Here is a 115343-nt window from a genome sequence, read left to right as displayed (position 1 = left end):
GACGCGCCCCGCGAACGCGTGAGGAGGAGCAAAGGTCCCCTTACGCGTCGGCGATGCGCGCTTAGCCCCCTCCCTTTGGCCGCAGGCCAAGGGGAGCTCGAAGTCGCGACCTAACGGCTGAGGGGAGGGGGTGCTCTCCGCGGGAAAGCTGAAAAGCACCCCCTCCCAGCCTCCCCTTCGCTGCGCGAAAGGGGAGGGGCCCAGCGTGCGTGGCAGCCGTTGTCTCTTCCGAGCGCATCGCGGCCTCCTTGTAGAGCGGAGCTTGCTCCGCTGCTCTTCGGCCGGATCGTCGGGAAGGCCCAGCGGAGCAAGCTCCGCTCTACAAGGAGGCCGCCCTTGTGGCCTCTTCGCCAATGGTGGCTCCAACGAACCGCGCTCGCCGCGCGCCTACAGCAGCGTCCCGCTCAGGATCAGCAGGGCGATGCTGAAGTAGATGACCAGGCCGGTGACGTCCACCAGCGTGGCCACGAACGGCGCCGAGGCGCTGGCCGGGTCGAAGCGCAGCCGCTGCAGCACGAACGGCAGCATCGAGCCGGCCAGCGAGCCGAAGGTCACGATGCCCACCAGCGCCGCGCCCACGGTCAGGGCCACCAGCGGCCAGTGCGGGCCGTAGTCGTAGATGCCCAGCTGCTGCCAGGCCACCACGCGCACGATGGCGATCACGCCCAGGATCGCGCCGAGCAGCATGCCGGTGGGCAGCTCGCGCAGGGCCACCTTCCACCAGTCGCGCAGGCGCAGCTCGCCCAGGGCCAGGGCGCGGATCAGCAGCGAGGTCGCCTGCGAGCCGGAGTTGCCGCCCGAGCTCATGATCAGCGGGATGAACAAGGTCAGCACCAGCGCCTTGTCCAGCTCGCCCTCGAAGTGCTGCATCGCGCTGGCGGTGAGCATCTCGCCCAGGAACAGCGCGCACAGCCAGCCGGCGCGCTTGCGGATCATCCGCCAGAAGCCGATCTGCATGTACGGCGCGTCCAGCGCCTCCATACCGCCGAACTTGTGCGCGTCCTCGGTGCTCTCCTCCATCATCGTGTCGATGATGTCGTCCACGGTGACGATGCCCAGCATGCGGCGCTGCTCGTCCACAACGGCCAGCGAGAGCAGGTCGTGGCGGCGGATCAGGCGCGCGACCTCCTGCTGGTCGGTCAGCGGCGAGACGGTGACCGGCGGATTGACCTGGGCCACGCTGAGGATGTTGTCGCCCGGCGCGCCGGTGATCAGCCGGCGCAGGGTGACCACCTGCTGCAGCACGTCGCTGCCCGGGGCGAGCACGTAGATGGCGTAGACGGTCTCGCGCTTGCGCTCGACCTCGCGCACGTGGTCCAGGGTCTGGCCCACGGTCCAGTCGGCGGGCACGCCGACGTATTCGGTGGTCATCAGCGCGCCGGCGGTGCGCGGGCGGTAGCGCATCAGCTTCTGTATCGCGTGCGCGCTGGCCGGCGCGCATGCGGCCAGGTCGGCCAGGACCGCGGCCTGGTCGGTCAGCTCCAGCGCCTGCACCACGTCGGCGGCGCGGTCGTCGGCCATGCCTTCGAGCACGCGCGCGCGGCGCGGCCGCGGCAGGGCCTGCAGCAGCTGCGGGGCGCGCAGTAGTTCGGGCGCTTCGAGCACGTTGATCGCGCGCTCGTCGGACAGGCCGGCGAAGGTCGCATCGGCCAGGGCGGGCTTGAGCCTGTTGAGCCGCTCGACCACGTCGGCGGTGTTGAGCGGACGCAGCGCGTCCAGCTGGGCGGCCACCGGGTCGGTGGTCTTGAAGGAGAAGTGCTTCAGGTTCATCGGGACGGCCTGGTTGGGCAGCCGCAACGGCCGCCTGGCCGAACCCGATCAGGACTCAGCGCGCAGCCACCGTTGACGGCAGACAAGATCGACTGGAAGGGTCGCTGGGCATGAGGAGGAAAGCTTCACGAAAGGGACCGGCGCGCTGTGGCCTGCGCCGGGCGGGCGGAAGTCTGTGCCTGCATCCTTGAGGCGTCAACCACTTTCTCGCGATGCGGCATGGCCGATGGGCGCGGCGTTCAGGCCACGCGCAGCGAGGGCGGATAGGGCGGCGTGTCGGGATAGCGATCCTGCGCCAGCGCGGCCTGCAGTTCGCGCCACCAGGCCGGGTCGAACAGCTGGCCATGCACCGCGCGCACGGCCTGCGTCAGCGCGGCGGGCAGGCCCATGAACTGCGCGAAGCGCTCGGGGAACACATCGCCCGGCGCGACATGGAACCAGGGCTCGTCGGCCATCTGTTCCTCGTAGCTCTGCGCCTTGGGCCAGTCGCGGAAACGGCAGTCGGTGATCAGCCGCACCTCGTCGTAGTCGTAGAACACCACCCGCCCATGGCGCGAGACGCCGAAGTTCTTCAGCAGCATGTCGCCGGGGAAGATGTTGTTGCGCGCCATGTCGACGATGGCCTGGCCGTAGTCCAGCGCCGCCGCGCGCGCGGCCTCGGCCGGCTGCTCGCGCAGGTACAGGTTGAGCGGGCGCAGGCGGCGCTGCACGTAGCACAGGGCGATGATCACGTCCTCGCCCTCGAAGCTCAGGCTGCTGGCGCAGGTCTGCTGCAGTTCCTCCAGCAGCGCCGGGGCGAAGCGCGCCAGCGGGAAGCGCAGCGAGCGGTAGGGCTGCGCATCGAGCAGGCGGCCGACGCGGTCGCGGTTGAACACCAGCGCGTAGCGGTCCTCCACGTCCTGGCGCGTGACCTGCTTGGTTTCGGCGAAGCGGTCGCGGATCAGCTTGAACACCAGCGGATAGCTGGGCAGGGTGAACACCGCCATCACCAGGCCGCGCGTGCCCTCGGCCTGGATCAGCTGCTCGCCAGGGTGATCGTTGAAGTGGTGGTAGAAGGTGCGGAAGCGCTCGGTCTTGCCCTGCTTGGCGCGGCCCAGCACGGTGTACAGCTCGTCGATGGGCTTGTGCGGCAGCAGCGTGCGCAGGAACACCACCGCATCGCCCACCGTGGGCAGGTCGGCGTGGAAGTAGCTGCGCGAGATGCCGAACAGCTGGGCCACGTCCGCGCGCCGGGTCAGCACCGCGTCCACGCGCAGGCCGGCCTCGTCGTGGATCAGCGCGATCATGCACGGGGCGAAGCGCGTCTCGCCCAGCACACGGCCGACCAGGTAGGCGCGGCGTTCGCGGTAGAACACCGTGTCCAGCAGTTCCACCGCGCGCACCGGCTCGCCCCAGCCGGTCAGGTCGTCGTGCAGGCGCACGGCGATGGCCGCCGCGCAGCGCGCGTGGTGCGCATAGGGCACGGCGAAGACGTAGTCGCCCAGCAGCCGGGCGAAGGTGTCCATCGGCCGGGTCTGCGAGACCAGATAGTTGTGCCGCGCCACCGGATGGGTGATGGCCTCGGTGGGCGCGATGTCCAGCGCCACGAACTCGACCTGCGCATCCACGCCCTGGGTGCGGAAGAAGCGCCGGGTCAGGGTGTTGTAGAAGGTCTTGTACAGCTCACGGTCGATCTGGGTGTCGATCAGCGCCGCGTAGCGCGCGCGGATGGCGTGCCACAGCGTGCGGTCGAACGCGCGCTGGCCCATCACCGCCTGCAGGCGCAGCCGGCACTCGTCCACGCAGGCGTCGTAGAGCGCGATGCGCTCGACCGCATCGTCGCGCGCGCCGTTCCAGTCGCGCTGCTCGAAGCGCGTCTTGGCGCGCCGGGTGATGTCCGCGAAGCGGGCGTGGTAATCGGCGAAGGCCTCGTCGATCAGGCTGGCGTAGGCGGCGGCGTCGTCCATGCGGGCGGCCCGGGGCAGGGGAGCGACAGCCTAGAGCATTCACGCCACGATGGCGTCGTCGCGCCGCTCGGTCTCCAGCAGGGCCTGCACCTGCGCCAGGCTGGGCATGGCGGCGAAGGCGCCGGCGCGGGTGACCGCCAGCGCGCCGGTGGCCGCGGCGAAGCGCAGCGGTTCGTCGAGCGCTTCGGCATCCTCGGCCAGCGCGTCCAGCCCGGCGGCATCCACGCCGCGTCGGGCCAGCGCGAACAGCAGCCCGGCGACGAAGGCATCGCCGGCCGCGGTCGTGTCGCGCACGGTCACCTCGAAGCCCGCACGCTCGCCGCGCCCGGTGCGCGTGTACCAGCGCAGCGGCGCGCCGCCGTCGGTGATCACCAGCAGCCGGGTGTGGCCGGCCAGCAGCTGGGCGATCGCCGCCTCGTCGGTGGTCTGCAGGAACGCGGCCAGATAGGTCAGCTCCTCGCGCGAGAGCTTGACCAGGTCGGCCAGCGCCAGCGCCTGCGCGATGCGCTCGCCCGGCGTCACATCGGCCGGCCACAGCGCCGGGCGCAGGTTCATGTCGAAGCTGACCAGCGCCCCGGCCGCGCGCGCCCGGCGCATGCCGTCCAGGGTGGCCTGCGCGACGCCCTCGCCGGTCAGGCTGTTGGAGCACGCGTGGAAGGTGCCGAGCGATTCGAAACACGCCGGCTGGAAGTGCGCGCTTTCGAACAGCAGGTCGGCCGACGGCGGCCGGTAGAAGCTGAAGCTGCGCTCGCCCTGCGCGTCCAGCGAGACGAAGGCCAGCGCGGTGCGCGCCGCGTCGGTGCGCTGGACGTGGCCCAGGTCCACGCCGGCCGCGGCCATGCGTTCGAGCAGGAAGTCGCCGAACAGGTCGCGCCCCAGCATGCCGACGAAGCACGCCGCGCCGCCCAGCCGGGCGATGCCGACGGCGACATTGGCCGGCGCGCCGCCGGCGTTCTGGTGGAAGGCGGTGGGCGCGTCGGGATGGCCGGTGGGCAGGCCGAGCATGTCGATGAGCGCTTCACCGAAGCAGACGATCTTGCGCATGACTCTCTCCTCAAGGATGGGCGCGTTCGCACGCGGCGTCAGACGGGGCGGGACAGCCAGGCGAATCCCCACGGCCCCAGGTGCACGGCCGTGTCGGCGTGACGCGCCTGCCCGCCGGCAACCAGCGTCCAGGCGCCGGCGGACAGCACGTCCAGGCTCAGCGCGCAGTCCGCGTCGGAGAAGTTGCCGACGGCCAGGAAGTCCGCGCCGCGGCGCACCGCCAGCACGCGCGCATCGCCAGCGTCGACGGTGTCCAGTGGCTGGGTGCTGGCCAGCGCGGGCAGTCGCTTGCGGGTCGCGATCAGCGCGCGCAGGCCGGCCAGCGCCCGGCCATGCGGCGTGCCGGCGTCGGCCTGCGCCTGGGCCAGCAGGTCCCAGTCCATCGGCGGGCGGTGCAGCCAGCGGCCTTCGCCCTGACGCAGCGGGTCCGCGCGCCAGGTCGTATCGTTGCCCAGCGCCAGCTCATCGCCCATGTACAGCATCGGGATGCCGGGCATGGCCATGGCCAGCGAGTACAGCAGCAGCATGCGGTCGATCGCGCGCTGCGCCTGCGCCGGGTCGCCGGCCTCCTCGGCCGCCTGCAGCCCGCACAGCGCCGAGGCCATGCCGTTGCTGCCGTGCACGCCCTCGCCATCGCTCTGGAAGGACTCGCCCCGGGCGAAGGACCCGGGCGTGCGCCCGGCGTAGAAGCCTTCCACCTGCGCCAGCGAGAACGGCGCCAGCCCGGTCGCGCCCGAGGCCTCGGCGCGCAGCACGTTCCAGCCGATATCGTCGTGGCAGCGCACATAGGCCAGCCACCCCGCGGCCGGCGGCAGCGGCGGCGTGCGCGCGATGACGTTGGCCACGATGTCGGCGCGCTGCAGCGCCAGCGCCGACCAGCCGGCCGCCATCAGCGAGCTGTGGTAGGCCAGATGGCATTCCTCGCCCGCGTGCGCGCCCTGGCCGAAGTAGGGCGGCAGCTGGTCCATCGGCACGATGGCTTCGGCCTTGAGCGCCACGCAGGGCGCGGCGATGTCCACCAGCGCGCGCAGCGCACGCAGGATGACGTGGGTCTCGGGCTGGTTCATGCAGTCGGTGCCCGGCCGCTTCCACAGATAGGCGGTGGAATCCAGGCGAAACACCTCCACGCCCAGGTTGGCCAGCTCCAGCAGCGCCAGCGCCATGTCGCCGAAGACGTGCGGATTGCGCCAGTCCAGGTCCCACTGGAACGGGTAGAACGTGGTCCACGCCCAGGCCTGCGCGTCTTCGACCCAGCTGAAGTTGCCCGGCGCGGTGCGCGGGAAGACCTGACCCAGCGTGCGCTCGTAGGCATCGGGCACGCGGCGGTCGGGATAGAGATGGTAGTAGCCGCGGTAATGCGCATCGCCGGCGCGCGCGGCCTGTGCCCAGGCGTGGTCGTCGGCGGTGTGGTTGAGGACGAAGTCCGCGCACAGGCTGATGCCGGCCGCGCGCAGCTGCGCGGTCAAGGCGCGCAGGTCGTCATTGCTGCCCAGGCGCGGATCGACCTGCCCGTAGTCGCTGACCGCGAAGCCGCCGTCGCTGTCGCCCGGCCGCATGCGCAGGAAGGGCAGCAGGTGCAGATAACGCACGCCCAGGTCCTGCAGGTACGGCACGCGCGCGGTCAGCCCGCGCAGGTCGCCGGCGAAGCGGTCCACATAGGTGCTGTAGCCGGCCATGTCCGGCTGGCCGAACCAGTCCGGCGCACGCGTGGCGTCCAACTGCGCCAGCGCCTGCGGCCGTTGCCCCATCTTCTCCGCCACCGCCTGCAGCCAGGACGACAGCCAGCCGGCGTAGCCGGGATGCGCGCCGTACAGCGCGCGCAACGCCTCGAGCAGGCGCGGCGCGTGCCGTTCCCAGCGCGGGCCAAGCGCCAGGCCCTCCAGGTCGGGCGCATCGGAAACGAGGGTGGAGCGTGGGGCAGGCGTGGGGGTCATGATGGCGCCGCGCCCGGGTGGGCGCGGCAGGCTCCTTGGGTAATGGATCAGAAGTCGTAGCGCAGGCCGAGGCTGGCGGTACGCCCGGCGATCGAGCGGGCGCGGATGATGTCGTCGCCCGGGATGCTGGCTTCTTCCGCCTCGGTCAGACCGAAGGCGTTGAACAGGTTGTTGACGCTGGCCGAGAGCGTCAGCGCGCTGGTGATGTGGTAGTTGGCGAACAGGTTGACCTGCGTATAGCCGGGCATTTTCAGCTGGTTGGAATCCTGCGTGTAGGCCGAGGTCGTGCCGATCAGGTTGACGCCGGCCTCGTAGCGCTCGCCGCGGTAGCTCGGGGTGAGCTGCCAGACGAACTTGGCCTGGCGGCGCGGGGTGTTGCCGACGTTGCTCGGGGTGATCTGGTCCTTGTCGATCTTCGCGTCGGTCCAGGTCAGGCCGCCGTTGAGGCCGAAACCGCCGGTGCGATAGGCCGCCTCCAGCTCCAGGCCGTGCGCCTTGTAGCTGCGGTTGAGGAAGCGCTGGCTGGTGGCCTCGTAGTTCTGCTCTTCGGTGTGCGCGGCGAAGGCGGTGGCGAACAGGCTCAGGCCGCCGCTGCGCCACTTCAGGCCGCCCTCGAGCTGCTTGACGAAGTTCACCGCCTCACTGGAGGACACCGAGCCGTCGTCGCGCACGATGCCGAACAGCAGGCGATCGGCGTTGGCGCGCGCGCCGCGGCTGTAGCGGGCGAACGCCGCCAGGTCGTCGTTGATCAGGTAGTTGCCGCCGAAGGAGTAGGACAGGTAGTTCCAGTCGTAGTCCACCGGCTTGCGGTTGGCGTAGTCGATCACCGCCACCTGCTGCTCGGGCGCCTCGATGACGCCATCGCCGTTGACGCCCATCGCGGTGGTGGTGGCGGCAGCGTAGGTGCCGCGCGCGGTGCCCATGTCGTAGCGCAGGCTGCCGTCCAGCGACAGCGGGCCCTGGTCCCAGGTCAGCGCCACGTAGGGCGCGTTGACGGTGTAGCGGGTGTCGTAGTTGCGCGTGCAGCAGTTGCCCCAGTAGGGCTGGCCGTAGGCGTACACGCCGTTCTGCGACAGCGAGGCGCCGGCGGCGTTGTACACGTCCAGCAGTCGCGCGCGGTGTTCCAGCGACTGCACGTACGAGGTCCACAGCCAGTCCACGTCGATCACCTGGCGCGAGGAGTACAGGCCGGCCTTCAGGTCGAGCGTGCCGCCGTCGCCGGCGGCGAAGCTGCGGGTCAGGTTGAGGTCGTTGGTCGTGTTGTTCAGGTCGTTGAGCTTGACGTTGAACAGCATGGTGCGCACCGCCATGCCGGTGTAGGCCTGGCCGGCGCCGGGGCCGCTGGCGACCTGCAGGCGCGAGCCGGCGCCGCCGATCTCCGCGGCCAGGGTCGCCGCGTCGGTCACCTCGGCCGGGAACGGCGCGACGAAGCGCCCCGAGTTGTCGGCGAAGCGGAAGCGGTCGGTCAGCGTCCAGCCGCCCAGGTCGAACTGCGCCTCGGCGCCGATCGCCTGCGACTTGGGATGCATGCCGTCGCCCAGCTGCACCGTCTCGGGCCGGTTGTCGCCGTTCAGCGCCAGGGTGCGGCGGATGTAGGGGCTGTAGAGCGTGTCGCTGCCGGCGTCGAAGCCGGGCAGGTCGTAGAAGTGCGGCGAGCCGTCGCTGCCGCGCACGCCCACCGGCGCGGGCAGGTAGCCGGCGGCGCGATCGTCCAGGTACTTGCCGTAGACGCGCACGTAGCCGTTCTCGAACAGGCGGGTGAGGTTGGCCTTGAGCTGGCCGCCCTTGTCGGTGGCGAAGCCCGCATCGCGCACGCCGTCGCCGCGGCGGTAGAAGCCGCCGACGTTGAACTGCCAGTGCTCGGCGAAGGGCTGGCCGTAGTCGAAGTCCAGGCGCGTGTTGTCCCAGTCGCCCAGGCCGCGGGTAATGCCGACGCTGCCGCCGCGAGTCTCGCCGGTCTTGCTGATGAAGTTGACGATGCCGCCGGGCGAGTTGGAGGCCATGGTCGAGGCCGAACCGCCGCGGATGGCCTCGATGCGTTCGACGGTGTTGTCCGCGCGCAGGAAGATGTCGGCGTTGCCGAAGGCGATGTCGCCGAACTCCATCACCGGCAGGCCGTCCTCGTGCAGCTGCAGGAACTTGGCGCCGCCGGAGGCCACCGGCAGGCCGCGCACGGCGATGTTGGCGTTGCCCTCGCCGCCGCTGGACTCCGAGCGGATGCCGGGGATGTTGCGCAGGATCTCGGCGCTGGAGCGCGGCGCGGACTGCTCGATCGCCTCGGCGCCCACCGTGCTGACCGACACCGCGCTGCGCAGCTTGGTCTTGGCGCTGGTGGTGCCGGTGACGAAGACCATGTCCAGGTTGGTGGCGCCGTCGGCGGGCGAGACGGTCGCCGAGGCGGCCTGCTGGGCCAGCGCGGCCGGCGCGGCCAGGGCCGCGCTCACCGCGCAGGCCAGGACGTGGATGCGACATGTGGTCTTGATGGACATCGGATTACCCCTCTCACGGTTCGTGGTGTTTGGCGTGATACGCGCACCTGACCGTCCCTCCCCGGGCCGGGCCGACCGGATGGCCGGCGGTGTGGCGGCGGAGTATTGGGGTTTTGCAATCGATTGCAACTTGCACTGCAGCATCGATAGATTGCAAATGAATGTCCTAGCGATTGCAAGGATTTCTTGCTGCGCTGCGTCGTTACAAACGATTGCAAAGCTCGCAGGCTATGTCGTGCCGGCCCTGCCGGACCCGCCACCCGTTCTCCAAGGCAACGGCATGTCCTCGCGTCCCACCACGTTCCCGCTCATGCGCGTGCTGCTGCTCAACGCCGGCTTCTTCGGCGTGCAGTACAGCTTCGGGTTGCAGCAGAGCAACATGAGCCCGATCTACAGCTACCTGGGCGCCGACCACGCCAGCCTGCCGTACCTGTGGCTGGCCGGTCCGGTGACCGGTCTGGTGCTGCAGCCGCTGGTCGGCGCGATCAGCGACCGCACCAGCACGCGCTGGGGGCGGCGGCTGCCCTTCATCGTGCTCGGCGCGCTGGTGTGCAGCCTGTGCCTGCTGACCATGCCCTTCAGCACCGCGCTGTGGATGGCGGTGTGCCTGCTGTGGGTGCTGGATGCGGCCAACAACGTGGCGATGGAGCCGTATCGCGCACTGGTCAGCGATGTGCTCACGCCCGAGCAGCGCCCGCTCGGGTTCCTGACCCAGAGCGCGTTCACCGGCCTGGGCCAGACCCTGGCCTATCTGACGCCCTCGCTGCTGGTGTGGTTCGGCATGGACCAGGACGCGGCCAACAGCCACCACATCCCTTACGTCACCATCGCCGCGTTCGTGATCGGCGCGGCGTTCTCGGCCGGCTCGATCCTGCTCACCGCGCGCAGCGTGCGCGAGCCGCAGCCCACGCCTGCCGAGCGCGCGCGCCTGCGCCAGGGCGGGCAGGGCCTGGGCGCGGCGCTGCGCGAGATCGTCTGCGCGCTGCGCGAGATGCCGCCGACCATGCGCCAGCTGGCGCCGGTGATGCTGTTCCAGTGGTATGCGATGTTCTGCTACTGGCAGTACATCGTGCTGTCGCTGTCGACCACGCTGTTCGGCACCACCGATCCGGCCTCGCACGCGTTCCGCCAGGCCGGGCTGATCAACGGGCAGATCGGCAGCTTCTACAACTTCGTCGCCTTCGTGGCGGCCTTCGCGATGGTGCCGTTCACGCGGCGCTTCGGCCCCAAGCCGACCCACGCGGCCTGCCTGACCGCGGCCGGCATCGGCATGCTGCTGCTGCCGGCCATCCAGGACCGCTGGCTGCTGCTGCTGCCGATGATCGGCATCGGCCTGGCCTGGGCCAGCATGATGGGCAATCCCTATCTGATGCTGGCCGAGCGCATCCCGCCCGAGCGCACCGGCGTGTACATGGGGCTGTTCAACCTGTTCATCGTGCTGCCGATGCTGATCCAGATCCTGACCCTGCCGCTGTACTTCGACCGCCTGCTCGGCGGCGATGCGCGCAACGTGATCCGGCTGGCCGGGGCGCTGCTGCTGGCCGCGGCGGTGTCGATGCTGTTCGTCGGCGTGCAGCGCGTGCGCGCGCCGCGGGCCAGCGCCGCGCGTTCAAGCGCGGGCGCGGGCTATCCGGGCGTGGAAGAGCGGCGCTAGGCCGACTCGCGCACCACCAGCTGCACCGGCATCTCCAGCGAGTCGGCGGTGCCGCCGTCGACCAGGGCCAGCAGGCGATCGACCATGTGGCGCGCGGCCAGCGTCAGGTCCTGGCGCACCGTGGTCAGCGGCGGCTGGCTGTAGCTGGCCAGCGGCAGGTCGTCGAAGCCCACCAGCGAGACATCCTGCGGCACGCGCAGGCCGGCCTCGCCCAGCGCGCGGATCGCGCCGAGCGCGATCAGGTCCGAGGCGGCGAACACCCCGTCCGGCGGGTCGGCCTTCTTCAGCATCGCGCGGGTCAGCCGGTAGGCGTCCTCGCTGACGAAGTGACTGCGTGCATGCAGGCGCGGATCGAACGCCAGCCCGTGCTGTTCAAGCATCGCCCGATAGCCGGCGAAGCGCGGCGCGACCTCGGGCAGCTGCTCGTCGCCGAGAAAGGCGATGCGCCGGCGCCCGGCCTCGATCAGGTGCGCGGTCGCCAGCTCGCCGCCGCGCCGGTTGTCGCTGCCGACGCTGACGTAGGCCTGCCCGGGCATGCGGCTGCCCCAGACGACCATCGGCCAGCCCTCGCGCGCGGCGGCGTTCATCGCCTCGTGCTCGGAGCTCTGGCCCAGCATCACCAGCCCGTCGGCGCGGCTGCTGCGCGCCAGCCGCTCGACCCAGCCGTCCTGGTGCCGGTCCACCTTGGACAGCAGCATGCTGTAGCCGTTGCCGGTCAGCTCCTCGGCCAGCAGCGCCAGCATGGTCATCATGAAGGGGTCCGACAGCGGCTGCTCGAAGGCATGCATCAGCGGCACGGCCACGCAGATGGTGTTGGAGCGGCGCGAGCGCAGGCTGCGCGCGACCGGGTCCACCTGGTAGCCGGCGCGCGCGGCGAGCTGCTTGACGTAGGCGCGGGTGCGCTCGGCGACCAGCGGGTTGTCGGCCAGCGCGCGCGAGACGGTGGACTCGGACACGCCCGCCATGCGGGCGATATCGGCCATCTGCACCTTGGCGCGCGGCGCGTCGCCGGACCGGGAGGGTTTGTCGGACATGGAGGGCGCGGTTGGGCCTTCTTGGGCTGATCACCTTACTGCATGGATGCCGCCGCGCCGCCGACGCTCCTAGCGTCGTTCCCGCGCGCGCGGGAACCCAGCGACGTTCCCGCAGGCGCCAAGGTCACCCGGTCCCGCCTTCGCGAAAACCGGCGGCCCTGGTGCTCAGTCCTGATCTTCCGGCGGCGGCGTCAGCCCATCCGGATCCACCGACAGGCGCCCGGCCATCAGCACCGCCTGGGTGCGGTTGGTGACGCCCAGCTTGCGCAGGATCGCGGTGACATGCGCCTTGATGGTGGCCTCGGACACGCCCAGGTCGTAGGCGATCTGCTTGTTGAGCCGGCCGGCGCCGAGCATCTGCAGCACGCGGAACTGCTGCGGAGTCAGGTCGCGCAGGCGCTGGGCGACCTCCTGCTCGTCACGGCCGATGGCCGGCGCGTTGTGCGCCTCCTCCGGCGCCCAGCGCTCGCCGTCCAGCACCAGGCCGATGGCCTCGCCGATGGTGTCCGAGTCGGCCGACTTGGGGATGAAGCCCAGCGCGCCGTGGTCCAGCGCGCGGCGCATCACCGACGGTTCCTCGCGTGCGGACACCACCACCACCGGCAGCTGCGGATGCAGCGCGCGCAGGTGCACCAGCGCATTGAAGCCGTGCGCGCCGGGCATGTTGAGGTCCAGCAGGAGCAGGTCGGCGTCCGGGTTGGCCTCGACCAGCGCGTACAGCGCATCGACGCTGTCGGCCTCGTGCAGGGACACGCCGGGCAGCACGCGCTGCACGGCGCCGCGCAGGGCCTCCCGGAACAGGGGATGGTCGTCGGCGATGAGCAGTGTGGTCATGGAGGCGGGGGGCGTGGGGACGGAAGCGTCCGACGCGTCGTGCGCCGTACGACTGGCATAGTGCCAGACCAGGCGATCGGCTTTCGATGCTTCCTTGCCCACGGCCGCCATCACGTCTTATTTGACCTTGCGCTCGGACACCAGCGAATCGACCACCGAGGGGTCGGCCAGGGTCGAGGTGTCGCCGAGCTGGTCGGGCGCGTTCTCGGCGATCTTGCGCAGGATGCGGCGCATGATCTTGCCCGAGCGCGTCTTGGGCAGGCCTGGCGCCCACTGCAGGTGGTCGGGCGAGGCGATCGGACCGATCTCCTTGCGCACGTGGGCGATCAGCTCCTTGTGCAACTCCTCGCTGGGCGCCTCGCCGGCCACCAGGGTGACGTAGGCGTAGATGCCTTGGCCCTTGATGTCGTGCGGGAAGCCCACCACCGCGGCCTCGGCCACCTTGGGATGCGAGACCAGCGCGCTTTCCACCTCGGCCGTGCCGATGCGGTGGCCGGAGACGTTGATGACATCGTCCACCCGGCCGGTGATCCAGTAATAGCCATCGGCATCGCGGCGGCAGCCGTCGCCGGTGAAGTAGGTGCCCGGATAGGTGCGGAAATAGGTGTCGATGAAGCGCTGGTGGTCGCCGTAGACCGTGCGCATCTGGCCCGGCCAGGAGTCCTTGATCACCAGGTTGCCCTCGGCCGCGCCGTCCAGCTCGGCGCCGTTGGCGTCCACCAGCGCCGGCTGCACGCCGAAGAAGGGCACGGTGGCCGAGCCGGGCTTGAGCGGGGTGGCGCCGGGGATCGGCGTGATCATGTGGCCGCCGGTCTCGGTCTGCCACCAGGTGTCCACGATCGGGCAGCGGGAATCGCCGACCACCTCGTAATACCAACGCCAGGCCTCGGGGTTGATCGGCTCGCCCACCGTGCCGAGCAGGCGCAGGCTCTTGCGCGAGGTCTTCTTCACCGGCGCGTCGCCATCGCGCATCAGCGCGCGGATCGCGGTGGGCGCGGTGTAGAACAGCGTGACCTGGTGCTTGTCCACGACCTCCCAGAAGCGCGAGTTGCTCGGGTAGTTGGGCACGCCCTCGAAGATCAGCGAGGTGGCGCCGTTGGCCAGCGGGCCGTAGACGATGTAGCTGTGGCCGGTGACCCAGCCCACGTCGGCCGTGCACCAGTAGATGTCGTCCTCCTTCAGGTCGAACACCACCTCGTGCGTGTAGGCCGCCCACAGCAGGTAGCCGCCGGTGGTGTGCAGCACGCCCTTGGGCTTGCCGGTGCTGCCGGAGGTGTAGAGGATGAACAGCGGATCCTCGGCGTTCATGCGCTCGGGCTCGCAGGTCTCCGGCTGGCCCTCGACCACGTCGTGGAACCAGCGGTCGCGCGGGGCCTGCATCTGCACCGCGCCGCCGGTGTGGCGCACCACCAGCACGGTCTCCACGCTGTTGGTGCCGGGCAGCTTGAGCGCGGCATCGACATTGGCCTTGAGCGGCACCTTCTTGCTGCCGCGCAGGCCTTCGTCGGCGGTGATGATCAGCTTGCTGCCGCAGTCGGACACGCGGTCGGCGATGGAGTTGGGCGCGAAGCCGCCGAACACCACCGAGTGCACCGCGCCGATGCGCGCGCAGGCCAGCATCGCCACGGCCGCGTCGGGGATCATCGGCAGGTAGATGGTGACCCGGTCGCCCTTGACCACGCCCAGCTTGCGCAGCGCGTTGGCCAGCTTGCACACGCGCGCATGCAGCTCGCGATAGGTCACACCAACACTCTGGCTGTCGGGGCTGTCGGGTTCGAACAGCAGGGCGATCTTGTCGCCGCGCTTCTCCAGCTGGCGGTCCAGGCAGTTGACGCTGGCGTTGAGCTCGCCATCGGCGAACCAGTTGATGCGGAAGTCGTCGATGTCGAAGCTGACGTCCTTGATCTGCGTCGGCGCCTTCATCCAGTCCAGTCGCTGCGCCGCCTTGGCCCAGAACGCGTCGGGTGCTTCCACCGACGCCTTGTAGTCGCGCGCATAGGCCTGCGCATCGACCAGGGCCTGGCTGGCGAATGCGGGATCGACGGGATACAGATCAGACATGGAATCTCCTTACCTCATCTTGCGTAGAACGTGGCGGATGGACCAACCGTTGCGGGGTGCGGCCAGCGACTTGTCGAGGCCTTGAAGTTTGACCGATCCACTGTTTGCGCAGTGCAGCAGCTGGCTTAGACCATGGTCTTAAAGCCCTTGTTTTGAGACCAAAGGCGAATGGTGGGCGCTGTCATGCGTGCGCAATCTGCGGCGCACATCGCGCTCTCGCAAAGGGGAGGGCGCGCCGCGGTGAATCACCGGACTCTTGGGAGAGGGGAGCATGACCACACGCATCGCAACGATGGCGCGTCGCCCATTGGCGCTCGCCATGATCGTGGCCTTGATGGCGCCGGGCGTGGCCCTGGCGCAGTCGAAGAAGGAGAAGGCGCTCGAGGCGCGCGTCGCCCAGCTCGAGGCGCAGGTGCAGCAGCTGCTGTCGGCGCAGCAGCAGACCCAGGCGCAGGTCGTGCAGACCCAGAGCCAGGTCAGCCAGACCCAGACCCAGGTGGCCGACACCAAGACCCAATTGGATGAGGTCAAGGCCACCGCCGCCGCCAAGCCGGCCGCGCCGCAGTTCACGACCGCGCCGGGCATGTCGGTGGCCTTCCACGGCTTCGTCAACGCCACGGCCTTCCAGCAGTCGCGGCCGTTCAACTTCGGCAACGGCCAGAACGCCGAGTGGCCCACACCCGGCGGCAAGGGCGACCTGAGCGGCGTGGACATCCGCAACACCCGCTTCTGGGTGGACATCACCGGCGCCAAGATGGGCGAGCACTGGACCGGCGGCGCGCGCCTGGAGATGGATTTCTTCGGCGGCAACAACGGCACCGGCGCCTACAGCGGCCAGCAGCCGGTCCCGCGCCTGCGCCAGGCCTACCTGGACATGGACAATGCCGCCACCGGCACCAAGGTGCGCGTGGGCCAGCAGTGGACGCTGATGTTCCCGCTGGACAACGTGCCCGACTCGGTCGCCCACGTGGCCTTCCCGCTCGGCTTCGGCACCGGCATGATCGGCTGGCGCTATCCGGGCGTGGTGGTCATGCAGGACCTCAACCACGGTTCGGATGGCCCCAAGTGGCGCCTGGACGTGGGCGCCTTCAGCGGCAACTGGTCCGGCCCGGGCAGCACCACCAACTATCTCACCGGCGGCAACGCCGGCTTCAACCCGCAGGTCGAGGCGCGCGTGCGCGTGGCCGGCAGCAACTGGGTGGCCTATGCCGCCGGGCACTACTCCAAGATCGACCTGAGCGGCGTCGACGGCACCACGCCCACGCCGATCCGTTCGGACATCAAGAGCACCGCCTTCGAAGTGGGCGGCATGGTCAAGCCGGGCAACTGGAACATCAAGGCGTTCGCCTTCACCGGCAACGGCATGGGCCAGAACTTCGGCGCGCTCTCCCAGTTCGGCGACATCTCCGAAACCGGCGGCTATGCGCAGGTGGGCTACAGCTTCAACAAGAACTGGAGCCTCAACGCCTTCTACGCGGTGGACAACCCCGACAAGGACGACGTGCTGCGCTGGCGCGGCACGGCCGTGGGCCTGCTCAATAACCGCCAGACCGCGCTCAACCTGATCTACGCCAACGGTCCCTACAAGCTGGGCCTGGAGGCGATGCACGACAAGCTCGAGCACACCGTCGGCACCACCGCCAACACCACCACCGAAAGCGGCAACCAGGTCAGCGTCAGCGCCCAGTACACCTTCTAGGGCGCTGTACCTGCCTGCCCCGTGCCGGAAGGGCTCGCCTTCCGGCGCGAGACCCACGGCTGCTCCATGGCCAACTGACATCCACGCCAGCACCACGGCATCCAGCTTCGAGGGAAAGCTCCCATGTCCAGCGTCAACGTCACCGCCGGCCAGCCGGCCGGACTCACCCAGGGTCACAAGCGGGTCATCCTCGCTTCGTCCCTGGGCACCGTGTTCGAGTGGTACGACTTCTTCCTGTACGGTTCGCTGGCGGCGATCATCGCCAAGCAGTTCTTCAGCGGCGTCAACGAGACCACGGCCTTCATCTTCGCGCTGCTGGCCTTCGCCGCCGGCTTCTTCGTGCGGCCCTTCGGCGCGGCCTTCTTCGGCAGCCTGGGCGATCGCATCGGTCGCAAGTACACCTTCCTGGTGACCATCCTGATCATGGGCCTGTCCACCTTCCTGGTGGGCGTGCTGCCCTCGTACGCCACCATCGGCGTGGCCGCGCCGGTGATCCTGATCTGCCTGCGCCTGGCCCAGGGCCTGGCGATGGGCGGCGAGTACGGCGGTGCGGCGACCTACGTGGCCGAGCACGCGCCGGCCAACAAGCGCGGCTTCTACACCAGCTTCATCCAGTGCACCGCGACCATCGGCCTGTTCCTGTCGCTGCTGATCATCCTGGCCTGCCGCAGCGCGCTGGGCAACGAGGCCTTCGAGGCTTGGGGCTGGCGCATCCCGTTCCTGGTCTCGATCATCCTGCTGGGCGTGTCGGTGTGGATCCGCATGCAGCTGAGCGAGTCGCCGCTGTTCCAGCAGATGAAGGCCGAGGGCAAGGGCTCCAAGACCCCGTTCCGCGACAGCCTCAAGGGCGGCAACTTCAAGCTGATGCTGCTGGTGCTGCTGGGCGCCACCGCCGGCCAGGCCGTGGTGTGGTACGGCGGCCAGTTCTACGCGCTGTTCTTCCTGACCCAGGCGCTCAAGGTGGATGCCACCACCGGCGCGCTGCTGATCGCCGGCGCGCTGGCGCTGGCCACGCCGTTCTTCCTGTTCTTCGGCTGGCTGTCCGACCGCATCGGCCGCAAGGTCATCGTGCTGGGCGGCTGCCTGCTGGCCGCGCTGCTGTACATCCCGATGTTCAAGGCGCTGACCCACTACGCCAACCCGGCCATCGAGGAGGCGCGCACCAGTGCGCCGGTGGTGATCAACGCCGATCCGGACACCTGCAGCTTCCAGTTCGACCCGGTCGGCAAGAAGACCTTCACCAGCTCCTGCGACATCGTCGCCACCGCGCTGACCAAGGCCGGTGTGCCCTACACCGTCAAGGCCGCCCCGCCGGGCACCATCGCCACGGTCAACGTGGGCAGCAACCAGATCAATTCCTACGAAGGCAGCGGGCTGTCCAAGGAAGAAGGCAAGGCCAAGGCCGATGCCTTCGGCAAGCAGCTCAAGGGCGCGCTGACCGGCGCCGGCTATCCGGAGAAGGCCGACCCGGCGCGCATCAACAAGCCGATGGTGATCGCGGTGCTGTTCGTGCTGGCGCTGTTCGTGACCATGGTCTATGCGCCGATCGCGGCCTGGCTGGTCGAGCTGTTCCCGACCCGCATCCGCTACACCTCCATGTCGCTGCCTTATCACATCGGCAACGGCTGGTTCGGCGGCTTCCTGCCGACCATCTCCTTCGGCCTGGTCGCGGCCACCGGCAACATGTACTACGGCCTGTGGTATCCGATCGGCGTCGCGCTGATGACCCTGGTGATCGGCGCGATCTTCCTGCGCGAGACCAAGGACGTGGATATCACGAAATAAATCCCTGGGAGGGGCGCCAAGGGCCGGGGCGAATCACGCCGGCCCACACCGACGCCGGTCCGTGGGGGGCCGGCGTCGCTGTTTGCGGGGCCTGGCCGCGCCGCGCCGCGCTATGCTCCGGCGCGGGGCAGGGGGACTGGCCTGGAACCTTCCGATGACGCAGAGCGACGGGCAGGGCGTGCACGCCCTGCTGGAGCAGCTGTTGGCCTTGCCGCCGGCGCAGCGCCAGGCGGCGCTGGCGCGCGCCTGCGAGGGGCGGCCGGATCTGCTCGAACGCCTGCAGCGGCTGCTGGCCCTGGCCGAGGGCGATGACGGCTTCCTGGACCGGTCTCCGTTCGGCGAAGGCGCTTCCCAGGAGGACGAACCGCGCACGCCCGGCCGCGTGGTTGGGCCCTACCGGCTGTTGCGCTGGCTCGGCGCCGGCGGTATGGCCCAGGTCTGGTTGGCCGAGCGCATCGCCGGCGGCTTCCGCCAGCAGGTGGCGATCAAGCTGATCGCGCAGATGCCCGATCCGCTGCAGGGCCGGCTGTCGGCCGAGCGCGACATCCTGGCCTCGCTCGTGCACCCGGGCATCGCCCGGCTCTACGACGGCGGGGTGACCGACGAGGGCCTGGCCTGGATGGCGATGGAGTACGTGCAGGGCCAGGATCTGGTCAGCTGGTGCCAGGCGCGCCACAGCGGCGTGGCCGAGCGCCTGGCGCTGTTCCTGCAGGTCTGCGATGCGGTGGCCTACGCGCATACCCGGCTGGTCGTCCATCGCGACATCAAGCCTGCCAACATCCTGGTCACCGACGACGGCCAGGCGCGGCTGCTGGATTTCGGCTTGGCCCGGCTGCTCGAGGACGCGCCGGGGGGCGCGGCGGCCAGCACCACGCGCACGCTGCAGCTGTCCCCGTCCTACGCCGCGCCCGAGCAGCTCGACGGCGGCCTGGTCGGCACCGCCACCGACGTCTACGCCCTGGGCGTGACCCTGTACGAACTGCTCGCCGGCCGCCTGCCCTGGGCCCTGCAGGGCAGCGCGCTGGCCACCGCGGTGCGGCGCCTGGCCGCGGCCGAACCGCCGCCGCCCAGCCGTGCCGTGGCCGCCGACGGCCTCATCCCGGCCCGCGCGCTGCGCGGCGACCTGGATGCCATCGTCGCTCGCGCGATGCGGCCTGCGGCCGAGCAGCGCTATCCCGACGCGCGCGCCCTGGCCGAGGACATCCGCCGCCATCTGGAACACCGCCCGGTGCTGGCACGCGCTGGCGCGCGCAGCTACCAGGCGCGCCGCTACGTGCGCCGGCACTGGCGCGGACTGGCGTTGGTGGGCGTGGCCTTCCTGGCGCTGGGCACCGGCTTGGTGACGCTGGCCTGGCAGGAGCGCCGCACCGAGCGCGAGGCGCAGCGGGCCGCGGCCATGCAGGCCTTCATGGTCGATCTGTTCCGCACCAACACTAGCCGCCAGGCCGACCCGGTGCGCGCGCGCCAGACCACCGCGCGCGAGCTGCTGGACATCGGCGCGGCGCGCATCCAGTCCGAGCTGGCCCAGGCGCCGGAGAACAAGCTGGCGCTGCTGCGCCTGTTCGGCAACCTGTACGACGAGTTCGCGCTGAGCGCCGAGCAGCTGCCGATGCGCCAGCAGGCCGTCGCACTGAGCCACCAGCTCTACGGGCCCGATTCGGTCGAACTGGCCAGCGACTTGATCGCGCAGGCGCGGATCAGCTTCAGCGATCACGACCAGGCCGAAGCCCTGCTCGCCCAGGCCCGTGCCATCCTCGACCGCCAGGGCGACACGCGCTCGCAGCTGCGTGGCAGGCTGCTGATCGCCTCGGCCGCGAACAACTACACCAACGATCCGGGTCGCGCTCTGGACGATGCGACCCAGGCGGCGGCGGTCCTGTCGGCGTATCCGCCTTCGTCCGAGCTGGCCCGCGCGCTGCAGCTGCAGGGCGTCGCCACCGCTTACCGCGGCAAGACCGCCGAGGCCGTCCCGGTACTGCGGCGCTCGGTGCAGGTCTCCATCCAGGCCGACGGCGATCCCAACCCCGCCCTGGCCGGCTACTACATCCAGCTGGGCGAAACCGAGAGCTACGCCTACGAGCACGCCGCCGCCGAGGCCGATCTGCGCCGCGGCATCCAGCGCGCTGAAGGCTCGACCGCGGAGAACGATCTGGCCCTGGTGCGCGCCCGCGCCACCCTGGCCGTGGCGCTGGTCAATGCCGATCGTGCCCGCGAAGGCCTAGTCGAAGCCGCGCTGGCCCGGGCGGCCGCGCCGCGCCAGGACACAGGCCCCGAGGCCTTGTTCCTCGCCATCCAGACCCTGTCCACCAGCAGCCGGGCCAAGGTGCGTGCCGGCGATCCGGCGGCGGCGCTGATCGATGCGCGGCAGGCCGTGCGCCTGGCGCGGCAGGCCGATCCGGGCGGTACCGTGCTGACCAGCAACCTGCAGCGGGAGGCCGAGGCGCTGGTCGAGCTGGGTCGCTACGACGAGGCCCGCCAGCGGCTGGACGAATGCGACCGGCTGATGGACGCGCTCGGCACGCCCGGCCCTAACGACTTCAACATGCTGCTGCGCGTGCGCGCGCTGCTGGCGCAGGGCCAGTTGGCCCAGGCGCAGGCCGGGTACGCCAGGCTCAAGCCGCCCAGTGGCGATGGCCCCAAGGCGCAGACCCGCCGCCTGCAGCGCGCGCTGGCCGAGGCCGAGCTGGCCCTGGCCAGCGGCGATGCCGCTGGCGCCGCGACGCGCGCCCACGCCGCGACCGAAGCGGCCCGCACCAGTGCGCTGGCGCCGTTCCTGCGCTCGATGATCGCCGACGGCCAGTTGCTCGAAGGCCGCGCCGCGCTGGCCCAGGGCGATGCCGTCGGCGCCGCGCGCCTGCTGGATGCCTCGCTGACGCTGCGCCGCACCCTGGACCTGCCGCAGAGCCCGCGCATCGCCCAGGCGCAGCAGCTGCTGGCCCAGGCGCAGCGCAAATCGGGCGCGCCCGCCAAGGGCACGCGCCTGGCGCTGCAAGGGTGAGTCACCCCGGCGCGCGCGGCGTGGGGCAGAATCTAGCCGCCATGGCTTCCGTCCCCCCCCAGCCAGATGCGTCCCTGGTCGATGATCTGGCGCGCATGTTCTATGCCGACCTCAAGCGCCTGGCCCGTCGCGAGCGCGGCCGGGCCTTCCCGCGCGCGGCCACGCTGGAGACCACCGCGCTGGTGCACGAGGCCTACCTCAAGCTGAGCCGCCACGGCGTCTTCGAAGGCCAGGCCCATTTCCTCAACACCGCCGCCCTGGCCATGCGCCAGGTGCTGGTGAGCCACGCCCGCGCGCGCCTGCGCCACAAGCGCGACCCGGGCCGCGCGCTGCTGGACATCGACACCGTCGAGGTGCTGGCCGAGAGCGACGAGCGCATCGTCGCCCTCGACGAGGCCCTGGCCGAACTGGAGCGCCAGCAGCCGCGCCTGGCACGCCTCGTCGAATGCCGCTACTTCGCCGGCTATTCCGACGCCGAGACCGCCCTGGCCCTGGGCGTTTCCGAGCGCACCGTGCAGCGCGACTGGGCCATCGCCAAGGCCTTGCTGTACGAAGCGCTGGGCACCTGAGCCAGGCGCCCGGACGGGGCCCGTCCAGCGCTCCGTCAAAGCCTTGGTTCTTCGCCGCAGTCGACCACGCCGCGCCCTCCTTGTAGAGCGGAGCTTGCTCCGCTGCCTTTCGACCAGAGCATCGGGAACGCCCCAGCGGAGCGAGCTCCGCTCTACAGGCGTCGGTCCGATGCTGCCCTTTCGCATTTGGCAAGGACGCATCGCACCGGCGTGCCGCCCCGCGCCACGCCGCGCCCTCCTTGTAGAGCGCGAGCTTGCTCCGCTGCCTTTCGACCAGATCATCGGGAACGCCCCAGCGGAGCGAGCTCCGCTCTACAAGCGTCGGTCCGATGCTGCCCTTCGCATTCGGCAAGGACACATCGCACCGGCGTGCCGCCCCGCGCCACGTCGCGCCCTGCTTGTAGAGCGGAGCTTGCTCCGCTGCCTTTCGACCGGATCATCGGGAACGCCCCAGCGGAGCGAGCTCCGCTCTACAGGCGTCGGTCCGATGCTGCCCTCTGGCATTCGGCAAGGACACATCGCACCGGCGTGCCGCCCCGAACCACGCCGCGCCCTCCTTGTAGAGCGGAGCTTGCTCCGCTGCCTTTCGACCGGATCATCGGGAAGGCCTCAGCGGAGCGAGCTCCGCTCTACAAGCGTCGGTCCGATGCTGTTCTCAGCCTTCCGCAAGGACGCATCGCCCCCACGCCGCGACCCATCGAACACAAGAAGAACAAAAACGCTCCACGCGTGGCGGCCCCCGCCCCCATGCGGCGTAACAGAGGACTGCGAGTCCGTGCGAGGCGGGCCCGCGCCGCCGTCCCGGTACCGGGGCGGCGGCTTCCTCGTCCCGCCATGGAGCAGACATGAATTCGATCCGGCGCAAGGCCGTGCCGCGCTATGCCGCACTGAGCGTTTCCATCCTGGCCGTGCTGGCCAGCCAACAGGCCGCCCAGGCCGCCTGCGTCCTGCGCACCGACCTGACGCCGCAGACCTGGATCTGCGACGGCCCCGCCAGCGCCAACACCAGCGGGCAGACCATCGTCTTCAGCCCCACCGTCACCACCGCCAGCACGGCCGCCGGCTTCGGCGTGGACACCGGCAACAGCGGCACCGCACTGACGATCAACGGCGCCGGCGGCTTCACCGATGCCAATCAGTCCTCGATCCGGGGCGGCGCGGGCATCTACTTCCGCTACAACGGCTACGACCCGGATCAGGGCGACGTGCCGCTGTCGCTGGTCAGCAACGGCAGCATCGCCGCGGTGCATGGGTTCGGCCTCTCGCTGGAGACCAGCCATGCCGGACAGGTGAGCCTGGATCTGGGCAGCGTGACCGGCGGCGATGGACAGGGCTACAGCTACGCTTACGGCATCCTGGTGTCGGCCCCCAGCGCCCCGGTCTCGGTCATCACCCGCGGCACGGTGTCGATGGCGCCCAGCAATGGCGGCGAGGCCGTCTCCATCAATGCCGGCGGTCCGGTCAGTGTGACGACCCAGGGCGCCGTCAGCGGCGTCGGCGGGGGCCGCGGCATCAACGCCGCCACGACCAATGGCGACATCGTGATCGCCGCCGCCTCGACGGTGAGCGGCTACACCGGCATCCAGGCCTACGCCGCACGCGGCGGGATCTCGATCACGGCCGACGGCCAGGTGACCGGCAACGGCGCCGCCAGCGTCGGCGTCAACGCGTCGCTGGGCAGTGCGAGCACGGGCGATCTGACCATCCGCACCGCCGGGGTGGATGCAGGCGCGCGCGCCATCAATGCGGACAACAGCGGTACCGGCTCGCTGAGCGTGATCGCCACCGGGCCGGTCAGTCGCTCGGGCAGCACCGCCACCTTCGGCACCGACGCCGCGGTCAATGCCCACAACGCCGCCAGCGGCCGCGACCTGATCCTGCAGCTGCGCGATGTCAGCACGCCCGGCGCCACGGCGGTCTACGCCTGGAACCAGGGCACCACCGGCAGGACCGCGGTCACGCTCGCCGGCGCGGTGACCCGCGGCAGCAGCAACCCCACCGGCGTGACCGACACGGTGGCGGTGTGGAACTCCGGCGTCGGCGGCGCCGATGTCGAAGTGACGGGCGCGGCCAGCATCAGCGGCCAGGGCAATGCGCTGTCGGTGCGCAACTTCAACGGCACCACGCGCCTGCAGCTGGACGGCACGCTGAGCTCGGCCAACGGCAGCGCCGTGAACCTGGAACAGGCGCCGCCCACCAGCGGGACCAGCACCGCCGATCGCACGGCGGTCGTGCAGGTCAACGGCAGCCTGAGCGGCCGCAACTACGGCATCGACTTCAGCAGCGGCTACCGCGATGCCACCGGCGCGGCCGGCATCGATCCGAGCCTGCGCATCGCCGTGGCCGGCAGCGTCCAGGGGGGCAGTGGCGTCCACCTGTTCTACGGCGGCAACGCCAGCATCGATGTGGCGCAGGGCGGCAGCATCACCGGCACCGGCGTCACCAACGTCGGGACCTTCTCGATCTTCGACCAGGGCACCTTGCTGCCCAGCACCCTGACGCTGACCAACGCCGGCAGCCTGGTTGGCGGCATCAGCGCGGGCAGCGGGCGCGCGCTGGTGCTCGACAACACCGGCAGCATCGACGGTGCGGGCGGTGCCGCGATCGTGCTCAGCAACAGCAACGTCCTGGACCTGCGCGGCGGCAGCGTGCGGGGCGACATCGTCTCCGGCTACATCATGGGTTCGGACACCACGGTGAACTGGACCGGCGGTTCGGTGACCGGCGGCATCGCGATCGGCTCGGGCAACATCCGCGTGAGCGGGCTGAGCGCGGCCGACCACGCCGGGCTGACCCGGCTCAGCAACGACTTCGGCGAAAGCACGCTCAGCCTGGACGGCCTGCAGTTCAGAGGCGGCAGCTTCAGCACCAATGATCCGTCCCAGGGCATCAATCTCGGATTCAACTGGCGCACGATCAGCCTGAGCAACGGCAGCGCCGCGGTCCTGACCGGCGACAGGCTGTCCCTCGCTGCCTCCTACGGCCAGACCGATGCAAGCTTCAACGTCGACGCCAGCTCCAGCCTCACCGTAGGCGCGGGCCAGACGCTTGGCGTGAGCAGCTGGCAGTTCGTCTTCAACAACGCCGGCACCCTGGACCTGAGCCAGTCCGGCGCGCCAGGCAACAGCCTGGAGGTGCTGGGCCGTTATGCGCAGGCCGCCAGCGGCACCCTCGTCGTCGGCGTGACGCCCGACGCGATCGACCAGCTCAAGGTCACCGGCGGCGCGGCCACGCTGGCCGGCGCGGTGGCCTTCGCCTGGGCGCCGGGCACCTACAGCAGCGCCTCGCGCAGCTTCGTCAACGCCAACGGCGGCGTCAGCGGCAGCTTCGCCACCCTCACCAATGCGGCCGGCACCACGCCGCCGGCGGACTTCCCGATCTCGGTCAGCTACGACGCCAACAATGCCTATCTGACGCTGGGCACGCCGACGCCGACCCCAACGCCCACACCGACACCGACACCGACACCGACGCCGACGCCGACTCCCACCCCAACACCAACCCCCACGCCCACTCCAACACCTACTCCCACCCCAACCCCAACCCCAACCCCGACACCGACACCGACACCGACACCGACACCGACACCAACCCCGACACCAACCCCGACACCAACCCCGACACCAACCCCCACCGCGCCGGTGCGCATCGCGCCCAACGATGGTGAGCTGTTCAGTCGTCAGGCCACCGCGCTGGCGCTGTCCAGCCAGGCCGATGCGATGGGCCTGCTGGCACGCATGCGGGCCGAGGGCGACGGCAATACCTTGTTCAACCGCGATGCCGGCCTCGACCCGGCGGCGCGTGGTTGGGTGCAGCTGCGCTACCAGGATCTGGATGTCGAAGGGGCGAGCGATCAGGTCGGCTTCGGCGCGCGCTCCACCGCCACGCAGGTGGGCACCGACTGGACGCTCGGCCAGGGCACGCGGCTGGGCCTGGCGGTCGGCACGGACAACGCCTGGCTGCATGACCAGATGGGCAGCCGCGGCCGCAGCGATGTCACGCGCGTGGCCGTGTACGGCTCGCAGCTGATCGGGCCGCTGGGCGTGTCGGCGATGCTGGGCTATGCCCATGCGCGCGAGCACGCCTGGCGCCAGACCGGCATCGGCCTGGCCTTCTCCAGCCGCGGCACGGACGCGGCCACCGCGGCGCTGCAGCTGGCGCTGCCGCTGGACGTCGGCCAGGCGCAGCTGACGCCGGTGGCCGGCGTGGTGGCCACGCGCCTGACCGGCGAGGCCTTCGTCGAGACCGGCGATGTGCCCGATGCGTTCAAGGTCGGCGGACAGGCCCGGCGCGAGACCCTGGTGTCGCCGTACGCCGCGCTGGGGCTGTCGCGCAGCTTCGATCAGGCCAGCGGGGTGCGCTGGACGCCGGAGCTGCACGTGGGCTATCGCCGCGCGCAGGCCGCGCAGGGCCAGCGCTACGCGCTCACCGCCGCCGACGGCACGCTGTTCGACGGCAACCGCGATGGCATCGCGCGCGATGTCGGCGAAGCCGGCGCGGCGCTGACCGGGCATCGCGGGCCGTGGACGCTGTCGCTGGCCTGGCGCGGGCAATGGGCCGACGGCTGGAGCGATCAGCAGGGCACGCTGAGCCTGCGCGCGACGTTCTGAGGCCAGCGCCGCGATGGAGCTGACCTGCTACGTCTATCCGGGCTGGAAGCCGCGGCTGCGTGCGGCCAGCCCGCGGCGCGCCTGGATGGACGCCAGCCCGGAGAGCTTCGCCTACCGCTGCCTGCCGCTGGGCATCGCCAATGCGCACGGCTGGGAGCTGCTCAGCCCGTGCGGCTTCCAGGCGCACTGGAACGGCGGGCCGCTGCCGCAGGACGTGCGCATCCAGGCCGATCCGGGCACGCCGGCGCAGGACGCGCCGGTGGCGCTGTTCGGGCAGGGCACCTTCACCTTCCATGTGCCCGGGCTGTTCCGCACCTCGCCCGGGCACAACCTGTGGGTGGGCGGGTCGCCCAACCTGGCCAAGGACGGCGTGGCCGCGCTGGGCGGGATCATCGAGACCGACTGGGCGCCGTACACCTTCACCATGAACTGGCGCTTCACCCGCGCCGGGCACGTGGTGCGCTTCGAGGAGAACGAGCCGCTGGCTTTTCTGTTCCCGCTGCCGCGCGACCTGCTCGACGCGGTGGTGCCGCGCATCGCGCCGATCGACGAGGCGCCCGAGCTCAAGCGCCGCTTCGAGCAGTGGAGCCGGGCGCGCGATGCGTTCCAGGCGCAGGTCGCCGCCACGCCGCAGGCCGCACCGGGCGCGAAGTGGCAGAAGTTCTATTTCCGCGGTACCGATGCCGACGGCGCGCCCGGGGCGGCCGATCACCGCAGCAAGCTGCGCCTGCCGGGCTTCGAGGGCGCCACGCCGCCGCCGGCAGACGCGCCGGCAGCGGCCTGCCCGCATGCGCGCGCGGCGGTCCCGGCCCTGCCGCCATCGCCGGAGGCGAGCGAGGTGCTCGTCCGCCTGCAGCGGCTGCGCGCGCTGTCGGCGCGCAACCGCTGCGTGCCGCGCCGTGGCGGCCTGACCGCCGGCGTGTTCCTGGACGAGTACTACGCCGCCAACTGGCCGGTGCTGCTGGCCGGGGAGATCGAGGAAGCCCTGGGACGCTGGGCGCCGCAGGCCCTGGTCTCGACCCACGGCGACGCGCCGCTGGTCGATGCCCACGGCCAGGCCAGCACGCTGGGCCGGTTCGTGCAGCAGGCGCTGCGGCCCGTGGACGCGCCCGGCCTTCAGCCGCGCCTGACCGGCGCGCTGGAGACGCTGCCAGACCTGGCCCCGCGCCTGGGCCACCTGATGCGCCTGCTGCGCGGTCACGACCCGGGCCGGCTGTGGCTGGAGGCGGCCGGCAGCGGCACCCTGGCCGCGCCCGAACCCTGCAACCGCCTGCTGCTGCAGCTGCACGGCCAGCGCCGCCTGTGGCTGGCGCCGCCGGGCGAGGCGGCGCGCCTGCAGCCGCTGGCCCAGGCTGGCGCGCTGGGCGACCTGACCGCGCCGGACCTGCACGAGCGCCAGCCGCAGCTGCGCGGGCTGGAACTGCATGCGGTGCTGCTGCAGCCGGGCGATGCGCTGTTCGTCCCGTTCGGCTGGTGGCGCCAGGGCGCGGCGATGGACTTCAGCGTGTCGGTGACGCGCGAGGACTTCCACTGGCCCAACCCGCCATGAGCGCCGCGGCGATGGCGGGCCGGCGCGCCGTTCGGCGTAACAGAGGGCAGACCGGCCCGCACACGGCCGGCCGCGGCCCCGCCGCGCTCCGTCTGCCCTCGCGCAGATCGCGCATCCGTCCATCCACCCATGAAGGAATTCCCATGTCCAGGACCTTGAAGCTGACCTTGCTGCTGGCGTTGTTCGCCCCATGCGCGTTCGCCCAGGCGCAGGAGCTCGACGCCCGCGCGAGGCAGCAGCTGCCGCAGGCGGCCGAGGCGGTGGGGCGCGCCATCGCCGCCCACGACCTGGCCGCGCTGAGCAAGCTCTGGTCGCCCAAGCTGCTGGTCAATTCGCCGGACAACTCGGTCCTGACGCGCGACCAGGTCTTCGGCGCGATCAAGGCGGGGATGCTCGACTACGAGCAGGGCTACACCTTCAAGCTCGAGCGCGCCGAGTTCTACGGCAACGTCGCCGTGTCGATGGGCGAGGACACCTACACCCCGACCTTCGGGCCGGAGAAGGGCCAGCTGCTGCACCGGCGCGCCACCAACGTCTGGCAGTACACCGACGGGGCCTGGGTGCTGATCGCACGCCAGGCCACGATCTACGACCCGGCGGTCAAGCACTACTGAGCCCTGGCGCCGCGCGCCGGCGGCGCGTGACGTCCAAGCGACCAAGGATGTCCTGACAGGAGATCGACGATGACCCTGCTGCTGGTGTTGCTGCTGATCGCGGGAGCGGGCGGTGCGGACAAGGGCGCGCCAGGCGCGTCGATGGGCCACCCAGGTGGACCGGCGCGCAGCGGTGTCGGAGGCACGACGGAGCGAGGATGAGCAGCCCCTCGCCGACACACCCGGCCGGCATGGACGCGACGTCGCGCCCGGCGCCGGCTCCCCGCAGGCGCGCGGACGATGTGTTCTTCACCGTCATGTCGCTGGCCATGCTGACGATCGTCTTCCTGGGGTTCGCTTCGAGCTACTTCCTGCGCGGCGCGGCGCTCTCGCATCAGCCCAGCGTGCTCGTGCACGCGCATGGGCTCGTGTTCTCGTCCTGGATGGTGCTGGTGGTGGTGCAGCCCGCGCTGGTGGCGACCGGGCAGCTGCGGCTCCACCGCAGGCTCGGCCTGGCCGGCGCGCTCATCGCCGGGGCGATGGTGGTGCTTGGCGTCCTCACCACGTTCGGGACGCTGGCGCGCGGGCTGGCGCTGCCGCCGGCGCTGGGCAGCCCGGCGTCCTTCCTGATCGGCAATCTCATCGAGCTGCTGTTCTTCGGCGCCTTCGTCGCACTCGCGGTCTACAGGCGCAACGACCGCATCGTGCACAAGCGCGCGATGCTCATCGCCAATGCCGCGCTGCTGCCGCCGGCGCTGTTCCGGATGGCCTTCCCCGTGGTGGAGCACCCGGCGCTGACGTTCCCGGTGATGGTCCAGCATCCGGCGCTCATCGGCCTGGTGCCGCTGGCCGCGATCGCCGCGCTGTTCGTCTTCGACCTGGCCACCCGCAGGCGCGTCTTCGCCGTGACCGTCATCGGCGGTGCGCTGCTGTGCGCGATGGGGCCGCTCGCCGAGGCCGTCACCGCGACCACGCTCGCACAGCGGCTCGCGGCCTGGGCCCAGCCGCCTTCCTGACCTCGATGCGTCGGCTGCCAACCCGGCGTGCGCGTCCTCCGACGCCACGCACTCATCCAGGCGAAGAGACATGCCGGACCGACGCTGCCTCCACTGACGACTCCAAAGGAAAACGCACATGACGCTGCCGCTTCCCTCGCGCACCGCCCGCTTCCTGGCATTGCTGCTGATCGCCTGCTGCGCCCCCGCCTCGGCGAAATGGAAGGCCGCCAACGACAGCGTCACCGCCGCGGCGGCCGACCCGCGCATCGCGCCGGCGCTGGCCGCCGTCGATGCGATGGACGCGGCCTTGATCCGCGACGACCACGCCGCCTTCGCCGCGGGACTGGGCCAGGGCCTGGTGGTCAACACTCCGCAGAACGGCGTGGCCGTGCGCGACGCGGTCGGGCGTCGCAACCGCAACGGGCTGATCGGTTACAGCCGGTATGCGCGCAGCATCGAGTACGCGGGCAGGCTCGACGACGCCGTGGTCCTGATGGGTGAGGAGCGTGTCGTGCCCAAGGGCGATGCGCCGAACGCCGGCCAGCAGGTCCGCAGGCGTTTCACCGATGTCTGGAAGCAGGACGGCGCGCGCTGGGTGCTGGTGCTGCGCCAGGCGACGATCCTGGGTATCGACGCGCCACCGCCCGCCGGCGCGGGCCCGGACAGTGAGGCCGCGGCGCCCGGTCCGGAGGCGCTGGTCGCGGCGTTCGTCGACGCCTGGAATGCGCACCAGGCGCAAGGCTTCGAACGGCTCTTCACCGAACAGGCGGTCTGGGTGCCGATCGCCGAAGTGCGCGACGAGGGGCGCGCGGCCATCGTCCAGGACCTGGCCGCCGCGCATGCGTCCTGGGCCGGCAAGACGACGATCGCGCCGTTCGGCCCCAGCACCGTGCGCATCCCCAAACCGGGCGTGGCCACGCTCTTCTTCCGGGTCAAGTTCCTCGACGCGCAGGGCCAGCCGATCGCCGGCATCGAGCGCGCCCTGCTGCTGGTGGCCGTCCAGACCGCCGAGGGCTGGCGCATCGCCGCCGGGCAGCTCACCAAGGAAAGCCCGGCGCCGAAGTGAGCGCCGGCGCCGCTGCCGCCGCGACTGCATGCGGGCATGGCGGCCGTTCGTCGGACGGCTGTCCGTGGCCGCCTAGATCTTTCGTCATGATGACGTCCGGGCATTCGCGGCGGACCGCGGTGCGGTCAGTATCGGTTTTGGTATCCCCCCCCTTCTCCCGTACGTCCTCAAAGGATCCGTGCATGGCGCTTGTCATCGAAGGACTGTCCAAGACCTATCCCAACGGTGTGCAGGCCCTGAAGGACCTGTCGCTGACCATCGGCAACCACATGTTCGGCCTGCTGGGGCCCAACGGCGCGGGCAAGAGTTCGCTGATGCGCACCATTGCCACCCTGCAGGATCCGGACGCCGGCAGCATCACCCTGGACGGCGTGGACGTGGTCCGCGAGAAGGACCGCATCCGCCGCGTGCTGGGCTATCTGCCGCAGGAATTCGGCGTCTATCCCAAGGTCTCGGCGCTGGACATGCTCGAGCACCTGGCCGTGCTCAAGGGCGTGACCCACAAGGGCGAGCGGCGCGAGATGATCGAGGCGCTGCTCAACCAGACCAACCTGTGGAACGCGCGCAAGAAGGCCATCGCCACCTATTCGGGCGGCATGAAGCAGCGCTTCGGCATCGCCCAGGCGCTGCTGGCCAACCCGCGGCTGGTGATCGTCGACGAGCCCACCGCCGGCCTGGACCCGGCCGAGCGCAATCGCTTCCTCAACCTGCTGGCCGGCATCGGCCGCGACGTCACGGTCATCCTGTCCACCCACATCGTCGATGACGTGCGCGAGCTGTGCCCGCGCATGGCCATCATCGCCGGCGGCCAGGTGCTGCTGGAGGGCGCGCCCAACGAGGCCATCGGCGCGCTGGACGGCCAGGTGTGGTCCAAGCTGGTGGACAGCGACGCGGAGCTGCGCGCCATCGAGGCCGACATGACGCTCATCAGCACCCATCTGGTCGGCGGCCGCCACGAGGTGCGCGTGCTGGCCGCGCAGGCGCCGGGCGAGGGCTTCGTGCCCGCCGGCGCCGGCCTGGAGGACGTGTACTTCACCCGGCTCGCCGCCGGGCGCGCCTGAGCAGGGGGGCGCGCCATGCACCAGTTCCTCGAGTTCCTGCGCTTCGAGCTGAAGCTGCGCTTCAAGAGTCCGTCCACCTACGTGTACTTCTTCATGTGGGCGGCATTCGCGTTCCTGTGCGTGGCCTCGGAGAACTTCGGGCCGGTGTCCAGCCAGAGCGGCAAGGTGATGCTCAACGGGCCCTGGGCGATGGGCTACAACATGTTCGGCGCGTGCATGTTCGGCATGATCGTGATGGCCGCGATCTTCGGCACCTCGATCCTGCGCGACTTCCAGCGCGACACCTTCCAGCTGCTGTTCACCAAGCCGGTGTCGCGGCTGTCGTATCTGGGCGGGCGCTGGTCGGGCTCGATGCTGGTCACCCTGTTCGCCTTCTCCGGCCTGCTGGTCGGGGCCTGGCTGGGCACCTACGCGCCGTGGGCCGACCATGCGCGCATCGGGCCGAACCATCTGGTCTGGTACCTGCAGCCGTTCTTCACCATCGTGGTGGTGCAGGTGTTCTTCATCGGCGCGCTGTTCTTCGCCGTGGCGGCGCTGACCCGCAGCCTGTTCGTGGTGTACGTGCAGGGCGTGGCGCTGTTCGTGCTGTACCTGATCGGCCTCACCGCCTTCTCGGCCACGCGTTCCACCGAGCACTTCTGGTCGGGCATCCTGGACCCCATCGGCCTGCAGCTGGCGCGCGTGGTCAGCGGCTACTGGTCGGTGGTGGAACGCAACAGCTGGCTGTTCCCGATGGACACCACCAGCGGCTACGCGCCGGGCGTGTTCCTCTACAACCGCCTGCTGTGGATCGGCTTCGGCGCGCTGGTGCTGGCGGCGCTGGCGCTGCTGTTCCCGATGTCGGTGGAGGCGCTGGGCGCGCGTTCGCAGGGACGCCGCGCGGCCAAGCTGCGCACCTTGGAACAGGCGCAGGGCGCGCCGGTGCGCACGCAGATCGCCACCCGGCTGCCGCAGGTGCATCCGCGCCACGATCCGGCCACGCGCTGGCGCCAGTTCCTCGCACTGGCGTCGCTGCGCACGCGCGCCATCCTCAAGGCGGTGCCGTTCTGGGCGCTGTGCGGCGTGCTGTTCGCCTTCATCGTCAACAACGGCTACTACGCCGGGCGCATGAGCGGCACCGACGTGTGGCCGGTGACCTATCTGATGCTCGAATCGGTGGAAGGCAACGCCTACCTGTTCCTGGTCATCGTCACCGCGCTGTATGCCGGCGAGCTGGTCTGGCGCGAGCGCGACGTGCGCTTCGACGGCATCTTCGACGCGCTGCCGCTGCGCCCGCTGCCCGACGCGGCCTCCAAGCTGCTCGCCCTCACCGCCGCGCAGGTCGTGATGCTGCTGCTGTCCATGCTCGGCGGCGTGCTGATGCAGACGGTGCTGGGCTACTACCACTACGAGCCGCTGCTGTACTTCAAGGAGCTGTTCGTGCTGGTCCTGCCGCAGCTGGTGGGCTTCTCGATGCTGGCGCTGTTCGTGCAGACGGTGGTGCCCAACAAGTTCCTGGGCCACGCCATCGTGATCGGCCTGTGGGTGATCGTGCCGATCCTGTACAACTTCGGCCTGGAGAACACGCTGTATCTGCCGGGCGCGACGCCGGGCTTCACCTATTCGGACATGAACGGCTATGGGCACTACGTGCCGGCGCTGTTCTGGTCGATCCTGTACTGGCTGGCGATCTTCGCCGCGCTGGGCGTGCTGTCCATGGCCCTGGCCCGGCGCGGTGCCGAGACCGGCCTGCGCCGCCGCATCGGCGCGGCGCTGCGGCGCCCGTCCGGCTGGCTGCCGGCGACCCTGGCCTGCCTGTGCGTGGCCGCCGCGGCCGGCGGCTGGTACTACTACAACACCCACGTGCTCAACGAGTTCCTCAGCAGCAAGGACCGGCGCGCCATCCAGGCCGACTACGAGCGCCGGTTCAAACGCTACCAGGACCTGCCGCAGCCCAAGGTCACGGCCGTGGACACCACGGTGGAGATCTATCCGGAGCGGCGCGCTTTCGAGGCCACCGGCACCTACACCTTGCAGAACCGCGGCAGCGTGCCGGTGACCCAGCTGCATTTCACCGACATCAACCAGTCGCTGCGCGCGCTGTCCTTCGACCGTCCCGCCCACCTGGTCAGCCGCGCGCCGCGCGGGCTGTACGTGATCTACGCACTGGACGCGCCGCTGCAGCCGGGCCAGACGATGACCCTGCACTTCAAGGTCGGCCACGACAGCCCCGGCTTCACCGACGGCAAGGTCGCCGACTTCTCCGGCGGCGATGCCGGCGGCAAGTTCGCCTACAACGGCACGTTCTTCGACCTGGAGTTCTTCCCGATCCTGGGCTACCAGCCCGGCAACGAGCTGGACGATCCGCGCCGCCGCCGCGAGCAGGGCCTGGGCCCGCAGCAGGAGATGGCCAAGCGCGGCGATCCGGTGCAGTCCAAGGTCAACCTGTTCAGTCCCAACGCCGACTGGATCAGCTTCCACACGGTGGTGGGCACCAGCGGCGACCAGACCGCGCTGGCGCCGGGCTATTTGCAGAAGCAGTGGCGCAAGGACGGCCGCCAGTACTTCGAGTACAGCATGGGCCAGCAGCCCATGCAGAACTTCTTCGCCTTCGTCTCCGGGCGCTATGCGGTGCACAAGGAGGTCTACCCCGGCAAGGAAGGGCCGATCAACCTGGAGGTCTATTACCATCCGGGCCACGCCTGGAACATCGGCACCCTGCTGGCGTCCTCGCGTGCGGGGATGGCCTATAACGAGGCGCACTTCAGCCCGTTCCAGTTCCGCCAGTACCGCATCCTGGAGTATCCGCGCTATCGCAGCTTCGCCCAGTCCTTCCCCAACACTGTGCCGTTCTCCGAGGCGCTGGGCTTCATCCAGCGCCGGCGCAAGGACGACGACGTGGACTTCGCCTACTTCATCACCACCCACGAGCTGGGCCATCAGTGGTGGGGCCATCAGCTGATCGGCGGCAACGTGGAGGGCTCGAACATGATGTCCGAGACCCTGGCCGAGTACTCGGCGCTGATGGCGCTCAAGCACCAGTACGGCCCGGACTACATGCGCAAGGTGCTGCGGACCGAGCTGGACGGCTACCTGCGCGGGCGCACCCGCGAACTGCGTCGCGAGCGGCCGCTGGTGCTGGTCCAGAACGAGCCCTACGTCTGGTACAACAAGGGCGGCCTGCTGATGTACACCCTGGCCGACTACATGGGCGAGGACAAGGTCAACGCGGCGCTGCGCGACCTGCTGCTGCGCCGTCGCTACGCCAACGCCGACCCGGCCGACGGGCGCGACGGCAGCTACCCGGACACGCGCGAGTTCGTGGCCGCGCTGCGCGCGCAGGCGCCGGCGGACCTGCAGTCCTTCATCGGGGACAGCTTCGAGCGGATCGTGCTCTACGACAACCGCGCCCGCTCGGCCACGGCGCGCAAGCTGGCCGACGGCCGCTACCAGGTGACCCTGCAGGTGCAGGCCGGCAAGGCCCAGGCCGACGGCGACGGCAACGAGACGCCGGCGCCGATGGACGACCTGGTCGAGGTCGGCGTGTTCGAGGGTGCGGCCGGCAAGGAGAAGCCGCTGGCCGTGCAGCGCGTGCGCCTGGGCGCGGGCCAGCGCGACTTCACCTTCACCGTGGACCGCCTGCCCACGCGCGCCGGCATCGATCCGTACAACAAGCTGGTCGACCGCATCGCCGAGGACAACCTGGTGGACGTCTCGCTGCAGTAGCGGCGAGCGCCGTGCCGCGGCCATGCTGCGGCGCGGCGGTATCATGGGCGCATGTCCCTGCCCGAATTCCCCACCCAGGACACCGTCCTGCAGCTGGCCGGCCCGGCCGGCGCGCTGGAGGTGGCCGTCGACTTCCCCGCGCCCGACTCGGCCCAGCTGCCGGTCGTGGCCGTGGTCTGCCATCCGCTGTCCACCGAGGGCGGCAGCCTGCACAACAAGGTCGTGACCATGGCCGCGCGCGCCCTGCGCGAGCTGGGCGTGCCGACGGTGCGCTTCAACTTCCGCGGCGTCGGCGCCTCGGAAGGCAGCTTCGACGATGGCCAGGGCGAGCAGGACGACCTGGCCGCGGTGGTCGAGTGGGTGCGGGTGATGCGCCCGCGCGCGGCGCTGTGGCTGGTGGGCTTCAGCTTCGGCGCCTATGTCTCGCTGAAGGCCGCCGGCGCGCTGCGGCCCAAGGCGCTGATCTCCATCGCGCCGCCGGCCGGGCGCTGGGATTTCTCGGAGATCCATCCGCCGGCGCACTGGCTGGTGATCCAGGGCGAGGACGATGAGATCGTCGACCCGCAGGCGGTGTACGACTGGCTGGGCGAGATCGGTGAGCGCGCCCCGCACACGCTGGTGCGCATGCCCGACACCAGCCACTTCTTCCACCGCAAGCTGATCGACCTGCGCGGCGCCCTCCAGCACGCGGTCAAGGGCTGGCTGCCGGCGGCCGGCGCGTGAGCGCTCCGCAGGTGGACCTGTTGCCCTCGCAGCGGTACGCGCAGGGCGCCCAGGCCGGGCAGTGGAGCGACGATCCGGCCCAGCACGCGGCCCTGGTCGAGCTGGACCGCATCCATACCGAGCTGTGCGACGAGGCGCAGGACGGCTTCCTGGACCGGCTCTCGGCGTTCTGGAAGAAGCCCCAGGCCGTGCGCGGCCTGTACTTCTGGGGCGGGGTGGGGCGCGGCAAGACCTTCCTGGTGGACCTGTTCTACGAAGGCCTGCCGATCCGGCAGAAGCGGCGCACGCACTTCCACCGCTTCATGCGCGATATCCACGACAAGCTGCGCGAGCACGCCGGCCAGGCCGACCCGCTGGCGCGCATCGCCCAGGACTGGAAGGATTCCCTGCGCGTGCTGGTGCTGGACGAGTTCTTCGTCACCGACATCGGCGATGCGATGCTGCTGGGCCGCCTGCTCGAGCGCCTGTTCGCCCAGGGCGTGACCCTGGTGACCACCTCCAACACCGCGCCGGAAAATCTCTACAAGGACGGCCTGCAGCGCGAGCGCTTCCTGCCGGCGATCGACCTGCTAGTCCGGCACTGCGTGGTGCTCTACGCCGAAGGCCAGCAGGACTACCGGCTGCGCGCGCTGACCCGCTCGCCGGTGTATCGCGCGCCGCTGGATGCCGACAGCGAGGCCTGGCTGGCCGGGCGCTGGCAGGAGCTGGCCGGCGCCCCGGCGCAGCGCGACGAGATCCGGATCGACGGCCGCACGCTGGTCATGCGCGGGCGCAGCCAGGACCTGGCCTGGTTCGACTTCGCCGAGCTGTGCGAAGGCCCGCGCGCGGCCAGCGACTACATCGCCCTGGCCACCGAGTTCCAGACCCTGCTGGTGGGTGGCATCCCGACCTTCGACCGCATGAACGAGGACGCCGCGCGCCGCTTCGTCAACCTGATCGACGAGGTCTACGACCGCCACGTCAAGCTGGTCTGCACCGCGGCGGCCTTGCCGGTCTCGCTGTATGCGGGCACGCGCCTGGCGGGGGCGTTCGAGCGCACCGCCTCGCGGCTGATCGAAATGCAGAGCGCCGAGTATCTGGCGACCGCGCATCGCGGGTAGGGGTTGGGTGCCGTGTGGCTTTGCTGTTGCTATTGCTTCGGCTGTTGCCGTTGCCTCCCTGTCTGAGCCGTAAAGCACGCCGAGCACCGCAGCAAAGCAGGGCCGAAGAGGCGCCCTGTTTGAGCGAAGCGAGTTTGGGCGCCGTGCCCTGCTTTGCGAGGAGCGCAGGGGACCGACGCGTAGCGTCGGCGTGCGTCCCGGCGAGAAGCGGTTTTGCTTCCTTTTGACAAGACAAAAGGAAGTCGCGCCGCAGGCGCGAAAGCTTTGCACTTGGCGCGCCGCAGGCGCGTTGCTTTCGTCCTACAAGTCCCGGCGCCAGCTCCTGGCAAGTCTTGCTTTAAATTTGCAAGCAAAACTTGAACGCCATGCAGGCGCTTCTTAGAGCAAAGCAAAAGCAAAGCTTTCGCACGGCTTCGCCGCGCGAGCTACTTTTGTCTTGTCAAAAGTAGCCAAAACCGCTTCTCGCCGGGACGCGAGCCGCCGCTTCGCGGCGGTCCCCTGCGCTTCTCGGAAGACGGGGCACGGCGCCCAAACTCGCTTCGCTCAAACAGGGCGCCTCTTCGGCCCCGTCTTCCTGCGATGCTCGGCTCGCTTTACGGCTCAGACAGGGAAGCAACGGCAACAGCCGAAGCAACCGCAACAGCAACCGCAACCGCTTGAGCGGTGCGTTACTTGCTCGCGACAGACTTGCTCCTGCACGGCGCAAACAGATCCCGCGACCGGTCGTACACCGACGTCTTGACGTCCATCAGCCCCAGCACCGACGAGAACAGATTGTCGTGGCTGGCCGGCGCGTCCGCGTGCTGGCGCAGGCACTGCACGTCCAGCCCCTCATCGCGGGCAAAGCCGTCGCCGAACCACATCACCATCGGCACATGGGTCTGCTCCCGCGGCGCGATCGCGTAGGGCACGCCGTGCAGGAACAGGCCCTTCTCGCCCAGCGACTCGCCGTGGTCGGAGACGTACAGCAGCGCGCTGTCCACATCGGTGCGCGCGGCCAGCTGGGCGATGGCGCTGGCCAGGACGTGGTCGGTATAGGTCAGCGCGTTGTCGTAGGCGTTGACGATCTGCTCGCGCGTGCAGCGGCCCAGGTCGGCCTGCTGACAGGCCGGGGCATAGCGGGCGAAGGCGGGCGGATAACGGTCGTAGTAGCTCGGCCCGTGGTTGCCCAGCATGTGCAGCACCAGCACGCGGTCGCCGCCCTTGGTCTTGGCCAGCTTCAGCGCGCCGTCCAGGTCCTTGAGCAGGATGCCGTCGAAGCAGCGCGTGCCGTTGCAGAATTCCGGATCGGTCGACTCGGTCACCGACTGGAACGGCAGGCCCTCGCACACGCCCTTGCAGCCGGCCTGGTTGTCGCGCCACACCACGCCGACGCCGGCGTGGTCCAGCACGTGCAGCAGCGACTGATGGCCGCGGATCTTGGCCTCGTCGTAGTTGGCCCGGCCCCAGGGCGAGAACATGCACGGCACCGAGACCTCGGTGGCGGTGCCGCAGGAGCTGGTGTTGGGGAAGTTGATCACCCCGGCCTGGCGCAGCTGCGGCGTGGTGTCGCGCGCATAGCCGTTGAGGCCCCAGTTCTGCGCGCGGGCGGTCTCGCCGACCACCAGCACCAGCAGGCGCGGCTTGGCGCCGGCCGGGCGCAGCGGCAGCTGCACCGCGTCCAGGCCGATGGGCTGCTTGGGTTTCTTGTCGCCGGGCGGACCGGCCAGGGTCACGCGCGCCAGCGAGATCATCCAGTTGCCCGGCGCGGCCAGGTAGCGCAGGTCGTGCTGGTTGCGCATCAGCGCCGACAGCGGCTGGTAGGCGGCCACGGCCGCCAGCACGCAGGCCAGCGCCGCGCCGCCCAGCAGCGCGCCGCGGCGCAGCACGGCGACCTTGAGCGGGCGCTGGCGTACGCGCACCCGCCACAGCAGCAGCACCGGGATCAGGGCCAGCAGCAGCGGCGGCAGCAGGGACGGGGTGAGTAGCTCGGACGACTCGCGCCGGTCGGTGGCCAGCACGTTGCGGATCATGTCCGCGTCCAGGTACAGGCCGAACTTCACCATGAAGTGCGAGGCGGCCGCGGTGACCAGCACGATCACCGTCAGCAGCGGCTGCGCGGTGCGGCGGGTCAGCAGCAGGCCCAGCAGCAGCACGTGCAGGCCGACCAGCAGCACCAGCAGCGCCAGCGCCATCGGCCACTGCTGCGTGGGCGAGGTGATCGCCGCCGACCAGAAGCGGGCGTTGCTGAAGCAGGCGAAGTACAGGCTGGCCAGCACCACCAGCGCATCGCTGGACAGCAGCGGGCGCTGGGTCAGCCAGGCCGGCAGGCGCAGGCGGCCGCGTCGCGCGTCCAGCGGCACCTCCATGCTCACGCCGGCGCGTCCGCGCGCGGCAGCATCAGCCGCGCCAGCAGCCACGACGCCGTCCAGCACACCGCCACGGCGGCGATGTCGTGCGAGGCGAAGTGCGCCCCGCGCAGCTGCTGGCTCAGCCCGAACAGCAGGCCCGCGCAGAGCGCGGCGACCAGCCCGATCCGGCCCCAGCGCGGCTGCACCGCGCCCAGGCCGAAGAACAGCGCCACCCAGCCGTAGGCGGCGCTGGCGTGGCCGGCCGGGAAGCACTGGCCCGGGCCATAGCCGGCCGGGCGCGACTGGAACAGCTCTACGTAGACATGCTTGCCGCCGTAGCGGGCCAGGTCCCAGGGGCAGTCCACGTCGGTCCAGGACTTCATCCACGACACCAGCAGCGGCCCGGCCACCGAGGCGATCAGCAGGTAGTCCAGCGGCCGCCACCAGGCGCGGGTCGAGGGCTCGCGCGCCAGCACGATGCGCAGCGCCGCCAGCGTCAGCCAGATCACCACGTCGGCGCGCTTGCCCCACTGGTGGACCAGGGTCTCGGTCGCCCAGGCGTGCTGCAGGGCCCAGTGCCCGCCTTCCCACGCATAGACATGGTCGGCCAGCCACAGATCGCCGCCGGCGCCCTGCAGCAGGGCGATGGCCACGGCCGCCGCACACAGCGGGCCCCACAGCAGCAGATCGGGATGGAAGCGGGCGGCCAACGACGCGCGCGGGCGGAAAACGGCAGGCATCTGCATGGAGAGCGCGCGAGACGAGGGAAGCGGTGGCGATGCTGTGCCGGGCGATGTCGGAGACATGTCGGAACCTGGCGCTCCCGTCATAGGCGTTCAGCCGCTGGAGCATATGGGACAATCGGCCGGCGCGCCCACACGGCTTTCCGACGTGCGGCCGTGCACCATGCGCGCCCGCGCCGCCCGCTTTCCTGCCGGCAGCCCCTGCAAGGACCCTCGCCATGCGTCTGCTGGTGATCGAAGACAATCGCAACCTGGTGGCCAATCTGTTCGACTATTTCGAACCGCGCGGCCATGCGCTGGACGCCGCGCCCGACGGCGTCACCGGCCTGCACCTGGCCACCACCCAGGCCTTCGACGCCGTCCTGCTGGACTGGATGCTGCCGCGCATGGACGGGCGCGAGGTGCTGCGCCGGCTGCGCGAGGAGCACGCCAGCACCGTGCCGGTGATCATGCTGACCGCGCGCGACGAGCTGCCCGACAAGGTCGACGGCTTCCGCGCCGGCGCCGACGACTACCTGACCAAGCCCTTCGCCATGCAGGAGCTGGAGGTGCGCCTGGAGGCGCTGCTGGCCCGCGCCGAGGGCCGCAACCGGCGCCGCGTGCTGCAGGTGGCCGACCTGACCCTGGACCTGGCCACGCTGGAGGTGCAGCGCGCCGGCCGGCCGCTGCACCTGTATCCGGCCTGCCGCAAGCTGCTGGAGGTGCTGATGCAGGCCAGCCCGGGCGCGGTGGCGCGCCAGCGCCTGGAGCAGGCGCTGTGGGGCGACGAGCCGCCGGACGGGGACATGCTGCGCTCGCATATCTACGAACTGCGCCGCAGCGTGGACGGGCCGTTCGAGACCAAGCTGATCCACACCCTGCCGCGCGTGGGCTACCGCCTGCACGCCCAGCCCATGGCGCGCGATGGCGCGTAGGCCTTCACTGCGGGCGCGCCTGCTGCGCTGGGCGCTGGTCTACCTGGTGGTGGTCACCGCCGCGGTGGTCATCGGCGGGGAGGTCGTCAACGAGCACGCCGAGCGCCAGGTCTGGCGCTCGCTGATGCGCTCGGACCTGCAGCATTTCGTCGAACGCCGGCGGGCCGATCCGGGCTACAACTGGATCGACGACCCGGCCGAGCACATGTACTTCCTGCAGCACGACGCCAACCTGCCCAAGAAGCTGGCCCGGCTCAAACCCGGACTGCACGACGACTTCTTCATCAACCACGTCAAGCACGTGGTGCTGGTGGAGGACACCGAGTTCGGGCGGCTGGCGCTGGCCCTGGACCTGACCCGGTTCGAAGGCGTCGAGGGCTGGGTGACCTTCTCCACGGTGGTGACCGCGGCGGTGGCGATCATCATCTTCGGCCTGCTGATGGCGCTGGGGCTGGGCCGGGCGGTGCAGCCGCTGAGCGCGCTGGCGCGGCAGATCGCCGGCCTGCGTCCGGACGCGACCCAGGCCCGCATCGACGTGCCGCCCGACGCCAGCGAGGAGCTGCGCGTGATCGGCGAGGCCTTCAACGGCTACCTGGAGCGCAACGCGCGCTTCGTCGAGCGCGAGCGCGCCTTCATCGACAGCGCCAGCCACGAGCTGCGCACCCCGGTGGCGGTGATCGCCGGCGCCAACGACCTGGCCCTGGAACACCCCGAGCTGCCGCCGGCCGTGCGCGCGCCGCTGCTGCGCGTGCGTCGCACCGCGCGCAAGGTCGAGCAGCTGATCTCGCTGCTGCTGGTGCTGGCCAAGGATCCCTCGCGGCTGACCCGCAACGCCGACCTGGTCGCGCTGCAGGACCTGATCCCGGAGGTGGTGGCCGACCACCAGCACCTGACCGAGGGTCGCGACCTGGAGCTGGTGATCGCGCCCATGGCCGAATGCGTGATCCACGCGCCGCTGGCCATCGTCCAGGCCGCCATCGGCAACCTGCTGCGCAACGCGGTGGAGAACAGCGACCGCGGCCGCATCGAAGTGGGCCTGGAGCCCGGCGCGACCGTGGTGATCCGCGATCCCGGCCACGGCATGTCGCCGGAGGAGATCAGCGCGGTCTACAGCCGCATGGCCCGCGGCGGCGGCCGCGACGGCGGCGGCATCGGCCTGGACCTGATCGCGCGCCTGTGCGAGCACCTGGGCTGGCAGCTGCGCATCGACTCCGACCCCGGCCGCGGCACCGTCGCCCGCCTGCGCTTCTGCGCGGCGGAGTGAATCTGCGGCGCCTGTGGCGCTGCGGTGGCCAGTCAGTCCGCTTGGTGGGAGCCGCCATGGCGGCGATGAGGCTTTTCCAGTAAAGCCCCATCGCCGGCATGCCGGCTCCCACCACAAGCGCTGCGCTGGTCGCAAAGGTCGCAAATTCCGTGGTGCTGACGCGCAACGGCCTGCAACGCCGTCGCTCCCCCGATCCTCCCAATCCGTCGTTCCCGCGAAAGCGGGAATCCATGGACGTTCGAGCGGGAGAACCAGGGCGTTGAAGCGCAGGAGCAAAGTCCCTGGATTCCCGCTTTCGCGGGAATGACGGTAGGAATTGGCTGGCGGCTGTCAGCGGCTCTGCGGGAGCCGGCCTTGTGGCCTTGTTGGCCAATGGCGGCGATGGACTTTCCCCGGGAGAGCCCCATCGCCGGCATGCCGGCTCCCACCACAAGCGCCGCGCTGGTCGCAAAGGTCGCAGATTCCGCGGTGCTGACGCGGAGCGGCCTGCAACGCCGTCGCTCCCCCGATCCTCCCAATCCGTCGTTCCCGCGAAAGCGGGAATCCATGGACGTTCGAGCGGGAGAACCAGGACGTCGAAGCGCAGGAGCAAAGTCCCTGGATTCCCGCCTTCGCGGGAATGACGGTAGGGGGGGTGCTGACGGCTGACGGTCGGTGCTTTTGTGGGAGCGACTGTCTCTCAGATCAAGCCGCAGCATCCTTGTAGAGCGGAGCTTGCTCCGCTGGGGCTTGCCGATGATCCGGTCGAAACGCAGCGGAGCAAGCTCCGCTCTACAAATGGGAGCCGCCACGGCGGCGACGGGGCTTTCCCGACGCCGCTCAGTACACTGGCCGCCGGGCGCGCCGTCCGCGCGCCACACATCCTTAAGGAACACGATGATCTCAGGCTGGGTCCTGCTGGGGATTTCCGTCGCCTATGCCGCGGTGCTGTTCGGCGTGGCGTGGCTGGGGGACCGCTATCGGCTGTATCCCAATCTGCGCTGGCTGCGCCCGGTGATCTATTCGGCGGCGCTGGCGGTGTACTGCTCGTCGTGGACCTTCTACGGCGCGGTGGGTACGGCGGTGCGCCATGGCCTGAGCTACCTGCCGATCTACTTGGGCCCGCTGCTGCTGATGCTGTTCGCCTGGCGCATGATCGAGCGCCTGGCGCTGCTGGCGCGCAGCCACAACATCGTCTCCATCGCCGACTTCATCTCCTCGCGCTACGGGCGCTCGCGCCGGCTGGCCGCGCTGGTGACGCTGATCGCGCTGTTCGGCGTCATCCCTTATCTGGCCCTGCAGTACAAGGCCGTGGCGATGAGCCTGGGCGTGCTGACCGGGCACAACCCGGAGACCACCGGCTTCTTCCACGATCCGGCGCTGTACGTGGCGCTGCTGATGGCGCTGTTCGCCGCGCTGTTCGGCACCCGCCAGGTCGATGCCACCGAACACCACCACGGCATGATGGCCGCCCTGGCGCTGGAGTCGGTGGTCAAGCTGGTGGCGCTGGTGGCCGTGGGCCTGGTGTCCTGGCAGTGGCTGAGCGTGCGCGACCACCCGCTGGGCGAGGCGGCGCGCACGCTGTTCGAGAGCCAGCCGCCGGCCGGCTTCCTCACCCAGACCCTGCTGGGCTTCCTGGCCATCCTGTGCCTGCCGCGCCAGTTCCAGGTGGCGGTGGTCGAATGCGGCGACGTGGGCGATGTGCGCCGCGCGCGCTGGATGTTCGGCGCCTACCTGGTGATCATCTCGCTGATGGTGGTGCCCATCGCCACCGCCGGGGTGGAGCTGTTCGGCGCGCACGGCGCGCAGGCCGGCGACACCTTCGTGCTGGCCCTGCCGCTGGCCATCGGCCAGGACAAGCTGGCCATGGCCGCCTACATCGGCGGCTTCTCGGCGGCCACCGGCATGGTGATCGTGGCCAGCATCGCGCTGGCGACCATGATCAGCAACGACCTGGTCATGCCGATCCTGCTGCGCCGCGGCTGGGGCGAGCGCCACGACGCGGCCGACGTGGCCACGCGCGTGCTGTGGGTGCGCCGGGTCACCATCCTGGTGCTGGCGCTGTGCGCCTATGCCTATCACCGCGGCAGCAACGGCGACAGCACGCTGGCCAGCTATGGCCTGATCGCCTTCGCGGCGGTGGCGCAGTTCGCCCCGGCGCTGATCGGCGGGCTGTACTGGCGCGGGGCCAGCAAGCGCGGCGTGGAGCTGGGCATGGCGGCGGGCTTCGCGGTGTGGGGCTATACGCTGCTGCTGCCGACGCTGTCGGCCTCGGGCTGGCTGGGGCCGGAGTGGCTGGAGACCGGGCCGTTCGGCATCGCCTGGCTCAAGCCGCAGCAGCTGTTCAACCTGAGCGGCTGGGACCCGCTCACCCACGGCACGTTCTGGTCCCTGCTGCTCAACACCGCCACGATGATGCTGGTTTCGGCGCGCTGGCGGCCCTCGCTGGACGAGCGCCTGCGCATCGTGCCGTTCCTGGACCCGTACGCGCAGCGGCGCGCGCTGATCGCCAGCGAGTGGCCGGGCAACGTGCGCGTGGCCGACCTGATGTCGCTGGCCCAGCGCGTGGTGGGCGAACGCCACGCCTCGCGCGCCTTCGCCGAGCAGGCGCGCGAGCTGGGGCGCGAGCTCAAGCTCGACGCCAACGCCGACCGCGCCTGGGTGCAGTTCACCGAACGCCTGCTGGCCTCGGCCATCGGCGCGGCCTCGGCGCGGCTGGTGCTGACCAGCGTGCTGCGCGGCTCGGGCATGGAGCTGGGCGAGGTGGTGGCGGTGCTGGACGAGGCCGGCCAGGAGCTGCGCTTCAACCGCGAGATCCTCTCCTCCACCCTGGAGAACATCAGCTCGGGCGTGAGCGTGGTCGACCCGGAGATGCGCCTGGTGGCCTGGAACCGCCGCTACCAGACCATGTTCGGCTATCCCGAGGGCATGCTCTACGTCGGCCGCCCGGTCGCCGACCTGATCCGCTACAACGCCGAGCGCGGCGAGCTGGGCGAGGGCGATGTCGAGGAACAGATCGCCAAGCGCATCGGCTACATGCGCGCCGGCAGCCCGCACGTGTTCGAGCGCACCCGCAGCGACGGCCAGGTGATCGAGATGCGCGGCCAGCCGCTGCCCGGCGGCGGCTATGTCACCAGCTACAACGACGTGACCGAGTTCAAGCGCGTCGAGCTGGCCCTGCTGGAAGCCAACGAGAACCTCGAACAGCGCGTGGCCCAGCGCAGCGAGGAGGCCGAGTCGGCGCAGCAGTCCAAGTCGCGCTTCCTGGCGGCCATCAGCCACGACGTGCTGCAGCCGCTCAACGCGGCGCGGCTGTTCACCTCGGCCCTGCGCGAGAGCGGCGGCGACGCGGCCGAGCAGGTGCGTCTGGCCGAGCGCGTGGACGCCTCGCTGCGCGCGGCCGAGGAGCTGCTCGACGGCCTGCTGGACGTCTCGCGCATGGACCACAACCGCCTGCGCGCCGAGCTGACCGACTTCGATGCGGCCGAGGTCATGCGCGAGCTGGCCGCGCAGTACGCGCCGGTGGCCGCCGGCCGCGGCCTGCTGCTGCGCGTGCACGTGCGCGACCGCGCCCCGGTGCGCAGCGATCGCCGCCTGCTGCGCCGGGTGCTGCAGAACTTCATCGCCAACGCGCTGCGCTACACCCGCTCGGGCCGGATCGTGCTGGGCATGCGTGGCCGCGGCGCGCAGCTGGAGCTGCAGGTGTGGGACACCGGCCCGGGCATCCCGCCGCAGCACATGCGCCAGATCTTCGACGAGTTCCAGCGCTACCAGCAGCCCTTCGACTGGGGCGAGCAGGGCCTGGGGCTGGGCCTGTCGATCTGTCAGCGTATCTCGCGCGTGCTGGACGCGCCGCTGGACGCGCGCAGCAACGTCGGCAAGGGCAGCATGTTCTCGATCACCGTGCCGCGCGCGGCCAGCATCAGCGCCCGCCCGGCGGTGCCGCGGCGCATGCCGGCCAGCGACTCGCTGACCGGGCTCAAGGTGCTGTGCGTGGACAACGACCAGGAGATCCTGGACGGCATGTGCGTGCTGCTGGGCCGCTGGGGCGTGAACGTGGTCACCGCCGCCACCGTCGATGCGGCGCTGGAGCGCGTGGTGGCCGAGGCGCCGGCGGTGATGCTGGTGGACTACCACCTGCACGACCGCCTGGAAGGCCTGGATACGCTGGATGCGCTGCGCGCCGCCAGCCCGGGCCCGATCGCCGGCGCGCTGCTGACCGCCGATGGCCGCGACGAGCTCAAGGCCGAGGCGCGCGAGCGCGGCTATCGCCTGCTGACCAAGCCGGTCAAGCCCGCCTCGCTGCGCGCCTTCCTGGCCGCCCACGGCGCCGCCGCGCGCTGAATCGCGCCTGCGTTTGTCGGCGCCGACTGACAGCGCCGACATGCGCGGCCGGGCTAGGCTCGCGGTCCCCTTCGTTTCGGATCCCGCATGCGCGCCGCGCCCGACCCGTCCACCACCGCGCTGGGCGACCAGCTGCAACAGGCCATCGACCAGCTGCCGCCGGACCAGCTCAGCCTGGACGCGCTGCTCGACCAGTTCGGGCCGCAGGGGTTGCTGCTGCTGACGGCGCTGCTGACCCTGGTGTTCCTGATCCCGGTGTCGATTCCCGGCGTGAGCACGGTGTTCGGCTTCGGCATCCTGCTGGTCGGCGTGTGCCGCCTGCTGCGCCGCCCGCTGTGGCTGCCGGCACGGCTGCGCGAACGCCAGCTGCCTTCGGACCGGCTGCGCAGCGCGCTGGGCCGCGGCATGGTCTGGGTCGGGCGGCTGCAGAAGATCAGCCGCCCGCACCGGCTGCCCGCCCTGGTCGATTCGCGCCCGGCCGAGACGGTCAACGACGCCGGCCTGGTGCTGGGCGCGCTGCTGCTGATGGCGCCGTTCGGCTTCGTGCCCTTCTCCAACACCTTGCCGGCGCTGGCGATCCTGCTGCTGGCGATCGGCCTGATGCAGCGCGACGGCGTCGCGGCGCTGCTGGGCCATCTGATGAATCTGGCCAGCATCGTCTACTTCGGCGTGCTGATTGGGGGTGGCGGCTTGGCGCTGCGTGAGGCGTTGCAGCGGCTGGCGGGCTAGCTCGCCGTTGCCGTTGCCGTTGCCGTTGCCGTTGCTGTTGCTGTTGCTGTTGCCTTTGCCTTTGCCTTTGCGGTTGCTGTTGCTTTACCTGTCTGAGCCGTAAAGCACGCCGAGCACCGCAGCGAAGCAGGGCCGAAGAGGCGCCCTGTTTGAGCGAAGCGAGTTTGGGCGCCGTGCCCTGCTTCGCGAGGAGCGCAGGGAACCGATGCGAAGCATCGGCGTGCGTCCCGGCGAGAAGCGGTTTTGGCTACTTTTGACAAGACAAAAGTAGCTCGCGCGGCGAAGCCGTGCGAAAGCTTTGCTTTTAAGAGGCGCCCGCAGAATTCGCAAGTATTGCTTGCATATTCAATACAAGTTGCACAGTGCAGAGCCACAACAAAGGCAACGCGCCTGCGGCGCGCCAAGTGCAAGGCTTTCGCGCCTGCGGCGCGACTTCCTTTTGTCTTGTCAAAAGGAAGCAAAACCGCTTCTCGCCGGGACGCGAGCCGCCGCTGCGCGGCGGTCCCCTGCGCTTCTCGGAAGTCAGGGCACGGCGCCCAAACTCGCTTCGCTCAAACAGGGCGACTCTTCGGCCCTGACTTCCTGCGATGCTCGGCTCGCTTTACGGCTCAGACAGGTAAAGCAAAAGCAAAAGCTCTTGAGCAACCACAACCGCAACCGCAACTGCAACCGCAACCGCAACCGCAACCGCAACCGCAAAAGCGAACGCTAGGCGCCTCAGGCTGTTGCCGGTTCCGGGGCGCCCTCGCGCAGCAGGGCGTAGACCGGGTCGGTGTCGGGGCGCACGCCGTGCCAGATCTCGAAGCTCTCGGCGGCCTGTTCGACCAGCATGCCCAGGCCGTCGACGATGGTGCGCAGGCCCGCGGCGCGGGCCCAGGCCAGGAAGGGGATGGCCACCTCGCCATAGTTGAGGTCCACCGCGCCGGTCATGTCGTTGCACAGGGCGAAGGGCAGCGACAGCGGGGCGCCGGCGTCGCGACCGGCCGAGGTGGCGTTGATGACCAGTTCGAAGTCGCCGATGCCGGCCAGGTCCTCCCAGTAGCGGGTATGGGCGCGGCCGGGTTCGCCCAGCGCGTCGGCCAGGGCGTCGGCGCGCTCGGGGCTGCGGTTGACGATGACCAGTTCGCGCACGCCGGCCTCCAGCAGCGCCGGGGCCACGCCGCGCGCGGCGCCGCCGGCGCCCAGCAGCAGGGCGCGGCGGCCGCGCAGGTCCAGGCTGTGGCGGCCGGTGAGGTCGCGCACCAGGCCGGCGCCGTCGGTGTTATCGCCGTACCACTGGCCCTCTTCCAGGCGCAGGGTGTTGACCGCGCCGGCGGTGCGGGCGCGTTCGCTCAGGCGCGTGCAGGCGGCGAAGGCGGCCTGCTTGTGCGGCACGGTGACGTTGGCGCCGCGGCCGCCGCGGGCGGCGAAGGCGTCCAGGGCGGCGGGCAGCGCGCCCGGCTCGACGTCCAGGCCGACGTAATCCATCGCGATGCCGGTCTGGCGGGCGAAGGCGGCGTGGATCTGCGGGGAGGGCGACTTGGCCACGGACCGGCCAAACAGCGCGTAACGACTCATGCGGGCACTCGGATGGGACGACGAGCGCCTAGTGTCCCATGCCGGGCTTCAACGCGGCATGGCGCCGGCCGCCGCCCGGGCCGTGCCCAGGAAGCCGACCGCCAGCAGGCTCAGGCCGACCACCGCGATCACGCCCAGGCCCATGTGGATCAAGCCGATCACCACGCCGGCCTGCTGCAGGCTGCCGCCGCCGGCCAGGGTGCGCTGCAGCAGCAGGGTCTGGCCCACGCTCACGCCCAGCGCCCCCACCTGACCGAGCAGCATCAGCGCCGCGCCCCAGCGCACCAGCGTGCGGCCGGGCACGCGCGGGGCGATCAGCGCCACCAGCAGCACGAAGGCCGTGGCGCAGACCAGGGGCAGGCCGAGCAGCGCCTGCAGGGCCATCCCGGCACTCATCGCGTCAGCCGCGCTGGCGCAGCACGCGGGCCGCGTCCAGGGCGAAGTAGGTCAGCACGCCATCGGCGCCGGCGCGCTTGAAGCCGAGCAGCGACTCCATCATCACCGCCTCGCCATCCAGCCAGCCATTGGCCGCGGCGGCCTTGAGCATCGCGTACTCGCCGCTGACCTGATAGACGAAGGTCGGGCGGCGGAAGGTGTCCTTGACCCGGCGCAGCACGTCCAGATACGGCATGCCCGGCTTGACCATCACCATGTCCGCGCCTTCCTCCAGGTCCAGCGCGATCTCGTGCAGCGCCTCGTCCAGGTTGGCCGGGTCCATCTGGTAGGTGAACTTGTTGCCCTTGCCCAGGTTGCCGGCGCTGCCGACCGCGTTGCGGAACGGGCCATAGAAGGCGCTGGCGTACTTGGCCGAGTAGGCCATGATCTTGGTGTGGATGAAGCCTTCGGCTTCCAGCGCGCCGCGGATGGCGCCGATGCGCCCGTCCATCATGTCGCTGGGCGAGAGGATGTCCACGCCGGCGGCCGCGTGCGAGAGCGACTGCTTGATCAGCGCCTCGATGGTCGCCTCGTTGAGGATGTAGCCGGTCTGATCGATCAGCCCGTCCTGGCCGTGCGTGGTGTACGGGTCCAGCGCCTGGTCGGTCATCACGCCCAGCTCGGGGAACCGGCTTTTGAGCGCGCGGATCGCGCGCTGGATGAGGCCTTGCTCGTCCCAGGCCACGCGGCCGTCGTCGGTCTTGGCCGCCGGGTCGGGCACGCCGAACAGGTCCAGCACCGGCACCCCCAGCTCCAGCGCCTGCTCGCCCACGCGCAGCAGCTCGTCGATCGACAGGCGCTCCACGCCGGGCATCGACGGCACCGGAATGCGGCCTTCGCCTTCGTGGACGAACACCGGCAGGATCAGGTCGTTGGTGGTCAGGGTGTGCTCGCGCATCAGGCGGCGCGAGAAATCGTCGCGGCGCATGCGGCGCGGACGGTGGGCGGGGTAGGCCATACGGGAAGAACTCCAGCGTCAACCCGACAAGGATACGCCCCCGCGCCGCGCGGACCGGCGCGGCGTTGGCGCGATCAGGTCAGGACGAAGCGTTGCGGCTGCAGCGGCGCCGGCAGTGCGGTCTCGCCCAGCGCGGCGCGCAGCTCGATCTCCACGGTGCGGGTCAGCGCGTCCAGCGGCAGGTCGTTGTCGGCGCGGCCGAAGGGGTCTTCCAGCTGGTCGCCCAGCGCATCCAGGCCGAACATCGCATAGGCCATCAGCATCGACAGCAGCGGCGTGGCCCAGCCCAGCGCGCCGGCCAGGCCGAACGGCAGCAGCGTGCAGAACAGCAGCGCGGTGCGATGCAGCAGCAGCGTGTAGGCGAACGGCAGCGGCGTGCCGTGGATGCGTTCGCACGCGGCCTGCACCTCACCCAGGCCGGCGACGGGCGCGGCCAGGCTCGGATACAGCAGCGGATGGACCTGCTGGTCGTGCAGGGCCTGGCCCAGCCGGCGGCTCATCCAGCCCAGCACCGCGTCGGTCGGGTTCGGCGCGGCGGCGATGGCGGCGGCCGTCTCGTCCGGCAGCCAGGGCGCGGCCGCGGCCGCCGTCTGGCCGCCGCGAAGGCGGGCGTTGAGCGCATGGGTGAAGCCGATGGCCGCGCGCAGCAGCTCGGTGCGCAGCTGCGGCGCCTGCGCTAGCAGGGCATCGGTCTGCCGCGCCAGCGCGCGGGTGTGCACCAGCAGCGCGCCCCACTGCTTGCGGCCTTCCCACCAGCGCTCGTGGCAGGCGCTGTTGCGGAAGCCCAGGAACAGCGACAGCGCGATGCCGATCAGGGTGAAGGGCGCGACGGTGATCTGCGCGAACGCGTGCGGCTGACGCTGGGCGAACCACGACGCCAGGCAGGCCACAGCGCCGACGAACAGCAGCCGCGGCGCCACCAGCGGCAGGATCGAGCCGCGCATCAGGTACAGCAGCTGCCAGGTGGTGGGGCGTGGACGCAGGATCATGCGAAGGGGGACAGGAAAACCGGACAGGCCATGATCGCCCCGACGCCCGCGCGGCGCCACGCGCCGTCTGGGACATTGCGGTTCAGCGCGCGGCGTGGATCATGCCGGCCTGGAGGGCCGTCCTCGCCCATTGCCGGAGTTTCGACCATGTCCAAGCGCGCCCTGTTCCTCGCCCCGCTGCTGCTCAGCCTGGCCGCCTGCGCCGGCACCACCAAGGTGATGCTGTCCTCGCCGCGCCCGCCGGTGGACCCGGCCACCGTGCGCGTCTACACCGCCGTGCCGCCCGGCGCGGTGCAGATCGCCCAGCTCGAGGCGCAGAGCGCGGTCGGCTTCGGTACCCAGGGCCAGACCGACGCAGCCATGCGCCGGCTCAAGAACGAGGCCGCCAAGCTCGGCGCCAACGGCGTGGTGCTGATCGGCGCCGGCGCCGGCGGGCGCTCGCCGGTGGGCCTGTCGGTCGGCGGCGGCAGCTATGGCGGCCATGTCGGCGGCGGGATCGGCATCGGCATCCCGACCCAGCAGAAGCAGGCCAACGGCGTGGCGATCTACGTCCCGCCGGGCGCCGAGCGCGCGGCCGAGACGGCGCCCGCCACGCCTTGACCCAAGGCCCTAGCGCGGCAGGTGCGCCAGCACGTTGAGCAGGTGTCCGGCCGGATCGCGCACGAAGAAGCGTCGCACGCCCCAGGGCTCGTCGGTCAGCGGATACTCGACCGGCGCGCCCAGCGCCTGCACCCGCGCATAGGCGCCGGCCACATCGTCCACCTCGATCGACAGCTGCGGCACCAGCGTGCCGCTGCCGCCCTCGCTGGCCAGCGAGACCTGGGGCGTCATGCTCGCCGCGTCGCTGGCCAGGGTCACGATCCAGCCGTGGTCCATCGCCAGCTCCAGATCGAACACCGCCCGATAGAACGCCGCCAGCCCGGCCGGATCGGGCGTGGCCAGATTGGCGACCACGCGGTGCACGACCAGCGGCTTCATGGCGCGGCCTTGCCCGCGTAACGCGGCACGAACTGCGTGCGCACCGCCTCGGCCAGCTGGTCGGGCGGCAGCAGTCCCTGGTCGAGCAGGAAGTCGTTGAACGCCTGCCGGTCGAACGCCGGCCCCAGCGCCAGTTCGGTCTGCATGCGCAGCTCCAGGATCCGGCTGTAGCCGTAGAAGTAGCTGCCGGCCTGGCCGGGCGCGTTGAAGGTGTAGCGGTCCAGCTCCTGGCGCGCCATCGCCGGCGACAGCCCGACGTCGTGCTCCAGCACCAGGCGCGCGCGCTCGCGGTCGATCAGGCCCAGGTTGAGCATCGGGTCCAGCATCGCGCGCGCCGCGCGCAGCAGGCGGAACTGCAGCGCGATCATCTGCCCCTCGGCCGGCTCGTAGGGCACCATCTCGGCCTCGGCGTACAGCGCCCAGCCCTCGACGTTGACCGAGTTGAACGCGAACAGCGTGCGCGCCAGCGACAGCCCGCGTTCGACCATCGCGGCGAACTGCAGGTCGTGGCCCGGGCGGCCCTCGTGCGCGCTCAGCGTCCAGGCCGCGGCGGCGAAGTTGAAATCGTCGTAGCGGCTGCCGGCGTCCTGGCCATCGGCCGACGGGTTGCCGATGGGCAGCACGAACTGGCCCTGCTGGCCGGTGTTGCCCACCAGTGGCGGCGGCAGGTAGTGCGGCGCGGGCGAGGCGGCGCTCTCGGCGGCCGAGCCCAGCCGCATCTGCAGCGGCCGCTTGGGCACGGTGACGATGCGCTCGCGCTTCATGATCGGATCGATCCGGTCGATCACATCGCGGTAGTGCGCCTCCAGTTGGTCGTTGGCGATGGTGCCGCGCTTGAGCGCCTTGATCACCGCGCGGTAGTCGGTGTCGCGCAGCCCCTGCGCCTTGGCCACCTGCGGCGCCAGCTGCTGCATGGCCGCGCGGGTCTCCATGAACTCCACCTGCGCGCGCTGCATCAGCTGCTGCGGATCGATGTCGATGCCGACCTGCTTGAGCTGGAAGGCGTACAGCTGCGGCGGCAGGCGCGTGTCGGTGCGCGCCTTGGGCAGCACGGTGCTGCGGGTCCAGTCGGCGTAGGCCTTGAGCTCGGCGGCCATGCGCGCCAGCGCCGGCTCGGCGCCGGCGATCTTGTATTCGGTGAACAGCTCGCGGATGCCGTCGATGTAGGTGTCCACGTTGGACAGCGCGCGCTCGACCTCGAGCCTGGTCGGCGGGAGCAGCGCCGGATTGGCCAGCTTTTCCTCGTAGCGCTGGCGCGCGAGCGTGGTGAACGGCGTGCTGCCCGGGGTCAGACCCACGTAGGCCTTCAGCCGGTCCAGCGCCTTGGCCCGGCGCGCGGGCGGCACCTGGTCGGAGAGCAGGTTGTTGATGCCGTTGAACACCGACTGCGGTGCGTCGACCCACGGCAGCAGCAGCGCCTCGTTGAGCTGACTACCCTGGAGTTCCATGTCCACCGCGTGCAGCAGGATCTGCAGGTCCTGGCGCACGTTGGCATCGCGCTCGGTCTGCAGCGCGGCCTGGAGCCTGGCGCGCGCCGCGATCATCGCGGCGCGATAGCGCGCCGGCTGGTTGGGCCCCAGATCGGCGACCCGCGCGTCGTAGGCCGACAGGCCCACCTGGCTCGCCATCTCCGGCATGAAGGCCGCCTGCGCCTCCAGCAGCGCCTCGGCGTAGGTGTTGCTGCGCGCGACCCAGGCCGGCGCGGCCGGCGAGGTGGCCTTGGCCGCCGCGCCGGGCAGCGGCGCGCACAGCGCCAGGGCAAGAGCGAACACCAGCGGCTTGATCATGGACGACACCTGGCAGGCAAGGAGAGTGCGGCGACGCTACGCACTGCTGTGGGCGGAGGCAACCATAGGCCCCCTCCCTTGCGCGTAGCGCAGGGGAGGGATGGGGAGGGGTTGGGGCTTTCCCGGGTAAGCCACAGAAGCAACAGCAAAAGCACCCCACCCCAACCCTCCCCTTCGCCTTCGGCGAAAGGGAGGGGGCGAAGCAGAGTCAGGGTCGGGAAGTCGCCGACTCGCGGCCCCCTCCCTTGCGCGTAGCGCAGGGGAGGGATGGGGAGGGGTCGGGGCTTTCCCGGGCAAGCCTCCGAAGCAAGAGCAAAAGCACCCCACCCCGGCCCTCCCCTGCGCTACGCGCAAGGGAGGGGGCGGAGCGGATGGCTGAAGCCGTCAGCCTGCGCTGCCAACGCCCAGCTTGCGCGCGAAGAAGTCTTCCATCATCCGGTAGCGGAACCGCGCGTCGTGTCCGAGCAGGCCGTGCCGGGCGCCGGGGAAGGCCATCAGTTCGAAGGCGGTGCCGCGCGCCTGCAGGGCGCTCATCAGGGCGGTGGCGTTGGAGAACAGCACGTTGTCGTCGGCCATGCCGTGCAGCAGCAACAGCGCGCTGGGGGCGATACCCGCTACATGGGTCAGCACGCTGGCCTGGGCGTAGCCCTCGACGTTGTCGCGCGGATGGCCCATGTAGCGCTCGGTGTAGTGGGTGTCGTACAGCGCCCAGTCGACCACCGGGGCGCCGGCCACGCCGCAGGCGAACCGCTGCGGCGCGCGCGCCAGCAGCATCAGCGTCAGGTAGCCGCCGTTGGACCAGCCGTACACGCCGATGCGCGCCGGGTCGACCCAGGGCTGCGCGCGCAGCCAGTCCACCGCCGCGCACTGGTCGTCCACCTCGACCGTGCCCTGCCGCCCGTACAGCGCGCCGCCGAACGCGCGCCCGCGCCGCGGCGTGCCGCGGTTGTCCACGCTGAAGACCACGTAGCCGCGCTGGGCCAGGACCTGGTCCAGCCAGGCATCGCCGCGCGTGGGCCAGCTCTCGGTCACCGTCTGCGCCGCCGGGCCGCCGTAGACGTGCACGATCACCGGGTGGCGCCGCGCCGGGTCGAAGCCGGGCGGCAGGAGCAGGCTGGTATGCAGCGGCGTGACGCCGTCGGCGGCCAGGCAGGTGCCGAACCGTGGCGGGCGATGCGCGGCGCGGTAGGGCGCATACGGATGGCGGGGATCGTCGAGGTCGTTGGCCAGCAGCGCGGCCAGCGGCGTGCCGTCGGCGCGATGCAGGACCAGCTGCGGCGGCACCGACGGGCTGGACCAGTGATCGACGAACACGCTGGCATCGCGCGCGAAGCTCACCGCGTGCACGCCCGTCTCCCGCGTCAGCGCCTGCGGTGCGCCGCCGTCGAAGGACACGGCGAACGCATGGGCCTGGGTCGGCGCCGCCTCGCCGTCGCGCATGCCGGCGCTGAAGTACACCTGCTCGCGCGCCGCATCGACGCCGAGCAGCGCGTCGACCGGCCAGGCGCCGGCGGTCAGCGGCGTGCGCAGCCTGCCGTCCTCCTCGTGCAGCGACAGATGCAGGAAGCCACTGCGTTCGGACGCCCACACGAAGCGCCCGTCGGCGAGGAAGTGCAGCGCATCGTGCAGCGGCACCCAGGTCGGCGAGGTCTCGGTGATCAGGGTGCGCTGCGCGTCGGTGCGCAGATCGTGCTCGATCAGGTCCAGGCGCTGCTGGTCGCGCGACTGGCGCTGGAAGGTCAGGCGCTGCGCATCGCGCCAGGTCACCCGCGCCAGATAGAAGTCCGCCTCGTCGCCCAGGTCGATCCAGCGCGGCGCCGCGCCCGCGCGGGGCGCGATCACGCCCAGCCCCACCCGCACATTGGGCTCGCCCGCGGCCGGATAACGCTGCTCGACCACCACGGTGCGGTCGGCGTGGATCTCGCTGCGCTGCTTGAGCGGCACCGGAGATTCGTCGATGCGCGCGAACGCCAGCGCGCTGTCGTCCGGGGCCCACCAGTAGCCGGTGTGGCGCCCCATCTCCTCGTCGGCGACGAACTCGGCCACGCCGTTGCCGATGACCGCGTCGCCGTCGTGGGTCAGCCGGTGCTGCGCGCCGTCGGCCAGGTCCACCACCCACAGGTCGCGTCCGCGGATGAAGCCGACGAAGCCATCGCGCGACGAGAAGCGCGCATCGGTGGCGAAGCCTTCCTCGGCGTGCGTCAGCGTCCGCACCGCCTGCGCGGGCGCCGCGCGCAGGTCGTAGAGGTAGAGCGCGCCGCCCACCGGGAACAGCAGCCGCGCGCCGTCCTGCGAGAACTGGTAGTCGACGATGCCGCTGTAGGCGGCGATGCGCTGGCGCTCGCGGCGCGCGGCTTCCTCGGCGCTGAGCCGTTCCCCGCCTGGCGGCAGCACGTGGTCGGCATCGACCAGCAGCCGGTGTTCGCCGGCCGCGACCTCGTAGCACCACAGGTCCAGCCGGTGCCGCGCGCCGTCGCGGCCGCGCAGATAGGCCACGCGCGCGCCGTCGGGCGACAGGGTGGGCTTGAGCAGGCTCGGGCCGCTCAGCGGCGCATCGCCGGTGATGGCGTCGAGGGTGAGTGGCCTGGGAACGAGGGGAGGAGCGGGCTTCATGTGGACATGATCGTCGATGCCACATGCGCTTGCTTGGCGGCTCCCCCCTGTAGAGCGGAGCTTGCTCCGCTGGGGCTTTCCCCACAAACCGAACGAAGAGCAGCGGAGCAAGCTCCGCTCTACAAGAAGGCCGCGGCTTGAACTGACAGACCGTTCTCCCACCGAGCAAGCGGCTTCCACCGCGCGGAAGGTTTACCGCGGGCCGAACATGTGCCGGCGCTGTTCCTCGGTCAGCGGTTCGCCCAGGGCGGGATTGACCTGCGGGCCCAGGGCGTAGGCGCGTGCGGTCGCCGGGCGCTGGCTGATGGCGTCGAACCAGCGCGCCACGTTGGGGAAGTCCACCAGGTCCATCTTCTGCTTGGCATGCGGCACGATCCACGGATAGGCCGCCATGTCGGCGATGGAATAGTCCCCGGCGATGAAGTCGCGCCCGTCCAGGCGCTTGTCCAGCACGCCGTACAGGCGCCGGGTCTCGTTGGTGTAGCGGTCCATCGCGTAGGGGATCTTCTCCGGCGCGTACTGGTTGAAGTGGTGGTTCTGGCCGAGCATCGGCCCCAGTCCGCCCACCTGCCAGAACAGCCACTCCAGCGCCTCGATCCGCGCGCGGGGCTCGGTCGGCAGGAAGGCGCCGGTCTTCTCGGCCAGGTACAGCAGGATCGCGCCGGACTCGAACACGCTCTGCGCCGCGCCGCCGTCGGCCGGCGCGTGGTCGACGATGGCCGGCATCTTGTTGTTGGGCGAGATGGCCAGGAACTCGGCGGCGAACTGGTCGCCCTTGCCGATATCCACCGGCTTGATCGTGTAGTCCAGCCCGGTTTCCTCCAGGAACAGGGTGATCTTGTGCCCGTTGGGCGTGGGCCAGTAGTACAGGTCGATCATCGCGCCGGTTCCTTACAGTGCTGAAAGAAGCCGAGTCTACGGCGCGGCTTCGCTTGGCAGTGTCATGGGCGGCTGGCTACGCTGCCGCGCCCACGAGACGAATCGTTCCGCCATGTCGCCCCAGCCGCCCGCCCGCCTCAACCCCATCGCCGGCCTGATCTTCGCCTCGCGCTGGCTGCAGCTGCCGCTGTACCTGGGGCTGATCCTGGCCCAGTGCGTCTACGTGTTCCTGTTCGGCAAGGAGCTGTGGCACCTGATCCACGAGGCGCCCAGCCTGGGCGAGCAGCAGATCATGCTGATCGTGCTGGGGCTGATCGACGTGGTGATGATCTCCAACCTGCTGGTGATGGTGATCGTGGGCGGCTACGAGACCTTCGTCTCGCGCCTGGGGCTGGAAGGCCATCCCGACCAGCCCGAGTGGCTCAGCCACGTCAACGCCAGCGTGCTCAAGGTCAAGCTGGCGATGGCGATCATCGGCATCTCCTCGATCCACCTGCTCAAGACCTTCATCGCCGCCGGGGCGCTGGGCGGGTTGCCGTTCTGCTCGCCCGAGCTGCTGGCCAGCGCCACCGCGGCCAGCGCCATCGGCACCACCGGCTGCTCCACGCTCACCCCGCAGGGCGTGCTGTGGCAGACCATCATCCACTGCGTCTTCATCCTGTCGGCCATCGGCATCGCCTGGACCGACCGCCTGATGCAGGGCGCGCAATCCGCGCAACGCGCCGCGCACTGAGCGCCACGGCGCCATTCGCGCCGGTGACCAACGTTGTCATCGCTTCCTAACGGAACGTAAACGATTCCAGCCCCGCGTGGCGGGCCTTTGCCGCCGGCGCCATCCGCGTCCGCTTCCGATGGCGGCGCATGCCCCTGCGGCGCGGTGCTGCGATGCGGCGTGACAGCGCTGTCACCCTCTGACAAAACGGCGCACCTGCCGTGTACGAGACCTGAATTCAAGGGCTCGGACGGCATTCGTCATATCCGCACCTGGGGAGGGTCGTATGAAGCAGATGGTTGCCATGCCGCGTCGGCGGTTGCTGGTGTCGGCGATGCTGGTCGCGTTGTCCGCGACGGCCGCCGCGCAGACCGCGCCGGAATCGAATCAAGCGCCGGCCAGTTCGGCCGCGCAGGCCACGCCTGGCAACGCCAGCGCGCAGTCCAACACCGATGCCACCAACCTGGACGCCGTGCAGGTCAAGGGCATCCGCCAGAGCATGATGTCATCGGCCAACCTCAAGCGCGATTCGCAGGGTGTGGTCGACGGCATCGTGGCCGAGGACATGGGCAAGTTCCCGGACACCAACCTGGCCGAGTCCCTGCAGCGCATCACCGGCGTGTCCATCGACCGCAGCAACGGCGAAGGCTCCAAGGTCACCGTGCGCGGCGTCGGCCCGGACTTCAACCTGGTGCTGCTCAACGGCCGCCAGATGCCGACCGCCACCGGCGGCCGCGCGTTCGAGTTCTCCGATCTGGCCTCCGAGGCGATCTCGGCGGTGGAGGTCTACAAGACCAGCCGCGCCAGCACCCCGGCCGGCGGCATCGGCGCGACGATCAACATCAAGACCTCCCGTCCGCTGGAGAACCCGGGCTTCCACGCCAGCGCCGGCGTCAAGGGCGTGGTGGACACCTCCGACGACGATCTGCCGGGCCATTACGAAGGCAAGACCGTCACGCCGGAAATCTCCGGCATCTTCAGCAACACCTGGGCCGACAACCGCTTCGGCATCTCGCTGAGCGCCAGCCGCCAGGACCGCGAGTCCGGGTCGGCCCTGGCCCAGGTCGCGCCGGGCAACGGCTGGCAGACCTACATCGATACCCCGCAGGCCAATGGCGTGGGCGGCCCGAACGCCGCGCTGGCCGCCTCGCCCAACGTCACCAACCGTCCGGGCCCGAACGATGTGTATTCGATGCCGCAGAGCCTGGGCTATTCGGTCAACTCGGTGCATCGCCAGCGCACCAACGGCCAGCTGGCCTTCCAGTTCGCCCCGACCGACAACCTGACCGCCACGCTCGACTACACCTACTCGGAAAACAAGATCCAGTCGGCGCGCAACGACATGTCGGTGTGGTTCAACTTCACGCCGGATCAGAGTTCGTGGACCAATGGCTCCGGCTCCTCGCCGCTGACCTATCACGAGACCTACGGCTGCACGCCGCGCGTCTATCCGGGTGGCGCGACCGACCCGGGCTGCTCGGACCTGGCCATGGGCGCGTCCAAGACCGCCGTGGTGCACGAGAACAAGTCGCTGGGCTTCAACGTCGACTGGCGGGTGACCGACAGCTTCAGCCTGAACTTCGACTACCACGACTCCAGCGCCGAGTCGCGTCCGGACAGCCCGTACGGCTCCAGCAACACCATGTCCACCGCCGGCTTCTTCCGCCAGGGCGCCGGCTTCGACATGAGCGGCGACTTCCCGATCCTGATGCTCAACCTGCCGCCCGGCATGAGCGAGATCGACCCGTCGATGATGCAGGCCACCGGCTCGGTGTTCCGCAACGACTACCAGAAGGCCAAGATCAAGCAGGGCCAGCTCTCGGGGCAGTTCCAGTTCGAGGACTACTCCAAGCTGAACTTCGGCGTGTCCAGCACCGAGTACAAGAACCGCTCGGCCTTCACCAACGTGCAGCTGGATACCTGGGGCGGCAACGTGCCCGCCGGCCCGGGCGCCTATGACGACTCGCTGTTCAAGCTGGCGCACATGGGCGACTACTTCGACGGCGGCGGCGCCAACAGCCCGGCCTTCTCCGATGCGTTCTTCCTGTTCGACTTCGAGGCCATGCGCCAGGCCGCGGCCAACGCCCGCACCAACGCCGGCCTGGGCGTGCCGGAGGACTATCTGGCCTCGACCGACTATTCCGGCGCCGCGGTGCCGGGCAGCTCGGCCAGCCGCACGGTGGGCGACAGCCGCGTGCAGGAGAAGTCGCACAGCGCCTACCTGGAGTGGAGCAACACCTTTGATCTGTCCATGCCGCTGAGCGTGGCCGTCGGCGTGCGCTACGAGGACACCAAGGTCACCGCCTCGGCGCTGCAGCCGGCGCCTGTGGCGGTCAACTGGGCCAGCGCCAACGAGTTCAATCTGGTCTACCAGGGCAACGAGTTCTACACCCTGGGCGGCGACTACAAGTACTGGCTGCCGAACCTGGACCTGGCCCTGGACCTGACCGGCGATATGAAGCTGCGCTTCAGCGCCGGCAAGACCATCGGCCGTCCGAACTGGGGCGACCTGAATGCCGCGCAGACGCTCGGCAGCCCGGCGCGCTACGACGGCGGCGGTGGCGGTTCGGGCAACCCGGCGCTCAAGCCGCTGGTGTCCAGGAATCTGGACCTGTCCTGGGAGTGGTACTACGCCGAGGGCAGCTATGTCTCGGTTGGCTACTTCTACAAGAAGATCGACAACTTCATCGCCCGCCAGACCCAGCGCGAGACCCCGATCCCGGATCTGTACACCCCGGCCGGTGGCGCGTACTGGAACGAGGCCGTGGCCGCCGGCTGCGCGCAGACCGACCGTCCCTGCATCCGCGACTACATCTTCGCCAACCACGACGGCGATCCGGGCGTGAACGCGGCCACGGGCAGCATCGTCGGCCAGCCGGGCGACCCGGTGCTGGCGTTCAACATCTCCAAGCCGGTCAACAACCGCTCGGACAAGCTCGATGGCTGGGAGTTCAACATCCAGCACGTGTTCGGCGAGACCGGCTTCGGTGTGGCGGCCAACTACACCAAGGTCGATTCGGGCCTGACCTACAACAACGGCGTGCTGGGCACCCAGTTCGCGCTGACCGGCCTGAGCGACACGGCCAACTTCGTGGTGTTCTACGACAAGGGCCCGTGGCAGGCACGCGCGGCGTACAACTGGCGCGACGAGTTCCTCAGCGCCCTGGGCGATGGCAAGGGCGACAACCCGCTCTACGTCGAAGCCTATGGCCAGCTGGATCTCAGCTTCAGCTACGAGATCAACGACCACTTCAGCGTGTCGCTGGAAGGCATCAACGTGACCGACGAGTCCACCCGCGTGCACGGACGCAACAAGCACCAGGTGTATTCGCTGGAGCAGTTCGGGCCGCGCTACATGTTCGGCGCGCGCTACAAGTTCTAAGCGCACGCTGAACCGTCATTCCCGCGCAAGCGGGAATCCAGTGCCTTCGGCGCTCCGCGCCAAGTCGCTGGGTTCCCGCCTTCGCGGGAACGACGAGGTGAGGTGAGTAGAGGCGTTGCAGGAAATGCCGCGTGGCGGGCGGACGCGGCGCACGGGCCACTGGCAAACCAGTGGCCCGTCGCGTTTGATAGGCAGGCTGAAGGTTCGGGAAGCGCGATGGACGAGGCAATCCGGCATGTGGTGATCGTGGGCGGCGGCTCGGCCGGCTGGCTGACGGCCGGACTGATCGCCGCCGAGCATCGCGATCGCCACGGCCCCACCCTGCGGGTGAGCGTGCTCGAGTCGCCGGACGTGCCGGCGATCGGCGTCGGCGAGGGCACCTGGCCGACCATGCGCGACACGCTGCGCCGGATCGGCGTGGGCGAGGCGGACTTCGTGCGCGCCTGCGATGCGACCTTCAAGCAGGGCTCGCAGTTCGTCGGCTGGGTCGATGGCGGCGCGCACGATCGCTACACCCATCCCTTCACCCTGCCCAAGGGCTATGGCGAGACGCAGCTGGCCGTGGCCTGGGCGGCGCAGGGCGAGGTGCCCTTCGCGCATCTGGCCTGCTTCCAGCCGCATCTGTGCGATGCCGGGCGCGGGCCGAAGCAGTTCGCCACCCCGGAATACGCCGCGGTGGCCAACTATGCCTATCACCTGGACGCGACCCGGCTCGGCGCCTTCCTGCGCCAGCACTGCGTCGAACGCCTCGGCGTGCAGCACGTCGTCGGCCACATGGACGCGGTGCTCAGTCACGAGAACGGCGACATCGCCGCGCTGGCGGTGCGCGACCAGCCCGCGCTGCAAGGCGACCTGTTCGTGGACTGCACGGGCCTGCGCGCGCTGCTGCTGGGCGCGCACTACGGCATCGCGCCGGTCGGCGTCGAAGACATCCTGTTCAACGATCGCGCGCTGGCCCTGCAGGTGCCCTATGCGGACCCGAATGCGCCGATCGCCTGCCAGACGCTGTCCACCGCCCAGCGCGCCGGCTGGATCTGGGACATCGGCCTGTCGGCGCGGCGTGGCGTCGGCCATGTCTACAGCAGCGCGTTCACCTCCGATGAGGAGGCCGAAGCGGATCTGCGGGCCTATATCCAAGCCAGCGGCGGCCCCGCCGCGGCGACGCTGCCGCCGGCGCGGCGGATCGATCTCCAGCCGGGCTATCGGCCCACGGCCTGGCACCGCAACTGCGTGGCCGTCGGCCTGGCCAGCGGCTTCGTCGAACCGCTGGAGGCCTCCTCGCTGGTGCTGGTGGAACTGGCCGCCGCGCGCCTGGCCGACGAGATGCCGGCCACGCGCGCGCAGATGGATCTGCTGGCCGCGCGCTTCAACGAGACCTTCGCCTACCGCTGGCAGCGGGTGATCGAGTTCCTCAAGCTGCACTACGTGCTCAGCCGCCGGCCCACGCCCTACTGGCAGGCGCATCGCGAGGACGCCAGCCTGCCGCCGCGCCTGCGCGAGCTGCTGCAGCTGTGGCGCCATCAGTCGCCCTCGCGCAGCGATTTTCCGCGCAGCGAGGAGATCTTTCCTTCGGCCAGCTGGCAGTACATCCTCTACGGCATGGGCGCCCGTCCGCACTCCCGTCCCGCGCGGCGCTCGGAAGACCTGCAGGCCGCGCAGGCCTGCTTCGCCGAAAGCGCGGCGCTGGTGCAGCGCATGCTGCCGGCGCTGCCCAGCCATCGCGCGCTGGTCGAGCACATCAAGGCCCATGGCCTGCCCCGTCTCTGATTCTCAGGAATGCCGATGCCGCGTCACGCCCTGCTCAACAACATCGACCATCGCGACCTGCGCGTCTCCACCCGCCACGGCGCGGGGGTGGACGATGCGGCGATGTCGGTGGTGACCTTCCCGGGCGAGTTCCGCGCGCTGCAGGCCTATTACCCGATCGTGTTCCAGAAGGACGCCCAGGGCGTGTTCCATCCGCTGGCGCTGCTGGGCCTGCAGCCGGGGCAGAACCTGTTCCTGCGCGGCGATCGCTGGGATGCCCACTACGTGCCGATGGCGGTCGAGCGCCAGCCGTTCGCGATCGGGCACGACGCGCAGGGCGAGCCGATGCTGCACGTGGATCTTGAACATCCGCGCATCGATCCGCAGGGCGAGCCCCTGTTCCTCGAGCACGGCGGCCATGCGCCGCTGCTGCAGCACATGGTCGCGCTGCTGCGCACCCTGCATGACGGGCTGGCCGGCAATGGTGCCTTCATCCAGGCGCTGTTGTCGCATGAGCTGCTGGAGTCGTTCGTGCTGGACGTGAAGCTGACGGGCGGGCAGGAGATCCATCTGCGCGGCTGCTACACCATCCACGAGGAGCGCCTGCGCGCGCTGGACGGCGAGGCGCTGCAGGCGCTGTCGCGCGCGGGTCATCTGGAGCCGGTCTACATGGCGCTGGCCTCGATGACGCATCTGCGCGACCTGATCGGCCGCCTCGAGCAGGGCGCGTGATGCAGCCCGCCACGCCGCGCCCGATCGAGGAACGCCACGGCCTGCGCGCCGACACGCTCGGCCCCGAGCTGCTGGCCTCCGATCAGCCGCTGGTGCTGCGTGGCGTGGTGGCCGACTGGCCGATGGCCAGGGCCGGTGCGGCGTCGGCGCAGGAGGCGGTGGCCTATCTGCGCCGCTTCGCGCGCCCCGACCCGGTGGTCGCCACCGTGGCCGCGCCCGAGACCGGCGGCCGCTTCTTCTATACCGACGGGCAGCAGGGCTTCAATTTCCGCCAGGAGCGCGTGCCGCTGCCGGTGGTGCTGGACACCTTGCTGGGCTACCTGCACGCGCCCGCGCCGCCGGCGATCTATGTCGGCTCGACGACCATCGATACCTGGCTGCCGGGCTTCCGCGCCGAGAACGATCTGGACCTGGGGGGCCGCGTGCCGCTGGCCAGCATCTGGATCGGCAACCGCACCCGCATCGCCGCGCACCAGGACATCCCCGACAACATCGCCTGCGTGGTGGCGGGCCGCCGCCGGGTCACGCTGTTCCCGCCCGAGCAGCTGGCCAATCTGTACATCGGCCCGCTGGACCGCACGCCGGCCGGGCAGGCGATCAGCCTGGTGGACTTCGCCGCTCCCGACCTCGAAGCCCATCCGCGCTTCGCCGAGGCGCTGCGCCACGCGCAGGTCGCGGTGCTGGAGCCCGGCGACGCGGTGCTGATCCCCTCGCTGTGGTGGCACCACATGGAAGGCCTGGCGCCGTTCAACATCCTGGTGAACTACTGGTGGCGGCGCAGCCCGGCCTATATGGATTCGCCGATGAACGCGCTGATGCTGGCGCTGCTGAGCGTGCGCGATCTGCCCACGCACGAGCGCGAACACTGGCGCGAGGTGTTCCGCCACTACGTGTTCGACGCCGATGCCGAGACGGTGGCGCACATCGCGCCCGAGGCACGCGGCGCGCTGGCGCCGATGGACGACATCCGCGCGCGCGAGCTGCGCGCGCGCCTGCTGCAGCGGCTCAACCGCTGAGCGCCACGAGGAATCGAGCCGCATGACGAACAGTTCGCAGCCTCGCCCGGTCAAGCGCGTGGTCATCGCCGGCGGCGGCACCGCCGGCTGGATGGCCGCCGCGGCCCTCTCGCGCACCCTGGGCAAGGTGCTGGACATCACCCTGGTCGAGTCCGAGGAGATCGGCACGGTCGGCGTGGGCGAGGCCACCATCCCTACGCTGGTGACCTTCCACCGCCTGCTGGACATCGACGAGCAGGCGTTCATGGCCGCCACCGGCGCCACGATCAAGCTCGGCATCCAGTTCGAAGGCTGGCGCGAACCCGGCCAGGACTACATCCATTCCTTCGGCACCACCGGCAAGGACCACTGGACCGCCGGCTTCCAGCATTTCTGGATGAAGGGCCGCCAGCGCGGGCTGGCGCGCGACTACGGCGACTACTGCCTGGAGCTGCGCGCCGCGCAGGAGCAGCGCTTCGCCCACCTGGCGCGCAACGGCATGAACTACGCCTTCCATCTCGATGCCGGCCTGTACGCCCGGTTCCTGCGCCGCTTCAGCGAGGGCTTCGGCGCCCGCCGCATCGAGGGCAGGATCGCCACCGTCCAGACCAGCGCGCAGGGCGACATCGCCGCGCTGGTGATGGAGGACGGCACGCGCGTGGAGGGCGACCTGTTCATCGACTGCACCGGCTTCCGCTCGCTGCTGCTGGGGCAGACGCTGGGGGTCGCCTTCGAGGACTGGTCGCACTGGCTGTTCGCCGACAGCGCGCTGGCCGTGCAGACCGAATCGGTCGCCCCGCCGGTGCCGTACACACGCTCGATGGCCGGCCCGGCCGGCTGGCAGTGGCGCATCCCGCTGCAGCACCGCGTCGGCAACGGCATCGTCTATTCCAGCCGCTTCATGGACCAGGAGGCCGCGCGCGCGGCGCTGCTGGACAACCTGGAAGGCCCGCCGCTGTTCGAACCGCGCCCGCTGCGCTTCACCCCCGGCCAGCGCCAGGTCACCTGGAAGCGCAACTGCGTGGCCCTCGGCCTGGCCAGCGGCTTCCTGGAGCCGCTGGAGTCGACCAACATCCATCTGGTCTCGCGCAACCTGACCCGGCTGCTGCAGTCCTTCCCGCATGTGATCCGCCAGGTGGACATCGACGAATACAACGCGCAGACCGAGGCCGAGATGGTCCACATCCGCGACTTCGTGATCCTGCATTACCACGTGACCCGGCGCCGCGACACGCCGTTCTGGCGGGCCTGCGCGCAGATGGACATCCCGGCCACGCTGCGGCACCGGATCGACCTGTTCGCCCAGACCGGCCGCGTGTTCCATGTGCCCAACGAGCTGTTCGCCGAGAACTCCTGGATCCAAGTGATGCTGGGCCAAGGCATCGCGCCGGCGCAGTACCACCCGGTCGCCGACCTGATGGACGATGCCGAGCTGGCGCGCTTCCTGGACGGCATCCACCAGCAGGTCGAACAGACCGTCGCCCGCCTGCCGACCCACGCCGACTACCTGCGCAGCTACTGCGCCCAGCCGCGCCCCGCGATGGCCTGAGCCGACAGCCTTCAACGCCTCTGCCGGCGCGACGGCGCGCCCGGTGGGAGCCGGCATGCCGGCGATGAGGCATTCCCGGCAAAGCCCCTCGCCGCCATGGCGGCTCCCACCTGTAGAGCGGAGCTTGCTCCGCTGGGGCTTTCCCATGATCCGGCCGAAAAGCAGCGGAGCAAGCTCCGCTCTACAGACAGGCCGCTGAGATTTTGGAGACAGTTGCTCCCACCGGGAGGAGTTCCGTTTTCTCAAGGCCTGAGGACGGCCCCGGTAGAATGGGCGGGCAATGGATGTCTCCCACCTGCTCGACGATCTCAATCCGGCCCAGCGCGAGGCCGTGTCCGCCCCTTCGGGGCATTACCTGGTGCTGGCCGGCGCCGGCTCGGGCAAGACGCGGGTGCTCACCCACCGCATTGCCTGGCTGAACGAGGTCCTGGGCGTGCCCACCCACGGCATCCTGGCGGTGACCTTCACCAACAAGGCCGCCGCCGAGATGCGCCATCGCACCGACGCGCAGCTGCGCAACGGCAGCCGCGGCATGTGGATCGGCACCTTCCACGGCCTGGCCCACCGCCTGCTGCGCCTGCACTTCAACGAAGCGCGGCTGCCCGAAGGCTTCCAGGTACTGGACTCCGACGACCAGCAGCGTCTGGTCAAGCGCGTGGCCCAGGCGCTGGAGCTGGACGAGGGCAAGTACCCGCCGCGCCAGATCGCCTGGTGGATCAACCAGCAGAAGGACGAGGGCCGCCGCCCCCAGCACATCCAGCCCGAGGGCCGCGACGAATGGCTCAGCGCCATGGTCGCCGCCTATACCGAGTACCAGGCGCGCTGCGACCGCGCCGGGCTGGTGGATTTCGCCGAGCTGCTGCTGCGCGCGCACGAACTGTTGCGCGACACCCCGGCGCTGCTGGCGCATTACCGGCGCCGCTTCGGTCAGCTGCTGGTGGACGAGTTCCAGGACACCAACGCCATCCAGTACGGCTTCATCCGCCTGCTGGCCGGCGACAGCGGGCAGGTGTTCGTGGTCGGCGATGACGACCAGGCCATCTACGGCTGGCGCGGGGCCAAGGTGGAGAACGTACAGCGCTTCCTCAACGACTTCCCCGGCGCCCAGACCATCCGCCTGGAGCAGAACTACCGCTCCACCGCCAACATCCTGGGCGCGGCCAACGCGGTGATCGCGCACAACCCCGACCGCATCGGCAAGCAGCTGTGGACCGATGCCGGCCAGGGCGATCCGATCGACCTCTACGCGGCCTACAACGAGGTCGACGAGGCGCGCTACGTGGTCGAGCGCGCGCGCCAGTGGGTGCGCGAGGGCGGCAGCTACGGCGAGGTGGCCGTGCTCTACCGCAGCAACGCCCAGTCGCGCGCGCTGGAAGAGGCCCTGCTGGCCGAACAGGTGCCGTACCGCGTCTACGGCGGCATGCGCTTCTTCGAGCGCGCCGAGGTCAAGGACGCGCTGGCCTACCTGCGCCTGGTCGCCAACCGCGCCGACGACGCCGCGTTCGAACGCGCGGTCAACACGCCGCCGCGCGGCATCGGCGAGCGCACCCTGGACGAGGTGCGGCGCGTGGCCCGCGGCGCGTCGCTGTCGCTGTGGGACGCCGCGCGCCAGGCCGCGCAGGGCGGCGACCTGGCCGGGCGCGCGCGCAACGCGCTGGCCGCGTTCGTGCAGTTGATCCAGGCGCTGGGCGAGGAAACCGCCGCGCTGGACCTGAAGGACAAGATCGACCACGTGCTGGCGCGCTCGGCGCTGCGCGAGCACTGGGCCCGTGAGAACAAGGGCGGGCTGGACGCCGAGTCGCGCACCGAGAACCTGGACGAACTGGTCTCGGTGGCCTCGCGCTTCGCCCGCGCCGAGGTCAATCCGCTGGAGCTGGACGACACGCCCGATGCGGCGCAGAGCATGGACGAGCTGGTGGCGTTTCTGTCCTACGCGGCGCTGGAGGCGGGCGAGGGCCAGGCCCAGGCCGGCGAGGACGGGGTGCAGCTGATGACGCTGCATTCGGCCAAGGGGCTGGAGTTCCCGCTGGTGTTCCTGGTCGGGCTGGAGGACGGGCTGTTCCCCAGCGCGCGCTCGGTCGAGGAGCCGGGCAAGCTGGAGGAGGAGCGGCGCCTGGCCTACGTCGGCATCACCCGAGCGCGGCAGAAGCTGGTGCTGGCCTACGCCGAGTCGCGCCGCATCCACGGCATGGACAACTACAACGTGCCCTCGCGCTTCCTGCGCGAGATCCCGCGCGAGCTGCTCAACGAGGTGCGGCCCAAGGTGCAGGTGTCGCGGCCGGCGTCGCTGGGGGCGATGCGGGGTGCGGGGGGGCATGCGGCGCTGGAGGTGCCGGCGCTCAAGCTGGGCGCCAATGTGTCGCATCCGAAGTTCGGGGCCGGGGTGGTCATCGACTATGAGGGGGCGGGCGCGCATGCGCGGGTGCAGGTGCAGTTCGACGAGGGGGCCAAGTGGCTCGTGCTGGCTTACGCGAATCTGTCGCCGGCTTGAGCGCAACGACTGAGCGACTGCGTTATCGGAAGTCGTTCTGTTTAGGCGGCGAAGCGGTGATCCTCAAAAGTTCTCGAGGGTCACGGGTAAAAGGGATGGTCTTGAAGTTTTTTAGATATGTCATCCCTCTTGCTTGGGGATTGGATGGATCGGCCTCGAAGATGAAGAAGTTAGTCTCATCGACCGGAACCCCGATCTTTCCGAGGAAGAAGGGAAAAGCCTGCAGTTGCGACAGGCGCACACGCGGTGTGGCGAGAACGACGGTGATTTTTGCGCATCGCTTGTGGAACTCGTCGAATGCTGCGGGCGGCGCAATGGCTTCGCCATTGAATTTGAGCCTTTCCATTCCGCCTCCATCGTTGTCGATCTCAACCACGATGATGTCGCGGGTATTGCATGAGGTTTGTGCCCTAATTGAGAGCGCAGGGAGAAAAGTTAACAGCAGCGACAACGAGACTAGTGTCTTCACACCTAGTTCCTTTGTGTGCGTCGAAAGACGTTGATCTTAATCAAGGATCTCCGGCGGCCGCAGGTATTCAATGATTTCTCCGTAGCGCTGGAGGTCCTGCCATGTACACACGCATCCTTATTGCCATCGACGGCTCGGAGCTGTCGATGCGCGGACTGGATCACGGCCTAAAGCTGGCCGCGAAGCTGGGATCGAAGGTCGACATCCTGACCGTGTCCGAGCCGTGGGCCGGCGGCATGGTCGATGCGCAGGGCTGGGTGGTGGGCTATGAATCCGGGCCCGAATACCGGGCCGAGCGCGAGCAGGCCGCCAACGCCATCCTGCAGCCGGCGCTGGACCAGGCCGAGGCGATGGAGGTGGAGGCCAAGCCGATCCATGTGCTGGACCGGTATGCGGCCGACGGCATCCTGGAGACCATGGCGGCACGCGGCAATGATCTGGTGGTGATGGCCTCGCACGGCCGCCGCTGCGTGACCCGCGTACTGCTGGGCAGCCAGACCGCCGAGGTCCTGACCCGCAGCACCGTGCCAGTGCTGGTGGTGCGCTGATCGGTCTGGCGCACCGCGCCGCGGTTGCGCACGTCCATGGACTCCCGCGTTCGCGGGAGTGACGCGTCCAGGGTGAGCGCCGGCGCTTGGGAAGAAGGCGCCATCCCCGCGAACGCGGGGATCCATGGACGTCCGCCCAGATCGCCTCAGACCTCATCTACCGCATCCACATCGGCACCACGACACGCCGCACGCGCGGATCCGGCGACCCCGACGCCGCTCAGACCGTCGCGGCCTGCCCAGCGGGCTCGAACAGCGCAGCCTGCTCGACCCGCAGCCGATCGATCAAGCGCCCCTGCGGCAGCTCCACATCGGCATAGGTCAGCACCTGGTCCTTGGCCACGTCGTGCCGGAGCACGCAGCCCTCGGCCACCCCCATCGGCAGCAGCGCGTCGCGCGCGGTCACGTCGGCGCGCTCGCACTGGCCATAGGTCAGGTAGCCGCCCAGCGCGTCGATCGTCTCGCCGGCGGCCAGGTCGCGCTTGGCGGTGGCGACCACCTCGACCAGCGGGCCGCCCAGCGGCTGCAGCACCGCATCGCGCAGCAGCACCACGCGTGCCACCGACAGCGGCACTTCGAAATGGCACAGGTGGTACGGCGTGTAGAAGCTGTACAGCGGACCCTCGCCCAGCTTGTAGAGGTTGAGGTAGTGCTGCTGCTTGGGATCGTCGTGACTGGCCAGCACGTACACGCCCGGGCTGGGCAGCGCGCCGACCACGTAGTCGACCGCGCCGCCAACCGCCTTGAGCGCGTCGATGTCGTATTTCTTGGTCAGCTCGTCCACGTGGCCACGGTGGTCGTAGCCGGTCATGCCGCGCTGCAGGATCGACATGCCGGTGCCGTTGGCGACGATGGCCTGCTCGAAGCTGATCTTGGTGCCGTCGGCGAAGCTGGTGACCATGTACGGGTCCTGGCCCCACTTGGCGGCGAAGCCGGCCTGCGTGGTCGGCGTGCGGTACGGGTCCTGCAGGCCCTTGATGTTGCCGCACATCAGCGGCGTCAGCCCGATCGACTTGACGAAGCGGAACAGGTTCATCTGCACGCCGGGCTGGTCGCCGTCGCAGGCGGTGAAGATCACGCCGGCCGCATCCGCCTTGCGCTTGAGCAGCGGGCCGAGAGTGCCGTCCAGCTCGGCGTTCATCGTGACCATGTCGCGGCCGTGGGCGATGGCGGCCAGCGAGATGTGCGCGCCGTACTCCACCGCGCCGGTCGCATCGACCAGGCAGTCGAGCAGGTCGCATTCGTACAGCAGCGCCGGGTCGTGGGTGACCGCGGGCACGCCGCTGGTGATGGCGTCGGCCAGCGCGCGGCCGGTCTCGACCACGCGCGCCTGCACGCCGGCCAGGGCGAAGGCGGCCAGCGCCTTGTCCACGTTGCGGTTGCAGATCACCGACAGCACCATGCCCGGCACCGAATGCACGATCTGGTTGACGATGCCCTTGGCCATGAAGCCGGCGCCGTACAGCCCGACGCGGATGGGGGTGCCGGCGGCCTGTCGCGCCTGCAGCAGTCGATCGATGACCATGGGGGAAACTCCTTGAAGCGTGGCTCAGTAGCCGATCAGCCGATCGACGCCGTGATAGGTGGGGTCGAAGTCCGGCCAGGCCGCATCCTTGTCCGAGACGATCCGGCCCGGCGCCGGCCACTGGATGTCGAAGGTCGGGTCGTTCCAGCGCAGCCCACGCTCGGCGCTGGGCTCGTAGAACGCGCTGGCCAGGTAAAAGGCCTCGGTGTCCGGCTCCAGCGTGACGAAGCCATGGGCGAAGCCGCGCGGCACGTAGTAGGCCAGCCGGTTCTCCGCCGTCAGTTCCACCCCGTGCCACTTCAGGTACGTGGGCGAATCCGGCCGCAGGTCGACGATGCAGTCCCACAGCGCACCGCGCACGCAGCGCACGATCTTGACCTCGGCGGCCGGCGGCAGCTGGTAGTGCATGCCGCGCAGCGTGCCGGCCTGCGCGTTGTAGGAGTTGTTGACCTGGACGAAGCGGTCCACCAGCCCGGCCGCGGCCATTTCCTTCTCGCAGAACACCCGCGCGAACCAGCCGCGCGCGTCGCCGCGCTGCTCCGGCTCGATCACATAGGCGCCATGCAGCGGCGTGCTGTGGAACTTCATGCCGCCGCCCGCAGATCGGGCGCCAGCACGCCGCTGTCGACCAGCCCTTCCAGGATGCGCAGGCGGATAAAGCCGCTCTGGCGGAAGTTACGGTCGGAGAAGGCGGTGCGCTGCAGCTCGTCGCGCAGCTCGGCGATGGTGCCTTCCAGCGTCTCGATCGGCTGATGGTCCGGTGCCAGCCGCTCGAACAGCGAGAAGTCCACGCGATAAGAGCGGTTGTCCGCCGGCGCATTGGTCGAGATGGAGACCTCGGCGGTGGGGATGGCCGCGCCCACGGCACGGGCCAGGTCGCGCACCTGCACGTTCCAGCGCTCCGAGCCGGCGTTGACGAACAGGTAGCGGCCGCCCTGCGCGGCCGGGCGCTGGATCGCCCACTCGATCGCGCGCGCCATGTCGCGCACGTGGATCAGCGGACGCCACGGCGTGCCGTCGGAGAGCACGTCGACCTTGCCGCTGGCCACCGCGCCGGCGACGAAGTCGTTCAGCACCAGGTCCAGGCGCAGGCGCGGCGAGGCGCCGCAGGCGGTGGCGAAGCGCAGCGCGGTGACGGTCATGTCCGTGTCCAGCGCCGCCAGCCCGGTCTCGGTGTCGATCTTGGAGTGGGCGTAGGCGGTCAGCGGCGCCACGGCGCTGGATTCCGAGCGCGGCGTGCCGTCGGCGGCGGCGCCGTAGACGCTGCAGCTGGAGGCGAACACGAAATGCTTCACGCCCGCCTCGGCCGCCGCGCGAGCCACCGACAGGCTGGCCTTGCAGTTGATCTGGTCGGTGACCTGCTCGAAGCGCTTGCCCATCGCATCGTTGGACACCGCGGCCAGGTGCACCACCGCGTCGAAGCCGGCCAGCTGCCGCGCGGTCAGGTCGCGCACGTCGCGGAACCACTGTTCGTCCAGCACCACCTCGGGCAGGCCGCGCTTGTCCGACAGGCAGTGGGCGAACCAGCCGCGGTCCACGCCGACCAGCCAGGACTGCGGGAAGCGCTGGCGCAGGTGCCTGGCCAGGACCGGCCCGATGTAGCCCATGTTGCCGGTGATCAGGATGCGCATCGTTGCTTACTCCCAGACGCGCCAGGGCGCCTTGTTGTGGTTCCAGAGATCGTTGAGGTAGTTCTTGTCGCGCAGGGTGTCCATCGGCTGCCAAAAGCCTTCGTGCTTGTACACGCTCAGCTGGCCCTGCTCGACCAGGCCTTCCAGCGGCGCGCTCTCCCACACCGTGTCGTCGCCCTCGATGAAGTCGGCGACCTTGGGCGAGAGCACGAAGAAGCCGCCGTTGATCAGGCCGTCGCCGTCGGCCGGCTTCTCGCGGAAGCCGGTGACCGCATCGCTCTCCACCCGCAGCGCGCCGAAGCGGCCGGGCGGCTGCACCGCGGTCACCGTCGCCAGCCGGCCCTCGCGCCGGTGCAGGGCGATGCCGGCGCCGATGTCCACGTCGGACACGCCGTCGCCATAGGTCAGGCAGAAGGCCTCTTCGTCCTTCAGGTAAGGCATCACCCGCTTGAGGCGCCCCCCGGTCATGGTGTCCGCGCCGGTGTCCACCAGGGTCACGCGCCAGGGCTCGGCGCGGCTGTCGTGCAGGGTGGTGGTGTTGCTGGCCAGGTCGCAGGTGATGTCCGAGCCCATCAGGTGGTAATTGATGAAGAAGTCCTTGATGACCTCGCCGCGGTAGCCCAGGCAGACGATGAAGTCGTTGATGCCGTGGTGGCTGTACATCTTCATGATGTGCCACAGCACCGGCCTGCCGCCGATCTCCACCATCGGTTTGGGCCGCACGGAGGTCTCCTCGGAGATGCGGGTGCCCAGGCCACCGGCCAGGATGACTGCCTTCATTGCTGCTCCTTCCGCGTCACGTCTTGGTCTCCTGCGAAAACGTCATGGCTCGCGCGTCCTGGCCGCGCCGGCGAAAGCACGGCGCGACGGGCGGCCCTGACCGCAACGCGCAAGGGGGACTGCCCGATCAGACGGCGACGTCGCGGCGACGCACCAGCGGCGTGCCATGCGCGACATCGACCATGCCGGCCATGCGGGCCAGTCGCTCGATCCGTTGTTGAAGACGCGGACTGCGGGGAAGGCCGGCCACATCCAGCAGCTGGCCCCAGCGATGGGCCCAGTCGTGGCGGCGCAGGGCCTGGCTGACATTGGTCGCGCGCGCCTGCTCCAGGCGCGCGCTCTGGCTGCCCAGGTCGGCCAGGAACGCGCCCACGTCCGGCGTGCCGGGCGGCAGCTCGATCACCGCATCGGGCCAGTCGAAGTGGTCGTCGAACTCCGGGCAGTGCTGGCGCGAGCCCAGCACGATCGCCCCGCCGGCCGTGCCCTCGAAGTAGCGCGTGGCCAGCGCGTTCTTGCGTACGCCCTTGAACACGCCGGTGGTGTCCACGGTGAAGTCGTAGGCGATGAAGTACTTGGCGCGCTTGATCATCGCCGCCGACTGGGCGCGGTGTTCGGCCCAGTCGGTGACCGCGCCGGCCTTGAGCACGTCGTGCACGTAGAAGAAGTTGCCGTCGTGCGCGGCCAGCGCGCTGAGCTTGGTGTGCAGCTCGGGCATGCGCCGGCCCAGGGAGAGCACGTCGATGCTGCGCGGCGGCGCCTCGGGGTAGGGGCAGGACAGCAGCGTGTCGCAGGCGCTGGGCAGGAAGGAGATCGGCGTGGAGGTGTACTGGCGCAGCGCCGGGATGCTCTCGGCGTTGAGCACGAACACATGATCGAACGCGTCGAGCATGCGCAGCTCCTGCGCCTGGTGCGGGAAACGCTCGGGCCAGCCCTCGAGCAGGTAGCAGTACGCCTTGCCGCAGCGCTCGCGCCAGCCCTTGATCCGCGCCAGCGTGGTCAGCTCGGGCGGGAACTGGCACACGAACACGAACACGTCGTAGTCGCGGCCGACCTGGGTCTGGCTGGCGTTGGACAGGCCCGGCCGGCCGAGCCGGCGCCAGGCCTGCGACATCGCCCGGTGGCGCAGCTCGTTCCAAAGATAGCCCACGCTGGGATTGACCCCGCGCCCGGCCGTATGCGGCGCGGCGGACGGGATCAGCAGGTCGGCGTTCTCGACCTGGGCGATCACGTTGAGGAAGGCGTAGGCCTGGCCGTTGAACGGCTCGGGCCAGGCGTTGTAATTGCTCGACAGCAGGACCGATCGGTCGGCCATGGGCATTCCTTCGTCAAGTGTGGGGAAACCTGACGCATCGCCTCGCGCCTTCCTGCAGGCGTCCGCCCATGCGCAGCGGCGCAGGGCGGACCGGACCTTCAGGAACGCGCGGCCACGATGGACCGGCACGGCACCGCATTCAGCCCACCGGTCGCGACCCGGCGCGCCGCCCGCGCGCGCCCCAGGTCGTGTCCCCCCGATGCCGCTGCACTGGCATCTTTCGGTGGCTTACTGCGGTTAACGCAGTCGCGCGTGCGGACAGGACAGCGGGACGCATCGCGCGTCCCGCGCTTCAATGGCCGGCGGTTCGCCGCCCGTGGCTCAGTAGATCTTGCGCTCGGCCGCCGGCGGCGGGCTGAACTGGTACAGCCAGGTCTCGCTCAAGGAGCCGGTGGCGTCCTTGAGGTACAGGCGCAGATCGATCTGGCTGCTGTCTTCCTTCTCCGGCACCACGTCGAACATCACCCGGTAGCCGTGCAGCTCGCGCAGCGGCCGGCACGACACCGTCTCCAGCGTGCCGCCGCGGATCTCCAGCGCCGGGTCGACCTTGGCGTTGGCCGCTTCCAGCGCGGCCAGCTTGCCGCCGACGAAATCCACGGCGAAGCGCTGCGACCACTTGCTGCGCTTCTGTCCCACCACGCCGCCCAGGCCGGTGCGGGTGGCCACGCAGTGCGCCTGCGGCGGCTGCGAGGGCGCGGCCGAGCCCCAGAACAGCTTGTAGCCGTACAGCAGCTCCTGGCCGGCCTGCGGCTTCTCCTTGGGGTTCCAGAACGCCACGATGTTGTCGAAGGTCTCATCGACCGTGGGGATCTCCACCAGCTGCACCGAGCCGGCGCCCCAGCCGCCCTTGGGCTCGATCCACAGGCACGGGCGCTTCTCGTAGAACACGCCGTCGTCCTGGTAGTGGTCGAAGTCGCGATCGCGCTGGAGCAGGCCGAAGCCCTTGGGATCGTTGTCGGCGAAGGCGTTGAAGCGCAGCTGCGGCGGGTTGGTCAGCGGGCGCCAGATCCACTCGCCGCTGCCGGTGTGCAGGGCCAGGCCGTCGGTGTCGTGGATCTCCGGGCGCCAGTCCCAGGCCATGCGGCGGTCGTTCTCGCCGGTCTGGTACATGCTGGTGCACGGCGCCAGGCCCAGGCGCTCGATGCTGGTGCGCGGGTAGAGCGCGCAGTCGATGTCCATCAGCAGCGGCTCGCCCGGGGTCAGCGCGAAGCGGTAGGCGCCGGCCACGCTGGGCGAATCCAGCAGGCCGTAGACCACCAGCGTGTTGGAGCCCTTGGCCGGACGCTCCAGGTAATAGGCGACGAAGTCCGGAAACTCCTCCGGCTTGCCCATGCCCGTGTCGATGGCCAGGCCGCGCGCGGACTGGCCGTACTGGCCCTCCTTGCCGACCGCGCGGAAGTAGCTGGCGCCCAGGAAGGCGGCGAAGTCGCGGTTCGGATCGTCCTTGGTGTTGAGGCGAAAGCCCGCGAAGCCCAGCGTGTCCGGCAGCTTGACCTTGGCCAGGCCGCTGTCGCCGTAGTCGAACATGCCCGCGTTGTACTTGATCTCGCGCGCCTGGCCGTCGGCGACCTCATGCATGGTCACCGGCCGCTTGAAGTACAGGCCCATGTGGAAGAACTGGGCCAGGAAGGCGTCGTCCTGGCCGGTCCACAGCGCATGGTCCTTGCGGTAGCGGATGGCCTGGTAGTGGTCCCAGCTGATCCCGTCCAGCGCCGCCGGCAGCGGGCCGCCATGCGGCTTGTAAGGCGCGCTGGCCAGCGCCCGCGCCTGGCCCTTCAGGCTGGCGTAGTCGAAGGGCTGGGCCGGGCCGAACACCAGGTTGGACTTGCCGGGCGCGGCCAGGGCGGCCTGCGAGGCCAGCAGCGAGGGGGGCAGGCCCAGGGCGGCCAGGGTCCCGGCGGCGCGGGTGAGGAATTGACGTCGGATCATGCAGGCGGGGGCAGGGCCGAGAGAGAAGGAATCGGGTAGATGCTAAGCGTTGTGGCGTTGGCGGTCTGCTGACAAAGCGGCCGTTGGCTGTCTGGCCTATTCATCTTCACGCGCTTTCACGGATTCTTTACATCTCAAACGGTCCACTTGTTGCGTGCTCTACAAGCACGCGTTTCGCGTGTCGGGTCGCAGTCCACAGCTGGGAGGGGGCGGCGCGCGACGGACGGGAAGCAAGCGGATGCTGTCGCATTAACTTTCGTAGAGTCCGGGTGAAGATCCGGGCTTCCCGTCACCCTCACCATAGCCCCATGTCCGTGTCCTTTCGGTCGCAGTGGCTGGATTGGCGTCTGCCTCTGCTGACGCTGATCGTCCTGCTCATCGTCATCCTGCCGACCCTGCTGCTGCAGCAGCTGTTCACGTCCACGCTCAACGCGGCGGCGTGGGTCACGCACACCCATCAGGTCGAGGCGCAGGTCAATGCGCTGACGGTGGAGCTGCGCGAGGCCGAGGAGTGCAGCCTGCTGCTGGCCATGGGCGCGGACGCCAATATCCCGCGCGAGCGCCTGAAGGCCTCCCCGGCCGTGCTCGAGCGCATGCTCGACCAGCTGCAGGCGCTGACCAAGGACAATGCCGACACCCAGGTGCGGGTGGGCCGCCTGCGCGAGATCGCGACCCGGCGCATCGCCCTGGCGACCGAGCTGCCGGACAGCGTCGGCCCGCGCCGCGCCCAGATCCTGAAGCTGCTGGCCAGCGACCTGCCGGCCCATCCGGTCCTGCAGGAACTGCTGCAGGACGAGCAGCGCATGAAGGCCCAGCGCGAGCGCGACTTCCAGGCCCGGCGCGAACAGGTGCGCTGGCTGGGCCTGGGCGCGATGGTGCTGCAGCTGCTGCTGCTGGTGCTGATCATCTGGCTGCTGGCCCGGCAGATGGGCCAGCGGCTGTCGGCCGAACAGGCCTCCTCGCGCGCCGACGCGCGCGCGGCCAGCGTGCTGCAGACCGTGCGCGAGCCGATCGTGGTGCTGGACCGCGACCAGCGCGTGCTGCTGCACAACGCGGCCTTCGCCGAGCTCTACGCCATCGACGAGGACGACCTGGCCGAGCGCCATCCGCGCCTGGACGAGCTCAGCGACGCCTGGGACGACGATGTGGTGCGCCAGCGCCTGGCCGACGTGCTGGCGCGCGGGCGCGAGCTGTGGGACTACGAGGTCCAGCAGCTGACCCGGGGCAGCGTGCAGCGCACCCTGCTGCTCAACGCCCGGCGTATGGCCCTGCCCGACGGCGGCGACGACGCGGTGCTGATGACCTTGAGCGACGTGACCACGCAGAAGACCAGCCAGCAGCGCATCATCGACCTCAACCGCCAGCTGGAAGGCAAGATCGAGCAGGTCTCGGACGTCAACCGCGAGCTGGAGGCCTTCAGCTACTCGGTCTCGCACGACCTGCGCGCGCCGCTGCGCCACGTGTCCGGCTTCGCCGACAAGCTGGCCCGCCACCTGGGCGAGGACACCGACGAGCGCAGCCGCCACTACCTGCAGGTGATCGGCGACTCGGCGCGGCGCATGTCGGCGCTGATCGACGACCTGCTGGTGTATTCGCGCCTGGGCCGGGTCGTGCTGCGCCTGCAGGCGGTGGACATGCAGTCGCTGGTGGCCGAGACGCGCTCGATGCTCGATGCGCAGGTCAGCGCGGACAAGCACGCCCTGCCGCTGCGCGTGGACTGGGACATCGACCCGCTGCCGATCCTGGTGGGCGACGAGAACATGCTGCGCCAGGTCTGGCAGAACCTGCTGGGCAACGCGGTCAAGTACAGCGGCAAGCGCGAGGTCGCCCAGATCCAGGTCGGCTACCGGCTGGAAGGCGATGGCGAGCATCACTTCTGGGTGCGCGATAATGGCGCCGGTTTCGACATGGCCTACGCCGGCAAGCTGTTCGGCGTGTTCCAGCGGCTGCACAAATCCAGCGAGTACGCCGGCACGGGCATTGGCCTGGCCAGCGTGCGCCGCGTCGTGACGCGCCATGGCGGCCGCGTCTGGGCCGAGGCCGAGCCCGACCAGGGCGCCACGTTCCACTTCATCATCCCCAGCTCGCCGGACGATGCGTTCGTCCCGCGCGGGCCCACCCCTGCAGAGTTCCTCTCATGAGTACCCCGATCCGCACCATCCTGCTGGCCGAAGACAGCATCGCCGACGCCGAGATGGCGATCGACGCGCTGCGCGAGGCCAATCTGGCCAATCCCATCGTGCACGTGGAGGACGGCGTGGAGGCGCTGGACTACCTGCTGCGCCGCGGCGCCTATGCCGAGCGCCCGGAAGGGCTGCCGGCGGTGCTGCTGCTGGACATCAAGATGCCGCGCATGGACGGGCTGGAAGTGCTGCGCGCGATCCGCGAGGACGAGGCTCTCAAGTCGCTGCCGGTGGTCATCCTGTCGTCCTCGCGCGAGGAAAGCGACCTGGTGCGCAGCTGGGACCTGGGCGCCAACGCCTACGTGGTCAAGCCGGTGGACATCGACCAGTTCTTCACCGCGGTCAAGACGCTGGGCACGTTCTGGGCCGTGTTCAACGAAGCCCCGGGGCAGGCCTGAACGGCATGCCGCTGAGCGCCGCCCCGATCGGCCCGGTGCGCATCCTCCTGGTGGAGGATTCGCCGGAGGACGCTGAGCTGACGTCCATGCAGCTGGTGGACGCGGGGCTGGAAGCCGAGTTCGAGCGGGTCGATACCGAGGCCGAGCTCGCGCGCGCGCTGGCGACGTTCAAGCCGGACCTGGTGCTGTCGGACCTGAGCATGCCGGGCTTCTCCGGGCATCAGGCGCTGCAGCTGGTGCGCGGCCATCAGCCGCCGATCCCCTTCATCTTCGTCTCCGGCACCATGGGCGAGGAGACCGCGGTGCAGGCGCTGCGCGAGGGCGCGGCCGACTACATCCTCAAGGACAAGACCGCGCGCCTGCCGTCGGCGGCCGCGCGCGCGATCCGCGAGGCGCGCAGCGAGCACGAGCGCGCGCGCGTGGAGAAGGAGCTGCTGCGCTCGCAGCGGCTGGATTCGATGGCGATGCTGGCCGCGGGCCTGAGCCACGACCTGCGCAACATCCTGCAGCCGCTGCTGATCGTGCCGGACCTGCTGGCCATCCACAGCGACAACCCCAAGATCCACAAGCTGGGCGAGGTGATCGCCGAGTCCGGCCGGCGCGGCCACGAGATGGCCGAGTCGATGCTGTCCTTCGTGCGCGGCGCGCGCAAGGCGCGCGAGGACGTGTCGGTGGGCGAGCTGTTCCAGGCCGTGCAGGTGCTGCTGCAGGGCACCCTGCCGGACAACGTGCGCCTGGACCTGCAGCCGCCGGCCACGCCGGTGCAGATCGACGCCAACTACGTCGAGCTGCAGCAGGTGCTGATCAACCTGTGCCTCAACGCGATCCAGGCCATGCCCACGGGCGGCACGCTGACCCTGTCGGCGCGGCCGGTCGAGGAAGGCGTGTGCATCCGCGTGGCCGATGAAGGCATCGGCATGGACGCCAAGACGCGCAGCCAGCTGTTCACCCCGTTCTTCACCACCAAGTCCGAGGGCACGGGCCTGGGGCTGATGTCCTGCCTGCGCATCGTCGAGCAGTACCAGGGCCGCATCGAGGTGGACAGCACGCCGGGCGTGGGCACGACCTTCGCGGTGGTGCTGCCGGTCACCGGCGGCGCCGCGCCGCAGTCCAGCGTGCCGGCCCCGGGCCAGGGCCAGCGCATCCTGCTGGTCGACGGCGACAGCACGCGCCAGTCGCTGCTGCGCAACGCGCTGGAAAGCCAGGGCTACGCGCCGGCCACCGCGCCCGACGGCGCCTACGCGCTGCGCGCGGCCGTGGTCGACGGCATGCCCGAGCTGTTCATCATCGACAGCGACTTCGTGCTGCTGCCGGCTACCGCGCTGGTGCAGGCGCTGGTCCAGCGCGGCTATCGCGGCCCGGTGCTGCTGCTGCAGGATCCGGCGCGCCCGTTCGACCGCTCCGAACTGCCCGCCGGCCTGCGCGCGCAGTTCCTCGACAAGCCGCTGGAAATGGGCCGGCTCTTTCACGCCGTGGCCGAGGCGCTGCAGCCCGCCGAGGGCTGAGCCGGCCGACGCATGGTGGACAAGCCGTTCGCGCCGTCCTGCGCGCGCAACCGCGACCCGATCCTGGCGGTGCTGCGTCCGCTGCTGGCCCAGGCCCACCGCGTGCTGGAGATCGGCAGCGGCACCGGCCAGCACGCGGTGCATTTCGCCGCCGCGCTGCCGCAGCTGTGCTGGCAGACCAGCGAGCGCGCCGAACACCTGCCGGGCATCGGCGCGTGGCTGGACGAGGCCGCCCTGCCCAACACCCCGCCGCCGCTGGCGCTGGATGTGGCGCGCGGGCCGTGGCCGGCGCAGCCCTTCGATGCCGTGTTCACCGCCAATACGCTGCACATCATGGGCTGGCCGCAGGTGCAGGCCTGCTTCGCCGGGCTTGCCGGTGTGCTGGAGGAGGGCGGCGTCCTGGTGGTGTACGGGCCGTTCAACTATGGCGGTGCCTTCACCAGCGACAGCAATGCGCAGTTCGACCAGTGGTTGAGGGCGCGCGATCCGGTCAGCGGTATCCGCGATTTCGAGGCGGTCGATGCGCTGGCGCGCGGCATCGGCCTGCGGCTGGAGGCCGATCATGCGATGCCGGTGAACAATCGCTTGCTGGTGTGGCGGCGGGGGTAGGGTTTGCTCCCTCCCTTTGGCCGCAGGCCAAGGGGAGCTCGAAGTCGCGGCTGGCGACTGAGGGGGAGGGGGGCTCTTCGCGGGAAAGTCAAAAGCAAAAGCACCCCCTCCCAGCCTCCCCCTTCGCTGCGCGAAAGGGGAGGGGCCTTGAAGCCAGAGCAACAGCAACAGCGCAGCGGATGCTTCAGGTCGTCATTCCCGCGAAGGCGGGAATCCAGTGCCTTTGCGCTTGATGCGCCATGTCGCCCGCAGACCTCCATCGGCACGGCGCCGTGCGCAACGTCGCAGCCAAAGCCCCGGCAGCGGCCCGCTGCTTACAATCGACGCTGGCAACGGCAGCGCGGGAGTGGATGCATGCGACGCAACCTGGCGGGAATCCTGATGGCCTCGATGGCCTCGATGGCGTGGGCGGCGCAGGCGCAGGCGCAGCAGCCGACCGTCGATGCGGGAGCCCCCAGCGACGCCGATCGCGCCGCCTACGCCAGCTGCATGGCGCGCACGCGAGCGGGCGCCACGGGAATCGAGCCTGCCGCGTTCGATCGCTTCATGGCCGGCGTGGTACCGGACATGAGCGTGCTGCCGCTGCTGGACAGCCAGCCCGAGTTCTCCACGCCGATCTGGGACTACCTGGCGCCGCTGGTCGACGCCCAGCGCGTCGCCGATGGCCAGGCGATGCGCGCCCAGCACGCCGAGGTGCTGGCGCGCGTGGCGCAGGACAGCGGCGTGGATGCGGCCACGGTGGTGGCGGTCTGGGGCGTGGAGAGCGACTACGGCCGGGTGCAGGGCAAGCGGCCGCTGCTGGTGTCGCTGTCCACGCTGGCGTGCTTCGGCCGGCGGCAGGAGTTCTTCCGCGGCGAACTGCTGGCGACCCTGGCGCTGCTGCAGTCGGGCGATCTGACCCCTGATGGGCTGACCGGCTCGTGGGCCGGCGCGTTCGGGCAGACCCAGTTCATGCCCAGCACCTACCAGCGCATCGCGGTGGACGGCGATGGCGACGGGCGCCGCGATCTGGTCCACAGCGTGCCCGACGCGCTGGCGTCCACCGCCAACTATCTCAAGCGCGCCGGCTGGCAGACCGGCCAGCCCTGGGGCTTCGAGGTGCGCGTGCCGGCGGGCTGGGACGCGTCCCGCGCGGGGCGCAAGGCCAAGCGCCCTTTGCGCGAGTGGGTCGCCGCGGGCATCACCCGCGCCGACGGCGGCGCGATCGCGGCCGACGACACGCCGGCCGCGCTGCTGCTGCCGGCCGGCGTGGCCGGGCCGGCGTTCCTGGTGTTCCGCAACTTCGATGCGATCTACAGCTACAACGCCGCCGAGAGCTATGCGCTGGCCATCGCGCTGCTGTCCGACCGCCTGCGCGACGGCGGCCCGCTGATCGCCCCCTGGCCCACCGACGATCCGCCGCTGGACCGCGCGCAGCGCAAGGAGCTGCAGCTGCTGCTGCTCGCGCGCGGCCATGACCTCGGCACGCCCGACGGCTTGGTCGGCGCGCAGACCCGCCGCGCCATCGCCAGCGAACAGCAGGCCCTGGGCCTGGCGCCGGTCGATGGCCGCGCCGGTCGGAAGATCCTGCAGGCCCTGCGCACGGCCGGGCCGCCGGTGCTGCTGCCGGCCTCCGCGCAGGGCGCGCCTTGACCGCGCCGGCGCAGCGCAATCCCGGCATCGACACGCTGCGCGGCGTGTCGATCCTGCTGGTGGTCGTGCACCACCTGGCGCTGCGCATCCCGCTGCGCGACACCGCGCTGGCCGACTGGCTGCCGCTGCGCCTGCTGCGCGCGCTGAGCTACAACGGCTACGAGGCGGTGTTCGTGTTCTTCGTCATTTCCGGCTTCCTGATCACGCTGCATGCCGTGCAGCGCTGGTCGTCGCTGGCGCGCATCGATCTGCGCGCGTTCTATGCGCGGCGCGCGGCCCGCATCCTGCCCGCGCTGCTGCTGCTTCTGGCGGTGCTGGCGCTGATGCATGGACTGGGCGTGCCGAACTTCGTGATCGACAAGCCCGGCCAGTCGCTGGGCGGCGCGCTGTGGTCGGCGCTGAGCCTGCAGCTGAACTGGTACGAGGGCCGCACCGGCTGGCTGCCCGGCGGCTGGGATGTGCTGTGGTCGCTGTCGATCGAGGAGGCGTTCTATCTCGCCTTCCCGCTGGTGTGTCTGCTGCTGCGCCGGCGCGCGCTGCTGGTGCCGGCCTTGGTGCTGCTGGCGCTGTCGTTGCCGCTGACCCGCGCGGCGATCGCCGACAACGAGATCTGGCAGGAGAAGGCCTACCTCCCGGGCTTCTCCGCCATCGCCGTCGGCGTGCTGGCGGCCCTGGCGGTGACCCGTTGGCCGGTGCCGGCTTCCACCGCGCGCGGCCTGCGCGTGCTCGGCGTGGTCGCGCTGGCGGCGGTGCTGCTGTGCGGCGGCGAGCTGTGGCGCTCGTTGGGCAACGGCTCCATGCTGGTGCTGGTCGGCGGTGCCGGCGCGCTGCTGGTCGGCCTGCACGCGATGCCGGCCCATGCGCCGCTGCGCGCGCTGGCGTGGCTGCGTGCCTGGGGCCGGCTCAGCTACGAGCTCTATCTGACGCACATGTTCGTCGTGTTCGCGCTGGTCGGGCTGTATCGCGCCAGTGGCGGCCAGGTGCGTCTGGGTGCGTGGTGGTATCTGGCGCTACTGCCGCTGTGCTGGCTGCTGGCCTGGGCGTTCGCGCGGCTGTGGACGCTGCCAGCCGAGCGCTGGCTCAAGCGGCGCTGGCTGCGTGCGCCGCCCGGGCCCGCCGCCGATGCGGCCGCGGCGGCCTGAGCGCCCTTCGCGACATGGCCCAGCGTGGTATGCCAGCATCGGGCCATGGCGATCTTTTCCCTGCAGCGGGTCACGCGCCGCTACGGCCTCACCGTCGCGCTCGATGACGTCGACCTCGAGATCCAACAGGGCCGCACCACCGCCCTGATCGGGCCCAGCGGCGCGGGCAAGTCCAGCGTGCTGCGCATGCTGATCGGGCTGGAATGGCCCGACAGCGGGCAGGTGCGCTTCGAGGGCGCGCCGCTGCAGCGCAAGACACTGCTGGCGCAGCGCCGGCGCATCGGCTACGTGATCCAGGAAGGCGGCCTGTTCCCGCATCTGAGCGCGCGCGACAACGCCGCGCTGCTGGCGCGTGCGCTGGGCTGGCCGCGTGAGCGCATCGAGACGCGCCTGGCCGAGCTGGCCGAGGTCTGCCAGCTGCCGCCTGCGCTGCTGGCGCGCTATCCGGCCGAACTCTCCGGCGGCCAGCGCCAGCGCATGGGGCTGGTGCGCGCGCTGATGCTCGATCCGCCGGTGCTGCTGCTGGACGAGCCGCTCGGCGCGCTGGACCCCATCGTGCGCCACGAGCTGCAGACCCAGATACGCGCCCTGATCGCGCAGCTGGGCAAGACCGTGGTGCTGGTGACCCACGACGTGGCCGAGGCGGCCTACCTGGCCGACACCCTGGTGCTGATGCGGGCCGGGCGCGTCGTCCAGCAGGGCAGCGCCCGGGCCTTGCTGGACGACCCGGCCGAGGACTTCGTCACCCGCTTCATGACCGCCCAGCGCACGCTGGAGGATGCCGCATGAGGCGGGCGGCGATGCGCGCCTGGCTGGTCTGCGTGCTGCTGTGTCTGCTGTCCCCGGCGATGGCCAGGCAGGTCACCGTCGGCTCGAAGAACTTCACCGAAGGTGTGATCCTGGCCGAGATCGCCGTGGCGCAGGCGCGCAAGGACGGCCTGGAGGTGGCGCACAAGCGCCAGCTCGGCGGCACGCGCATCCTCTGGCGCGCGCTGCAGGAGGGCGACATCGACGCCTACGCCGAATACACCGGCACGCTGCGCCAGGAACTGCTGCAGCAGCCCGACGCCACCGAGGCGCAGCTCGTCGCCGCGCTGGCGCAGCAGGGGTTGGGCATGACGCGCTCGCTCGGCTTCCAGAACACCTATGCCCTGGGCATGCGCAAGGCGCGCGCGCAGGCGCTGGGCATCCGCACGCTGGGCGACCTGGCGCGGCATCCCGAACTCAGGCTGGGCCTGAGCAACGAGTTCCTGCAGCGCGCCGACGGCTGGCCCGGCGTGCGCGCCGCCTACGGGCTGCCGCAGCAGGCCAATGGCTTGGACCACGACCTGGCTTATCGCGCGCTGCAGAGCGGGGCCATCGACGTCACCGACCTGTACAGCACCGATGCGGAGATTCCGTACTACGACCTGGTGGTGCTGGACGACGACCGCCATTACTTCCCCGATTACCAGGCGGTGTTCCTGTATCGGCTGGCGCTGGAGCGCAGTGCGCCGGCCTTCGTGCAGGTGCTGCGTTCGCTAGAGGGACGCATCGACGTGGCGGACATGCGCCGGCTCAACGCGCAGGTCAAGCTGGAGCATCGCGGCGAGGCGCAGGTGGCCGCCGCGTTCGTCGGCGTCGATGCGCCGCAGGGCAGCGGCCGCGTCGCGCGCATCGCCCAGCGCACCGGTGAACACCTCGCCCTGGTCGGCGTCTCGCTCGGCTGCGCGCTGCTGGTCGCGCTGCCGCTGGGCGTCCTGGCCGCGCGCCGCCCGCGCCTGGGTCAGGTCGTGCTGTCGCTGACCGGCGTGCTGCAGACGCTGCCGTCGCTGGCGGTGTTCGTCTTCATGATTCCGCTGTTCGGCATCGGTGCCAAGCCGGCGATCGCGGCGCTGTTCCTGTATTCGCTGCTGCCGATCGTGCGCAACACCCACGCCGGCCTGACCGGCATCCCGCGCGACCTGCGCGAGACCGCCGCGGCGCTGGGCCTGCCGCCGCGCACGCGCCTGTGGCGGGTGGAGCTGCCGCTGGCGCTGCGCACGATCCTGGCGGGGGTGAAAACCGCCGCGGTGATCAATGTCGGCACGGCGACGCTGGGGGCCCTGATCGGTGCCGGCGGCTATGGTCAGCCGATCCTGACCGGGATCCGGTTGGACAATCTGGGGATGATCCTGGAGGGGGCGGTGCCGGCGGCGGTGCTGGCGTTGCTGGTGCAGGGGGGGTTCGAGCTCTTCGAGAGGGTCATGACGCCCAAGGGCCTGAGGCTCGCAGCGCGGGCATAGCAGGTCGCTACTGTCGCCGTTGCCGTTGCCGTTGCCGTTGCCGTTGCCGTTGCCGTTGCGTTGCGTTGCGTTGCCGTTGCCGTTGCGGTGCTGTTGCTGTTGCTGTTGCTCAAGAGCTTTTGCTTACCCTGTCTGAGCCGTAAAGCACGCCGAGCACCGCAGCAAAGCAGGGCCGAAGAGGCGCCCTGTTTGAGCGAAGCGAGTTTGGGCGCCGTGCCCTGCTTTGCGAGGAGCGCAGGGGACCGATGCGCAGCATCGGCGTGCGTCCCGGCGAGAAGCGGTTTTGCTTCCTTTTGACAAGACAAAAGGAAGTCGCGCCGCAGGCGCGAAAGCTTTGCACTTGGCGCGCCGCAGGCGCGTTGCCTTAGCCCTACCAGAGCTGGCGCAGGTTCGCTGGCCAAACTTGTATTTAATTTGCAAGCAAAACTTGACCGCCATGCAGGCGCTTCTTAAAAGCAAAGCTAAAGCAAAGCTTTCGCACGGCTTCGCCGCGCGAGCTACTTTTGTCTTGTCAAAAGTAGCCAAAACCGCTTCTCGCCGGGACGCGAGCCGCCGCTACGCGGCGGTCCCCTGCGCTTCTCGGAAGACGGGGCACGGCGCCCAAACTCGCTTCGCTCAAACAGGGCGACTCTTCGGCCCCGTCTTCCTGCGATGCTCGGCTCGCTTTACGGCTCAGACAGGTAAAAGCAGAAGCTCTTGAGCAACAGCAACAGCAACAGCAACAGCAACAGCAACAGCAGAAGCTCTAGAGCAACAGCAACAGCAATAGCAACAGTAACGGCAATGGCAACGGCAACGGCGCTAGGCGCTAGCTGCGATCTCGACCACCTCCTCCATCTGCTCCGCCGCCACCATCAGATACGGCGCCAACCGCAAACACCCCTGCCGCCGCGAACAGATCACCCCCCGCCGCGCGAACGCCCCCGCCACCGCGTCAAACCGCTCGGCCGGCACCCGCAACCCCGCGATATGCGGCGCATGCCCCAGCGTCTTCCACGCAGACAGCCCACGCGCATCCAGCGCCGCATCCAGCGCGGCGGTGACCTCGCCCAGCGCCGCGGCGATGCGGACCGGCTGCCAGGCTTGCAGCTGGGCCAGGCCGCCGTGGGTCAGGAGCAGGCGCAGCGGATCGGCGATGCCACCGGCGTCGAAGCGGCGTGCGCCCGGCAGGTAGGGCGGCGGCGTGTCGAGCGGGAACACCCAGTCCGCGCCCGCATCGCGCGCGACCCAGTGCTGCTCCAGCGGCACGCCTTCGTCGCGCCAGCGCGGGCTGGCCCACAGCCAGGCCAGGCCCATCGTGCCCAGCAGCCACTTGTAGCCCACCGCCACCACGAAGTCCGGCCGCCAGCGCGCCAGCTGCAGCGGCAGCACGCCCAGGCTCTGGCTGAGGTCCAGCACCAGGGCCGCGCCGCGCGCGTGCACGGCGTCGGCGATGGCGTCGAGATCGAGCAGGCGGCCGTCGTGCCAGTAGCAAAGGGGCAGGGTGGCGATGGCCAGCTGGGGCGCGTGGTCGATGGTGCGCAGCACCGCCTCGGTGAGCGTCTCGTCCGCGCGCGGCGCGGCGCCGACCACGTGCGCGCCGGCCTGCGCGCAGCGCTGCTGCCAGGCGAGCAGGTTGGACGGGAACTGGCCATCCAGCACCAGCACCGCCTGACCGCGCCGCAGCGGCAGGTTGGCGGCGGCGGTGGCCAGGCCGTGCGCGGCCGAGGGCACCATCGCCAGGCCCTCGACATCGCCGTCGAACAGCACCTGCGCGGCCAGCGCGCGCGCGTCCTCGATGCGCCGCATCCAGTCGGCGTGCGGCAGCCACCACGGCGCGGCCTCGGCCTCCAGCATCGCGTGCGCGCCGTCCAGCACATGGCGCAGCCGTGCGCCCTTGGAGGCCGCGTCCAGGTAGATGGCGTCGGTCGGCGTGGCGAACGCACGCTGGCGCTGCGGCCACGGGACAGGGGCGGGGAACGTCGGCGTATCGCGCATGTGTGCAGCCTAGCTGCACAGGACGCAGGTGGGCATAACAGGGCGTTCACCGCCGCCCCCTAGCATGGGCCCATGCATGCCCTCCCACCCCGCCAGGCGCATCGCGACCGCGACGCGCGGTCGCAGACGCTGCTGTCCGCGTTCCAGACCATGCGCGCCCTGACCGCCCGGCTGTCCGCGCCGCTCAGCGCCGAGGACGCGATGGTGCAGAGCATGGACGACGCCAGCCCGGCCAAGTGGCATCTGGCGCATACGACCTGGTTCTTCGAGCGCTTCGTGCTGGGCGCCGACGCGGGCTATCGCGCCTTCGACCCGGCCTGGGACTACCTGTTCAACAGCTACTACAACAGCGTCGGGCCGATGCATGCGCGTCCGCGCCGCGGGATGCTGTCGCGGCCGACGCTGGCCCAGGTGCGCGCCTATCGCGCGGCGGTCGAGGAGGCGCTGTGCGCGCGGCTGCAGGCGCGCGCACTGGACGATCAGGCGCTGGACATCGTGCAGCTCGGCATCCAGCACGAACAGCAGCACCAGGAGCTGCTGCTGACCGACATCCGCCACGCGCTGTGGAGCAACCCGCTGCAGCCGGCCTATCGCGAGGATCTGCCCGCGCCGCGCGCCGCAGGCGCGCCGCTGCGCTGGTGCGCGCGCGAGGAACAGATCGCCCAGATCGGCGCGGCGCCCTGGCCGCAGGCGCAGGACTTCGCCTACGACAACGAATCGCCGCGCCATCGCACGCTGGTGGCCGCGCACGCCCTGGCCAGCCGGCCGGTGAGCAATGCCGAGTTCGCCGCCTTCGTCGACGGCGGTGGCTATCGCACGCCGGCGCACTGGCTCAGCGACGGCTGGGCGACGGTGCGCGGCCGCGACTGGCAGCGCCCGCTGTACTGGCACGAGGACGGCGCGCGCGAGTTCACCCTGGGCGGCTGGCGTGAGCGCGACCCCGATGCGCCGGTCAGCGGCCTGAGCCTGTTCGAGGCCGACGCCTTCGCGCGCTGGGTCGGCGCGCGCCTGCCGACCGAGGCCGAGTGGGAACTGGCCGCCACCGGCGTGCCGGCCGACGGCCATTTCGTCGAGGACGGCCTGCTGCACCCGCGCTCGCAGCCCGGCACCGACACCGGCCTGTCGCAGCTGTTCGGCGATGTGTGGGAATGGACCAGCAGCGCCTACCTGCCGTATCCCGGCTTCGCGCCCTGGCCCGGCTCGCTGGGCGAATACAACGGCAAGTTCATGAATGCCCAGTGGGTGTTGCGCGGCGGCAGCTGCGCCACCTCGCGCACGCATATCCGCGCCAGTTACCGCAACTTCTTCCCCTCCAACGCGCGCTGGCAGTACGCCGGCATGCGCCTTGCCAAGGACCTGCCTTGAACGCTGCCGCCTGCGCCATGACCCGCGCCCGTGACGCGCTGACCGACCTGCGCCCCAAGCCCGACGACATCACCGCCGATGCGCTGGAGGGCCTGTCGCGCGATCCCAAGACGCTGCCGTCCAAGTACTTCTACGATGCGGAGGGCTCGCGCCTGTTTGAGGCGATCACGCATCTGCCCGAGTACTACCTGACCCGCACCGAGCTGGCCCTGCTGGAGCAGCGCCTGCCCTCCATCGCCCAGGCCATCGGCCCGGGCGCGCACGTGGTCGAGTACGGCAGCGGCAGCGGCCGCAAGACCGAGCTGCTGCTCGAACACCTGCACGCCCCGGTGGCCTACACGCCGGTGGAGATTTCGCGCACGGCGGTGGTGCAGGCCACCGCGCGCCTGTCCGAGCACTTCCCCGCGATCGAGATGCTGCCGGTGTGCGCGGACTTCACCCGGCCGCTGGACCTGCCGCAGAGCGCGCGGCCGGCGCAGCGCACGGTGATGTTCTTCCCCGGCTCGACCCTGGGCAACTTCACCGACGAGGCCGCGCAGGCCTTGCTGGACGGGATGCGCCAGACGATGGGGCCGGGCGGCTGCGCCTTGGTCGGCATCGACCTGGACAAGGATCCGGCGCTGATCGAGGCCGCCTACAACGATGCCGCCGGGATCACGGCGGCCTTCACCCTCAACCTGCTGGCGCGGCTCAACCGCGAGATCGGCAGCGATTTCGACCTGGATGCGTTCGCCCATCGCGCCATCTACGTGCGCGAGCGGCTGCGCATCGAGACCTTCCTGGTCAGCCAGCGGGCGCAGACCGTGCACGTGGGCGGGCAACAGTTCGACTTCGCGCAAGGCGAGGCCATGCAGGTCGAATACAGCCACAAGTACACCGATGCGCGCTTCGCCCAGCTGGCCGCGCGCGCGGGGCTGAAGGTGACCCACGGCTGGAACGACGCCCGCGACTGGTTCGGCCTGCGCCTGCTGCAGCCGCTGTGACCGCGCCCGACGCACCGGCGTGCGTCGAGGCGACCATCCTGCGGCTGCTGGCCGAGCGCGAGGCGCAGGCCTCGATCTGCCCGTCCGAAGTGGCGCGCGCCCTGGGCGATGACGAGGCCGCCTGGCGCGCGCTGATGCCGGCGGTGCGCGAGGCCGCCGCGCACTTGGCGCAGGCGCAGCGGATCGAGGTCACCCAGCGGCATCGCCGCGTGCGGATCGAGGACGCCAATGGCCCCGTGCGCCTGCGCCGCGGCGAACGCTTCGACGCACCCTAGCCGCGTCTCGCGCGACGTGCGCCTGCTGGCCGATCGTGAAGCCAAGGCCTCGATCTGCTTCTGCCCCCTCCCCTTCGCGAAGCGAAGGGGAGGGCTGGGGAGGGGTTAGCTGTTGCCGTTGCTCGTGCCTGTGCCAACAGCAACAGCACCCCTCCCAACCTCCACCCGCGCTGCGCGCAACGGGGAGGGGCAGGGGCGCTACTTGCGCAGGAACAGCCGGTACACCGGGTTGTCGGTCTCTTCCACGCAGGGATAGCCCAGCGTGTCCAGGAAGCGGGCGAAGGCGGCGTTATCCTTGGCCGGCACCTGCAGGCCGACCAGGGTGCGCGCGTAGTCGGCCCCCTGGTTGCGGTAGTGGAACAGGCTGATGTTCCAGCTCGGCTTGAGCAGGGTCAGGAACTTGAGCAGCGCGCCGGGCCGCTCGGGGAACACGAAGCGCAGCAGGCGCTCGTCCTGGGCCAGCGTCGAGTGCCCGCCCACCATGTGCCGCACGTGTTCCTTGGCCAGCTCGTCGAAGGTCAGGTCCAGCGTGGCGAAGCCGTGGCGCTGGAAGTTGGCCGCGATCTTCGACGACTCGCCCTTGCCGTGCGTGGTCAGGCCGACGAACACGTGCGCCTGCGCAGCGTCGCTGATGCGGTAGTTGAATTCGGTGACGTTGCGCGGCCCGCCGGGCAGCTGGTCGACCAGTTCGCAGAAGCGCAGGAAGCTGCCGCGCTCCTCCGGGATGGTGACCGCGAACAGCGCCTCGCGCTCCTCGCCGACCTCGGCGCGCTCGGCGACGAAGCGCAGGCGGTCGAAGTTCATGTTGGCCCCGCACAGGATCGCCGCGTAGGTGGCGCCCTTGGTCTTGTGCGTGGCGACGTATTGCTTGATCGCCGCCACCGCCATCGCGCCGGAGGGCTCGACGATGCCGCGCGTGTCGACGAAGACGTCCTTGATCGCCGCGCAGACCGCGTCGGTGTCGACCACGACGAACGCGTCCACCAGGCCGCGGGCAATGCGGAAGGTCTCCCGGCCGACCTGCTTGACCGCCGTGCCGTCGGCGAACAGGCCGACCTCGGTCAGCGCCACGCGCTTGCGCGCCTTGACCGAGCGGACCATCGCATCGGAGTCGGCCATCTGCACGCCGATCACCTTGATCTCCGGGCGCAGGGCCTTGATGTAGTTGGCCACGCCCGAGATCAGCCCGCCGCCGCCGACCGCCACGAACACCGCATCCAGCGGACCGGGATGCTGGCGCAGCAGCTCCATGGCGATGGTGCCCTGGCCGGCGATCACGTCCGGGTCGTCGAAGGGATGGACGAAGGTCAGGCCCTGCTGCTGTTCCAGCGTCACCGCATGGGTGTAGGCGTCCGAGTAGCTGTCGCCATGCAGCACCACCTCGCCGCCCAGCGCCTTGACCGCGTCGATCTTCAGGCGCGGCGTGGTCACCGGCATCACGATCACCGCGCGCGTGCCCAGCCGGTGCGCGCCCAGCGCCACACCCTGGGCATGGTTGCCGGCCGAGGCGCAGATCACCCCGCGCTGCAGCTGTTCGGGACTCAGATGCGCCATCTTGTTGTAGGCGCCGCGCAGCTTGAAGCTGAAGACCGGCTGCTGATCCTCGCGCTTGAGCAGCACCTTGTTGTGCAGCCGCTGGCTGAGAATGCGCGCCGGCTCCAGCGGTGTCTCGACGGCCACGTCGTAGACGCGCGCGGTGAGGATTTTCCTGAGGTAATCGGCAGGCTTGAGCGGTGCGGTCATAGGGCCGCCATGCTACAGCGCGCGTTAGGTTTGCTGGGGCTTGGTTGCGGTTGGAAGCATCGCGCCGCTGCCTCTTCTGCTTCCGTGGGAGCCGCCATGGCGGCGATGGGGCCTTACCCGGAAAGCCTCATCGCCGCCATGGCGGCCCGCGCCTGTAGAGCGGAGCTCGCTCCGCTGGGGCCTTCCCCACGAACCGACGAAGGGCAGCGGAGCAAGCTCCGCTCTACAAGGGATTTGGGGAGGCCGTGGCTTCCACGGGAGTAGAAGACCCTCAGGCCGCCTGCACGATCGGGATGGCCTTCGGATTGCGCCACTGGGCCAGCAGCTGCGCCTCCTGCGCACGGGCCGCGTGCAGGTGGCGCTCCTTGATGTGGCCATAGCCGCGGATCTGCTCGGGCAGGCTGGCGATGCGCACGGCCAGCGGCAGGCGCTCGGCGTCGAGCGTGTCCAGCAGGCCGGCCACGGTGCGGCAGTAGTCCTCGATCAGCTGGCGCTCGGTGCGCCGCTCGGCGCTACGGCCGAACACGTCGAACACGCCGCCGCGCAGGAACTTCAGCCTGGCCAGCACGCCGAACGCGCGCAGCATCCACGGACCGTAGGCGCGCTTGACCAGCTCGCCCTTGGCGTCGCGCTTGGCCAGCAGCGGCGGGGCCAGGTGGAACTGCAGGGTGTAGTCGCCTTCGAACTGCTGTTCGAGCTGGCGCTGGAATTCCCCGCTGGTATACAGCCGCGCGACCTCGTACTCGTCCTTGTAGGCCATCAGCTTGAACAGATAGCGCGCCACCGCCTCGGTCAGCGCCGTCGAGCCGGGCGCCCGGGCGCTCTCGGCCTCGCGCACCCGGGCGACGAAGTCGGTGTAGCGCGCCGCGTAGGCGGCGTCCTGATAGTCGATGAGGAAGGCGCTGCGGCGCGCGATGGCCTCGTCCAGGGTGCGCGACAGGCGCGCGTCGTCCAGCGGCAGCAGCACCACACCGTCGGCCGTGGCCGCGGCGCTGTCGGGCAGGCCGCGCACGCTGCGCGCGTTGTCGGGATTGCGCGGCGCGCTGGTGGCGCCCCATTCGGTGCCCTCCCAGTCGCCCGGCGGCAGCACACGCAGGTTGCGCGGCACGTGCTCCTCGCGGGTCTCGGTGTTGCGCACCAGGCCGGCGGCCTGCTGCACGGCGGGCAGATCGACCGCGGCCAGGCGGCCCCAGGCGAAAGCGCTCTTGTTCATCTCGATGGCCGCGCCGTTGAGCTCGATGGCGCGCATCAGCGCCTCGAACGCGATCGGCACCAGCCCCTGCTGCCAGGCATAGCCCAGCATGAAGAGATTGGTGGCGATGGCATCGCCCAGCAGCGCGGTGGCCAGCTGGGTGGCATCGAGCAGCAGCGGGTCGCGGCCGCCCAGGGCGACGTTGACCCCGGCGATGATCTCGGCCGCGGGGAACTGCATGTCCGGGTGCGTGGTGAAGGTGCCGGGCATGGCCTCGTAGGTGTTGAGCACCACCTGCGCGCGCTCGCCGCGCACCTTGGACAGCACCCAGTAGTCGTTGACCACCACCATGTCGCAGCCCAGCACCAGGTCGGCCTCGCCGGCGGCGATGCGCACGGCGTGCAGGTCCTGCGGCGCGCGCGCCAGGCGCACGTGGGTGGTGACCGCGCCGCCCTTCTGCGCCAGCCCGGTCTGGTCGAGCACGCTGGCGCCCTTGCCCTCCAGGTGCCCGGCCATGCCCAGCAGCGCGCCGATGGTCACCACGCCGGTGCCGCCGACGCCGGTGATCAGGATGTTCCAGGGCTCGCCCAGGTCGGACTTGAACGCCGGCGCCGGCAGCGCCTCGAGCAGCGCGGAGGCCTCGCTGCGCTGGCCCTTGCGCGGCCGGCCGCCGTGCACGGTGACGAAGCTGGGGCAGAAGCCCGACACGCAGGAATAGTCCTTGTTGCAGTTGGACTGGTCGATGGCGCGCTTGCGGCCGAACTCGGTTTCCTTGGGCAACACCGACACGCAGAAGCTCTTCTGCCCGCAGTCGCCGCAGCCCTCGCAGACCAGCGAGTTGATCATCACCCGCTTGGGCGGATCGACGAGCTTGCCGCGCTTGCGGCGGCGGCGCTTCTCGGTGGCGCAGGTCTGCTCATAGATCAGCACCGACACGCCGCGCACCTGGCGCAGGCGATCCTGCACGCTGTCCAGCTCGGCGCGGTCGTGGAATTCGGTGTCGGGCGGGAACAGGTCGCGCCGCCGCGACCACTTGGCGATCTCGTCGGACACCAGCACGAGGGTCTGCACACCCTCGGCGCGCATCTGCGCGGCGATGTCCGGCACGCTCAGCGGACCATCGACGGGCTGGCCGCCGGTCATGGCGACCGCGTCGTTGTAGAGGATCTTGTAGGTGATGTTGACGCCGGTGGCGATCGACTGGCGGATGGCCAGCGAGCCGCTGTGGAAATAGGTGCCGTCGCCCAGGTTCTGGAAGACATGCTCGGTCGCGGTGAACGGCGCCTGCCCCGACCAGGTCACGCCCTCGCCGCCCATGTGGGTGAAGGTGTCGGTGCTGCGGTCCATCCAGGTGACCATGTAGTGGCAGCCGATGCCGCCCATCGCGCGCGCGCCCTCGGGCACGACGGTGGAGGTGTTGTGCGGGCAGCCGCTGCAGTAGTGCGGCACGCGCGGGAAGCTGGCGCGCGGCAGGGCCATCTCGGCCTCCTTGGCCTCCATCCAGCGCAGCCGCTGCTCGATCGATTCGGTCCTGGCGAAGCGCAGGATGCGCGCGCCGATCACGCCGGCGATGGTGGCCGGGGTCAGCTCGCCGGTGGAGGGCAGGATCCAGGCGCCGGCCTCATCGTACTTGCCCACGATGCTGGGCCGCGCGCCGGCGCTGGCCGGCCAGTTGTAGAACAGCTCCTTCATCTGCCGCTCGATGAAGGCCTTCTTCTCCTCCACCACGACGATGTCCTCCAGCCCGCGCGCGAAGGCGGTGATGCCCACCGGCTCCAGCGGCCAGCTCATGCCGACCTTGTAGACGCGGATGCCGATGTCGCGGCAGGCCGCCTCGTCCAAGCCCAGGTACTCCAGCGCCTGCAGCACGTCCAAGTAGCTCTTGCCGGTGGTGACGATGCCCAGCCGCGCGCGCGGCGAATCCACCACCACCCGGTCGATCTGGTTGGCGCGGGCGAAGGCCTGCGCGGCGGCCACCGCGTAGCGATGCAGGCGCATCTCCTGGTCCAGCGGCGGATCGGGCCAGCGGATGCTCAGGCCGCCGGCCGGCATGGTGAAGTCCTCCGGCAGCACGATCCGCCGCGCGAACGGATCCACGTCCACCGAGGCCGAGGACTCCACGGTCTCGGCGATGGTCTTGAAGCCGATCCAGCGCCCGGTGTAGCGGCTCATCGCCCAGCCGACCAGGCCGAGGTCGAGGATGTCCTGCACGCCGGCCGGGTTGAGCACCGGCATCATCGCGCTGACGAATTCCTCCTCGCTGCCGTGCGGCAGGGTCGAGCTGCGGCAGGCGTGGTCGTCGGCGGCCAGCGCCAGCACGCCGCCCAGCGGCGAGGTGCCCGCCGCGTTGGCGTGCTTGAACACATCGCCACTGCGGTCCACGCCCGGGCCCTTGCCGTACCACATGCCGTACACGCCCGCGACGGTGGCGCCCGGGAACAGCGTGGTCTGCTGCGTGCCCCACAGCATGGTGGCGGCCAGGTCCTCGTTGAGGCCGGGCTGGAACTTCACCTTGGCCGCGTCCAGGTGCCGGCGCGCGCGCCACAGCTCCAGGTCGAAGCCGCCCAGCGGGCTGCCGCGATAGCCGCTGACGAAGCCGGCGGTGTTCAGGCCGGCGGCATCGTCGCGCAGGCGCTGCATCAGCGGCAGCCGCACCAGCGCCTGCACGCCGGACAGGTAGATGCGCCCGTCGGTGCGCGTGTACTTGTGCTCCAGCGTGTAGTCGGCATCCAGCGTGGCCAGCGCCGGCGTGTCGGCGGACGAGGGCGAGGTGAGTTCTGCGGTGCTGGTCATGGGCTGGCCCGGTGGAAAGCGGCGTGGCGTGCGCGTGGCGATGGGCCTGGCGCGGCGGCAGTCTACAACCGCCTCGGTGCCGGCCTCATTTGGCGTTGCGGCAGGCGCGTTGCGACAATGCGCCCGATCCACGCTCCCGCGCCTGTCCGCGCAAGGAAACGCATGGCCTTCGATGCCTTCGCCCTGATCCTGGCCATGCTGGCCCTGGGGCTGCTGTTCGCGCGGCTGCGCCTGTTCCCGGAAGGGGCGGCGCATGTGCTCAATCTGGTGGTGCTCTACGTCTGCCTGCCGGCGGCGGTGCTGACCTTCGTGCCGCGCCTGCACCTGGATCCTTCGCTGCTTGGCCTGATGCTGACGCCGTGGATCCTGATGGGCGCGGTGTACGGGCTGGTCGCCATCGCCGGCCGCGCCTTGAAGCTGGCGCGCAGCGAACAGGCCGCGCTGCTGATCTGCGTGGGCTTCTCCAACTCCAGCTTCATCGGCTATCCGATGGTGCGGGCGCTGCTGGGCGACCATGCGCTGCCCTATGCGGTGGTGTACGACCAGTTCGGCACCTTCCTGATGCTGTCCACGCTCGGCATCGTGATCCTGGCGCGCTACTCGGGCGAGACGCCGCCGGGGGCCAGGCAGCTCGTCCTGCGGGTGGTGAAGTTTCCGCCGCTGTGGGCGCTGGTGTTCGCCGTCACGCTGATGCCCGCCGCGCCGCCGGCCTGGATCGCCAGCGGCCTGCAGCGCCTGGCCGATGCGATGCTGCCGCTGGTGATGCTCTCGGTCGGCCTGTCGATCCAGCTGCGGCTGCCGCGCCATGAACTCAAGCCGCTGGCCGTGGGCCTGGCGCTACGCCTGCTGGTGATACCGGCGCTGGCCATTCCACTGTCCTACGCCTTCGGTCTGCGTGGCCAGCTGTTCCAGGTCAACGTGCTCGAGTCGGCCATGCCGACCATGATCACCGCCGCGGCGCTGGCCATCTCGCACAACCTGGCCCCGCGCCTGTGCGCGGCGCTGACCGGTTACTCCATCGTGCTGTCGCTGGCCACGCTGCCTGTGCTGGCCTGGCTGTTGCCGCACCTGGCGCCTTGAGACGTGTCATCCTCAAGGTCGGGTTTTCAGGGACGAACCGACATGCGCCGCTTTGCTTTCGCCGCCGTTCTGCTGCTGGCCTTTCAGGTGCTCCCGGTCCGTGCGCAGGCGCAGGCCGCGGCCGACCAGACCGCTTTCGAGCAGCGCTTCAAGGCCTGGCAGGCGCGGTACGACCAGGCCCTGCAGCTGCACCTGCGCGGCGTGGCCTCCAGCGGCCAGGCGCGCGATCTCTACGCCGCCGCCGTGCTGTGGCCACGCGACGACGCCGACGCACGGCAAGGCACGGGCAAGCCGCCTGCCGCCGGGATCGACGAGCCCGGTGCCTGGATGCAGGCCGCGCTCGACGCGCGGCCGCGCGATGCGCTGGTCGCACGCTTCGAGGCGATGGGATGCCCCGGGGCCAACGTGCAATGCGACGCGGCCGGCGCGCTGGCGTTCCTGCAGCGCGAGGAAGGCGACAACCTGTTCGTGCAGCTGCTCACCTTCATCGAGGCCCAGCAGCGCGGCGATGCCAAGGCAGCGGCCAGGGCCTGGCGCGCGGCCACGCAGGCGACGCGCTACGACGCTATGGAGATCGAGTTTGGGGGTCTGTTGGCCGACGCGGTCTCCGGCCTGCCCGTGCCGCCGATGGATGCATCGCTGCGCCAGGCGCTCGCGGCGCAGAACGGTCTACCCGATGGCCCTCAGCTGGCGGACTGGCCCAGGTTCAACGTGCTGACCATGCTGGCGACGCGGCCGATCCCCAGTCTGGGCGTGGTCACCCGCTACTGCGATGAAACGCACACCCACGACGACCGCGAACGCTGGGAAGACTGCAAATCGGTGTTCGCGCTGATGGCGCGGGATGGCAGCGACCTGATCAGCCGCATGCTCGGCACCGCCCTGATGACGCGCCTGACGGCGGACACCCCGCAGGAACTGCGCTGGCGCGAGGAGCGGCGACAGCTGCAATGGCTCCTGGCCGAATCGTCCCGCCTCCGGTCATCGTCGACGGGCGAGGTCCCGATGGATACCTATCTCGACTGGGAGCTGCGCGACGGCGAGATCATCGCCTTGCAGCGCCTGCTGGAAGCCAACCACCGGCCGCTCACTCCGCCCGCGGGCTGGACCTCGACCAGGGCGACAGCGGCGGGGGCGCAGTAGCGCCCTCCACACCGCCGTTCTTCAGGCGGCCGCCATCTCCTGAGGTTGCGCCTGCGTCGGGACGGCGGGTGTGCGCTGGGACATGCACTGGCGGATCGCCGCCGTGACCCGCTCGAACACTGAGGCCGGGATGGCCAGCATCACCAGTTCGGCACCCAGTTGGGTGGCGGCGTCGCCGCGCTGCCCCTGGTGCCAGGCGGTGAGGTCGAGCAGGGCGGCCATGTTCAGGCGCTGCTCGGCCCCGGAGGGATCGCGCAGCTCGGGCGCGGCGTGCTCGCACACCAGCGCGACCACCGTGTCGCGGAAATCGCCGTCGCGGGCGAACAGGTCGGCGAAGCAATGCAGGTCGACCACGCGCGCGAAGCGGGCCACGGCCGCGTCGGTGGCGCGTTCGACCACGGTGAACGCCTCCAGGCCCTGGCGATGCGCCGCGCGCTGGCGCACCCAGGCATAGCGCGAGCGGCCCAGCCGATAGCGCACCCAGCGCAGTGGCGCCAGCGCGTCCAGCGCGCGGTACAGCAGGCTCTTGCGCTGCCACGGCGCGCGCGGAACCAGACTGAAGGGCGGGAAGCCGGACAGCAGCTTGCGCGCGACGGGGATGGGCAGGCGCACGGCGACTTCCTGCGCCAGCACCTGCACTTCGATGTGGCTGGCGCGCGCGGTGGCGGGCACCTGGCGCGCCAGATCGAGCACGGCGACGCGGCCGTCGGCCTGCTGATGCCGCGCGATCAGCTCGGCGGCCACCTGCGAGGGCGTGGCCTCCTCGCAGGTCTGGGGGTGGGGAAGGGAGTGTTCCATGGACTACGGGGCCGTTCCGTCGGGATCCGTCAGACCCCTGAGCCTACGGCAGCGCGGCCCTTGCGACAAGCGACAAGTATTTGAAATTACAGGGAAATGAGTGAGGATTGGTAGCGTCTTCCACGCGGTTCACCCCACCTGGGCCCAGCGGCGCGCCTGGCCGCCGTCGCACACCCGCGCCTCAGTGTGCCGGCACGGTGCGGCCGCGGGCCCAGTCGCGCAGCGCCTGGACCTGCTCGGCCATCAGCACCGAGAGCGGGCGGGTGGTGCGGATCTCGCGCATCAGGCCGTCGGTGTCCAGGGCGCGGCCCTCGGCGTGTGCGGTGTACAGGCCCGAGACGATGGCCTGCTCGATCTCGGCGCCGGAGAAGCCGTCGCTGGCCGCGGCCAGCGCGGGCAGGGCGAAGTCCTCGGCCACCAGCCTGCGTCGGCCCAGATGCAGCCGCAGCAGCTCGACCCGCGTGTCGGCGTCGGGCAGGTCGACGAAGAAGATCTCGTCGAAGCGTCCCTTGCGCAGCAGCTCCGGCGGCAGTTCGTGGACCTGGTTGGCGGTGGCCACGACGAACACCGGCGCGCTGCGCTCGGCCATCCAGGTCAGCAGGCTGCCGAGCACGCGCCGGGACACGCCGCCATCCTCGCCACTCCCGCTGCTGGCCAGGCCCTTCTCGATCTCGTCGATCCACAGCACGCACGGCGCCAGCTGCTCGGCCGCGGCCAGCGCCTTGCGCAGGTTCTTCTCCGTCTCGCCGTGGTACTTGTCGTACAGCGCGCCCATGTCCAGGCGCAGCAGCGGCACGCCGAACCCGGCCGCGGTGGCCTTGGCCAGCATCGACTTGCCGCAGCCCTGCACCCCCAGCAGCAGCATGCCGCGCGGCGGGTCCAGGCCCGGCGGCGGCGTGGTGGAGGCGAACACGCTGCGGCGCTGGGCGATCCAGCGCTTGAGCCGGTCGGCGCCGGCCACCTCGTCCAGCCGCGTGCCGTCGTATTCGTACTGCAGCTGGCCGCCGCGGCCGAGCAGCTCGAACTTCAGCCTGGCCAGCTGCGGCAGATCGCCGGGGCCGAGCACGCCGTCGTCGTAGATCAGGTGGCGCGCGATGCGCCGCGCGTCGACCAGGTCCAGCCCGGCCAGGTTGCGGATGATCTGCTGGGCCGCGGCGGTGTCCACCTCGACCCGCCGCCCGCCGTTCTCGGCCGGGTAGGCGGCCACTTCCTCGCGCAGCATCTTCAGCAGCGCCGCCGCATCGGGCAGGCGCGGGCTGAAGCGCACCGCCAACGGCTCGAGCGTTTCGGGCAGCTCGACCCGGGCGCCGACCAGCACCACCACGTGCGGCTGGCAATGGCGGCGCTGGACGATGTCGCGCAGCTGGCGCTGGTGGCCGGCGTATTCCAGATACGGGGCGAAGTCGAGCAGCAGGTAGACGCCGCGCTGCTCGGCCGCCTTGATCGCCTGCAGGGCCGCACCGGCCTCGGGCGCGCCTTCGGCCGCATCCTCGCGGTCCATGTCCAGCCGGCGCAGGCCCTCGGTGGCCGACCAGCGATACAGCGCGCGCCAGACCTGGGCCAGAGACTGGCGGAACAGGTCCACCACCCGCGCCTCGTCCTGGGTCTCGATGACGATCAGCGGCGTTCCGGCGCGGATCAGCGCGGTCAGGTCCTTCAGCTCGCTCATGGGCACTCCTTGCGGGGCGAGCGAACATAGCAGAGCCCTGCCTCGCCACGGGCCGGAGGCCGGCTGGTGGCTTTCACGGCCGACGGTGTACGCTCCGGCTTCCCGGACGAGTGCGAAGGCGTGAGCGCATGAAGACCATCCTGGTCGCCAGTTCCAAGGGCGGTGCGGGCAAGACCACGGTGGCCACCAACCTGGCCGCGTATTACGCCCTGCAGGGCCAGCGCACGGTCCTGGTGGACGCCGATCCCCAGGAATCGGCCACGCGCTGGGCCCAGCGCCGCGCCGAGCTTCCCAGCGCCGTGCTGCCGCTCAGCGGCACCGGCAAGAAGTGGGCATCCAGGCTGCCGGCCGACACCCAGACCGTGATCGCCGACGGCCGCGCCGGCGCCATGGCCGATGAGCTGGAAGCGCTGCTGGACGCCGCCGATGCGGTGGTGGTGCCGGTACTGCCCTCCGGCCTGGACATCGAGGCCACCGTCGGCTTCCTCAACTCGCTGTCCAAGGTCCCGCGCGTGCACAAGCGCAAGCTGCCGGTGGGCCTGGTCCTCAACCGCGCCAAGCCCTGGACCCACACCGCCCAGCAGGCGCTGGAGATGATGGGGGAATGGCCCTATCCGGTGGTCGCCACGCTGCGCGATACCCAGGCCTATGTGGTCATGGCCGGACTGGGACGCAGCCTGTTCGATTACCACTCCCTGCAGGTGCGCGATCACCAGCAGGACTGGCAGCCGCTGCTCGCCTGGCTGGATGCGGTCTGATCACGCAGCCCCCGATAAGGTCGTCCCATGCGTGAACTCATCCTCCTGCGCCATGCCCATGCCGAGCCCGCCCTGCCCGGCCAGTCCGATTTCGACCGCCCGCTGGCCCCGCACGGCCAGGCCGAGGCCGAGGCGGCCGGCCGCTGGATCAAGGACCAGCGCCTGATCCCCGACCGCGTGCTGTGCTCGCCCGCGCGCCGCACCCGCGAGACGCTCGAAGCGGTGCTGGCCACCACCGGCTACGTCGAACAGCGCCTGGAACAGGCCATCTACGAGGCCACCGCCGGCACCCTGATCGGCCTGGCCGATGCGCACCGCGATGTCGACCGCCTGCTGCTGCTGGGCCATAACCCCGGCCTGGAACAGTTGGCGGCGCTGCTGCACAGCGGCAGCACCAGCGACTATCGCGGCATGCCCACCGGCTCGGTGGTCGTGCTGACCTTCGCCGAGGACGGCCCGATCGAACCGGGCGCGGCGAGCCTGTCGGCGTTCTGGTGGCCGTGAAGGCGAAGGCCTGGATCCGGTTCTGTCTCGGCGCCGGGCTGACCCTCTGCACCGCCGCCGCCGCGCAGTCGCGCACCATGCCGCTGGACAAGCAGCACACGCGGCTGGGCTTCGCGCTGTCCACGCGCTGGGGGCAGACGCTGGAAGGCAACTTCCCGCGCTACGACGGGGTGGTGCACGTGCTGCCCGACGGCCGACACCAGGTGACTCTGCACATGTACACCGCAGACGTGCAGATCGGCGACCATACGCGCTATGCGCAGTGGGCGCGCGGCAGCGCGTTCTTCGATGCGGAAAAATGGCCGGAAGTGGTGTTCGTGTCCTACCCCTATGACAGTGCGGTGCTCAAAGGCGGCGGCCAGCTCGAGGGTGAGCTGGTGATCCGCGGCATCCGCCGCCCGGAGACCCTCACGGTCACGCCCGAGCCTTGTGCGCGCCCTGGCGTGGACTGCGATGTGGTGCTGTCCGGCGAGGTGCGCCGCAGCGACTACGACATGGACGGCTTCCGGCTGGCGCTCAGCGACAAGGTGCAGTTCCTGCTGCGCGCGCGCGTGCAGGCACCGGAGCGGGAGCCCAAACCTTGAGAAAGCTGTTGGGGGCCTTCGCCCTGCTGCTGTCCCTGCTGGGCAGCGGTTGCGCCAGCCTGTCCCAGGCCGATCATGCACGCGCGGTGCAGATCGCCCAGGCCGCCCGCTCGCAGGTGATCGATTGCCAGGCCGCCAACGCCTGCGCCGAGCCTTCCGCGCTGCGCGATCTGGCCGACAAGGCGCGCGCCGATTCCACGCCCAAGGTGCCGCGCCACTACGCGCTGCTGCTGGACCGCGGCGAGGATTCGCTGCTGGCGCGGCTCAACCTGATCCGCTCCGCGCGCCACAGCATCGACGTGCAGACCTACATCTTCGACACCGACGACAGCGCGCGGCTGGTGCTGGACGAGCTGCTGGCCGCGGCGCGCCGCGGCGTGCAGGTGCGGGTGCTGATCGACCAGCTCACCGCCATTCCGAATCTGGACATGCTGGCGGCGCTGTCCGGCGCGCACCGCAACTTCGCCCTGCGCCTGTACAACCCGACCTTCAACCAGGCCGTGCCGGGCTACCTGGACTATGCGGCCAGCGTGGTGTGCTGTTTCCGGCGCTTCAACCAGCGCATGCATACCAAGCTGCTGCTGGTGGACGATGCGGTCGGCATCACCGGCGGGCGCAACTACCAGGACGACTATTACGACTGGGATTCGGAATACAACTTCCGCGACCGCGACGTGCTGATCGCAGGCCCGGAAGGCGCGGACATGGGGCGCAGCTTCGACCAGTTCTGGGAGGCGCCGCGCAGCATCCCGGCCGAGCGGCTCAGCGATGTCGGCCGCACGCTGCTCGAGAAAGGCGTGCCGCCGATGCCGCCGGAGGCGTTCAAGCGCCCCGACCGCGTCGCCGACATGGGCGCCGACGCCAGCGACCCGGAGGTGATCCAGCAGCGCCTGGTCGACCGCGCGCTGGAAGTGGGCACGGTCAGCTACGTGGCCGACACCCCGCGCAAGCATCGCGCCGATGATCCCGAGACCGCCGCGCCCTCGGACTGGGAGCTGGGCACGCTGCTGACCCGCGCGCAGGACGAGATCCTGATGCAGACGCCGTACCTGATCATGTCCAAGCAGGCCAAGCGCTTCTTCAAGGGCCTGCGCACGCGGCCGGTGCCGCCGACGGTGGTGGTGTCCACCAACAGCCTGGCCGCCACCGACAATCCGATCGTGTATTCGGTGTCGGCCAAGTACAAGCGCATGTACCTGCGCGAGCTCGGCTTCCAGCTTTACGAATACAAGCCGTTCCCGGCCGACGCGCCGGTGGACGTGGCCACGCTGCTGCCGGTGCCGCCGGTGGCGCTGCCCGGGCAGGAACCGGCACCGATGCCCGAGCAGGACGTGCCGCGCAGCACCGCCATCCGCACCTCGATGCCCGGCAGCCGGCCCTTCGGCATGGTGGACCGCGACGAGCAGCAGGATCGCGCCACGCGCCGCGCGCGCGAACGCAACCGCGTGGACCGGCGCCTGCAGCGCGCCGAGGGCCGGCCCTCGTTCCTCAGCAAGGGCCCGCACAGCGACCCGCTGCCGCTCAAGCGCGCCGGCGTGCGCATGGGCCTGCATGCCAAGTCGATGGTGATCGACGACGACATCGCGGTGATCGGCACGCACAACTTCGACCCGCGCTCGCTCGACTACAACACCGAGGCGGTGGTGGTGATCCCCAACCGCGCCTTCGCCCAGCAGCTGGAGCAGAGCATCCGCCGCGACATCGAGCCGGAGAACTCCTGGGTGATCGCGCCCCGGCCCAAGCCGGGCGTGTTCTCGGGGATCAACTACAGCCTGGACAAGGTGTCCTCGGCGCTGCCGGTGTTCGACATCTGGCCCTGGCGCTATGCCACCAGCTACGAATTCGTGCCCAGCGAACAGTGCCCGGGCCCGCTGCCGGTCAAGGATCCGATGTTCCACGCCTGCTACAAGTCGGTGGGCGATTTCCCCGAGGTGAGCATCGGGCCCAAGCGGCTGTACGCGCGCATCCTGATCGCCTTCGGCGCCGGCCTGGTGCCGATCCTCTGACGCTTCACGTTTTAGAAGGACACTGCCATGACTTTCCGCGTCCCCGTCGATATCGACGCGCTCAATGCCATGTCGGCCGGCAACCTAGTCGGCCACCTGGGCATCGTCATCACCGAGGCCGGCCCGGACTGGCTGCGCGGCACCATGCCGGTGGCCGCGCACACCCACCAGCCGTTCGGCCTGCTGCACGGCGGCGCCTCGGTGGTGCTGGCCGAGACGCTGGGCAGCCTGGCCGGCGGCCTGAGCGTGCTCGATCCCGAGCGGCACGCCGTGGTCGGCCTGGAGATCAACGCCAACCACATCCGCGGCGAGCGCGCCGGCACCGTCACCGGCACCGCGCGCGCGATCCATATCGGCCGCAGCACCCAGGTCTGGGACATCCGCATCGAGAACGAGCGCGGCAAGCCGGTGTGCGTTTCGCGCCTGACCCTGGCGGTGGTGCCCAAGCCGGCGGCCTGATCCGCCGCGCGGGCCGGGCGCCGGCCCGGCGCAACGCTGCTTCCGGCCGGCTGTTGTAGCCGGCCCCGGACCCATCCGGTATCTTGCCCGGATGAGTCCCTCCCCCTCTCTGGCGCCTGCTGCCCCCGGTGCCGGCCGCGCCTTCCGCTATCTGCTACGCACGCCGCTGCTGCTGATCCATGTGCTGGTCATGCTGCCGCTGCTGCTGCTGACCATGGTGCCGCTGTGGGCCGGCCTGCCGCTGCGCGGGCGCACGGTCAAGCAGTTCTCCGTCGAGCACTGGTCGGCCGCGCTGATGCGCATCTTCGGTTTCCGCCTGCGTCGCAGCGGCACGCCGCTGCAGGGGGCGGTGATGTTCGTCTCCAACCACGTCAGCTGGGTGGACATCGAGATGGTGCACAGCCAGCGCATGGTCGGCTTCGTGGCCAAGCAGGAGATCCGCGGCTGGCCGGTGGTGGGCTGGCTGGCGCAGCGCGGGGAGACGATTTTTCACCAGCGCGGCAGCACCGAGTCGCTGGGCGGGGTGATGGAAGCGATGCTGGAGCGGCTGAAGGAAGGCCGCCCGGTGGCGGTGTTCCCGGAAGGCCGCACCCGCGACGGCAGCGAGGTCGGCCCGTTCCACGCGCGCATCTTCCAGCCGGCGGTCGAGGCGGCCGTGCCGGTGCAGCCGGTGGCCCTGCGCTACGGCGTGCGCGGCGATGCGCAGCAGGTGGTGGCCTTCGGCCCGCACGAGAGCTTCTTCGCGAACTTTCTACGCCTGTTGGGCGAACCTTCGCGCGTGGCCGAGATCTGCTTCCTCGAACCCATCTTCCCCGACCAGGTCCAGGGCCGTCGGCAGATCGCCGACACCGCCCGGGCGCGCATCGTCGCGGCGATGGAGGCCTGAGCATGCTGGGCTTCGGCGCACGCGCGGGCCTGATGGGCGCCTCCCTGGCGCCGGCGCAGTCCGACGTGGGCCAGGCGCCGGTCAGCGCCAGCAGCTACGCGCCGCCGCGCTGGCTACGCAACGCGCATCTGCAGTCGATCCTGAGTTCGAGCGACCTGCGCCGCCGGCGCGGTCTGCGCCGGCTGCAGGCGATGGGCGCGGTCAGCACCGAGCACATCTTCGACGGCGGCGCCGGCGTGCGCCTGCAGGGCTGGCACAGCGTCGTGCCGGGCATGGAGGTGCGCGGCCTGGCGCTGCTGCTGCACGGCTGGGAGGGCAGTTCGGAATCCAGCTACATGCGCATGACCGCCGCCAGCCTGCTCGAGGCCGGCTACGAGGTGGTGCGGCTGAATTTCCGCGACCACGGCCAGACCCACCACCTCAACGAGGACATCTTCCACTCCTGCCTGCTGCCCGAGGTGCTGCACGCGGCCTGCGATGTGGCGCAGCGGTTCCCGTCGCGGCCGATGGTCGCGGCCGGTTACTCGCTTGGCGGCAACTTCGCGCTGCGGGTGGCGCTGCGCGCGCCGGCGTTCGGGCTGCCGCTCAAGGCCGTGGCCGCGGTGTGCCCGGTGCTGGACCCGCAGTCCACGCTGACCGGGATGGAGCAGGGCCTGCCGCTGTACCACTGGTACTTCCAGCGCAAGTGGCGCCATTCGCTGGAGATCAAGCGCCAGCTGTTCCCCGAGCGCCATGTCTACGACGACACGGTGCTGTCGTTGAGCGTGCGCGAGCTGACCCGCTGGATGGTCGAGCACGAGACCGACTTCGGCACGCTGGAGAACTATCTGGACGGCTATTCCATCGCCGGCAACCGGCTGGCGGAGATGACCGTGCCGGCGCACATCCTGATGGCCCAGGACGATCCGGTGATTCCCTTCGCCGACTTCGCCCGCTGGCAGCTGCCGGCCAGCGTGGCGCTGGAAGTGGCGCGCTGGGGCGGCCATTGCGGCTTCATCGAGAACGCGCACTGCGACGGGTTCGGCGAGCGCTGGGTGACCGATCGGCTCACCCGCGACTAGCGTCCGCGCCGCGCCCGGCGCGCCGTCTTCCCAGCTTCCCTTCGATACGGAGACTTGCCATGCGCATCCATAGCGACAGTTTCGCCAACGGCGCCCCGATCCCGGCCGAGTTCGCCGGCGGCGACGCCCAGGGTTTCGCGCCCGACCGCAATCCGCACCTGGCCTGGGAGCAGGCGCCGGCCGGCACGCGCAGTCTCGCGCTGCTCGTGGTCGATCCGGACGTGCCGACGGTGCCGGAGACCACCAACCGCGACGACATGGAGGTGCCGGCCGACCAGCCGCGGCAGGACTTCTATCACTGGGTGATGGTTGACATCCCGGCCCAGGTGCAGGCGCTGGCCGCGGGCAGCTGCGCCGACGGTTTCGTCGCCGGCGGCAAGCGCACGCCTGAGGGTCCGTCCGGCGCGCGCCAGGGGCTGAACGACTACACCGGCTATTTCGAGGGCAATGCGCAGCTGGCCGGGCAGTACTTCGGCTACGACGGGCCTTATCCGCCGTACAACGATGCGCGCCTGCATCACTACCATTTCCGGTTGTACGCGCTGGACCTTGAGCGCGTGCCGGTGGAGGGCGCGTTCACCGGGCAGGACGTGCTGAAGGCGATCGAAGGCCATGTGCTGGGGCAGGCCGAGTGGGTCGGCACTTACACGCTCAACCCCAAGCTGGCGGGCTGAGTTGTCTGCGTCTGTTGCGAAGAATGTTCTTCTCTCGAGTGACGGGTCGCGGCGCCTGGCGTTCTTGGCTTCGGCAGGGCAGCGGTCCGGCGGGCGGCGGCCGCTTGTCCCTCAATCAGGGCATCCTGCCCTGATTCGGGCGCTCGGCGTCCTGCCTCGCTAGGCGCGGCCACCGCCCGCCGACCCGCTGCCGCGCGCGTCAGGTCACAGCGCTTCGGTTTGCGCGGTCGTTCGAGACCCTCGCCCATGCGCAGAGCGCGATCAGCGAAGGGAAGGGCTTGGACTTGAGGCCCCCTCCCTTGCGCGTAGCGCAGGGGAGCTCGAAGTCGCGGCTAGCGACTGAGGGGGAGGGGTCGGGGCTTTCCCGGGAAAGCCACCGAAGCAAGAGCAAGAGCAAAAGCACCCCACCCCGGCCCTCCCCTTCGCCTGCGGCGAAAGGGAGGGGGCAGAGCGCTTGCTCAATGCCTTCGTGGGAAGAAGTCCTGATCTGCACGCTCGCGGAGCCTCGACCCGGCCGGGCGCGCGGAGAGCGGGCCATGGATGGCGGACCGAGCCGAGGAGCCGTGCCCGGCCGGGTCGAGGCTGGTCGGCGAAGTGAGCTCAAGCCTCAGCGCTCGTGTCATCGACAGACCTGGGTGATGCGCTCCCGCAAGAAAAAAAGCCCGCGCATCGCGCGGGCTTTTCGTTCCATCGGTTGCCGCGCTCAGGCGCCGCTGGGCAGGAACAGCAGCAGGGCCACGCCCAGCACGATGCGATACACCGCAAAGCCGGTGTAGCGGTGGGACTTGATGAAACCCAGCAGCCAGCGCACCACGATGAAGCCGGTCACCGCCGCGGCCAGGAAGGCCACCGCCACCGCGGTCCAGTCGACCTGGCCCAGCTGTCCGTCCTTGGCCAGCTCCAGGAAGGTGTAGCCGCTGGCGGCGAACATGGTCGGGATGCCGACCAGGAAGGCGAATTCGGTCGCCGACGAGCGCCGGCTGGTGCCGGCCAGCATCGCGATGAAGATCGCGGCGGCCGAGCGCGAGGTGCCGGGGAACACGCCGGCCACCACCTGCGCCAGGCCGACCAGCACGGCCACCGTCCAGGTCACGTTGGGGCTGTCGCCGCGGCGCTCGGCCAGGCGTTCGGCCACGATCATCCAGAGGCCGCCGATGATCAGCGCCCAGGCCACCGGGGTCACCGTCTCGGGCAGCGCCCAGCCCAGCTTGCGCACCGCCAGGCCCACCACCGCGGTCACCAGGAAGGCGGTGCCGAGCTTGAACAGGTAGTCGCGCTGGACCGGATCGCGCCAGCCCAGCGCCAGGCTCACCAGCCGCTGCCGGAACACCAGCACCACCGCGATGATCGCGCCGGCCTGGATGACGATGTTGAAGAAATCGGTCTGCCGCGGCAGCCAGTGCTGGGCGATCAGCAGGTGCCCGGTGCTGGAGATGGGCAGGAATTCGGTCAGGCCTTCGAGGATGCCGAGCAGCAGCGCGGCCAAGAGTTCGGACATGGATAGGGCGCAACGTGGGGGAGGCCGAAGCATAAGGCGAATCGCATTTGCACGCTTTAGGTGCTAGTTTCAGTCGATGCACCTTCAAAGTGCATCCGGTTGGTGCGCGGCGTGAAGAGGATGTAGAGAAAACAGGGACTTAGCGCGCCCTCCGGGTTGGCACGCGGCTTGCGATAAGGCCGTCACACATTCCACCTCACCACCGATTCGAGGAGCAAAGATGTCCGTCGACAAAGTCGAAAAGCTGATCAAGGACTCCAAGGCGGAGTTCGTCGACCTGCGTTTCGTTGACCTGCGCGGCGTGCAGCAGCACGTGACTTTCCCGGCGAGCATCGTCGAGCCCAGCCTGTTCGAGGAAGGCAAGATGTTCGACGGCAGCTCCATCGCCGGCTGGAAGGGCATCAACGAATCGGACATGGTCCTGATGCCCGACGCCGACACGGCCTATCTGGATCCGTTCTACGCCGATCCGACCATCAACCTGACCTGCGACGTGCTGGACCCGGCGACGATGACCTCGTACCTGCGCTGCCCGCGCGGCGTGGCCAAGCGCGCCGAGGCCTATCTGCAGTCCTCGGGCATCGCCGATGTGGCCTTCTTCGGCCCGGAGCCGGAGTTCTTCATCTTCGACTCGGTGCGCTTCGCCAACGAGATGGGCAACACCTTCTTCAAGATCGACTCCGAAGAGGCGGCCTGGAACAGCGCGGCCAAGTACGAAGGCGGCAACAGCGGCTACCGTCCGGGCGTGAAGGGCGGTTACTTCCCCGTCCCGCCGACCGATTCGCTGCACGACATCCGCGCCGAGATGGTCAAGACCCTGGAGCAGGTCGGCATCGAGACCGAGGTGCACCACCACGAGGTGGCCACCGCCGGCCAGTGCGAGATCGGCACCAAGTTCAACACGCTGGTGAAGAAGGCCGACGAGCTGCTGATGATGAAGTACATCATCAAGAACGTGGCCTTCCGCAACGGCAAGACCGCCACCTTCATGCCCAAGCCGATCGTCGGCGACAACGGCAGCGGCATGCACGTACACCAGTCGCTGGCCAAGGGCGGCACCAACCTGTTCTCCGGCGACGGCTACGGCGGCCTGTCGCAGATGGCGCTGTGGTACATCGGCGGCATCTTCAAGCACGCCAAGGCGATCAACGCCTTCGCCAACTCGGGTACCAACAGCTACAAGCGCCTGGTACCGGGCTTCGAGGCGCCGGTGATGCTGGCCTACTCGGCGCGCAACCGCTCGGCCTCGTGCCGCATCCCGTGGGTCAACAGCCCGAAGGCGCGCCGCATCGAGATCCGCTTCCCCGATCCGCTGCAGTCCGGCTACCTGACCTTCACCGCGCTGATGATGGCTGGCCTGGACGGCATCAAGAACCAGATCGACCCGGGCGCGGCCTCGGACAAGGATCTCTACGATCTGCCGCCGGAAGAAGAGAAGCTGATCCCGCAGGTCTGTTCCTCGCTGGACCAGGCCCTGGCCGCGCTGGACGCCGACCGCGACTTCCTCAAGGCCGGCGATGTGTTCTCCGACGACCTGATCGACGGCTACATCGACCTGAAGATGCAGGAAGTCACCAAGTTCCGCGCGGCGACCCATCCGCTCGAGTACCAGCTGTACTACGCCAACTGAGCAAACGCGGCGATGGCGGTGGGTCCCCCCTCCCACCCACTGCCATCGCTGCACCTCATCTGAGCGCTTCCGGTGCACGGCCGACCGAAGCCGCAATGCCACGCTGGGGCGGCCGTGAACCATGCAGTGCTGGGGACGCGTCATCGAAGACGCCCATGGGCCGCACGCCCTCCCTCCCACGTCGTACGCACGGGTCCTTGCTCCCGCGCGCTCGACGCGGCCCTTGGGCGCTTCATCGTGGCGCCGGCGCGATGCCGGCGACCACCTTCGATTCGGCCTATCGCGCCGCTCTTTTGTCCGGCCCCGCGCCGGGCGCTCCAACCATCATCGGGGAATGTGCATGAAACTGATCACCGCCATCATCCGCCCCTTCAAGCTGGACGAAGTCCGCGAGGCGCTGTCGCAGACAGGCGTCTCGGGCATCACCGTCACGGAAGTGAAGGGCTTCGGCCGCCAGAAGGGCCACACCGAGCTGTATCGCGGCGCCGAGTACGTCGTGGATTTCCTGCCGAAGATCAAGATCGAAACCGTCGTCACCGAAGAGCGTCTGGATGCGGTCATCGAGGCCATCCAGCAGGCCGCCGGCACCGGCAAGATCGGTGACGGCAAGATCTTCGTGACCACGATCGACCAGGTCATCCGCATCCGCACCGGCGAAGTCGGCGCCGACGCGCTCTAACCCTTCCGGAGAGACCCCCCATGAAGACTCGTCTGCTCTCCGCCCTGACCACCCGCCTGCAGGTGCTGTGCGCGGCCGCCGCGCTGGGCCTGCTGGCCGCCGGTATCGTGTCCACCGTCGCCGCGCAGGAAGCCACCGCGCCTGCCGCCACGGAAGCCCCGGCCACCACCGCCCCGGCGGACGCCGCGCCTGAACCGGTCGCTGCCCCGTCCGCCGCCGCGGCCACGGCCGCACCGGCCGCCGAGATCGTCGACAAGGGCGACGTGGCCTGGATGCTGACCTCCACGCTGCTGGTGCTGATGATGGTCGTGCCCGGCCTGGCGCTGTTCTACGGCGGCATGGTGCGCGCCAAGAACGTGCTCTCGGTGCTGATCCAGGTCATCACCGTGTTCTCGCTGATCGCCATCCTGTGGGTCGCCTACGGCTACAGCCTGGCCTTCTCGGGCGACGGCAAGTGGATCGGCAATCTGGACAAGCTCTTCCTCAAGGGCGTGACCACCGAGACGCTGGCAGCCACCTTCACCAAGGGCGTCAGCCTGCCCGAGCAGGTGTTCGTCTGCTTCCAGCTGACCTTCGCCGGCATCACCGGCGCGCTGATCGTCGGCGCCTTCGCCGAGCGCGTGAAGTTCGCCGCGGTGCTGCTGTTCGCGCTGATCTGGTTCACGGCCGGCTATCTGCCGATCGCGCACATGGTCTGGGCGACCGGCGGCTTCCTGTTCGAGCGCGGCGCGCTGGACTTCGCCGGCGGCACGGTCGTGCACATCAATGCCGGTGTCGCCGGTCTGGTGGGCTCGTACTTCGTCGGCAAGCGCATCGGCTTCGGCCAGGTCGCGCTGCGGCCGCACAACGTCACCTACACCTTCGTCGGTGCGGCGCTGCTGTGGGTGGGCTGGTTCGGCTTCAACGCCGGTTCCAACCTGGAAGCCAACGCCGGCGCGGCGCTGGCCTTCCTCAACACGATGCTGGCGACCGCCGCGGCGATCCTGGCCTGGGCGCTGGCCGAGAAGCTGTTCAAGGGCAAGTCCTCCGCCCTGGGCGTGGCCTCCGGTGCGGTGGCCGGCCTGGTCGGCATCACCCCGGCCTGCGGCACGGTGGGTCCGTTCGGCGCGATCGCCATCGGCGCCATCGCCGCGTTCGTGTGCGTGTGGGGCGTCACCGGCCTGAAGAAGCTGCTCAAGGCCGACGACACGCTGGACGTGTTCGGCGTGCACGGCATCGGCGGCATCGTCGGCGCCATCCTGACCGGCGTGTTCTCGGCCGCGTCGCTGGGTGGGGTGAAGGGCGATGGTTACTCCATCCCGCACCAGGTGCTGATCCAGATCGAGGGCGTGGCGATCACCGTGGCCTGGATCGGCGTGGTGTCCATCGTGGGCTTCGCGATTGCCAAGCTGGTGTTCGGCCTGCGCGTGAGCGAGGACGCCGAGCGCGAGGGCCTGGACATCACCTCGCATGGCGAGGCGGCCTACGAGGCCTGACCGCGCCCGGCGGCGGCATTGCACTAAGATGGTGCAATGCTGCCGCCGGACTCCACGGACCCGCTTCCCGAACCCCCGGAACGCGCTGTGAGCGAGATTCCCACCCCGGACGCGCTGAGCACGCCGGTGGCCTGGGCCGATTCCGCCGGCACGGTCCTGGGCGTCAATGCCGCCTTCGCGCGCTGGCTGGGTGTCAGCCAGCGCCGCCTGGTCGGACGCCCCCTGGCCGCATTGGAAATGGATGGCGATGCCATGGCCCGTTTTCTCCGCAATACCGACCGCGACCTGCTGCGCCTGCACCGGGTCGCCCTGGGCTTCCCCGGCGGGGCCGCGCGCTTCGCCGAGGGCTGGCTCTCGCGTGCCGACGCCGGCGGCTGGCTGCTGGAAGCCCATCCGGTCGACGACTTCCCCGCGCTGGACCCGGCCCAGGCCATGCCCAGCGCGCTGGCCGCCGCCCTGCGCGGCCTGGCCCACGAACTGCGCAACCCGCTGGCCGGCCTGAAGGGCGCCGCGCAGCTGCTCTCGCGCCGCGCGCAGAACCGCGCGGACAACGAGGACGAACGCGCCCTGATCGGCCTGATCGAGTCCGAGGCCGAGCGGCTCAACGCCCTGCTGGACCGGCTGCTGTCGCCGACCTCGCAGCGCCCGCACGCCGCGCTCAACATCCACGCCGTGCTCGAGCGCGTGCTGCGCCTGGCCGAGGCCGAGGGCGCCTGGCACGGCCGCCTGCAGCGCGATTACGACCCCAGCCTGCCGGAGCTGCACGGCGACGCCGACCGCCTGACCCAGGCGGTGTGGAACCTGGTCGGCAACGCCATGCAGGCCGGCGCCGCGCTGATCACCCTGCGCACCCGCG

84 protein-coding genes (1 of these 84 only partly in view) are annotated in these 115343 nt (G+C 70.3%); 53 read left to right on the top strand and 31 right to left on the bottom strand.

All coding sequences use genetic code 11. From position 1 onward, the window contains the following. Positions 1–387: 387 nt before the first annotated feature. The 5 genes from mgtE to MWN52_RS18920 all read right to left on the bottom strand — a co-directional run bounded on the left by mgtE (position 388) and on the right by MWN52_RS18920 (position 9183). Positions 388–1770, bottom strand: coding sequence for a magnesium transporter (gene mgtE / locus MWN52_RS18940; protein ID WP_286575873.1), 1383 nt, complete (start codon positions 1768–1770; stop codon positions 388–390). Between the two features lie 239 nt (positions 1771–2009). Next, positions 2010–3716 (bottom strand): bifunctional isocitrate dehydrogenase kinase/phosphatase, encoded by a 1707-nt coding sequence (gene aceK / locus MWN52_RS18935; protein ID WP_286575872.1) that lies wholly within the window; start codon positions 3714–3716, stop codon positions 2010–2012. 39 nt (positions 3717–3755) lie between these two features. Further along, positions 3756–4760 (bottom strand): carbohydrate kinase family protein, encoded by a 1005-nt coding sequence (locus tag MWN52_RS18930; protein ID WP_286575871.1) that lies wholly within the window; start codon positions 4758–4760, stop codon positions 3756–3758. A 38-nt stretch (positions 4761–4798) separates the two neighbouring features. Then, positions 4799–6694 carry an amylosucrase gene (locus MWN52_RS18925; protein ID WP_286575870.1) on the bottom strand — a complete coding sequence of 632 codons (1896 nt, stop codon included), beginning with the start codon at positions 6692–6694 and terminating at the stop codon, positions 4799–4801. Positions 6695–6741: 47 nt separating this feature from the next. Then, positions 6742–9183: a TonB-dependent receptor domain-containing protein gene (locus tag MWN52_RS18920; protein WP_286575869.1), complete on the bottom strand. Its 2442-nt coding sequence runs from the start codon at positions 9181–9183 to the stop codon at positions 6742–6744. A gap of 280 nt (positions 9184–9463) precedes the next feature. Here MWN52_RS18920 and MWN52_RS18915 point away from each other — a divergent pair, with 280 nt between their 5' ends. After that, positions 9464–10837: an MFS transporter gene (locus MWN52_RS18915; protein WP_286575868.1), complete on the top strand. Its 1374-nt coding sequence runs from the start codon at positions 9464–9466 to the stop codon at positions 10835–10837. Here MWN52_RS18915 and MWN52_RS18910 read toward each other — a convergent pair. The 3 genes from MWN52_RS18910 to acs form a co-directional block, all read right to left on the bottom strand. Beyond that, positions 10834–11871, bottom strand: a complete 1038-nt coding sequence (locus MWN52_RS18910; protein ID WP_130524562.1) for a LacI family DNA-binding transcriptional regulator — start codon at positions 11869–11871, stop codon at positions 10834–10836. The two genes, MWN52_RS18915 and MWN52_RS18910, sit on opposite strands and share 4 nt — an antisense overlap. A 165-nt stretch (positions 11872–12036) precedes the next feature. Then, positions 12037–12705, bottom strand: a complete 669-nt coding sequence (locus tag MWN52_RS18905) for a response regulator transcription factor (protein ID WP_130520703.1) — start codon at positions 12703–12705, stop codon at positions 12037–12039. Positions 12706–12822: 117 nt separating this feature from the next. After that, on the bottom strand, positions 12823–14766 hold the full coding sequence (gene acs, locus MWN52_RS18900; RefSeq protein ID WP_130531901.1) for an acetate--CoA ligase: 1944 nt from the start codon (positions 14764–14766) through the stop codon (positions 12823–12825). A gap of 271 nt (positions 14767–15037) precedes the next feature. Between acs and MWN52_RS18895 the strand changes: the two genes are divergently transcribed. The 14 genes from MWN52_RS18895 to zapE all read left to right on the top strand — a co-directional run bounded on the left by MWN52_RS18895 (position 15038) and on the right by zapE (position 37222). Next, positions 15038–16465, top strand: a complete 1428-nt coding sequence (locus MWN52_RS18895; protein ID WP_286575867.1) for a hypothetical protein — start codon at positions 15038–15040, stop codon at positions 16463–16465. A gap of 123 nt (positions 16466–16588) precedes the next feature. Beyond that, positions 16589–18250 (top strand): MFS transporter, encoded by a 1662-nt coding sequence (locus tag MWN52_RS18890; RefSeq protein WP_130520707.1) that lies wholly within the window; start codon positions 16589–16591, stop codon positions 18248–18250. 154 nt (positions 18251–18404) lie between these two features. Next, the gene (locus tag MWN52_RS18885; RefSeq protein WP_286575866.1) at positions 18405–21248 is read left to right on the top strand and encodes a serine/threonine-protein kinase; all 2844 of its coding nucleotides are present in this window, start codon (positions 18405–18407) and stop codon (positions 21246–21248) included. Positions 21249–21289: 41 nt separating this feature from the next. Further along, the gene (locus tag MWN52_RS18880; RefSeq protein ID WP_130531904.1) at positions 21290–21817 is read left to right on the top strand and encodes an ECF-type sigma factor; all 528 of its coding nucleotides are present in this window, start codon (positions 21290–21292) and stop codon (positions 21815–21817) included. A gap of 845 nt (positions 21818–22662) precedes the next feature. Next, positions 22663–26427 (top strand): autotransporter domain-containing protein, encoded by a 3765-nt coding sequence (locus MWN52_RS18875; RefSeq protein WP_286575865.1) that lies wholly within the window; start codon positions 22663–22665, stop codon positions 26425–26427. 13 nt (positions 26428–26440) lie between these two features. After that, on the top strand, positions 26441–27976 hold the full coding sequence (locus tag MWN52_RS18870; RefSeq protein WP_286575864.1) for a DUF6065 family protein: 1536 nt from the start codon (positions 26441–26443) through the stop codon (positions 27974–27976). Positions 27977–28119: 143 nt separating this feature from the next. Then, positions 28120–28590, top strand: a complete 471-nt coding sequence (locus MWN52_RS18865; protein ID WP_286575863.1) for a nuclear transport factor 2 family protein — start codon at positions 28120–28122, stop codon at positions 28588–28590. A gap of 69 nt (positions 28591–28659) precedes the next feature. Next, a complete protein-coding gene (locus MWN52_RS18860) occupies positions 28660–28791 on the top strand; it encodes a hypothetical protein (protein WP_286575862.1) in 132 nt (43 codons plus the stop codon). Further along, positions 28788–29585 carry a hypothetical protein gene (locus tag MWN52_RS18855; RefSeq protein WP_286575861.1) on the top strand — a complete coding sequence of 266 codons (798 nt, stop codon included), beginning with the start codon at positions 28788–28790 and terminating at the stop codon, positions 29583–29585. The genes MWN52_RS18860 and MWN52_RS18855 overlap by 4 nt, the downstream gene beginning before the upstream one ends. A gap of 118 nt (positions 29586–29703) precedes the next feature. Next, positions 29704–30633 carry a nuclear transport factor 2 family protein gene (locus MWN52_RS18850; protein ID WP_286575860.1) on the top strand — a complete coding sequence of 310 codons (930 nt, stop codon included), beginning with the start codon at positions 29704–29706 and terminating at the stop codon, positions 30631–30633. Between the two features lie 182 nt (positions 30634–30815). After that, positions 30816–31694 (top strand): ABC transporter ATP-binding protein, encoded by an 879-nt coding sequence (locus MWN52_RS18845; protein ID WP_130524571.1) that lies wholly within the window; start codon positions 30816–30818, stop codon positions 31692–31694. Between the two features lie 15 nt (positions 31695–31709). Further along, entirely contained in the window at positions 31710–35399 is a 3690-nt protein-coding gene (locus tag MWN52_RS18840) for an ABC transporter permease (protein WP_131659475.1), read from the top strand. Positions 35400–35450: 51 nt separating this feature from the next. Further along, positions 35451–36122: an alpha/beta hydrolase gene (locus tag MWN52_RS18835; protein ID WP_286575859.1), complete on the top strand. Its 672-nt coding sequence runs from the start codon at positions 35451–35453 to the stop codon at positions 36120–36122. Between the two features lie 11 nt (positions 36123–36133). Next, positions 36134–37222, top strand: coding sequence for a cell division protein ZapE (gene zapE / locus MWN52_RS18830; protein ID WP_345783521.1), 1089 nt, complete (start codon positions 36134–36136; stop codon positions 37220–37222). A 668-nt stretch (positions 37223–37890) separates the two neighbouring features. On the opposite strand, the gene MWN52_RS18825 is transcribed toward zapE, so the two are convergent. Together MWN52_RS18825 and MWN52_RS18820 are read right to left on the bottom strand one after the other, a co-directional pair. Next, a complete protein-coding gene (locus MWN52_RS18825; protein ID WP_286577801.1) occupies positions 37891–39570 on the bottom strand; it encodes a phosphoethanolamine transferase in 1680 nt (559 codons plus the stop codon). Positions 39571–39572: 2 nt separating this feature from the next. Then, positions 39573–40298, bottom strand: a complete 726-nt coding sequence (locus MWN52_RS18820; RefSeq protein WP_234852736.1) for a phosphatase PAP2 family protein — start codon at positions 40296–40298, stop codon at positions 39573–39575. A 215-nt stretch (positions 40299–40513) separates the two neighbouring features. Between MWN52_RS18820 and MWN52_RS18815 the strand changes: the two genes are divergently transcribed. The 4 genes from MWN52_RS18815 to MWN52_RS18800 all read left to right on the top strand — a co-directional run bounded on the left by MWN52_RS18815 (position 40514) and on the right by MWN52_RS18800 (position 47525). Beyond that, complete coding sequence (locus MWN52_RS18815; RefSeq protein WP_130520729.1) at positions 40514–41209, top strand: response regulator transcription factor; 696 nt, start codon at positions 40514–40516, stop codon at positions 41207–41209. Further along, positions 41199–42473, top strand: a complete 1275-nt coding sequence (locus MWN52_RS18810; RefSeq protein WP_130531911.1) for a sensor histidine kinase — start codon at positions 41199–41201, stop codon at positions 42471–42473. The genes MWN52_RS18815 and MWN52_RS18810 overlap by 11 nt, the downstream gene beginning before the upstream one ends. An 876-nt stretch (positions 42474–43349) precedes the next feature. Beyond that, positions 43350–46796, top strand: a complete 3447-nt coding sequence (locus tag MWN52_RS18805; RefSeq protein ID WP_286575858.1) for a PAS domain-containing hybrid sensor histidine kinase/response regulator — start codon at positions 43350–43352, stop codon at positions 46794–46796. Positions 46797–46883: 87 nt separating this feature from the next. After that, on the top strand, positions 46884–47525 hold the full coding sequence (locus MWN52_RS18800) for an exopolysaccharide biosynthesis protein (RefSeq protein ID WP_286575857.1): 642 nt from the start codon (positions 46884–46886) through the stop codon (positions 47523–47525). A 717-nt stretch (positions 47526–48242) separates the two neighbouring features. Here the strand turns inward: MWN52_RS18800 and aroE are convergent. The 4 genes from aroE to MWN52_RS18780 all read right to left on the bottom strand — a co-directional run bounded on the left by aroE (position 48243) and on the right by MWN52_RS18780 (position 51464). Continuing rightward, positions 48243–49082: a shikimate dehydrogenase gene (gene aroE / locus MWN52_RS18795; RefSeq protein ID WP_286575856.1), complete on the bottom strand. Its 840-nt coding sequence runs from the start codon at positions 49080–49082 to the stop codon at positions 48243–48245. A gap of 48 nt (positions 49083–49130) precedes the next feature. Then, positions 49131–49478 carry a hypothetical protein gene (locus MWN52_RS18790; RefSeq protein ID WP_286575855.1) on the bottom strand — a complete coding sequence of 116 codons (348 nt, stop codon included), beginning with the start codon at positions 49476–49478 and terminating at the stop codon, positions 49131–49133. 4 nt (positions 49479–49482) lie between these two features. Then, a complete protein-coding gene (gene hemB / locus MWN52_RS18785; protein WP_286575854.1) occupies positions 49483–50475 on the bottom strand; it encodes a porphobilinogen synthase in 993 nt (330 codons plus the stop codon). 74 nt (positions 50476–50549) lie between these two features. Then, a complete protein-coding gene (locus tag MWN52_RS18780) occupies positions 50550–51464 on the bottom strand; it encodes a bestrophin family protein (protein ID WP_130535330.1) in 915 nt (304 codons plus the stop codon). Between the two features lie 147 nt (positions 51465–51611). Here MWN52_RS18780 and MWN52_RS18775 point away from each other — a divergent pair, with 147 nt between their 5' ends. Beyond that, positions 51612–52064 (top strand): hypothetical protein, encoded by a 453-nt coding sequence (locus MWN52_RS18775; RefSeq protein ID WP_130520745.1) that lies wholly within the window; start codon positions 51612–51614, stop codon positions 52062–52064. 9 nt (positions 52065–52073) lie between these two features. Here MWN52_RS18775 and MWN52_RS18770 read toward each other — a convergent pair whose 3' ends face one another. The 4 genes from MWN52_RS18770 to MWN52_RS18755 form a co-directional block, all read right to left on the bottom strand. After that, a complete protein-coding gene (locus MWN52_RS18770) occupies positions 52074–52433 on the bottom strand; it encodes a VOC family protein (RefSeq protein WP_286577800.1) in 360 nt (119 codons plus the stop codon). Positions 52434–52438: 5 nt separating this feature from the next. Continuing rightward, positions 52439–54226: a DUF885 domain-containing protein gene (locus MWN52_RS18765; RefSeq protein ID WP_286577799.1), complete on the bottom strand. Its 1788-nt coding sequence runs from the start codon at positions 54224–54226 to the stop codon at positions 52439–52441. A 387-nt stretch (positions 54227–54613) separates the two neighbouring features. Continuing rightward, complete coding sequence (locus tag MWN52_RS18760; RefSeq protein WP_286575853.1) at positions 54614–56842, bottom strand: S9 family peptidase; 2229 nt, start codon at positions 56840–56842, stop codon at positions 54614–54616. A 192-nt stretch (positions 56843–57034) separates the two neighbouring features. Then, entirely contained in the window at positions 57035–57721 is a 687-nt protein-coding gene (locus tag MWN52_RS18755; RefSeq protein WP_286575852.1) for a glutathione S-transferase N-terminal domain-containing protein, read from the bottom strand. Positions 57722–57833: 112 nt separating this feature from the next. On the opposite strand from MWN52_RS18755, the gene MWN52_RS18750 reads away from it, so the two are divergent. The 7 genes from MWN52_RS18750 (at position 57834) to uvrD (ending at position 69328) form a co-directional block, all read left to right on the top strand. Further along, positions 57834–58454, top strand: coding sequence for a TIGR00645 family protein (locus MWN52_RS18750; protein WP_130520748.1), 621 nt, complete (start codon positions 57834–57836; stop codon positions 58452–58454). A gap of 265 nt (positions 58455–58719) precedes the next feature. Then, positions 58720–61815 carry a TonB-dependent receptor gene (locus tag MWN52_RS18745; protein ID WP_286575851.1) on the top strand — a complete coding sequence of 1032 codons (3096 nt, stop codon included), beginning with the start codon at positions 58720–58722 and terminating at the stop codon, positions 61813–61815. Between the two features lie 216 nt (positions 61816–62031). After that, entirely contained in the window at positions 62032–63582 is a 1551-nt protein-coding gene (locus MWN52_RS18740) for a tryptophan halogenase family protein (protein ID WP_286575850.1), read from the top strand. Between the two features lie 15 nt (positions 63583–63597). Continuing rightward, complete coding sequence (locus MWN52_RS18735; RefSeq protein ID WP_286575849.1) at positions 63598–64293, top strand: SapC family protein; 696 nt, start codon at positions 63598–63600, stop codon at positions 64291–64293. Beyond that, positions 64293–65309, top strand: a complete 1017-nt coding sequence (locus tag MWN52_RS18730; protein WP_286577798.1) for a cupin-like domain-containing protein — start codon at positions 64293–64295, stop codon at positions 65307–65309. The genes MWN52_RS18735 and MWN52_RS18730 overlap by 1 nt, the downstream gene beginning before the upstream one ends. A 22-nt stretch (positions 65310–65331) precedes the next feature. Beyond that, positions 65332–66837, top strand: a complete 1506-nt coding sequence (locus MWN52_RS18725; RefSeq protein ID WP_286575848.1) for a tryptophan halogenase family protein — start codon at positions 65332–65334, stop codon at positions 66835–66837. 280 nt (positions 66838–67117) lie between these two features. Continuing rightward, positions 67118–69328, top strand: a complete 2211-nt coding sequence (uvrD, locus tag MWN52_RS18720) for a DNA helicase II (protein ID WP_286575847.1) — start codon at positions 67118–67120, stop codon at positions 69326–69328. 22 nt (positions 69329–69350) lie between these two features. Here uvrD and MWN52_RS18715 read toward each other — a convergent pair whose 3' ends face one another. Next, the gene (locus MWN52_RS18715; protein WP_286575846.1) at positions 69351–69797 is read right to left on the bottom strand and encodes a hypothetical protein; all 447 of its coding nucleotides are present in this window, start codon (positions 69795–69797) and stop codon (positions 69351–69353) included. 101 nt (positions 69798–69898) lie between these two features. On the opposite strand from MWN52_RS18715, the gene MWN52_RS18710 reads away from it, so the two are divergent. Next, complete coding sequence (locus tag MWN52_RS18710; RefSeq protein WP_286575845.1) at positions 69899–70345, top strand: universal stress protein; 447 nt, start codon at positions 69899–69901, stop codon at positions 70343–70345. A gap of 220 nt (positions 70346–70565) precedes the next feature. Here MWN52_RS18710 and MWN52_RS18705 read toward each other — a convergent pair whose 3' ends face one another. The 6 genes from MWN52_RS18705 to MWN52_RS18680 form a co-directional block, all read right to left on the bottom strand. Continuing rightward, positions 70566–71870 carry an NAD(P)H-dependent oxidoreductase gene (locus MWN52_RS18705; protein ID WP_286575844.1) on the bottom strand — a complete coding sequence of 435 codons (1305 nt, stop codon included), beginning with the start codon at positions 71868–71870 and terminating at the stop codon, positions 70566–70568. Between the two features lie 24 nt (positions 71871–71894). Continuing rightward, positions 71895–72458 (bottom strand): dTDP-4-dehydrorhamnose 3,5-epimerase, encoded by a 564-nt coding sequence (gene rfbC, locus MWN52_RS18700; RefSeq protein WP_130520765.1) that lies wholly within the window; start codon positions 72456–72458, stop codon positions 71895–71897. Beyond that, positions 72455–73501 (bottom strand): NAD-dependent epimerase/dehydratase family protein, encoded by a 1047-nt coding sequence (locus MWN52_RS18695; RefSeq protein ID WP_286575843.1) that lies wholly within the window; start codon positions 73499–73501, stop codon positions 72455–72457. Before MWN52_RS18695 ends, rfbC begins: the two co-directional genes overlap by 4 nt. A 6-nt stretch (positions 73502–73507) precedes the next feature. After that, entirely contained in the window at positions 73508–74281 is a 774-nt protein-coding gene (gene rfbF, locus MWN52_RS18690; protein WP_130520769.1) for a glucose-1-phosphate cytidylyltransferase, read from the bottom strand. A gap of 127 nt (positions 74282–74408) precedes the next feature. After that, entirely contained in the window at positions 74409–75593 is a 1185-nt protein-coding gene (locus MWN52_RS18685; protein WP_286575842.1) for a glycosyltransferase family protein, read from the bottom strand. A 321-nt stretch (positions 75594–75914) separates the two neighbouring features. Further along, positions 75915–77522 carry an OpgD/OpgG family glucan biosynthesis protein gene (locus tag MWN52_RS18680; protein ID WP_130524598.1) on the bottom strand — a complete coding sequence of 536 codons (1608 nt, stop codon included), beginning with the start codon at positions 77520–77522 and terminating at the stop codon, positions 75915–75917. A gap of 308 nt (positions 77523–77830) precedes the next feature. On the opposite strand from MWN52_RS18680, the gene MWN52_RS18675 reads away from it, so the two are divergent. The 8 genes from MWN52_RS18675 (at position 77831) to MWN52_RS18640 (ending at position 87255) form a co-directional block, all read left to right on the top strand. Next, entirely contained in the window at positions 77831–79663 is a 1833-nt protein-coding gene (locus MWN52_RS18675; protein ID WP_286575841.1) for a sensor histidine kinase, read from the top strand. Beyond that, positions 79660–80103, top strand: a complete 444-nt coding sequence (locus MWN52_RS18670; RefSeq protein WP_286575840.1) for a response regulator — start codon at positions 79660–79662, stop codon at positions 80101–80103. The genes MWN52_RS18675 and MWN52_RS18670 overlap by 4 nt, the downstream gene beginning before the upstream one ends. A 5-nt stretch (positions 80104–80108) precedes the next feature. Continuing rightward, positions 80109–81608: an ATP-binding protein gene (locus MWN52_RS18665; RefSeq protein WP_286575839.1), complete on the top strand. Its 1500-nt coding sequence runs from the start codon at positions 80109–80111 to the stop codon at positions 81606–81608. 12 nt (positions 81609–81620) lie between these two features. Beyond that, positions 81621–82217, top strand: a complete 597-nt coding sequence (locus MWN52_RS18660; protein ID WP_286575838.1) for a DUF938 domain-containing protein — start codon at positions 81621–81623, stop codon at positions 82215–82217. 354 nt (positions 82218–82571) lie between these two features. Next, positions 82572–83849, top strand: a complete 1278-nt coding sequence (locus MWN52_RS18655; RefSeq protein WP_286575837.1) for a lytic murein transglycosylase — start codon at positions 82572–82574, stop codon at positions 83847–83849. Further along, positions 83846–84991, top strand: coding sequence for an acyltransferase family protein (locus MWN52_RS18650; RefSeq protein WP_286575836.1), 1146 nt, complete (start codon positions 83846–83848; stop codon positions 84989–84991). Before MWN52_RS18655 ends, MWN52_RS18650 begins: the two co-directional genes overlap by 4 nt. A 45-nt stretch (positions 84992–85036) precedes the next feature. Further along, on the top strand, positions 85037–85780 hold the full coding sequence (locus MWN52_RS18645; protein ID WP_286575835.1) for an ATP-binding cassette domain-containing protein: 744 nt from the start codon (positions 85037–85039) through the stop codon (positions 85778–85780). Between the two features lie 11 nt (positions 85781–85791). After that, positions 85792–87255 carry an ABC transporter permease/substrate-binding protein gene (locus MWN52_RS18640; RefSeq protein WP_286577797.1) on the top strand — a complete coding sequence of 488 codons (1464 nt, stop codon included), beginning with the start codon at positions 85792–85794 and terminating at the stop codon, positions 87253–87255. Positions 87256–88056: 801 nt separating this feature from the next. On the opposite strand, the gene MWN52_RS18635 is transcribed toward MWN52_RS18640, so the two are convergent. After that, positions 88057–89232, bottom strand: a complete 1176-nt coding sequence (locus tag MWN52_RS18635) for an aminotransferase class V-fold PLP-dependent enzyme (protein WP_286575834.1) — start codon at positions 89230–89232, stop codon at positions 88057–88059. A gap of 72 nt (positions 89233–89304) precedes the next feature. Here MWN52_RS18635 and egtB point away from each other — a divergent pair, with 72 nt between their 5' ends. From egtB to MWN52_RS18620, 3 genes are read left to right on the top strand one after another with little or no spacing between them, the layout of a single operon-like run. Beyond that, positions 89305–90597: an ergothioneine biosynthesis protein EgtB gene (egtB, locus tag MWN52_RS18630; RefSeq protein WP_345783500.1), complete on the top strand. Its 1293-nt coding sequence runs from the start codon at positions 89305–89307 to the stop codon at positions 90595–90597. Continuing rightward, entirely contained in the window at positions 90594–91580 is a 987-nt protein-coding gene (gene egtD / locus MWN52_RS18625) for an L-histidine N(alpha)-methyltransferase (RefSeq protein WP_286575833.1), read from the top strand. The genes egtB and egtD overlap by 4 nt, the downstream gene beginning before the upstream one ends. After that, complete coding sequence (locus tag MWN52_RS18620) at positions 91577–91855, top strand: DUF3253 domain-containing protein (RefSeq protein ID WP_286575832.1); 279 nt, start codon at positions 91577–91579, stop codon at positions 91853–91855. The genes egtD and MWN52_RS18620 overlap by 4 nt, the downstream gene beginning before the upstream one ends. A gap of 198 nt (positions 91856–92053) precedes the next feature. Here the strand turns inward: MWN52_RS18620 and ilvA are convergent, their stop codons facing one another. Next, positions 92054–93598 (bottom strand): threonine ammonia-lyase, biosynthetic, encoded by a 1545-nt coding sequence (gene ilvA / locus MWN52_RS18615; RefSeq protein WP_130524608.1) that lies wholly within the window; start codon positions 93596–93598, stop codon positions 92054–92056. Between the two features lie 271 nt (positions 93599–93869). Then, entirely contained in the window at positions 93870–97583 is a 3714-nt protein-coding gene (locus MWN52_RS18610; RefSeq protein ID WP_286575831.1) for an indolepyruvate ferredoxin oxidoreductase family protein, read from the bottom strand. A 162-nt stretch (positions 97584–97745) separates the two neighbouring features. On the opposite strand from MWN52_RS18610, the gene MWN52_RS18605 reads away from it, so the two are divergent. Further along, a complete protein-coding gene (locus MWN52_RS18605) occupies positions 97746–98663 on the top strand; it encodes an AEC family transporter (protein ID WP_286575830.1) in 918 nt (305 codons plus the stop codon). A gap of 42 nt (positions 98664–98705) precedes the next feature. Continuing rightward, on the top strand, positions 98706–99806 hold the full coding sequence (locus tag MWN52_RS18600; protein WP_286575829.1) for a hypothetical protein: 1101 nt from the start codon (positions 98706–98708) through the stop codon (positions 99804–99806). A 21-nt stretch (positions 99807–99827) separates the two neighbouring features. Here the strand turns inward: MWN52_RS18600 and MWN52_RS18595 are convergent, their stop codons facing one another. Together MWN52_RS18595 and MWN52_RS18590 are read right to left on the bottom strand one after the other, a co-directional pair. Then, a complete protein-coding gene (locus MWN52_RS18595) occupies positions 99828–100604 on the bottom strand; it encodes a hypothetical protein (protein ID WP_286575828.1) in 777 nt (258 codons plus the stop codon). Between the two features lie 181 nt (positions 100605–100785). Further along, the gene (locus tag MWN52_RS18590; protein WP_286575827.1) at positions 100786–102273 is read right to left on the bottom strand and encodes an AAA family ATPase; all 1488 of its coding nucleotides are present in this window, start codon (positions 102271–102273) and stop codon (positions 100786–100788) included. A 128-nt stretch (positions 102274–102401) separates the two neighbouring features. Between MWN52_RS18590 and MWN52_RS18585 the strand changes: the two genes are divergently transcribed. From MWN52_RS18585 to MWN52_RS18550, 8 genes are all read left to right on the top strand, one after another. Next, positions 102402–103031, top strand: a complete 630-nt coding sequence (locus MWN52_RS18585; RefSeq protein ID WP_130520805.1) for a ParA family protein — start codon at positions 102402–102404, stop codon at positions 103029–103031. 27 nt (positions 103032–103058) lie between these two features. Continuing rightward, a complete protein-coding gene (locus MWN52_RS18580; protein ID WP_130520807.1) occupies positions 103059–103535 on the top strand; it encodes a SixA phosphatase family protein in 477 nt (158 codons plus the stop codon). Continuing rightward, entirely contained in the window at positions 103526–104119 is a 594-nt protein-coding gene (locus tag MWN52_RS18575; RefSeq protein ID WP_228257928.1) for a YceI family protein, read from the top strand. The genes MWN52_RS18580 and MWN52_RS18575 overlap by 10 nt, the downstream gene beginning before the upstream one ends. Next, positions 104116–106125, top strand: coding sequence for a phospholipase D family protein (locus MWN52_RS18570; RefSeq protein WP_235871734.1), 2010 nt, complete (start codon positions 104116–104118; stop codon positions 106123–106125). Before MWN52_RS18575 ends, MWN52_RS18570 begins: the two co-directional genes overlap by 4 nt. A gap of 27 nt (positions 106126–106152) precedes the next feature. Then, the gene (locus MWN52_RS18565; RefSeq protein ID WP_130520809.1) at positions 106153–106584 is read left to right on the top strand and encodes a hotdog fold thioesterase; all 432 of its coding nucleotides are present in this window, start codon (positions 106153–106155) and stop codon (positions 106582–106584) included. A gap of 91 nt (positions 106585–106675) precedes the next feature. Further along, positions 106676–107470, top strand: a complete 795-nt coding sequence (locus tag MWN52_RS18560) for a lysophospholipid acyltransferase family protein (RefSeq protein WP_130520811.1) — start codon at positions 106676–106678, stop codon at positions 107468–107470. Between the two features lie 32 nt (positions 107471–107502). After that, positions 107503–108531, top strand: a complete 1029-nt coding sequence (locus tag MWN52_RS18555) for a YheT family hydrolase (protein ID WP_286577795.1) — start codon at positions 107503–107505, stop codon at positions 108529–108531. 59 nt (positions 108532–108590) lie between these two features. Continuing rightward, positions 108591–109205: a YbhB/YbcL family Raf kinase inhibitor-like protein gene (locus MWN52_RS18550; RefSeq protein ID WP_286575826.1), complete on the top strand. Its 615-nt coding sequence runs from the start codon at positions 108591–108593 to the stop codon at positions 109203–109205. A 703-nt stretch (positions 109206–109908) separates the two neighbouring features. Here the strand turns inward: MWN52_RS18550 and MWN52_RS18545 are convergent. Then, positions 109909–110703 (bottom strand): undecaprenyl-diphosphate phosphatase, encoded by a 795-nt coding sequence (locus MWN52_RS18545; RefSeq protein ID WP_130524618.1) that lies wholly within the window; start codon positions 110701–110703, stop codon positions 109909–109911. A gap of 220 nt (positions 110704–110923) precedes the next feature. Here MWN52_RS18545 and glnA point away from each other — a divergent pair, with 220 nt between their 5' ends. The 4 genes from glnA to MWN52_RS18525 form a co-directional block, all read left to right on the top strand. Further along, entirely contained in the window at positions 110924–112333 is a 1410-nt protein-coding gene (gene glnA / locus MWN52_RS18540) for a type I glutamate--ammonia ligase (RefSeq protein ID WP_130520817.1), read from the top strand. A gap of 340 nt (positions 112334–112673) precedes the next feature. After that, the gene (locus MWN52_RS18535) at positions 112674–113012 is read left to right on the top strand and encodes a P-II family nitrogen regulator (RefSeq protein WP_130520819.1); all 339 of its coding nucleotides are present in this window, start codon (positions 112674–112676) and stop codon (positions 113010–113012) included. Positions 113013–113032: 20 nt separating this feature from the next. Further along, positions 113033–114487, top strand: a complete 1455-nt coding sequence (locus MWN52_RS18530) for an ammonium transporter (RefSeq protein WP_286575825.1) — start codon at positions 113033–113035, stop codon at positions 114485–114487. 36 nt (positions 114488–114523) lie between these two features. Continuing rightward, positions 114524–115343, top strand: the 5' portion of a protein-coding gene (locus MWN52_RS18525; RefSeq protein WP_286575824.1) for a two-component system sensor histidine kinase NtrB. 284 nt of this gene lie beyond the right edge of the window; only the first 820 of its 1104 coding nucleotides appear in the window; its start codon is at positions 114524–114526; the stop codon falls past the right edge of the window.

It is taken from the genome of Pseudoxanthomonas winnipegensis, from assembly GCF_030322905.1.
GTDB lineage: Bacteria > Pseudomonadota > Gammaproteobacteria > Xanthomonadales > Xanthomonadaceae > Pseudoxanthomonas_A > Pseudoxanthomonas_A winnipegensis.
The sequence above is the reverse complement of the archived record's forward strand: the minus strand, read 5'-3'. Positions and strand labels throughout refer to the sequence as shown.

What these genes read in the sequence shown, in the direction of transcription:
- mgtE (WP_286575873.1), bottom strand. Translation starts at nt 1,770, where the DNA reads ATGAACCTGAAGCACTTCTCCTTCAAGACCACCGACCCGGTGGCCGCC.
- aceK (WP_286575872.1), bottom strand. Translation starts at nt 3,716, where the DNA reads ATGGACGACGCCGCCGCCTACGCCAGCCTGATCGACGAGGCCTTCGCC.
- MWN52_RS18930 (WP_286575871.1), bottom strand. Translation starts at nt 4,760, where the DNA reads ATGCGCAAGATCGTCTGCTTCGGTGAAGCGCTCATCGACATGCTCGGC.
- MWN52_RS18925 (WP_286575870.1), bottom strand. Translation starts at nt 6,694, where the DNA reads ATGACCCCCACGCCTGCCCCACGCTCCACCCTCGTTTCCGATGCGCCC.
- MWN52_RS18920 (WP_286575869.1), bottom strand. Translation starts at nt 9,183, where the DNA reads ATGTCCATCAAGACCACATGTCGCATCCACGTCCTGGCCTGCGCGGTG.
- MWN52_RS18915 (WP_286575868.1), top strand. Translation starts at nt 9,464, where the DNA reads ATGTCCTCGCGTCCCACCACGTTCCCGCTCATGCGCGTGCTGCTGCTC.
- MWN52_RS18910 (WP_130524562.1), bottom strand. Translation starts at nt 11,871, where the DNA reads ATGTCCGACAAACCCTCCCGGTCCGGCGACGCGCCGCGCGCCAAGGTG.
- MWN52_RS18905 (WP_130520703.1), bottom strand. Translation starts at nt 12,705, where the DNA reads ATGACCACACTGCTCATCGCCGACGACCATCCCCTGTTCCGGGAGGCC.
- acs (WP_130531901.1), bottom strand. Translation starts at nt 14,766, where the DNA reads ATGTCTGATCTGTATCCCGTCGATCCCGCATTCGCCAGCCAGGCCCTG.
- MWN52_RS18895 (WP_286575867.1), top strand. Translation starts at nt 15,038, where the DNA reads ATGACCACACGCATCGCAACGATGGCGCGTCGCCCATTGGCGCTCGCC.
- MWN52_RS18890 (WP_130520707.1), top strand. Translation starts at nt 16,589, where the DNA reads ATGTCCAGCGTCAACGTCACCGCCGGCCAGCCGGCCGGACTCACCCAG.
- MWN52_RS18885 (WP_286575866.1), top strand. Translation starts at nt 18,405, where the DNA reads ATGACGCAGAGCGACGGGCAGGGCGTGCACGCCCTGCTGGAGCAGCTG.
- MWN52_RS18880 (WP_130531904.1), top strand. Translation starts at nt 21,290, where the DNA reads ATGGCTTCCGTCCCCCCCCAGCCAGATGCGTCCCTGGTCGATGATCTG.
- MWN52_RS18875 (WP_286575865.1), top strand. Translation starts at nt 22,663, where the DNA reads ATGAATTCGATCCGGCGCAAGGCCGTGCCGCGCTATGCCGCACTGAGC.
- MWN52_RS18870 (WP_286575864.1), top strand. Translation starts at nt 26,441, where the DNA reads ATGGAGCTGACCTGCTACGTCTATCCGGGCTGGAAGCCGCGGCTGCGT.
- MWN52_RS18865 (WP_286575863.1), top strand. Translation starts at nt 28,120, where the DNA reads ATGTCCAGGACCTTGAAGCTGACCTTGCTGCTGGCGTTGTTCGCCCCA.
- MWN52_RS18860 (WP_286575862.1), top strand. Translation starts at nt 28,660, where the DNA reads ATGACCCTGCTGCTGGTGTTGCTGCTGATCGCGGGAGCGGGCGGTGCG.
- MWN52_RS18855 (WP_286575861.1), top strand. Translation starts at nt 28,788, where the DNA reads ATGAGCAGCCCCTCGCCGACACACCCGGCCGGCATGGACGCGACGTCG.
- MWN52_RS18850 (WP_286575860.1), top strand. Translation starts at nt 29,704, where the DNA reads ATGACGCTGCCGCTTCCCTCGCGCACCGCCCGCTTCCTGGCATTGCTG.
- MWN52_RS18845 (WP_130524571.1), top strand. Translation starts at nt 30,816, where the DNA reads ATGGCGCTTGTCATCGAAGGACTGTCCAAGACCTATCCCAACGGTGTG.
- MWN52_RS18840 (WP_131659475.1), top strand. Translation starts at nt 31,710, where the DNA reads ATGCACCAGTTCCTCGAGTTCCTGCGCTTCGAGCTGAAGCTGCGCTTC.
- MWN52_RS18835 (WP_286575859.1), top strand. Translation starts at nt 35,451, where the DNA reads ATGTCCCTGCCCGAATTCCCCACCCAGGACACCGTCCTGCAGCTGGCC.
- MWN52_RS18825 (WP_286577801.1), bottom strand. Translation starts at nt 39,570, where the DNA reads ATGGAGGTGCCGCTGGACGCGCGACGCGGCCGCCTGCGCCTGCCGGCC.
- MWN52_RS18820 (WP_234852736.1), bottom strand. Translation starts at nt 40,298, where the DNA reads ATGCAGATGCCTGCCGTTTTCCGCCCGCGCGCGTCGTTGGCCGCCCGC.
- MWN52_RS18815 (WP_130520729.1), top strand. Translation starts at nt 40,514, where the DNA reads ATGCGTCTGCTGGTGATCGAAGACAATCGCAACCTGGTGGCCAATCTG.
- MWN52_RS18810 (WP_130531911.1), top strand. Translation starts at nt 41,199, where the DNA reads ATGGCGCGTAGGCCTTCACTGCGGGCGCGCCTGCTGCGCTGGGCGCTG.
- MWN52_RS18805 (WP_286575858.1), top strand. Translation starts at nt 43,350, where the DNA reads ATGATCTCAGGCTGGGTCCTGCTGGGGATTTCCGTCGCCTATGCCGCG.
- MWN52_RS18800 (WP_286575857.1), top strand. Translation starts at nt 46,884, where the DNA reads ATGCGCGCCGCGCCCGACCCGTCCACCACCGCGCTGGGCGACCAGCTG.
- aroE (WP_286575856.1), bottom strand. Translation starts at nt 49,082, where the DNA reads ATGAGTCGTTACGCGCTGTTTGGCCGGTCCGTGGCCAAGTCGCCCTCC.
- MWN52_RS18790 (WP_286575855.1), bottom strand. Translation starts at nt 49,478, where the DNA reads ATGAGTGCCGGGATGGCCCTGCAGGCGCTGCTCGGCCTGCCCCTGGTC.
- hemB (WP_286575854.1), bottom strand. Translation starts at nt 50,475, where the DNA reads ATGGCCTACCCCGCCCACCGTCCGCGCCGCATGCGCCGCGACGATTTC.
- MWN52_RS18780 (WP_130535330.1), bottom strand. Translation starts at nt 51,464, where the DNA reads ATGATCCTGCGTCCACGCCCCACCACCTGGCAGCTGCTGTACCTGATG.
- MWN52_RS18775 (WP_130520745.1), top strand. Translation starts at nt 51,612, where the DNA reads ATGTCCAAGCGCGCCCTGTTCCTCGCCCCGCTGCTGCTCAGCCTGGCC.
- MWN52_RS18760 (WP_286575853.1), bottom strand. Translation starts at nt 56,842, where the DNA reads ATGAAGCCCGCTCCTCCCCTCGTTCCCAGGCCACTCACCCTCGACGCC.
- MWN52_RS18755 (WP_286575852.1), bottom strand. Translation starts at nt 57,721, where the DNA reads ATGATCGACCTGTACTACTGGCCCACGCCCAACGGGCACAAGATCACC.
- MWN52_RS18750 (WP_130520748.1), top strand. Translation starts at nt 57,834, where the DNA reads ATGTCGCCCCAGCCGCCCGCCCGCCTCAACCCCATCGCCGGCCTGATC.
- MWN52_RS18745 (WP_286575851.1), top strand. Translation starts at nt 58,720, where the DNA reads ATGAAGCAGATGGTTGCCATGCCGCGTCGGCGGTTGCTGGTGTCGGCG.
- MWN52_RS18740 (WP_286575850.1), top strand. Translation starts at nt 62,032, where the DNA reads ATGGACGAGGCAATCCGGCATGTGGTGATCGTGGGCGGCGGCTCGGCC.
- MWN52_RS18735 (WP_286575849.1), top strand. Translation starts at nt 63,598, where the DNA reads ATGCCGCGTCACGCCCTGCTCAACAACATCGACCATCGCGACCTGCGC.
- MWN52_RS18730 (WP_286577798.1), top strand. Translation starts at nt 64,293, where the DNA reads ATGCAGCCCGCCACGCCGCGCCCGATCGAGGAACGCCACGGCCTGCGC.
- MWN52_RS18725 (WP_286575848.1), top strand. Translation starts at nt 65,332, where the DNA reads ATGACGAACAGTTCGCAGCCTCGCCCGGTCAAGCGCGTGGTCATCGCC.
- uvrD (WP_286575847.1), top strand. Translation starts at nt 67,118, where the DNA reads ATGGATGTCTCCCACCTGCTCGACGATCTCAATCCGGCCCAGCGCGAG.
- MWN52_RS18710 (WP_286575845.1), top strand. Translation starts at nt 69,899, where the DNA reads ATGTACACACGCATCCTTATTGCCATCGACGGCTCGGAGCTGTCGATG.
- MWN52_RS18705 (WP_286575844.1), bottom strand. Translation starts at nt 71,870, where the DNA reads ATGGTCATCGATCGACTGCTGCAGGCGCGACAGGCCGCCGGCACCCCC.
- rfbC (WP_130520765.1), bottom strand. Translation starts at nt 72,458, where the DNA reads ATGAAGTTCCACAGCACGCCGCTGCATGGCGCCTATGTGATCGAGCCG.
- MWN52_RS18695 (WP_286575843.1), bottom strand. Translation starts at nt 73,501, where the DNA reads ATGCGCATCCTGATCACCGGCAACATGGGCTACATCGGGCCGGTCCTG.
- rfbF (WP_130520769.1), bottom strand. Translation starts at nt 74,281, where the DNA reads ATGAAGGCAGTCATCCTGGCCGGTGGCCTGGGCACCCGCATCTCCGAG.
- MWN52_RS18685 (WP_286575842.1), bottom strand. Translation starts at nt 75,593, where the DNA reads ATGGCCGACCGATCGGTCCTGCTGTCGAGCAATTACAACGCCTGGCCC.
- MWN52_RS18680 (WP_130524598.1), bottom strand. Translation starts at nt 77,522, where the DNA reads ATGATCCGACGTCAATTCCTCACCCGCGCCGCCGGGACCCTGGCCGCC.
- MWN52_RS18675 (WP_286575841.1), top strand. Translation starts at nt 77,831, where the DNA reads ATGTCCGTGTCCTTTCGGTCGCAGTGGCTGGATTGGCGTCTGCCTCTG.
- MWN52_RS18670 (WP_286575840.1), top strand. Translation starts at nt 79,660, where the DNA reads ATGAGTACCCCGATCCGCACCATCCTGCTGGCCGAAGACAGCATCGCC.
- MWN52_RS18665 (WP_286575839.1), top strand. Translation starts at nt 80,109, where the DNA reads ATGCCGCTGAGCGCCGCCCCGATCGGCCCGGTGCGCATCCTCCTGGTG.
- MWN52_RS18660 (WP_286575838.1), top strand. Translation starts at nt 81,621, where the DNA reads ATGGTGGACAAGCCGTTCGCGCCGTCCTGCGCGCGCAACCGCGACCCG.
- MWN52_RS18655 (WP_286575837.1), top strand. Translation starts at nt 82,572, where the DNA reads ATGCGACGCAACCTGGCGGGAATCCTGATGGCCTCGATGGCCTCGATG.
- MWN52_RS18645 (WP_286575835.1), top strand. Translation starts at nt 85,037, where the DNA reads ATGGCGATCTTTTCCCTGCAGCGGGTCACGCGCCGCTACGGCCTCACC.
- MWN52_RS18640 (WP_286577797.1), top strand. Translation starts at nt 85,792, where the DNA reads ATGCGCGCCTGGCTGGTCTGCGTGCTGCTGTGTCTGCTGTCCCCGGCG.
- MWN52_RS18635 (WP_286575834.1), bottom strand. Translation starts at nt 89,232, where the DNA reads ATGCGCGATACGCCGACGTTCCCCGCCCCTGTCCCGTGGCCGCAGCGC.
- egtB (WP_345783500.1), top strand. Translation starts at nt 89,305, where the DNA reads ATGCATGCCCTCCCACCCCGCCAGGCGCATCGCGACCGCGACGCGCGG.
- ilvA (WP_130524608.1), bottom strand. Translation starts at nt 93,598, where the DNA reads ATGACCGCACCGCTCAAGCCTGCCGATTACCTCAGGAAAATCCTCACC.
- MWN52_RS18610 (WP_286575831.1), bottom strand. Translation starts at nt 97,583, where the DNA reads ATGACCAGCACCGCAGAACTCACCTCGCCCTCGTCCGCCGACACGCCG.
- MWN52_RS18605 (WP_286575830.1), top strand. Translation starts at nt 97,746, where the DNA reads ATGGCCTTCGATGCCTTCGCCCTGATCCTGGCCATGCTGGCCCTGGGG.
- MWN52_RS18600 (WP_286575829.1), top strand. Translation starts at nt 98,706, where the DNA reads ATGCGCCGCTTTGCTTTCGCCGCCGTTCTGCTGCTGGCCTTTCAGGTG.
- MWN52_RS18595 (WP_286575828.1), bottom strand. Translation starts at nt 100,604, where the DNA reads ATGGAACACTCCCTTCCCCACCCCCAGACCTGCGAGGAGGCCACGCCC.
- MWN52_RS18590 (WP_286575827.1), bottom strand. Translation starts at nt 102,273, where the DNA reads ATGAGCGAGCTGAAGGACCTGACCGCGCTGATCCGCGCCGGAACGCCG.
- MWN52_RS18585 (WP_130520805.1), top strand. Translation starts at nt 102,402, where the DNA reads ATGAAGACCATCCTGGTCGCCAGTTCCAAGGGCGGTGCGGGCAAGACC.
- MWN52_RS18580 (WP_130520807.1), top strand. Translation starts at nt 103,059, where the DNA reads ATGCGTGAACTCATCCTCCTGCGCCATGCCCATGCCGAGCCCGCCCTG.
- MWN52_RS18565 (WP_130520809.1), top strand. Translation starts at nt 106,153, where the DNA reads ATGACTTTCCGCGTCCCCGTCGATATCGACGCGCTCAATGCCATGTCG.
- MWN52_RS18560 (WP_130520811.1), top strand. Translation starts at nt 106,676, where the DNA reads ATGAGTCCCTCCCCCTCTCTGGCGCCTGCTGCCCCCGGTGCCGGCCGC.
- MWN52_RS18555 (WP_286577795.1), top strand. Translation starts at nt 107,503, where the DNA reads ATGGGCGCCTCCCTGGCGCCGGCGCAGTCCGACGTGGGCCAGGCGCCG.
- MWN52_RS18550 (WP_286575826.1), top strand. Translation starts at nt 108,591, where the DNA reads ATGCGCATCCATAGCGACAGTTTCGCCAACGGCGCCCCGATCCCGGCC.
- MWN52_RS18545 (WP_130524618.1), bottom strand. Translation starts at nt 110,703, where the DNA reads ATGTCCGAACTCTTGGCCGCGCTGCTGCTCGGCATCCTCGAAGGCCTG.
- glnA (WP_130520817.1), top strand. Translation starts at nt 110,924, where the DNA reads ATGTCCGTCGACAAAGTCGAAAAGCTGATCAAGGACTCCAAGGCGGAG.
- MWN52_RS18535 (WP_130520819.1), top strand. Translation starts at nt 112,674, where the DNA reads ATGAAACTGATCACCGCCATCATCCGCCCCTTCAAGCTGGACGAAGTC.
- MWN52_RS18530 (WP_286575825.1), top strand. Translation starts at nt 113,033, where the DNA reads ATGAAGACTCGTCTGCTCTCCGCCCTGACCACCCGCCTGCAGGTGCTG.